The sequence below is a fragment of the Dactylosporangium sp. NPDC051087 genome, assembly GCF_055586325.1.
In genome coordinates, this window is record NZ_JBVJIJ010000033.1 from 1 (window position 1) to 112,158 (window position 112,158).

The following is a 112,158-nucleotide window of genomic DNA, read 5'->3' on the forward strand; positions in this document are numbered from 1 at the left end:
GGCTTGATGTCCTGCGGCGTGAGCGGGCGGCGAAGCAGCGGATTGCCCTGCAGGTAGATCTGGCCGACGGTGAGGTAGTTGTTCGCCCGCCACCACGCGTCGAGCTGGGCGACCTCGTCGTCGCCGGGGCTGCCGAGCGTGCGGGTCAGGTCTTCGTCGGTGCTGCGGTCCGCGACAGTGGTCACCGGACGTCCTTTCTCCGATATGCGTGTTCAGGCTGTGGTTTTGAGGTCAACAGTCGTCCCGGGCATACCAACCCGAGGCTACGCCGCCAGGGCGGGCGGCGTAGCGCGAAGCTCACGGTTGCCCGGGCAGCTCGATGGCGTCGGTGCCGCAGCGGCGGGCGGACGCCGGGACCGGCTCCAGGTCGTCGACGGGGACGCCGACCCGCATGGCGATCGCCGGATGGCCCACGCCGCCGAGCAGCCGCCGCAGCGCGACCCGTACGGCCGGCACCTCGACGACCTCGCTGATCGGTGAGGCGGCGAGCCCGCGGGCGGTGAGGGTCAGCCAGACCGCCGACAGCGCCTCCCCCGCGGCCACCCAGTCCTTCGGCTCCTCGGCGTCGACGGTGAGGATGGCGTACACGGTGCCGCGGTCCGACCCGGTGCCCGGTTCGAGCGCGGCCGGCCGCGCCAGGTTGAAGTCCCGCGGGGGGACGGCGCGGCGTGTCGCCGGCACGGTGCCGCGCGCCGACACCCCGTCGCGCGCGGCCCGCATGCGGGTCGTCCAGGCGAGCATGTCGTCGCGGAAGCGCGGATCGCCGCGCTCCACCTCGCCGGCGTGCGCCACCGCCGACGCGAAGGCGGTGACCTGATCGTCGCGGACCACGTGCAGGTGCACGCCGTACCGCGCGGCGGCGGCCCGGAGCTCGTCGAGGACCGCGCCGGTGGGCCTCGTGTCGCTGAACGGACGCCGGTCGGTGCGCCGCTGGTAGATCGCGCGGTACAGGAAGTGGTCCGCGGCGCAGGGTCGCCCCTGCCGGATCCGGGCCACCAGGTCCGGCCGGGCCGGGTCCGGCAGCCGGGTGATGTCGGCGTCGGAGCCGACGGCGAGCAACGCGACGGTGGCGTGGTGCAGCGCGGTCCCGCAGCTGATCAGCAGGAGCCTGCCGTCGGGGTCCATGCCGTCCAGGCGGCGGGACCGGTCGGCCCACAGCTCCGCGTGGTTGCCGGCGAGCCGCCACCGCCACGGCTGGGTGTTGAGGATGGACGGTGCGCGCAGCGCCGCGATCGAGGCCTCGGCGACCTGGTCGATCTCGGCTCGCGGATGCTGTGTCATGGCGGGCTCCCTGTCGGTGCTTCACGTCAACGATCGCCTGGACACGGACCGGGCGGCAGGGCCGGTGGTCACGCCTCGACGGGGCCGACGGTCCTGTCCTGCGGGCCGGTCGTGCCGTAGTAGGCGGTGCGCATGATCTCGCGGAGATCCTCGAGCATCGGCATCCGCGGGTTCGCCGGGGCGCACTGGTCCAGGTAGGCGTTCATCGCCTGCTGCGGAAGCGCTTCCAGGAACGTCTGCTCGTCGACGCCCGCGGCCTGGAACGACGCCTCGATGCCGACCTCGGCGCGCAGCCGCTCCACGGCGGCGGCGTAGGACTCGACGCCCTCCTCGGGGGTGCGGGCCGGCAGCCCGAGCGCCTGGGCGATCTGCTGGAACCGCTCGGGTGCCACGTACCGCTCGTATTTCGGCCAGGCGTTCAGCTTCGCCGGCACCTTGCCGTTGTGGCGGATCACGTGCGGCAGCAGGATCGCGTTGGTGCGCCCGTGGGCGATGTGGAACGTGGCGCCGAGGGTGTGTGCGAGCGCGTGGACCATGCCGAGGAACGCGTTGCCGAAGGCCATCCCGGCGATCGATCCGGCGTTGTGCATCTTCTCCCGCGCCAGAGGGTCGGCGCCGCCGTGGTGGACCGCCGCCGGCAGGTGCTGGAACACGAGCTTGATCGCGTGCAGGGCCAGCGCGTCGGTGTAGTCGCTGGCGTAGACGGAGACGAACGCCTCGGTGGCGTGGGTGAGGGCGTCGAAGCCGCTGTCGGCGGTGACGTTCGGCGGCAGGTCGGCGGTCAGCACCGGGTCGATGATGGCGACGGTCGGGGTGAGCGCGTAGTCCGCGAGGGGGTACTTCATGCCGGTCGCCGTGTCGGTGATGACCGCGAACGGGGTGATCTCCGCGCCGGTGCCGGACGTGGTGGGGATGCAGACGAGGCGGGCGAGCCGGCCGAGGGCCGGAAAGGTGAAGGCCCGCTTGCGGATGTCGAAGAACTTCTCCCGCATGTCGGTGAACTCGACGTCGGCGTGCTCGTACAGCAGCCACATCACCTTCGCCGCATCCATCGGCGACCCGCCGCCGAGCGCGATGATCGTGTCGGGCCGGAAGGACCGCATGAGCTCGGCGCCGCGCTCGACCGTCGCCATCGTCGGTTCGGGTTCGACGCTGTCGAGGATCTGCACGGTGACCGGGTTGGCGCCGGCGCGCAGGACGCCGCGGACCCGGTCGACGTAGCCGAGCCTGGTCATCGTCGGGTCGGTGACGATGGTGACGCGGTGGACGTCGGGCATCTCCGACAGGTACCGGATGGCGTTGGGCTCGAAGTAGATCTTCGGCGGGACCTTGAACCACTGCAGGTTGTTGGTGCGCCGGCCGATCCGCTTGATGTTGAGCAGGTTGACCGCCGACACGTTGCCGGACACCGAGTTGCGCCCGTAGCTGCCGCAGCCCAGCGTCATTGACGGCAGGAAGGCGTTGTAGACGTCGCCGATACCGCCCTGCGACGCCGGCGAGTTCCAGATGATCCGGACCGCCTTGACCTGCCGGCCGTAGCGTTCGGCGGTCGCGGCGTCGGCGGTGTGGATGATCGCGCTGTGCCCGAGCCCGTCCAGCTCGACCATCTGTTCGGCGAGGCGGAACCCTTCCCGCGCCGAACCGGCGCGCAGCACCGCGAGGACGGGGCACAGCTTCTCCCGGGTCAGCGGCTCGCCGGGGCCGACCTCCTCGACCGGCACGAGGATGACCGAGGTGTCGGCGGGGACCTCGAAACCGGCTCCGGCCGCGATCCAGGCGGCGGCGCGGCCGACGACGTCGGGGTTGAGTGCGGCGCCGGCGCCGCCGGCCGTGACCCCGAAGATGAACCGCTCCAGCAGCTGCTTCTCGTGCGGGGTCGCGACGTGGGCGTGCAGCCGCTCGAACTGCGCGACGGCCTGGTCGGCGATGGCGTCGTGGAGGATGACGGCCTGCTCGGACGCGCAGATCATGCCGTTGTCGAACGTCTTGGAGACCACGATGTCGTGGACGGCGCGCACGACGTCGGCGCTGCGGTCGACGTACGCGGGGACGTTGCCGGGCCCGACGCCGAGCGCCGGCTTCCCGGCCGAGTAGGCGGCGCGGACCATGCCGCCCCCGCCGGTGGCGAGGATGACGGCCACCCCGGGGTGCCGCATGAGCGTCTGGGTCGCCTCGATCGAGGGCGCCTCGATCCACTGGACGCAGTCGCGCGGCGCACCCGCGGCAATTGCGGCGTCGCGTACGACGCGGGCGGCCTCGGCGCTGCACCGCTGGGCGGCGGGGTGGAACGCGAAGACGACGGGGTTGCGGGTCTTGAGCGAGATCAGCGCCTTGAACACGGTGGTGGACGTCGGGTTGGTGACCGGGGTGACGGCACAGACGACCCCGACCGGCTCGGCGATCTCGACGATGCCGTTGATCTCGTCGCGGGACACGACGCCGACGCTGCGCAGGCCGGCGAGGCTGTGCGCGATGTGTTCGGAGGCGAAGACGTTCTTGACCGCCTTGTCCTCGAACACGCCCCGCCCGGTCTCCTCGACCGCCAGCCCGGCGAGGCGGCCGTGCTCGCTGAGCGCCGCGACGGACGCCTTCTTGACGATGTGGTCGATCTGCTCCTGGTCCAGCCCGGCGTAGGCCTCCAGTGCCCGCAGCGCCTTGGCCACCAGCCGGTCGACCGCCGGCGCCGCGCCTTCGACGGGCGCGTCGAGCTGTTCGGCGAGCGGCGGCGCGAGGGTCCCGGTCACCGTCATCACGTCCTTCCCGAGGGCGGTGCGGGCCGTTGCGGCCCGCACGTTCATCCTTCGACGGTCCCGGCGACGTGCTCAGTGCCCGACGTCCCGGCAGGCGATGACCAACGTCCCGCGTCGTGGTGCGGCGTGGGGACGACGGCCACCGGGCACGTGGCGTTCCTCACGAGCGTGCCCGGCACCGTCCCGGCACCGCCCCGCGGCACGCCCGTGCGCTCCCGGGCGCCCACGACGACCAGTCCGGCGTCGGCGGCCGCGTCGAGCAGGCGGGCCGCGGCGTCGACGCCGTGCAGGACGTCCAGCGCGACGGGGACGTCGGGGAACGCGGCCCGCCGGCCCGCGAGGGTCATGCTCAGGGACTCGCGGGCGTCCGCGTCGTCGCGCGCGTCGTCGAACCGGCCGCCGCACGTCAGGACGGAACAGACGCGGACGTCGGCACCGCGGCGCTGCGCCGCCTCGAAGGCGAAGCCGATCGCCGCCGCCGACGGCGCGGCGGCGTCGAGTCCCAGGACCACCGGTCCCCCGAGGACGTCGCCGGGGCCGGTGACGACGACCGGGCAGGACGCGTAGGTCATCATCTGGGCCGCGACGGCACCGGTGTGGACGCGATGACACCCGACGGCCGGCCGCCTGCCGTGGCCGTGACGGCCGAGCACGACCAGGTCCGCGGACCGCGAGATCCGCACGAGCGCGGCACCGGCGGCCCGCGGCACGATCATCGTCCGCACGTCCGCTCCGGGCGCCGCCCGCACGAGCTCCTCACGGACGGCGCCGAGCAGCCTGCGCGCCTCGTCCTGCGCGTCGGCGGTCAGATCGGGTGGCAGCAACCTCGCGTACGCGGGCCGGTCGAGCAGCGAGTGCAGGACCCGGACCACGCCATGGCCAGCGACCGCTTCGCCGAGGGCGAACCTCGCCGCGGCCCAGGAGTCCGCCGAGCCGTCGAATCCCACGACGACCCGCAACCGTGCGGCCATGTCGCCCTCCGTGAGGTCTGCGCGGGGTCAGGCGTCGAAGGTGTGGGTGAGCCGGGGCGTCGTGTCGTCGAAGCCCCACGCGAGGTCGTCGTCGGAGACGCCCACGACACCGTCGAGGCCGCGGATGAGCCGGACGGCGATCTGGGCGCTGCTGCGCCGGTCGATCCTCCCGGTGAGGGTCACGTGCCCGTCCGCGACGGCGACGCCGACCTCGACCGGGTCGATCCACATGACGCCGCGCAGGACGGAGTCGATGATGTCGGCGCGGACGGCGTCGTCGTCGCGCAGGTAGCGCCGCAGCAGATCACGGCGGGACACGATGCCGACCAGGTTGCCGGCGTCGTCGACGACGGGAAGCCGCTTCACGTCGCGGTGCTCCATGAGCCGGGCGGCGTCGGTGAGGGTGGCCGACGCGGCGACGGTGACCGCGGGTGCCGTCATCAGCGTCGCGGCGCTCTCGCCGGCCGCCTTCTCCTTCGCCAGACGCAGGCGCCGGCGTTCGAACAGCCTGGCGTGCACCTCCGCGCCGTTGAACTCGACCTTGTGCAGCAGGTCCGCCTCCGACACCACGCCGAGCACGTGGCGTTGGTCGTCGACGACCGGGACGGCACTGACGCCGAAGTCGACGAGCAGGTCGACGATCTGCTTGTAGCCGAGATCGGGTGCGACGGTGACCACACCCGTGCTCATCACATCACGTACCAACAGCGGATGCATCGACCTGCTCCCTTCCGTGGGGCGTTGCCTTGCCTTCCACCCTGGTCCGGCGCCGGGCACGGCACACGGGCCGAAAGTCCTCCGATCGCGGGACCGGACCCGCCGGTCGGTGGACACCGGTCGGCGACGGGCGTGGACGTTCGGCGGTCGCCGCGCACGGGCCGGACCGGACACCATTGGTGACACAGAGTGTGCTGCCGGATACCGATCGGGAAGCGAATGTCGAACGTCATACCTGAGGTCATGGATGTCCACGTGGGCCGGCAGGCGATCTACGACCGGCAGGGCGACATCGCCGCGTACGAGCTGCTGTTCCGCAACGCGCCGGGCGCCAGCTCCGCGACGAACGGCGGGGCCCTCGCCACGAGCCAGGTGATGGTCGCCGCGTTCACCACCGTCGGCCTGGACGAGCTCGCCGGCAGCCGGCCGTGCTTCATCAACCTGACCGCGGACTTCCTCCTCGGCGAGCTGCCCGTGCCGTTCGCGCCCGAGCACGCCGTGCTGGAGGTCCTGGAGACGGTCGACGTCGACGACCGGCTCGTGCGGGGCGTCGCCGCCCTGGTCGACCGCGGCTACGTCATCGCCCTCGACGACTTCGTGTCCGGCTCCGGGCACGAGCGCCTGTTCGGCCTGGCGAGCTACGTGAAGGTCGACTTCCTCGGTACGACCGCCGAGCAGCGGCAGGCGATCCTCGGCGTGCGTGCCGCGCACCCGCACCTGCGGTTCGTCGCCGAGCGACTGGAGACGGCCGACGACGTCGCCGAGGCGCACGCCCTCGGGTTCGAGTTCTTCCAGGGGTACGCGCTGAGCCGCCCGGCGGTCGTGTCGGCCCGCACCCTGAGCGCGTCCCGGCTGCGCTGCGTCCACCTGCTCGGCCTGCTCATGGCGCCGGACGTGGGCCTGGACCGGATCGTGTCCATCGTGTCCAGCGACCCGGCGCTGAGCTACCGGATGCTGAAGGCGGTCAACACCGCCGCGGCCGGCAACGCGCACCGGGTGTCGTCGGTGCACGAGGCCGTCGTCATGCTCGGCGCCGCGCAGATCCGCAACTGGGTGACCCTCATGCTCATCGGGGACCTCACCGAGGCCGGGGAGGAGCAGACCGCCGACATCCTCGTCCACGCGCAGCTGTGCCGGCTGATCGCCGAGAGCACCGGCCTCGCCGGCGACGAGGCGTTCACCGCGGGGCTGCTCGACGCCGTCGCCGGGCTGCTCGGCATGCCGGTCAGCTCCCTCGCCGGCTCACTGCCCCTGGCTCCCGCCGTCAGCGACGCGCTCCTGCACGGCACCGGCCCCCTGGGTCACGTCCTCGCCACCGTCCACGCCCACGCGCACGGGACGTCGCCGTCCGGCCCGGACGGCGACATGCTCGGGCAGCACCTGGCGGCCCTGGCCTGGGCCACCCGCACGGCGCAGGCGATCCGCTCCAACTGAGCCCGGCCGGGCCGTCACCGGGGCCTGGCGACGGTGAGCAGGACGGCGGCGTCCTCGAGGGCCTCCAGGCTGTGCCGGGCGTCGGGGATCACGAGCAGGTCCCCGGCGCCGCCCTCGGCGCTCTCAGCGGCGGTGGCGAGCCGGACCCGGCCGTGCAGCACGTGCAGCGTCGCCTCGCCCGGGTTCTCGTGCTCGTCGAGCCGCCGCCCGGCGGCCAGGGCAAGGAGCGTCTGGTGCAGGGCACTGCCGTGGCCGCCGTACAGGGTCTGGGCGCTGCGCCCGGCCGCGGCGCCACGGGCGGTGCTCAGGTGCCGCTCGACGAGGGACGGCAACGATGACGTGTTCATGACGGCTCCTGTACTCGGCGGACGAGGGCACCCACGTCGTGCGGGCGAGGTGAGGCCGGCCCGGCGGCGGTCAGTTCGTAGCCGGTGACGAGGTCGCCCGCATCGACGTCGTCGCTCCCACCTTCCCGGACACGTGAACTGTGACCCGAGCGGGGCAGGCCCGCACAGGGCACAACGCCCTGTCATCGTTGGGACGTTGTGCCCGCGCCGGGCAGGGCCGGCGGGACGGCCCGATCGGTGCCGTCCGGCCCTGCCCGGCCCCTCCGGCCGCCGCCTAGCGTGATTCACGGGCCGCCGTACCCCCGGCGGAGGTCCTGGACGAGGAGCGGCGCATGCGAACAGTGACCGAGCCCGAACTCGCGCGGATGCTCAGCGCGTTACCGGGCACGCCCCGGATCGTCGCGAGCGGCAACTACGCCGCCCCGGGCCGCCTGCTCTCCGCCGTCGACGCCGCCGTCGCGGAGTTCCGCCTGTTCATGCTCAACGCCCAGCGTGGCCTGCCCGACCGGGAGGGCGTCGGCTACGAGTCCGCGTTCGTCGGCCCCGGGATGCGCGGGCACCCGCGGCTGCACTATTTCCCGTGCCGGCTGTCGCTGGTGCCGCACCTGTTCCGGCAGCGGCTCGCGCCAGACGTCGTGCTGCTGCACACCTCCCCGCCCGACGGCGGCGCGGTCAGCCTCGGCGTCGAGGTCAACGTCCTGCCCGCGGCCGTCGAGGCGGTGCGCGCCCGCGGCGGCATCGTCGTGGCGCAGGCGAACCCGGCGATGCCGGTGACCTACGGCGACGCCGTGCTGCCGCTGGAGGCCGTGGACTACATCCTCGAGGTCGACGAGCCGCTCGCGACGCACCCCGTCGCGGCGCCCGACGCGGTGTCGGCGGCCATCGGTGAGCGGGTGGCCGCGTTGGTACCACAGCAGGCAACGCTGCAGCTCGGCATCGGCGCGATCCCGGATGCGACGCTCGACGCCCTGCTCGACCGGCGCGGCCTTCGGATCTGGTCGGAGATGTTCAGCGACGGCGCGCTCGCCCTGGAGAAGGCCGGCTGCCTGGACTGGGACACGCCCGTGACCGCCTCCTTCTGTTTCGGTTCGGCGGAGCTGTACGACTGGGTCGGCCGCAACCCGCGGATCCGCATGCTCCGCACCGAGAAGACGAACGACCCCGGCACGATCGCCGCGCACCCGAACCTGATGAGCGTGAACAGCGCGCTGCAGGTCGACCTCTTCGCCCAGGCGAACGCGACCCGCGTCGGCAACCGTACGCACTCCGGCTTCGGCGGTCAGACGGACTTCATCGTCGGCGCCATGCACTCCCCCGGCGGGCACGCCGTCATCGCGCTGCGATCCTGGCACCCGAAGGCGGACGTGTCGTCGGTGGTGCCACTGGTGTCCGGTCCGGTGACGTCGTTCCAGCACAGCTCCATCGTCACCGAGCAGGGCACCGCCACGATCTGGGGACGGGACAGCGTCGAGCAGGCCCAGGAGATCGTCGACCGGGCCGCGCACCCGGACGCCCGCGACGGGCTGCGTGCGGCGGGCCGGACCTTCGGGCTGCCGCTGCGCTGACGGCGGCGGGATGCCGGAGCGGGCGCACAATGGAAGGGAAGAGTCCGGTGGTGGCAGTCATGGTCGTGGCCACGCTCATCGCCGCCGTCTACGTCGCGCTGATCGCCCTGCACGTCCAGGCGATCCGCCACGACCCGCCGGCAGGCGGACACCACCGGCCACGGATCGCGACGTGGCTCGCCACCCGTGACGGACGCCGCCGCGGCCGCATCGAGAGCGACGCCGTCCACCGGCTCATGTCCGGCTCGCTGGACAGGGCCTCGTATCGGGCCGCCATGGCCGCCATGGCCGAGCAGGACGCGATCGAGCGTCCGGTCCGGATCCCGAAGGTATGACGGCCGAGGTACGGAAAGGGGATCCCATGACCACCGCGAGCGACGCCGTCCCGCCGGAGGAGCCTTCCGGCGGCCACGTCCTGCCGGCTGAGGTGCTGGTCCGCCTCCGCCTCCTCGAATCGCGGGTCCGGGTCCTGGAGGAGACGGTCTGTGACCTGGCCGCGGCCCCTTGACCGCACCGATCCGAACGACGCGGCGACCGTGGTCCGCAGAGCCCTCGACCAGCTCCGGCACTGAACGAACATCGCCGCGGCGGTGTTCAGCCGTGCTTCGTGGCGGACGCCCGGGAGCCGTCCTGGGCTGCCGGCGGCAGGGTGACGACCTCGTCGACGTCGCCGAGTCCGTCCGGACGGTGGGTGATGAGCAGGACCGCCCGGGCCTCGGTCGCGGCGAGCAGGTCGCGGGTCAGTTCGGCGGCGGTGCCGTCGTCGAGGTGCTCCGTCGGCTCGTCGAGGATCAGGACCGGGAAGCCGGCCAGCAGCACCCGGGCCAGCGCGAGCCGGCGGCGCTGACCGCCGGACAACGTGACACCGTGCTCGCCCACGGGTGTGGCGAGCCCGGCGGGCAGCTTCCTGACCCAGTCCAGCAGCCGCGCGGCGCCCAGGGCCGCCTCCAGCTCGGCAACGGTCGCGGCGGGGCGGCCGACGCGCAGGTTCTCCTCGATGGTGGTGTCGAACAGGTACGCGTCGTCGCCGAGGTACCCGACGGTGCGGCGCACGTCGTCGCCGCGCAGGTCGCGGGTGTCGACGCCGTTGAGCGTCACCCGCCCGGCGAGCGGATCGAGCCATCGCAGCAGCAGCGCCGCGACCGTGCTCTTGCCCGCGCCGCTCGGTCCCACGAGCGCGACCCGGCGCCCCGGACGCAGCGTGAGGGACACGTCGCGGAGCACGACCTGCCCCGGCGTCCAGCCGGCGGACACCCCCTCCAGGCGGACGGTCGGCGGACCGTCCGGCAGCGGCGCGGGCACGGCAGGGTCGGGCGCCGGGTCCGCGGCGGCGGCGATCTCGGCGAGCCGCCCCAGCGCGGCGCGGGCCGCGGCGAGGCGCTGCGCGGCGGCGGGGATCGCGCCGGCGGTCTCAAAGACGGCGAGCGGGGTCAGCACGACGACGGCGAGCAGCTCGCCCGGCAGCGTGCCGGCCCGGACCGCGACGGCACCGGCGGCGAGGCCCGCGAGGACGCTCAGCCCGGTGCATGACGCGGTGACCGCCGCCGACACGCCGGCGGCGGCGCCGGAGCGGCGGGCCGCGGCGAGCAGCCGCCGGTCGGTGCGGTCCAGCGCGGTCAGCGCGTGCCCGACGGCGCCCTGCGCGATCAGATCGGGCAGCCCCTGCAGCAGGTCGACGGTGCCGGCGGCCAGCGCACCGCGCAGCGGCGCGAGCCGGGCGTCGGCGCGGCGGACGGCCGCCGCCTGCATCATCGGCACCCCGACCGCGACGGCGAGCAGCCCCGCGGCGAGCGCCACGCCCGCGACCGGCAGCAGGTTGCCGACGAGCAGCACCGTGGCGGTGCCGGTGACGGCGGCGACGGCGACGGGCAGCAGCACGCGGGCGATGACGTCGAGCACCGACTCGACGTCGTCGACGAGGCGGGCGACGAGGTCCCCGCGGCGGAACGCGGTGAGGCCGGCCGGTGCGAGGCGCTCCAGCCGCCGGTACGTGCGGACCCTCAGCCCGCCCAGCACCCGGAACGCGGCGTCGTGGCCGGCGATCCGTTCGACATAACGCAGCACGCCGCGGCCGATGCCGAACGCCCGGACGGCGACGATGGCCACCATGAGGTGCAGCACCGGCGGGTGCTGGGCGGCGCGCGAGATGAGCCACGCCGAGGTCGCCATCAGCCCGACCCCGGCACCGGCCGCGCCGACCCCGGCGACCAGGGCCAGGCCGAGCTGACCGGCGGCCGGGCGGCACAGCCGTAGCACCCCGGCGACGAGACCGGCACGGCCGGTGGCACCGTCGCGCTTCACGCCCTCGACAGCCTGACCGAGGTCCCGCGCCGCACCGGTCACCGGGTCCTCGCCGCGTTGCCGCCGGGGCACCTGGTCACCGTCGCGCCGTGCCGAAGCGGTCGTGCCGCCGAGTCGGCCCACCCGGCGGACCGCGGACAGGTCCGTGCGGCCGTCACCATGGACGTCGGACAGGTCCGCGTGGCCCTGACCGTGGCCAGCGGTCAAGTCCGCACCGTGGACGGCGGCTGTGTCCGCGTGGCCCCCGCCGTGGACGGCGGTCAAGCCCGCACCGCCGGCACCGCCCGCACCGTGGACGGCGGACACGTCCGCACCGCCCGCACCCACCGCACCGTGAACGGCGGTCATGTCCGGGCCGTGGATGGCGGTCATGCCGGCACCGCCGTACGTCCGACGGGGATGCTCCGGTCGGCGGCGGCGATGAGTGCCGGCCGGTGGGCGACCATGATGACGGTCCTTCCGGTGGCGTGGGTGCGGATCGCGGCGAGGATGCCCGCCTCCGTCGCGGCGTCGAGATTGGCGGTCGGCTCGTCGAGCAGGACCACCGCGGCGTCGCGCAGGAACACGCGGGCCAGCGCGATGCGCTGGCGCTGCCCGGCGGACAGGCCGGCGCCGTCGTCGCCGAGCCTGGTCGACATCCCCTCCGGCAGCGCGTCGATGAACTCCAGCGCGCCGGCGAGCGCCGCGGCACGGCGCAGCGAGTCCTCGGTGGCGCCCGGTACGCCGAGGCGGATGTTGTCGGCGATCGTGCCGGTGCTGAGCCAGGGCCGCTGCGGCAGCCACGCGACCCGCCGCCGCCACTCGTCGGGGTCGGCGGTGCTCAGGTCGTGACCGCCGACGGTGACGCTGCCGGTGTCCGGCACGGCGAATCCGAGCAGGACGGCCAGGGCCGTGGACTTGCCGCAGCCGCTGGGACCGGTCAGGGCGACCACCTCGCCGGGCCGGATCTCGGCGGTGAACGGCGGCAGCGACGCGTCGGACCGGCCGCCGTGGCGGACGGCGACATCGTCGAACCGGATGGCGCCGGCCGGTGCGGGTGCGGTCCCGCGCGGCGGCAGCGGCCGCTCGAGCATCTCGAACACCGACGTGGCGGCCGCGAGCCCTTCGGCGCTGGCGTGGTAGTTGGCGCCGACCTGGCGCAGCGGCAGGTAGGCCTCGGGGGCGAGGATCAGCACCAGCAGCGCGGTGGCGAGGCCGAGGCTGCCGTCGACGAGGCGCAGCCCGATGCCGACCGCGACGAGCGCCACGGACAGCGTCGCGAGCAGTTCCAGGACGAGCGATGACAGGAACGCGACCCGCAGCGTGCGCATGGTGGTGGCGCGCTGCTCGGCGCTGATCCGGGCGATGATCCCGGCCTGCCGTTTCGCGCGGCCGAACACGCGCAGGGTCGGCAGGCCGGCGACGACGTCGAGGAAGTGGTGCGACAGCCGGGCCAGGAGCCGGAACTGGCGCCGGTTCGCCGCCTCGGTGTGCAGCCCGACGAGCGCCATGAAGACCGGGATGAGCGGCAGGGTGACGGCGATCGTACCGGCGGCGACAAGGTCGGCGGGCGCGACCCGGGCGAGCACGACGACCGGCACCAGGGCGGCGAGGACGAGCTGTGGCAGGTACCGGGCGAAGTAGGCGTCCAGTGCGTCCAGTCCCCGGGTGGCGAGGGTGGCGACCTCGCCGGTGTCGGCGGCGCCCGGCCCCAGGGTCGCGACGTGGGTGAGCAGCCGCGACCGGAGCTGGCGCTTCACGGCGGCCGCCGACCGGGCGGCGGAGACCTCCTGCGCCCAGGCGACCCCGGCCCGCAGCACGACGACGGCGGCCAGCCACGCGAGGGTCGGCGCGATCCGGGCCACGTCGGCGCCGTGCAGGTGGACGGCGGTGATGCCGTCCGCGAGGAGGGTTGCCTGCGCCACGACCAGCGCGGCGAGGGCGACGCCGAGGCCGACGGACAGCGCCAGGTAGATGCGGGTCGCCCGGGCGTGGCGCAGGAGGCGCGGGTCCAGGGGCTTCACGGGCGGACCGCCGGGATGTGCTCGACCCGCAGCCGCCGGCGGAACACCCAGTAGGTCCACGACTGGTAGCCCAGCACGACCGGCGTGAAGCAGACCGCGACCCAGGTCATGACCTTCAACGTGTACGGCGTGGACGACGCGTTGCTCACGGTGAGGCTGTCGCCGCCGGCGAGGGTGGTCGGCATGACGTCGGGGAACAGCGTGACGAACAGGGCGGCGACCGCGAGGACGAGGGTCGCCCCGGTGGCCAGGAACGCCCATCCCTCCCTGCGGGCCCGGGTGGCGAGGACCGCACCGGTCAGGGCCGCCGCGGCCGTGGCGGACAGCGCCCAGCCCCACGCGTCGTCGTGGGTCAGCTGCGTCCACAGCAGGAACCCGGCGGCGAGCAGCACGGCGGGCAGGCTGAGCCGGAACGCGAGGCGCCCGGCCCGGTCCCGGACGTCCCCGTCGGTCTTCAACGCCAGGAACACGGCGCCGTGCAGCGCGAACAGCGACAGTGTCGTGAGGCCGCCGAGCAGTGCGTAGGGGTTGAGGAGGGTGAGGAACGTGCCGGCGTACTCGTGTCCGGCGGTGATGGGCACGCCCCGGACGATGTTGCCGAACGCGACGCCCCACAGGACCGCCGGGACGAAGCTTCCGGCGACGATGCACAGGTCCCAGCGGCTCCTCCAGCGCGGGGAGTCGATCTTGCCACGGTACTCGAAGGCGAGCCCGCGCAGGATGAGCGCGACGAGGATGATCAGCAGCGGCAGGTAGAAGCCGGAGAACAGCGTGGCGTACCACTCCGGGAACGCGGCGAAGGTCGCGCCGCCGGCGACGAGGAGCCAGACCTCGTTGCCGTCCCAGACGGGTCCGATGGTGTTGATGAGCAGGCGCCGCTCCCGTTCGTCGCGGGAGAGCACCGGCAGCAGCATGCCGACGCCGAAGTCGAAGCCTTCCAGGAGGAAGTAGCCGGCCCAGAGCACGGCGATGAGTGCGAACCAGACGGTGGTGAGTTCCATGGTCGTTTCCCTCTAGTACGCGAACGCCAGTGGACGGTCTTCGTCATCTTCCTCGTCAGGTACGACGATTTCTGGTGCCCCGGCCCGGGCGTAGCGCAGCATCAGCATCAGTTCGACGACGGCGAGCGTGCCGTACAGGAGCGTCAAGACGACGAGCGAGGTGGCGACGGTGCTCGCGGCCACCGACGGCGAGACGCTCTGCGAGGTCTTGAAGATGCCGAAGACGGTCCACGGCTGGCGGCCGACCTCGGTGAAGATCCAGCCGAACGAGTTGGCCAGCAGCGGCATGGCGACCGTGGCAACGGCGGCCGTCCACAGCCAGCGCCCCGCGGGTAGCCGCCCCTTCCGGGTGCGCCACAGCGCGACCGCGGCGACGGCCATGGCGAGGACGCCGAAGCCGATCATGAGGCGGAACGACCAGTAGGTGACCGGCACGTAGGGCACGTAGTCGCCTTCGCCGTACCGCTGCGAATACAGCTGCTGGAGGTCGTTGATGCCTTCGACGGAGCCGCTGGGGCTGCCGGTCGCCATGAAGGACAGCAGCGACGGGATGCGCACGCTGGCGACCTCCTCGCGCCCGTCGAGCGAGCCGATGGTGAAGATCGAGAATGAGGCGGGTTCGGACGTCTGGTACAGCGCCTCCGCGGCGGCCATCTTCATCGGCTGCTGCTCGGTCATCACCCGGGCCTGCAGGTCACCGGTGACGAGGACACCGACGCCGGCGGCGAGCACCACCCACGCGCCGAGCCGCAGCGCCGGCCGGAACACCTCGGTCTGGTTGCGGCGGCGCAGGTGCCAGGCGCTCACGGCCAGCATGAACGCGCCGGCGGTGAGGAAGCACGCGGTGACGGTGTGCGGGAAGGTCACCAGGGTCGTCGAGTTCGTCAGGACGGCGACGATGTCCGTGAGCTCCGCCCGGCCGCGTTCGGCGTTGAAGGTGTACCCGACGGGATGCTGCATCCAGGAGTTGGCGGCGAGGATGAAGTACGCCGACAGCATGGTGCCGATCGACGCGAGCCAGATCGCCGCCAGGTGGACGCGCTTCGGCAGCCGGTCCCAGCCGAAGATCCACAGTCCGAGGAACGTCGACTCGAGGAAGAACGCCAGGAGACCTTCGATGGCCAGCGGGGCGCCGAAGACGTCCCCGACGAACCGCGAGTAGGCGCTCCAGTTCATGCCGAACTGGAACTCCTGCACGATGCCGGTGACGACGCCCATCGCGAAGTTGATCAGAAACAGCTTTCCCCAGAACTTCGTCGCGCGCAGGTACTCCGGGCGCCCGGTCCGCACCCAGGCGGTCTGCAGCCCGGCGACGAGCGCCGACAGGCCGATGGTCATCGGCACGAAGATGTAGTGGTACACGGTGGTGATCGCGAACTGCCACCGTGCAAGATCCAGCGCGTCCATGCCCCGATTCTCATGAGCCGCCCGGGTGCCGCATCAGGGCCGAACGGCACGTCCGGACGGGACCGACGGTCCCGGCAGTCCGTCAGCGGCGACCCGCCAGGACCGCACCGGGTGGAGCAGAATGGAACTGCGGGAGTGGTGGCGGCCGGGCCGGCGCCGCCGCGCGCGGAATCATTCCCGGCGGCCACCCTGACGCCCGGGTAGAGCGGTCACCGCAGCGGGCAGGTGGGCTGCGACCGCCGCACCCGGACCAGTCGCTGACGTGTTCATGACGGCCGGTGGCTCACCCGTGCGGTAGGTCGTGACGTCATGTCAGCCGGACCGAGGAGACACTCATGCACGCGAAGATCGGTGATCGCATCATCGAGGAGGCACGCCAGGTCGGAGGCCACCGGCGTATCGGCGTGATCATCTCACTGCGGCACGAGGACGGCACACCGCCGTACGTCGTGCGGTGGCTCGACGACGGTCACCAGACGATGGTGTTCCCGGGGTCGGACTCCCGGATCGAGGCCGGATCCGCCACCGACTCCCCCACCTGGGACTGAGGTCCCGGTCGCGGGCGGCGCGGTGGCGTCAGCCGAACAGCTCCCCGGTGTCGATGATGTTGCGGGCCGGACGGCGGGGGCTCACCGGCAGCGGGGCGGGGTCGGGGTCGATCCCGGCGCGGAGCACGAGCTGCGGGTTGCCCGCGGGGTCGACGAGACCGGCGAGGAGCGCCCGGGCGCCGGGGATCTCGACGGCGCTGCTCATCGGCGACGCGGCCAGCCCCTGGGCGGTGGCGGCCAGCCACACCGCGCTGGTGGCCTCGCCCGCGGTGAGCCAGTCGGCCCGGCCGTCGTCGTCCGTGACGATGATCAGGTACTCGGTGCCGCGGTCGTCCTCCGGGCCCGGGTCGAGGGTCGCCTCGTCGCCGAGGACGAAGTCACGCAGCGGCACGGGCCGGTCGCCGGCCGACGGGACGGTGTCGCCCGGGACGCCGTCCGCGCTGCCCGGCTCGCGGTGCGTCCACTCGTACTGCTCGGCGACGCGCCGCTCGTCCTTCGCGCCGATGATCTGCGCGCGCTCGGTCGCGTGCGCCAGGTATCCGATGTCGTCGGGGGTCATGCGGTACAGGCGGGCGTGTTCGGCTTCGGCCGCCGCGCTCAGCCTGGCCAGCTCGTCGGCGTTCACCGCGCGGGTCGGGCCGAAGCGGCGCCGGTCGGTGTGCCGGCGGCGTATGGCGCGGTACGCGATCCGGTCGTCGGGCTCCGCCGGTCGTTCGCGGCCGGCCCGTATCCGGGCGAGGAGGGCCGGGCGGTCCGGGTCGGGCAGGCGGTCCGTCACCGGCTCGAAACCGCCGGCCGCCAGGGCGACCCGGGCGTGGTGCAGGGCGGCGCCGCAGCTGAGCGTCAGCAGGCGTCCCTGCGGGTCGATCGCGCCGAGCTGCCGGGTCGTGTCCGCGTACAGGTCGAGCACGTTGTCGTGGATGTGCCACCGCCAGGGCTGGGTGTTCAGGATCGACGGCGCGTGACCGGCCTCCTCGGCGGCGAGGTGCAGCGCCGCCGTCTGCGCCGGAAGCGCCGGGTTCTCGGGTGTCGTGGTCATCGCGGGGTCTCCAGGGTGGACGGTGTCGGCGGGGCGGCGTCGGCCCGGCCGGCGAACCAGTAGTAGCCGTCGCTGTCGCGGCCGGCCAGGTCGCCGGAGCGGTACCAGCCGCCGGCGAAGCACCGCTCGTAGCGGGCGTCGTCGTCCAGGTAGCCGCGGAACATCGACGGCCAGCCGGGCCGCAGGGCGAGCTCGCCGACCGTGTCGGGCCGGTCGATCACGGTGCCGGCGCCGTCCCGCGCGCGGGGGTGCCCGTCCCCGCGGGGTGCAGCAGGCCGACCTCGACGCCCGGCACGGGCAGTCCCATGGCGCCGGGCCGGATGTCGACGCCGGCGAAGTTGCTGATCATGATGGCGCCCGTCTCGGTCTGCCACCACGTGTCGTGCACCGGTTGTCCGAGCGCCCGCGTCCCCCACAGCACGGCCTCGGCGCCGAGCGGACCGCCGCCCGAGGCGACGAGCCGCAGTGCGGACAGGTCGTGCCGCGCGGCCGGCTCGGTGCCGTCTCCCATCAGCGTCCGCACCGTGGGCGGCGTGGTGTAGCAGACCGTGACCCGGTGCCGGGAGACGTTGGTGTACCACCGTTCGGCGTCGAGGTCGCCGGCGTCGACCAGGACGGTGACGCCGTGGGTCAGCGGGGCGATGACGCCATAGGCGGTTCCGGTCATGTCCCCGGGATCGGCGGTGCACCAGAAGACGTCGTCCGGCTGGAGGTCGAGGGCGTAGAGCCCGGTCGCGTGGTGCGCGGCCACCGCCTCGTGCGCGTGGAACACGCCCTTGGGCGGTCCCGTGGTGCCGCGGGTGAACTGCAGCATCGCCGTCCGCCGGCCGTCGGTGGGTGGCACGGTGAAGCGGTCGTCCGCCGCCGCCATGGCCCGTTCCAGGCCGACGCCACCGGCGGGCAACCGGTCCCCGGCGGCCAGCACGTGGCGCAGCGCCGGCAGCTCCGCGCGGACGGGCGCCACCTTCCGCTCGTACAGGTCGGCGGTCGTGACGAGCGTGGTCGCGTTGCCCAGCACCAGCCGCTGCCGGATCTCCTCCGTCGTCGCCGCCGGGGACAGCGGCGCCAGCACCGCGGTGTACTTCAGCGTGCCCAGCGCCGTGACGTACAGATCCGGCCCGGGTTCCAGGAGCGCGAACACGCGGTCGCCGGGTGCGACGCCGAGCGCGGCGAGCGCGTTGGCGAAGCGGTTGGTCTGCCGCATCAGCTCGCCGTAGGTCACGTCCCGCTGTCCGCCGCGACGGTCGAGGCAGCGCAGCGCCACGGCGTCCGCACGGCCGTCGCGGACGTGCCTGTCGACCGTTTCGCCGCCGATGTTCAGGCCGGGCCCGCCGGGCGTGCCGGCCAGCCAGCGTCGCGCCGCCGACCAGGTGAAGTCGTGCCGCACCCACCGGTAGTCGCTGATGTTGGCGTGGGCCACGACGGTCGCGGGCTTGGTGATCGGTGCGTACACCATCCGGGCTGCTTCCCCTCGACGGTCCGATGAAACCGCGGCGGCGCCCGGCCCCGGTCAATGGCGGGACGGGGCGCTATCGGCCGCTGGATGCCGCGATGCGTCGCGATGCCTGGTGAACGACCGCGACCGGACAGACCGCGCGGTGCACCAGGGACTGGCTCACGGAGCCGAGTATCAGCCTGCCGAGCCCGCCGCGGCCGTGCGCGCCGACGGCGAGCACCTGGGCACCGGCCGAGGCGTCGATGAGCGCCCGGCTCACCCGGCCGGAGACCGTGTCGAAGCGGGTGTCGACGGCGGGGTACAGCCTCCGCCAGCGGTCCAGTGAAGCGGCGAGCAGGCGCAGGTCCGCCTGGTGCGGATCGTCCGCGTCCTCGCCCGGCGGCACGTCGGCCGCCGGCTGCCGGTGGACGTGCACGGCGGTGAGACCGACCCCGCGGGCGGCCGCCTGCTCGAAGCCGAACCCGAGCGCGTCCTCGCCGTACCGGGATCCGTCGACGCCGACGACGACCCGGCCGGCGTTCGGTCCGTCCTGCCCGCCCCGCCTGCCCGGCGGCAGCAGCCCGCGGACCACGAGCACCGGGCAGCCGGCGTGCGCGGCGAGCTGCGTGGTGGTGGAGCCGACGAGCAGCGCGCCGAAGCCGCCGGCGCCGTGGCTGCCGACGACGATCAGCGCCGCGGCGCGGGCGGCGTCCAGCAGCGCCGGGACGGCCGGCTGGAGCGCCGTCACGCCGGTGACCCGGAGGTCGGGCCGCACCTGCAGCGCCTGCTCCGTCGCCTCGACGAGGACCCGGTGCGACACCTCCTTCGCCTGCTGCAGGTAGGTGTCGTTCTCCACCTGACCGGTGAACTGCCGCGGGTAGGCGAACTGCTGCCAGTCGAACTCGGCGTGCAGCAGGTACAGGCGCCGGTGCCGGCGGCCGGCGTCGGCCGCCGCCCACCGCACGGCCAGGGCGCTGCCCGGTGCGCCGCCGACCCCGACGACGACGCTCCCGGGTTCGATCGACGGCAGGCTCATGGCGACGACCCCCATTCGCCACCGGTGGCTCCGTGCCGCTCCACCGGTTCACCGACGACCTCGACGACCTCGACGGCCGCCCGCCTCGGTGCCCGCCGGGGCGCGGGTCCCGGACCGGGGACGCCGATCCGGACGCCGACGGCGGGATAGCCGACGTTGCCCAGCATGCGCCGCAGCATCAGCCGCGCGGCGCGGACCTCGACGAGGTCGCTCATCGCGGACGTCGCCAACCGCTCGGCGGTCGCTGTCAGCAGGACCGCGGACAGCGCCTCGCCCGCCACCAGCCAGCCCTCCGGCTCGTCCAGGTCGATGACGATCAGCCCGTAGCAGGCGCTGCGGTCCACCTGCTCGGCGCCGCTGTAGATGCTCGGGCCGACGTCGGCGCCGGTGAAGTCGCGGATCGGCACCGGCCGGGCGCCCAAGGCCTCCGTCGTGTTCAGCGGTACGCCCTCGCCGACCTCGATCCGGACCCCGGTCCAGGCGGCGAGCTGGGCGCGGTACGCGGGGTCGGCGCGCTCGGCGGCGGCGGCGTGCCCGGCGGCGACGGTCATGGTGGTGAGGTCCTGCGGCCGGATGAGCTGCAGGTGCGCGCCCTTGGCGCACGCGGCGGCGCGGAGGCGGTCGATGGTCCGCTCGGGGACCCTGGTCTCGGCGAACGGCCGCCGGTCGGTGCGCCGGACCGTGAGGGCCCGCCGGAGCCGTTGCGCTTCCGGTGACCACGCCTGAGGGCCGGTGTAGCGCAGGATCGCCAAAAGGTCAGGGTCGTCGGCGTGGGGCAGCCGGTCGACGGCCACGCCGGCACCGGCCGCGGACAGCGCGACACAGGCATGGTGGAGCGCGACCCCGCAGCTGATGGTCAGCAGCCGCCCTTCCGGGTCGATCGGGCTCAGCTGCCGGCGACGGTCCGCGCGGAGCTCGGCGGTGTCGTGCTCGATCCGCCAGTGCCAGGGTTGGGAGTTCCAGATCGACGGTGCTCGCAGGGCGGTCGTGGCCGCGCGCGCAAGGATGCGGCTGGCCGGTTCCACCTGGACCGCCACGTCGTGGTCGGTGTGTCGGATCGTTGCCATGAGGATGTCCCTCCCGGAGTATCGGCCCGGGTCGGTCCCGGGTTGGCTCCGCATCGGCGCTGTCCTACTGCGGTCGGGTGGGTGCCAGCGACGGCTCCGGTTCCGGCTCGATGCCGTGGTACACCGGGTCCGGCGGCGTGCCCCCGCCGTGGACCATGTCGGCCAGCGCGCGTTCCATGCCCATGCAGGTGTCCTCGACGTAGTCGAGACCGACCTCGCCCGCGAGCGCCCGCGCCCGCTGGTTGGTGATGCCCAGCTGCAGCCAGATCGCCTTGGCGCCGGCGGCGGCCGCTTCCAGGACCAGTCCCTCGGCCTCCTCCGCCGGCCGGAAGACCTGCACCACGTCGACGCTTTCCGGGACGTCCGCCAGCCGCGCGTAGACGTGCTCACCGAACAGCTGGTGTGCGTGCGGATTGACCGGGACGATCCGCCAGCCCTGCTCCTGCAGCATCATCGGCACCCAGTGCGCGGGCTTCTGCGGGTCTCGTGAGGCTCCGACCACCGCGATCGTGTGGGCGTCGGCGAGCACCTGTCGTGGTGTGCGCATCGCACTCAACTCCTCGCTGTGAACATGATCAGCGATACCTCAAATGTGACACGACGCCGCCCGCGTCGTTCAGTGCCGAACGTCCCGGATCAGGGCGGGCGGACGGCATCGCCGGTGACCGGCGGACGGTCGTCACGCCGCCGCCCGGTGCACCGCCCGCGGGTCGTGGCGACGGTGCGGCCGGACCGTGCCGTGCGCGATGAGGGCGGGACAGACCATGCTGCGCAGCACCCGGTGCATGACCGAGGGCTTCGGGGGCTGGACCGCGTCGGTGGGGCACCGGGTGCCGAGCACCATGAGCATGGCCCACTGCGAGGCGGTGCTCAGACCTTCGACCGGGTCGCCCGGTTCGCTGCGCAGCTCCATCTCGACTGCGGGGTGGCGCGCACGCCACGGTTCGGCCGCCGCGGTCAGGGCCTCGTGCACGGCCGCCTCGTCAGCGGTCAGATCGGGCCCGTGGTGCTGGCCGTCGGCCGGGTGCCGGCCCGGCAGCCACAGCCGCGGGTGCTGCCAGGCCTGGATGACGACCAGTCGCCGGCTGCGGTTGGCGGCCTCCTCGAACGCGAGTCGCAGCGCCCGCTGGGCCGAGTCGGAGCCGTCGAACCCTACGACGACGGGGCCGGTCCGGGGCAGCACCGCGAACGGGTCGGCCCACCGGTCCGCCCCGTGGACCACCAGCACCGGACACTCCGCGCGCACGCACAGCGCGGTACACACGGAGCCCAGCGGCGCCGTCGTGTGCTTGTCGCGGCCGTGGCTGGCCACGACGACCAGCCGGGCGTGTTCCGCGTAGTGCCGCAGCACGTCCGCCGGGGCGCCGTGCTCGGTCACGCCGGTCGCGCAGACGCCGGGTCGCCACCGCACCGCCTCGTTCGCCGCCCGGACGGCGATGTCGGCGCTGTCCGCCGGTACGTCGCCGGCCGGCAGGGCGGGGTCGACCGCGTGGACGGCGAGCAGCTCCCGGGTGTGCTGGCAGGCCTCGTCCGCCGCCCAGCGCAGCGCACCGACGCTCGCCGCGGATCCGTCCACGCCGACGACTATGGGTCCGTACTGGTAACCCATGGTGCTTCTCCCTCGTCTTCCCCCCGCGCGGTGCCGTCGTGGTGGATGAGGACCGGGCACGCCGAGCGGCGCAGCAGATGCAGGCCGACCGAGCCGAGCAGCCACCCGCTGAACCCGCCGTGGCCACGGCTGCCGACGACGACCAGCTGCGCGTCCTGGGACCGGTGCGCGAGCACCGCGCCGGCGTCGCCGTCGACGGCCTGCAGCTCCCACCGCACGTCGGGGAAGCGGTCGCCGACCGCTGCGACGAGGCGGGTCGCCTCGGCGGTCAGCGAGCGGCGGACCTCGGCGACGTCGTACATCAGCGGCGGCGTGCCGACCGCGGTCTGCGTCTGCGGTGTCTCGATCACCCGCACCGCCAGCAGCGGGCAGCCACGCTGCCGCGCCTCGGCGAACGCCGAGGCCACCACCCGCCCCGCCTGCGGGGCGCTGTCGACGCCGACGAGCACGCCGCCGGCCGGGTGGACGCGGCCGCGCACGACGGTGACGGGGCACGTCGCGTGCGTGGCGACCTGCCGGCTGACCGAGCGGAGGACGGCTCCGGTGGCGGCGTGCCGGCCGCGGGTGCCGACCACCACCATGGCGGCCTCGGCACCGGCACGCAGCAGGGCCGCCGCGGGATGACCGGACGTCGCGGTGGCGGTTTCGACGGCGACGCCGGGCGCCGCGGTCGTGGCTTCCCGCGCCGCGACCCGCAGGATGTCGTCGGCGCGTTCCCGCGCCGGTCCGGCGAGCCCGGCGGCGGCCGCGAACGCCGTCAGCCGGGTCGGCCGGTGGCAGGCGACCACCATGCGCAACGGCACGCGGCGGCGATCGGCCTCGGCCGCCGCCCATCTGGCGGCCGCCAACGATGGTGCCGCGCCGTCCACTCCGACAACGATCGCCGCGCATTCCACGACGCTTCCCCGCTTCGTACAGGAAGGTTCACGCCGCCGCACGCGCCGCGCCACAGGCACGGTGTTGCGACCACGTTCGGATCCAGCCTGATCCGCCGGCGCCGGGGCGTGCCAGCACGCCGCGGCAAATCACCCGCGCCGGGTGAGCGACGCATGACGGCATCCGGCCCGCGGCACCTCAGGACACCGGCCCGCCCACCGGGTTCTCGTCGTCGGCCCGGGGGCGCACGTGGGCGTCAGGTCCCGGGAAGACGAGCGCATCGTGGCCGGTGTCGAGCCAGTGCACCCGGTACGGCGGGGTGTGGTCGGCGTGGCTGATCTCGGTGATGACACCGACCCGGCGGCCGTCGCCCAGACGAGCACCCTCGACGATCAGCCGGTCTCCGATGTTCGCCCGCATGATCGGTCCCTCCTCTGCTCACACCCGCCGGCGACCGCCGCGGGTTGCTGCGTTGGTCGGTTGGTCTCTTGGTCAACCGTGCGCCGCCGCCCGTGCCGATGCCAGGGTCTTGGGCCCCTGCCGGGGGATGAAACCCGCGCGCCCGTCCCTCATGGTCGTTCGGCCCTGGTACCGTCGCCCGCGCGGCGGGATGGTGGAGGTGCGGCCCACGGTCGACGAGGAGGACCGCCATGAACACCGCAGAACGGCCTCCGGCGGCCAGCCGGATCGGTGTCGGCGTCACGGAGACGCCGGGCGGCCTCGCCGCACTGTCGTGGGCGGTCGAGGAGACCGCGGCCCGCGGTGCGACGCTGACCGTCTGCCATGTGCGGCACCACGGCGGACCGCACGGCACGGCCCCCGCTCCCGGCGCCGGCCTCGCCGAGCTCGAGCTGACGGAGCCGGCGCTGGCACGGCACATCAGGGCGGCACGGCAACGCCTCGAGCACAGCTGCACCGTGTGGCTGCCGCACGGCGACACCGTGGAGGCGCTGCTCGAGCTGTCCTGCCGGCTGGACCTGCTCGTCGTCGGCGCGCACGACGGCGGTGACCCGCTGCACCACGCGGTGCCGACCAGGCTCGCCGCCCGGTCGGCCTGCCCGGTGGTGGTCGTCCGGCCGGCGCCCGTCCGCCCCGCCGGCCCGTTCGCCGGTCACGTCGTGGTCGGCGCCGACGGTTCCGCGGCGTCCGCGGCGGCGTTGCGCGCCGGGTTCGCCCACGCCGAGCTGCACCGCGTGCCGCTGGCCGTGGTCGAGGTCGACGGCCGCCCGCCGGGCGACGACTACTGGGTCGACGACCGGTTCCTGGAGACGCACTTCGCCACGGTGCCCGCACCGCTGGAGTCGCTCGCGGGCCAGGTCGAGCCGTTCATGACCCGGCACCCGGCGGTCGCCGTGAAACGCGGCGTCTACGGCGGCGACCCGGTGACCGGGTTGCGCCGTGCCGCCGCCGGAGCCGCGTTGCTGGTCCTCGGGCGGCACGGCCGGCCGCGCCCGGCGGTGCTCCGGCTGGGCTCGGTGAGCAGGGAGTTCGCCGAGCACGGCGACGGCGTGGTGGAGATCGTCCCCGAGGACCCGGCGCGCTGAGGCCGCCACATCTCTGGAGGGAGTTCCCGTGAAGGAGCACAAGCACGACGTGGTCGTCGGCGTCGACGGCTCACCGGAGAGCCTGGCGGCCGTGGACTGGGCCGCCTGGGACGCCGCACGGCGGGGCCGCCGGCTGCACATCCTGCACGCGTGCGCGTGGCCCGCCGTCCACCCGCCGTTCGGCGCCCACCGGACGCCCGCGCTGGACAAGCTCGTCCGGGACACCGCCGAGACCGTCGTCGGCATCGCCGTCGCCCGCGCGCGCGACGTCGCGTCCCAGCTGCCGATCACCACCGCGACACCCGTCGAGCCGGCCGGTGCCGCGCTGGTGCACGCCTCCGAGCAGGCCGGCACGGTGGTGGTCGGCAGCCGCGGCCTGGGTGGCTTCAGCGGTCTGCTGCTCGGGTCCGTCGGCGTGCAGGTGGCCGCGCACGCCGCCGGCCCGGTCGTCGTGGTCCGCCGGGACGACACCGCCGGCACGACCGACGGCGGCGAGGCGGGCCGGGTCGTCGTCGGCGTCGACGGGTCCCACGACGCCGACCGTGCGTTGCGGTTCGCGTTCGAGCAGGCGTCCTTCCGCGGTGCCGGGCTGACCGCGGTCCACACGTACATCTGGCCCAACGCGACCGGCCCCGGCGACATGCTGCCGCTCGTCTACGACACCGAGGACCTGCTCGACGACGAGCGGCGGGCGCTGGCCGAGTCCATCGGCGGCTGGGCCGACAAGTACCCGGACGTCGACGTGCGCCGCCGCACGGCACGCGGCGGCGCCGCGGCGGTCCTCAGGCGCCTCTCGCACGGCGCCGAGCTGATGGTCGTCGGCTCCAGGGGCGTGGGCGGCTTCACCGGGCTGCTGCTGGGCTCCGTCAGCCAGGCGTTGCTGCACCACGCCGCCTGCCCGGTCGCGGTGGTGCGGTAGTCCGGCGGCCCAGGGTGCCTCGGGGTGCCTCGGGGTGCCTCGGGGTGCCTCGGGGTGCCTCGGGGTGCCGCAGGGTGCCGCAGGGTGCCCGCCGCCCGCCCCGGCGGTCAGGCCGGCGGGGTCAGGACGGCGGCCCCCCGGACCCGGTCGCCGGCGAGGTCGGCGAGTGCCTCGTCCGCCGCCGTCAACGGGTACGGCGTGATGCTGACCCGCAGCGGGTGCTCCTGCGCGAACGCCAGGAAGTCGCGGCCGTCCTGGCGGGTGTTGGCGGTGACGCTGCGCAGCGTCCGTTCCTGGAACAGGTGCTCGGCGTAGCGCAGCACCGGAATGTCCGTGAGGTGGATGCCGGCCACCGCGAGGGTGCCGCCGCGGTCCAGCGCCGACAACGCGACCGGCACCAGCTCGCCGACGGGGGCGAACAGGATCGCGGCGTCCAGCGGCTCCGGTGGCGCGCCGGCGGCGTCGCCCGCGGACGCGGCGCCGAGCTCCAGCGCCAGCTGCCTGGCCTCGGCCGAGCGGGTCAGCACGTGCACCCTCGTGCCCTGCGCGATCGCGACCTGCGCCGCGAGGTGCGCCGACGCGCCGAAGCCGTACAGGCCGAGCCGTCCTCCCGGCGGCACCTCCGCCCGGCGCAGGGCCCGGAAGCCGATGATCCCGGCGCACAGCAGCGGGGCGGCGTGCGCGTCGTCGTAGCGCGGCGGCAGCCGGTACACGAACGCCGCCGGTGCGACGCAGTGCTCGGCGAAGCCCCCGTCGGCGTGCCAGCCGGTGTACCGCGACGACGGGCACAGGTTCTCCGAGCCGGAGCGGCAGTAGACGCAGACGCCGCAGGTGTGCCGCAGCCACGCCACGCCCACCCGCTCCCCCACCCGCAGGTCGCCGGCGTCCGGTCCGAGCCGCTCGACGTCACCGACGACCTCGTGGCCGGGCACCACGCCGGGGCGGTACGGCGGAAGGTCCCCTTCGGCCAGGTGCAGGTCCGTGCGGCAGACCGCGCACGCACGGACCCGCACCAGGACCTCGCCCGGCCCCGGCTCGGGCACCGGCGACTGCGTCATCCGCAGCGGGCGCTGCCCGATGGGGCCCGGCCGCTCGACCCGCCACGCGGTCATCCGTTGGGTCATCCGGCGTACCTGCCCTCCCGGACGCACACCATGCACACCCGGGCACACCCCGCCCGCCGGCGGGACCTTCGTCCCGTGCCGACGGGCCCGCCGGACCTGGCCGGCCCGCGGCGGGGAGCGGATGGTTGGTGGTGGGGACGACGGTGGCGGTGCGCGCCGCCCGCGACATCACCCGGGCACTGCCCGGTCGCCGTCGTCCGCGAGCCACGGTGACCCGGCGGCCAACCGACCGTGAGGAGGGTCGACGATGACGAAGCACGTCCTGGTCTGCTACGACGGTTCCGCCGCCGCGAACGCCGCACTGCGGGCCGGCACGCAGCTGCTGCCGGACGCGCACGCCTGGATCGCGTACCTGTGGACGCCACCGTTCGCCGAGGAGGATCTGCGCCGGCGGTTGTGGACCGGCAGGCAGCACATCGAGGCGTTCGTCGAGGCGGTGGGCGTCGAGGGGGCGTGGCGGGCCGACCAGGTCGCGGCCACCGGGGTCACGCTCGCCCGTGCCGAGGGCTGGCGGGCCGAGGCCGTCGCCCGGCCCACCGCGGGCGGCGAGGGGTTCGAGCTGGCCAGGACCGCCGCCACCCTGCAGCCCGACATGGTCGTCGTCGGCTCCCGTGGCCTCGGCGGCGTCCGCGCGGTCCTCGGCAGCGTCTCCGACGTCCTCGTGCACTACAGCCCGAAGCCGGTGCTGGTCGTGCCGTATCCGATGCTCATGCGGGACGCCACGGCGATCGCCGGTGGACCGGTCGTCGTCGGCTGGGACGGCTCACCGGGCGCCGCGGCCGCGGTCGTGGCCGCCGACCGGCTGCTGCCGGAGCGGGAGATGGTGCTCGTGTCGGTGCACGACAGGGCCGAGGAGTGGCCGTCGGGACCGCCGCCGGACGGGGCCCGCTCCGTCACCCCGGTGCTGGTCCGGCCGGGGCACGGGACACCGGGCCGGGCCGTCGCCGACGCGCTCGGCGGACACGCGTCGGACCGGTCGGCGGCGCTGGTCGTCGTCGGCTCGCGAGGGCGTTCGGCGGCGCAGGAGATCATGCTCGGCAGCGTGGCGATGGCCACCCTGCACCACGCTCACCGGCCGGTCCTGGTCGTCCCGCAGGCCCAGGACGAGCCGACCGGCGCGCCGGCGGAGCACGCCTGAACGGCGCGCCGAGGTGCCGGTCGCCGCGCGAACCCGTGGCACGGGACCATCGGCCCTTCCGGCCGGCGCGGCGCCGGACGACCGTGGAAGGTGCACCGCCCGTCACGACGTGAAGGAGCCCGACATGACCATCATCGAACGGCCGGTGATCGTGGGCGTGGACGGTTCGCCCGCGGCGCTCGGCGCCGTCCGCTGGGCCGCCGACGAGGCGGTCCAGCTCGGCCGCCCGCTGCGCATCACGCACGCGCTCGGTGTCCCCGGCCCGCCCGGGGAGATCACCGACGAGCAGGGGCTGGTCCTGGACGCCGCGGTCGAGGCCCGGCACTGGTATCCGGGCCTGCACGTGACGACGTCGACGTGGTACGGGCAGCCCGCGCACGCGCTGCGGGAGCAGTCCCGGCACGCTGAGCTGCTCGTCGTCGGCAGCCGGGGGCACGGTGGCTTCCACTCGCTGCTCGTCGGCTCCGTCGGCATGCATCTGGCCCAGCACGCGCACTGCCCCGTCCTGGTCGTGCACCACGCCGAGCGCTGGGCGGGGCCGGAGTCCCAGCTGCCGTCCGGCCCGCCGGTCGTCGTCGGCGCCGACGGGTCCGCCGGCGCCCTGCTCGCGATGGAGACCGCGTTCGGCGAGGCGTCGGCGCGCCGGGTGCCACTGGTCGCGGTGCGGGTGTGGCAGCAGCCGTCGGGCCGGCTGGTCCGCCGCCCCGACCCGGAGAGGCTGGCCGCCGAGCTCGACGCGGAACTGGAGCGGTTGCGGGCGAAGGACCCCTCCGTCGAGGTCGAGATCCGGGTGCGGCAGGGCCCGACGGTGCCGGTGCTGCTGGACGAGGCGAAGGACGCGCTGATGATCGTGCTCGGCGCCCGTGGTTTCGGCGGCTTCACCGGCCTGCAGCTCGGCGCGGTCACCCAGCACGTGGTCGAGCACGCGGAGACCCTGGTGCTCGTCGTCAGGCACTGACGGCCGCCCGCGCCGCGGCCGCCCGCTCGGAGGAGGATTGCGATGGACCCGCGGATCGTTGTCGGTTACGACGGATCGGTCGAGGCCCGTGACGCCGTCGACTGGGCCGCGACCGAGGCCGGACGCACCGGCGCCCGGCTGTACATCGTCCACGCCTTCCAGTTCGCCTGGCCCGGCGCGGAGTACGACGGACCGGTCGAGGAGATGACCGCCGAGGCACAGGACCGCGGTGACGCGCTCATCGCCGAGGCCGTCGAGCGGCTGCGAAGACGCGGCACCGGCGTCGAGGTCGTCGGCACCGCGGTCCACGCCGCGCCCGCACCGACGCTGATCGGGCTCGGCGACGAGGGCGCCCGCCTGATCGTCGTCGGCAACCGCGGCCGTGGCGGGCTCACCCACCTGCTGCTCGGGTCGGTCAGCCAGCAGGTGGCCACGCACGCGCGCACCCCCGTCGTCGTCGTGCGCGGCCAGGCCACGGCCGGCGGCCCCGTGGTCGCCGGTGTCGACGGATCCCCCAGCTCCGACGCCGCGCTGGGCGTCGCGTTCGAGGCCGCGCGGCTGCGCGGGACCCGGGTGCGCGCCGTCCGCGCCTACACGCCACCCGCGGTCACCGCGCTGCCGTACGCCATGGTCGAGACCACGGAACAGCAGCTGCTGGAGGCGTCGGTGGCCGGCTGGAAGGAGAAGTACCCCGATGTCGCGCTGGAGACCCGGCTCGTCGACGGCCGGACCGCGCAGGCGTTGCTGGACGCGTCCCACACCGCCGAACTCGTCGTCGTGGGCAGCCGGGGCCACGGCGGGTTCACGGGTCTGCTGCTCGGCTCCGTGGGGCTGCAGCTGATGCACCACGCCGGGTGCCCGGTGCTCATCGTGCACGCACCTCGACCTTCCTGACACCGGCGGCGCCGTTCATGACGCGTGCCGGGCTCGGCCGGTGCTGTGGTTCACCCTCGTCGCGGCCGCCCTGAGCGCGGCCGGCCTCACCGGCCTGCGGCGCAGGCCGTAGGTCCCGCAGCCGCGGGCCTCGTGGCTCTACCCGCGCACCGGCCGGGCCACGTTGTCTGGAGACAGACCACCACACGACGGTTGAGGTGAGACCGATGATCACCGCACACGACCTGCTCGCCGGGCATCCGTTCATGGCCGGCGTGCCGGACCGGTTCCTGGAGCGAATGGCGCACTACTCGCACCGCGTGACGATCCACGCCGGCACCCGCCTCTTCAGCGAGGGCGGGCGGGCCGACCGGTTCTGGCTCATCCGCGACGGCCTGGTCAGTCTCGACACGCACCTGCCGGGCCGCGGCAACGTCGTCCTGGAGACCATCGGCGCGGGACAGGTGCTCGGCTGGTCGTGGTTGTTCCCACCGTACCGCTGGCACTTCGGCGCCACGGCCGACACACCCGTCCTGGCGATCTGCTTCGACGGCGCGGGCATCCGTGCGCTGTGCGCCGCGGAGCCGGAGCTCGGCTACGAGCTGACCAGGCGCCTCATCGAGGTCGTCGTCGAGCGCATGCAGGCGACCCGGTTGCGGATGCTCGATCTGTACCGGCCGCCGGAGCCGGAGCGGTGACGCGGGTACCGTTGGAGCCGGCACGCCTTCAAGCAGAGCAGTGGCCCGCGGAGCTTTCCGGTCGCCGCGGCGGCCATCGGGACCGCCGGCATGGGCGGGCATCGTGTCCCCGGTCCGGATCGCCTTCCCGCGCGGCGCCGCGCCCGCCGAGGTTGCCCTGGAGGTGACCGCCGAGCGGCACGCCCGACTTCCCGACTGGAGGAGATCATGGACACGACCAGGCGCTGGACGGTGGATCTGTTCATCGGCGAGACCGAGGGGCGCACCTACGCCGAGGCCCGGCTGCACACCAACGACGACACCCACCTGCTCGGCATCGGCCGGGCCCGGCTCAACCCGGCCGACGAGAACGTGCCGGAGATCGGTGACGAGCTCGCCGTGGCCCGCGCGCTCAACGATCTCGGCCACCGGCTGCTGCTCACGGCGGTGGCCGACATCCAGGCCCTGACGGAGGAGCGCGTGCAGCTGAACGCGTGACCTCACCGGCGGTCCGCACGCCGCACCGGCCGGGTCACCGCCACCCGTAGGGCAGCACGATGTCCACGAGCGGGCGGGCCGGCGGCAGTTCCCGGACGCGCCGCCAGCCCGCTCCGGCCGGCCGGAAGCCACGCGTGGACAGCCACTCCGCCAGCCCGCGGACGGCGTCGCCGTCCTCCTCGGGGCGCACGCCCACCGCCATGACGGCCGGGCCGCCCGGGAGGCCGGACGCGACGACCTCCGCGCCGTCCTCGATCGGCTCGCTCACCAGGTAGCCGACCTCCACCTGGGCGCTGTCCGCACTGCCCAGGCGCCGGACGTACGGCGGGCCGATCACCGACACCTGCCGCCGTTGCAGTTCGTCGCCGAGACGCCGCAGCGTCCCCGGTAGACCTGTCCCGGCCGCCGCCGTGCGGATCACCGCCGTGGGCCCGGCCTCCAGGTCGATGGCACGCAGCTGGTACCCCGTCGCGGATCCGTGCCGCGGAGCTTCGAGCACCACGATGTCCTCCCAAGTCTCATGTCCGCGGGCCGGTGCCGGCCCGCTGCTCGCGTCCGCGGACCCGGCTCGCGACCCACTCAGCGCGCCGCCGCGGCGCGCCCGGCCGTGCGGCGCCCCCACCCGCGGGCCTCCCGGCCGCCGGGCCCCGAGCGCGCCTTGACGTACGCCCGGAGCACCAGCAGCGCGGCCACGGCCACGACCTGCCCACCAAGAATGATCTTGTTGAGGTCCACCGCGGGGCGCCAGCGGACCTTGCCGTCGCTGAGGACGAACACGCCGAGCGGCTTCGCCGTCAGCCCGAAGCCACCGCCCGAGCCGCCGGCGTCCTCGTGGTCCGGGGTGGGTTCGACGCCGCCGCCGGCGCCGCCACCCCCGCCGATCTTCGCAACCGGCACCACGGTCAGCCCGTCCTGGTGGACCGGGGCGCCGAACACCCGGCCGACGCTCACCCGCTCCACCGCCTCCCGGATGGTCCGCAGCGTCGCGACCTCGTCCAGCAGTGCCTGATTCATGATCACACCTCCTGATCCGGTGCGCCGCCCGGCGCACGTGTCGGGCACGTTCGGCCGGTCCGGTGGCCGGCCGCGCGACCGGGACGCCGGTGGGCCTGGACGTCTCACGATCTCAACCGACGGGCGCCGAGGTCACACCGTCCGTAGTGATGATGGTCCGGGTGACCGGCCACGACCCGGGCGCCCACTGGGAGGCCCGGGTCGTGGCGGAACGGATGTGGTGGGTGTCAGGCCGACACCAGGCCGTCGTCGCGGGTCTTCCCGTCCGGCTCGGGGACCGCGAAGCCCTTGCTCGCGGGGGTGGCGGCGGCGTGGACGAGACCGGCGGCGCCGAGCAGGAGCAGCAGTCCGGCGGCGAAGTAGGCGACGAGCGCGGCCTGGCCGGCCTTCACCCCGAACTCGCTGAAGCCGTACGAGGTCAGCAGCAGCCCGCGCAGCGTCTCGCCCTTGAACACGGTCTCGCGGGCCGCGGTGACGTCGGTCAGCTGCTTCTGCAGGTCCGCGGCGGCCGGGTCGTCCTTCGGCAGCGCGGCGATCTGCGCCCGCAGGTCGGTCTGGACGTCACCGATCTGGGCGTACGTCTTGCCCCCCGCGATCGACTTGAGGTGCAGGCCGATGAACTCGTTCGCGTAGCACTCCGCCTGCTTGCCCGTGGTCAGCCGCTGACCGGCGTACTCGACCAGGCAGGCGGACTCCTTCTCCTCCGCCGTCAGGGTCGCCGCCGGTTTGAACGTGATCTGCTGCTGACCGAGCTGGTCCTTGACGTAGTCGTTGGCGAAGTTCGCGTTGCTGGTCAGCACGAAGCCCGCGACCAGCAGCAGCCCGGCCAGGACGACGAGGCCCAGGCCGACGAGGAAGTCGAGCGTCTTGCGCTTCATGGCGTGCCCTCCAGGGCTTGGTCGGTGCGTCGATGTGACGGCATCAGCCTCTGGCACCGCACCGATCGGCCACAGAGGACAATCACCCGCGTCGACGGGACCTACGTCCCGCCGCGCCACGGGACTTCCGGCGGCACCGGCCCGTGAGGGCGCTTCAGTGCCGGACGGCCGGTCGGCACGGGACTTTCGGCCTGCCGGCGCGGGCCGCGTCCGGGTGACAATGAGCCCATGATTCGGGTTTATCTGCTCGACGACCACGAAGTCGTCCGGTTCGGCCTCCGGGAGATGCTGGAGCGCGAGGGGGACATCGAGGTGGTCGGCGAGTCCGGGTCCGCCGTCGACGCCACGCACCGCATCCCGGCGCTGCGTCCCGACGTCGCCGTGCTCGACGGGCGCCTGCCCGACGGCAGCGGCATCGACGTGTGCCGCGACGTCCGCTCCGTCGACCCGTCGATCAAGGCACTCATCCTGACCTCGTACGACGACGACGAAGCGCTCTTCGCCGCGATCATGGCCGGCGCGTCCGGGTACGTGCTGAAGCAGATCCACGGCACCGACCTCATCGACGGCATCCGCCGGGTCGCCGCCGGCCAGTCGCTGCTGGACCCGGCCGTCACCGCACGGGTGCTGGAGCGCATCCGCAACGGCCCCGCGCAGCCGGACGAGCTCAAGGGCCTCACCGAGCAGGAGCGCAAGATCCTGACGCACGTGGCGGAAGGCCTGACGAACCGGGAGATCGCCGAGCGGATGTTCCTCGCGGAGAAGACCGTGAAGAACTACGTCTCCAGCCTGCTGTCGAAGCTCGGGCTGGAGCGGCGCACCCAGGCGGCCGTCCTCGCCTCGCGCCTGCTCGGCAAGCCCTGACGCCGGCCCGCCACGCCCGGTGGGCCGCACCGCTCATGAGCGGTGCTCACGACAGGTGCGCGGCGTCGAGGGCGGCCTGCAGCGACGTCTTGTAACCCTCGCTGGTGACGGTGGCGCCGGAGACGGTGTCGATGTCGGCGCTCTGGGCGGCGATGGTCTCCTGGACCAGGACCGGCAGGGCGCGGGCGTTGATCTGCCGGTCCTTGCCGTTGCTGTTCGGGTACACGGGCACCGACACTGCGGTGATCCTCCCGTCGGCGACGGTGATGCTCACCTGCACGTCGCCCCACCGGGTCGGGGCCACCGAGCCCCGATAGGTCGTCCCGGCGGCCGCGACCGTGCCGCCGTCGCCGGCATCGGCACCGCTGCCGCCCGCCGTGCCGGTTGCCGGTCCGGCGGCCGGTCCGGCGGCCGGTCCGGCGGCCGTGGACTGCGTACCACCGGCGGCGCCGAGGCTCGTGCGGTAGCTGAACAGGAGCACGACGGCGGCGACCGTGGACAGCAGCCAGAGGGTGATGCGACGCAACGGAGAGCTCCCTACCAGGCGAACTGTTCGGTGTGGATGAGGCCGGCACCGGCGGACCGAGCCGCGTCGCGGGCCGCGTCGGTCCAGGCGTCGGGGCCGCACACGTACACGTGCGCACCGGCGATCCGTGGCGCGTGGTGCCGCAGCGCCGCGACGTCACCGGCCCCGGCGATCGCGGCCGGCAGCCAGGACCGGCGCTCGGCGCGGGGGCCGAGGAGGTACACGATCCGGACCCCGCGGTGCCGGGCCAGCCAGTCGAGCTCGGCGCGGAAGGCGACCTCCGCCTCGTTGCGGGCGCGGTAGACGAGGGTGGCCTGGCCGGGCGCGTAGGGCAGCTCGCCGAGCAGGGCCAGCAGCGGGGTGACGCCGATGCCGCAGGCCAGCATGACGACTGGGCCGCCGGTGTACCCCTCACCGGTGAGCCGGCCGTACGGCCCTTCGATGAGCGCCCGGGTGCCCGGCCGCAGCCCGGCGACGCGGGCGCTGCCGTCGCCGAGGTCCTTGACGGTGATGCGCAGCACGCCGGTGTGCGGGGTCGCCGACAGCGAGAACGGGTGCGCGCGGGACCAGCCCGGCCCGTCCAGGAACCGCCACTGGAAGAACTGCCCGGCCCGCACCGGGAGCCGGTCCAGGTCCCGCCCGCGCAGGTACACCGAGGTAAGGCCGGCCCCCTCCGGGACGACCCGGTCGACGACGAGCCGGTGCCGCCAGTTGCGCCAGGCCGGCAGGACGAGGCGGTAGACCACCACGGCGCCGGCCGACGCCGCGTACAGGGTCCACCAGTAGGCCCGCGACCACGGCGAACCCACGAAGTCGGTGCCGGTCCAGATCTGGTGCGGCAGCGCGAGGCCGGCACCGAGGTAGGCGTACAGGTGCAGCAGGTGCCACGACTCGTACCGCAGCCGGCGCCGCGCCACCCGCATCGACGTCGCCACGACGAGCACGAGCAGCAGCGTGCCCGCGGCGGCCAGCAGCATCCCGGGATAGTCGGCGACGAGGTCCCACAGCTCGGCCGGCACGTTCACGCGGGCGGCGCCGGCGTAGCCGACGGTGATGAGCACGACGTGCGCGAGCATCAGGTGAAACGAGCTGAACCCGGTCCAGCGGTGCCAGCGGGCCAGCCGGTCCTGCCCGAACGACCGCTCCACGGCCGGCACCCGGGCCATGAGCAGCACCTGCAGCAACAGCAGATCCGAGGCGAGCAGCCCGGTCAACCGGCCGAGCGGGTCCGGCCACGACTGCGCCGTGGCCCGCACCCCGCCGCCCGCGACCCACAGGGCCGTGACCACGAGCAGGCTCCCCCACGCGACGGCCCCGCCGGCGTCCACCCACCAGCGCGGGGTGACGCGCACGGCACGCGTCGGCGCAGTGAGGGTCGTCGTCATATCCGCAACCATCGGCCACGAACCTGTGAACACCACCCGACAACGCTAATAATCTCCTAAGAGCGCGGCGGGGTTTACGATGTGCGGGTGGCGTTCGGCCGCCGGTCGTCGGGAGTCCGCGATGCACATCGCCTTCACGCACGGATCCGGTCCAGTAATGGCGACCATCTCCGGCGAGCTCGACGTGGCCAGCGCCCCGCAGCTGCGGCGGACGCTGGACACCTGCGTCGATGACGGCGCGACCGCATTCGTCCTCGACCTGACCGACGTGACCGTCCTGGACTCGACCGCACTCGGCGTGTTCGTCAGCGTGTTCAAGCGACTGCCGCCCGGCGGCGGGCGCCTGACCCTGGTCACGCCGCACGAGCAGCTGCTGCGGATCTTCCGGCTGACCGCCCTGGACCGGATCTTCACCATCGTCGCGGAGCTGCGCGACACCGCCGGTCCGAGCCTGTCCGGCGCCTGAACGACGGGCCTCGGCCGCACGGCCCGGCCCGTCAGGGCGCCCGCGAGCCGCGGGCGCGCTCCTGGGCCACGACCGCGTCCACGTCGGGCAGGCGGTCCAGGCCGCGCAACGGCTGGGCCATGCGCGGGTTGCCGGTCAGGGACGCGCGGGTGCGGTGCAGCAGCGCCCAGTAGCCGGCGGTGTAGGGGCAGGCGTCCGGGCCGAGCCGGTGCCGTGGCCGGTACCGGCAGTCGTGGCAGTAGTCGCTCATCCGGTCGAGGTACGCGCCGCCCGCCGCGTACGGCTTGGTGGTCATCGCGCCGCCGTCGGCGTACTGGCTCATGCCGATCACGTTGGCGGTCATCACCCAGGCGTAGCCGTCGACGAAGCACCGGTGGAACCAGTCGGCGACCGCGGCGGGGCGCCAGCCGCGCTGCAGCGCGTAGTTGCCCAGCACCATGAGCCGCGGGATGTGATGGACCCAGGCCCGGTCGCGGACCCCGGCGAGCACGTCGGCGAGGCACCGGGCCTGGACGGCGTCGGCGTCGAGCTCGGCGAACCAGCGCGGCAGGGGCCTGCTCGCCCGCAACGCGTTCGACGCCGGGTAGTCAGCGTCGCGGTACCAGTACAGGTGCCAGACGTAGTCGCGCCAGCCGATGACCTGCCGGGTGAAGCCCTCGACGCTGGCGGCGGGCGCCTGCCCGGACCGGTACGCCTGCTCGGCGGCGTCCACGACCTCCATCGGGTCGAGCAGCCCGAGGTTGAGCGACGACGACAGGGTGCTGTGCGCCATCCACGGGTCGCCGGCGAGCATCGCGTCCTCGTGCGGGCCGAAGTCCGCCAGCCGGTGCTCGATGAAGTGCCGCAGCCGGTCCAGGGCCTCGGCGCGGGTGGCCGGGAAGAGCCGCGGGCCGTCGCGCCCGACGAACCGCACGCCCTCGGCCTGCCACGCGTCGAGGTCGCGGCGCACCTGTGCGTCGATGTCGTCCTCGACCGGCATCGGCGGCGCCGGTACGGGCAGCGCAAGCTGTCCCTTCGGGGCCGGCTGCCGGTTGTCGGTGTCGTAGTTCCATCGGCCGCCGATCGGCTCGTCGCCGTCCATCAGCACGCCGAGCCGGGTCCTGGCGCCCCGGTAGAAGTCCTCCATGCGCAGCGTGCGCCGCCCGTCCGCCCACGCCACGAACTCGTCCGGCCGGGTCGTGAACCCGCGCGGCGGCAGGACCTCGATCCGCGGGTGGCGGCGCAGCAGCTCGCGGGCCGGGCGGGACGTCGGGTGGCACACGTCGAGCCGGTCGCGGGTGGCCCGCAGCGCCTCACCGTACGTCTCGGCCTGCACGAATCTCGCCTGCCCGGCGAGCTCGGCCGCCCGGTGGCGCAGCGCGGACAGCACCAGGTGCGCCTTCTGCCGGTGGAAGGCGCGGCGGCGGAACACGGATCTCGCCTCGACGAGCAGCACCCGCTGGCGGGCGTCGTCGAGGAAGTGCGGCCCGAGCTGGTCGCCGAACAGCCACCGGCGGCGCATGGCACCGGCCATGAGCCCTCCCGAGGTGTGCCATATTGCGTCGATTTGTGCGTCGATCCTAGTGTACGGCGCCGCGGGCGGGCCGGACGCGGTTTCCTGCCGTCCCTACAGGGCGGGGGCACCGAGCGGCGGGACGCATGCCGCGGACGGCGGGAGCGGCATCCGCAGCGCCGTGCCGAAGGCGGCCTCCGACGGCGACGGGCAGGCACAGTGCACGCCACGCATGATCAGCGTCGTGCTGCTCGATCGCTGCGGGGTCGGGCTGCCCAGCCGGTAGCCGAGGATCTCGGCGGTGCCGGGGTCGAGGTACACGTCGATCGGGTCGCCGCCGCCGTCGGAGAACCGGAACCCGGACACGACCCCGCCGCCCCGGCCGCGCAGCTGCCCGAGCGGCGTGATGCCGGGCAGCATGGCGAGGACCCGGACGACGGCGGCGCGGCGGGCGAGGTCGAGGGTGCCGGCACCGGCCAGGTCGAGCAGGACGGCGACGACGCCCGTCGAACCGCTGCCGGGCGACGCGACCGCGGTGACGGCCTCGGCGAGCCGGTACGGGTCGGCCGGCACCGGACCGGCGAGGGGGCCGCGCGGTTCGCCCGCCGTCGACGGCGCCGGGCCGGCCCGCCGGATCGACGTCGTCCTGACGGCAGGACGGCCCGGGGTCCGGTCCCAGCGGACCAGGCGCACGCAGCCGGCCGCCCCGGGGTGCCGGTCGGCCGCCGCGGGCCGGGCGTGCCGGGCGATGTCGACCAGCGTTCCCTGCGGTGTGACACCGGCCGGCGCCGACGGCGTCGCGGCACGTCCGGCGGCGCCACCCCGGGCGGCGACGACACGCAACGGTCCGAGCAGCGCGGCGACGGCAACCGCCGCGGCCGCGATCCGGGCCGCCGTCCTCACCTCGCTCATGCTCCCCAGTCGATGTCGGCGACCCCTCGGCCGTCGCCGGTGGATACGACTCTCGCCGTACGGCACCGTCCGCCGCACCGGTTGCACGACTCATCTACGCGAATTGCTAGATCTGGCCGTGGAGGCGCGTTCGCCGTTCCATGCGGCCGCGAAGGGTGAGATCTGGGTGGGACCGGTCGATGCCACCCGCCTCCGGACCGGGACGGTGGTGAACTGCTGGCGGAGGTGAACCATGACCGACGCCCGTGCGCAGCGCCCGCGCGGCAGCCGTGCCGGTGACATCGAAGATGCCCATCCGGGGACTGTCCGGCACCGGGATGGCATGCGTGCCACGCACGGTCCGCTGGGGACGCTGCGGGCGGAACCGTCGGTGCGGCACTCCCGTGGCGACAGGCCGCGGGGGTGCCGCCACACGGCCCGGCCGCACTCCGGGACCGTCCGGGCATGATCTACGTCATCGGATCCGGTCCGGCCGGCACGGCAGCGGCGGTCGCCCTGACCCGTCAGGGCCTTCCCGTGACGGTGCTGGACGCGGGACTGACGCTGGAGCCGGATCGCGCGGCGACCGTCGCGGCGATGGCCGCCCTCCGCCCGGCGCAGTGGGCGGCCGACGACGTGACGGCGGTCAAGGCCAACATGGGCGCCGGAGCGCACGGCGTCCCGCTCAAGGTCAGTTTCGGCTCCGACTTCCCGTACCGGGAGGCCGACCGGCACCTCCCGGTGCGTGCCACGGACGTCGGCGTGGTGCCGTCATTCGGCCGGGGCGGGTTCGGCAACGTGTGGGGCGCGGCGGTGCTGCCCTACCTTCCCGCGGAGCTGGAGTCCTGGCCGACCGGACCCGGCGGGCTGGGCCCGTACTACGAGCAGGTCCTGTCGTTCGTCGGCCTGTCCGGCGCCGACGACGACCTCGCGGAACGGTTCCCGACCTACGCCCCCCAGCTCGAGTCGCTGCCGGTGAGCCGCCAGGCGGAGGCGCTGCTGCGGGACCTGCGCTCCAACCGCGACGCGCTGCACGGGCAGGGGTTCGTGTTCGGCCGGGCCCGCCTCGCCGTCGCCAGCCGCAACGCCGGCGGGCGCCCGTGCCAGCGGTGCGGCCTGTGCATGTTCGGCTGCCCGTACGGGCTGATCTACAACCCGGCGCGCACCCTGCAGGAGCTCGTCGCGGAACGCAAGGTCACCTACGTGCCCGGGGTGGTCGTCACGAGGTTCACCGAGCGCGGCGGCGAGGTGCACATCGAAGGGCGCGACCGCCGGACCGGCGAGGCGGTGCACCACGTCGCCTCCCGGCTCTACGTCGCCGCCGGCGTGCTGAGCACCACCAAGCTCTACCTCGAGTCGATCTGCGCGTACGACCGGGAGGTCGTCGTCCGGGACAGCCAGTACTTCCTCCTGCCCATGCTGCGCTACTCGGGCGTCCGCGGCGTGTTCGACGAGCCGTTGCACACGCTGTCCCAGGCCTTCCTCGAGGTGTTCGACCCGGAGCTCTCGGCCAACAGCGTGCACCTGCAGATCTACACCTACAACGAGCTCTACCGGCGGGCGATCTCCGCCGCCCTGCGCGCGGCGCGTCCGGCGTTCCGGCCGATCTCGGCGGCGTTCCTGCGCCGGATGCTGCTGATCCAGGGCTACCTCCATTCGGACGTGTCCGGCGAGATCGGCCTGACGCTGCGCCCCGACGGCGTGCTCGATCTGCGGGGACGGCGCGGCCCGCACACCCGCGGTGTGCTCAAGCGGCTCGTCGCGAAGCTGCACCGCAACCGGTCCCTGCTCAGGGCGGTGCCGCTGGGCCCGGCGATGAAGCTCGGCGAGCCGGGGCGGGGCTTCCACTGCGGGGGCACCCTGCCGATGCGCCGGCGGCCCGCCGAGTTCGAGACCGACCCGCTGGGCCGACCGGCCGGCCTCGAGCGCGTGCACCTCGTCGACTCCAGCGTGTTCCCCACCATCACCGCCAGCACGATCACGCTGACGGTCATGGCCAACGCGTACCGCATCGGCGCCGATCAGGAGGCGCTGCGGTGACCGCGACGGTCGCGGTCACCGGCGCCTCGGGTTACCTCGGCTCGCGGCTCTGCCGGACACTGACCGGCATCGGCCGGGTCGCCCGCATGGGTCGCACGGTCCCGTCCGCCCGGTTCACGTTCGGCAGCGGCCCGGACACCGGCTTCTTCCGCCGGCACGACGTCACCGCGCTGGTGCACTGCGCCTGGGACTTCACCCTGCACCGGCGCGCCGATCTGCTGGCACACAACGTGGACGGCTCGATCCGGCTGATGGAACAGGCCCGCGCCGAGGGCGTGCGGACCATCGTGTTCATCTCCACCATCAGCGCGTTCCCCGGCTGCCGCAGCGACTACGGCCGGGCCAAGCTCGCCGTCGAGGCGGCGGCGCACCGGATGGAAGCCCTGGTGGTGCGGCCGGGCCTGATCTTCGGCGACCGGCCGGGCGGCGTGGTGGGCGCCCTCGACGCCATGGTGCGTGCGCTACCGGTCGTCCCGCTGATCGGCGGCGGCCGGCAGGTGCTCTACCCGGCGCACGAGGACGACGTCGGCGCTCTGATCCGCCGCCTCGTGGTCCGGCCCGCCCTCGTCGTGCCGGGCGCGCCGGTGACCGCCGCGCACGAGCGCGGCCGGACCCTGCGGGAGATCCTGCTCGAGCTCGCGGCCCGGCACGGCCGCACCGTCGGTGTGGTGCCGGTCCCGTGGCGGTCGGTCTGGCTGCCGCTCAAGACCGCCGAGCTGCTCGGCGTCCGCGTGCCGTTCCGCAGCGACAGCGTCGTGAGCGTGCTCAACCAGAACCCGTCCCCCGACTTCTCGCCGACCCGCTCCATCGGCGTCCCGTTCCGCGAATTCATCCGTACTACAGCGGGGAAGACCTGTCATGTCCAATAGTGCCGCCATCGAGGTGAGCGTGGTCCTGCCCTGCCTCAACGAGGCGGAGACCATCGAGACGTGCGTCCGGAAGGCGCTGCAAGGACTGGCCACGCTCGGCGTCGCCGGTGAGGTGATCGTCTCGGACAACGGCTCGACCGACGGCTCGCCCGCCATCGCCGGCGCGGCCGGCGCGACCGTCGTCCACGCCCCGGTCCGCGGCTACGGCGGCGCGCTCCTGCACGGCATCGAGGCCGCCAACGGCCGGTACGTCATCATGGGCGACGCCGACGACTCCTACGACCTGGCCAACCTCGGGCCCTTCCTCGCCCACCTGCGCAGCGGCCGGGACGTCGTCATGGGCAACCGCTTCAAGGGCGGCATCACCGCCGGCGCCATGCCGGCGCTGCACCGCTACCTCGGCAACCCCCTGCTGTCCTGGCTCGGCCGGGCGCTGTTCACGCTGCCCGGCGTCGGCGACTTCCACTGCGGCCTGCGCGGCTTCAACCGCGAGCGGATCCGCGAGCTGGGGCTCTGCATGGCGGGCATGGAGTTCGCCAGTGAGCTGGTCATCCGGGCCGCGCTGGCGAAGTACTCGATCAGCGAGGTCCCCACCACCCTGCAGCGGGACGGCCGTAGCCGACCGCCGCACCTGCGGACCTGGCGCGACGGCTGGCGGCACCTGCGGTTCCTGCTGGTGTTCGCCCCGAAACGCACGCTCCTCGTCCCCGGCCTGGTCATCGCGCTGGCCGGACTGCTCGGCACCGCCTGCCTGCTCCCCGGGGAGCGGCACGCCTTCGGCGTCTCCTTCGACGTCAGCGCCCTCGTCTACTGCTCCCTGGCCGTCCTCGTCGGGACGCAGCTGGTGCTGTTCGGCGGCTTCGCGCGGCTGTACGGCATCCAGGAGGGCATCACCCACGAGGACAAACACGTGCGGTGGACGCGCTGGCTGAACTTCGAACGGTGCGTCCTGGGCGGCGTGCTCTTCGGCCTCGCCGGCCTGGTCGGCACCGTGGTCGAGGTCACCGACTGGGGCACCGCCGGCTTCGGCGCCCTGGACCCCCGGGAGACCCTGCGCGTGGTGCTGCCGTCGGCGACGGCGATCGCGTTGGGCATCATCCTGATCTTCTCCGGCCTGTTCGCCAGCCTGCTGTCGCTGCGGCCGACCGGGCGCACCGCGGCCGGACACCCGGCAGCGGCCGAGGCCGAGGCCGAGTCGGAGATCCCGGCGCAACGCCAGGTCACCGAGGCACCCCGGACCTTCCAGGCCTGAACCGGCATCGGATGACACTCACCTGGATCCGGGAGCACCGCCTGCTCGCCGGACTTCTCGCGGCCGGCGTGCTGCTGCGGATCGGCATGATGGTCGCCTACTACCCGGCGTTCGGCTACTTCTACGACACCCGGGGATACCTGGACGCGGCGAGCTCCGGCACGCCGAGCCCGATCTGGCCGTTCGGATATCCGGCGATGCTCAAGGTGCTCGGCGCGCTGACCGGGCACATCGCCTCGGTCGCCGTGCTCCAGCACGTCATGGGCCTCGCCATGGGGGTCGCGGTCTACGCGCTGTGCACCAGGCGGGGCGTGCGGCGGACCTGGTCCGCGCTCGCGGCGGCGCCGGTGCTCCTCGACGCGCGCCAGATCCAGCTCGAGCACTACGTGCTGTCCGAGACGTTGTTCTCGTTCCTCGTGCTCGCCGGCGTCATGCTGCTGATGTGGTCCCCGCAGCCCCCGCTGTGGCTGGCCGGGCTCAGCGGCCTGGCCTTCGCGCTGGCCAGCCTCACCCGCACCGTCGGTCAGCCGCTGGCCTTGCTGGTGGTGCTGTACCTGGTCGTGCGGCGGGCCGGATGGCGGCGCGTCGCGTTGTTCACGGTGACGATGGCCGTCCCCGTCGCCGCCTACATGGGGTGGTACCACCGGCATTACGACACCTACGCGTTGAACAGCTACACCGGCCGGTACCTGTGGCAGCGCACCACGACGTTCGTCGACTGCACCCGGACGGACTTCACGGCACGGGAGCGGGAGATCTGCCCGCCGGAGCCGCTCGGGCAGCGCGAGGTCAGCGACGTGTACCTCTGGGGCCTGGACCGCGACCACATCGGCCAGCGCTACCCGGGCCCGCAGAACGACGACCTCTTCCGGGGCTTCGCGCTGAAGGCGATCCGCGGTCAGCCGGGCGACCTCGTCACGGCGGTCGCCACCGACGCGTGGCACCTCGTGCAGCCCGGCTGGCAGGCGCCGGTCCGGATCGGCTGCACCACGGACCTGTGGACCATGCCGTCCGGCGGGCGGTCCGGCAACGAGCTGAGCGAATGCACGGCGACGCTCATGGTCACCGGCTTCAGGCCGGCGGGCGCAGGCGACGCCGCACCCACGGTCACGCCGCTGAACAGTGCGATGTGGGCCTACGGGCAGACCTTCGTGACGCCGCCGTCCGCCCTGGTCGCGCTGGCCCTGTTCGCCCTGGCCGCGGCGGCGTGGCGGCGCGGCCAGGGCAAACGGGGCCGGCGGTCCGGCCGCCGGGAGTCCGCCGACAGCGTGCTGCTGGCCGGCATGAGCCTGTCCGTCCTGCTGCTGGGCGTCACGCTGTCGGTCATCGACCTGCGCTTCACGGTGCCGCTGCTGGTGATGGCACCCCTGGCGGCGGCGCTGGCGGCACATCGGGTCACCCAGCCGGCCGCCGTGCCGGCCGTCGACCCGCCCTCCGCACGACCCCGGCCCGGCCGGGCCGGCGCGGGCGCCGTCCAGGTGGGGAAGGACCATCGCCCGACGCGCCGGGCGCACACCGCGGACGTCGAGGCCGCACCCGGCACGGCCACCGACCCGCCGCGGGCCCGGGTGATCCCCGCGCCCCGCAGGTGACGGGCCGCGGCGGCGAGATGCTCCGATCGCTCACCCCGGGCGGAGGGCACGCCGGCGTACGTTGGGTGGTAGGCCTACGAGACGTGCGGGAGAGCCCAACTGGGTGACAGTTGAGCTGAGAGGCTGGACGACCGGGTCGGAAGGCCGAGAGGCCGAGAGGCTGAACGACCGGACGGCCGGATGGCGATCCCCACCACCTGATCCAGGCAATGCTGGCGAAGGGAAACCGCCTCGTAGGTCTCGTCGTGGCCCCTCCGGCGCACGGCTCCCGGTGCCGGAGGGTGCGCCGGAGCTGCGCCAGGAGGGGAAGATGATCAGCCGAAACCGCGTCTTCGCCGACCGAGCCGATGCGGGCCGGCAGCTCGCCGGCAAGCTGTCCCAGCTGCGCGGGAAGAACGTCGTGGTGCTGGGCCTGCCGCGGGGCGGGGTGCCGGTGGCCTATCAGGTGGCCGAGGCGCTCCGGGCCCCGCTCGACGTGATCGTCGTGCGCAAGCTCGGCGCGCCGGCGCAACCTGAGCTCGGGATGGGCGCGATCGGCGAGGACGGCGTCCGTATCCTCAACCAGCGCGTGATCCGCCACGTCGGCGTCTCCCCCGACGACCTGGCGGCGGTCGAAGGCGTCGAGCGGACGGCGCTGGCCGGCCGTGCCCGGCTGCTGCGCGGCGAACGCCCGGCGCAGCAGCTCGACGGGCGCACCGCGGTCATCGTCGACGACGGCATCGCCACCGGCTCCACCGCCAGGGCCGCGTGCCAGGTGGCCCGTGCCCGTGGCGCGGCCCGCACCGTCCTCGCCGTCCCCGTCGTGCCGGCCGGCCTCATCGAGCCGCTGGAGGGTGCGGCCGACGAGGTCGTCTGCGTGAAGGACCCGCGATCGCTGTCGTCGGTCGGCGAGTGGTACGCCGACTTCACCCCCACCTCGGACGACGAGGTCCGCGGGCTGCTCGACCAGGCCGCCGCCCGTCCGGACGTCGCCGAGCCGCCGGCCACCACCCGGCCGGGCGGTGGGTCCCACGCCCTCGACGAGAAGATCGTGATCCGCGCCGGGAACATGACGTCCACCGGACGCCTGAGCGTGCCGCCGGACGCGACCGGGCTGGTGCTGTTCGCGCACGGCAGCGGCAGCAGCCGCCGCAGCCCGCGCAACCAGTACGTGGCGCTCATCCTCAACCAGGCCGGCCTCGGCACCCTGCTCTTCGACCTGCTCACCCCGGACGAGGCGGCGAGCAGGGCCAACGTGTTCGACATCGAACTGATCGCCGAGCGGCTCGCCGGCGCCACCGCCTGGGCACACGACCAGCCGTGGAGCCGGGACCTGCACATCGGCTGGTTCGGCGCCAGCACCGGCGCGGCGGCGGCGCTGTGGGCGGCGAGCGAGCCGCACGCCGGCGTCGCCGCGATCGTCTCCCGCGGCGGGCGCCCGGACCTCGCCGGGCCGCGGCTGCCGGCCGTCGCCGCGCCCACGATGCTCATCGTCGGCGCGATGGACACGCAGGTGCTGGCCCTCAACCGGGCCGCACAGCGCGAGCTGCGCTGCCCCAACGAGCTCGTCGTGGTGCCGGGCGCCACGCACCTGTTCGAAGAGTCCGGCACCCTGACCGAGGCCGCCCACCATGCCCGCGACTGGTTCACCACCCACCTGCGCCACACCGTCCACGCGGGCCCGCACAGAGCCTGACAGGACCGGGGTCCCTCGCTGCGGATGAGGGGCCGGCGTGGCCGGCGGTGCACCGTTGACGGGACGTGGCGGAACGGCGAGGGAGTGCCCATGCAACGCTACCCGGACATCAGCGACCACGGGCTGATCGGCGACCTGCAGACCGCCGCACTGGTCAGCGGCGACGGGGTCGTGGACTGGTGGTGCTGCCCGCGCTTCGACTCCCCGAGCGTGTTCGCCTCACTGCTGGACGCCGAGCGGGGCGGGTCCTTCCGCATCGCGCCCGAGAGCGGTGACTACGTCAGCCGGCAGCTGTACCTGCCGGACACCGGCATGCTGATCACCCGCTTCATGACCGATGAGGGTGTCGGTGAGGTCGTCGACTTCATGCCGATCGCCGGCCCGGTCGCCACCGACCGGCATCGTCTGGTCCGGATGCTGCGCACGGTCCGCGGCACGATGCGCTTCGCCATCGACCTGCGGCCCCGGTTCGACTACGGCCGGCGGCCCCACAAGCTCGACCTGTCCACCGAGGGGGCCGTGTTCACCTCCGACGACATCGAACTGACCGTGCACCCGGTCGGCATCGCCGAGCACGACAGCGACGTCGAGCGCCACGGCGACGACCTGCGGGTCACCCGTACCCTGCGGCAGGGCGAGACGGCGGGCGTCGTCCTGGAGTCCATGGGCGGCAATCCCAGCCGGCTCCCCGTCGCCGAACTGCAGCGGCTGGGCGAGGACACCGCTCAATACTGGCGCGACTGGGTCAACGCCTCCACGTACCGCGGGCGGTGGCGCGAGATGGTCGCCCGCTCCGCGATCACCCTCAAGCTGCTGACGTACGCGCCGACCGGGGCGCCCGTCGCGGCGCCGACCGCCGGACTGCCCGAGCAGACCGGCGGCGAACGCAACTGGGACTACCGCTACACCTGGATCCGCGACGGCTCGTTCTCGGTCCACGCGCTGCTCGGCCTGGGCTACACCGAGGAGGCCGCCGCGTTCGGCCGGTGGCTGCGCAACCGCACCATCGAGAGCCCGGACACCGGATCACCCTTGAAGATCATGTACCGGGTCGACGGGACCTCGGACCTCGGCGAGGAGACCCTCGAGCACCTGGAGGGATGGCGCGGCTCCCGGCCGGTGCGCATCGGCAACAACGCCGCCGACCAGCTGCAGCTCGACGTCTACGGCGAGGCGCTGGACGCGCTGCACCGCGCCGACACCCAGAGTCACGGGATCGGCCACGAGGGCTGGACGGGCGTCGCCCGGATCATGGACTGGCTCTGCGACAACTGGGACCAGGCCGACGAAGGCATCTGGGAGACCCGCGGCGGGCGCAAGAACTTCACCTACGGCCGCTTCCAGTGCTGGGTGGCGCTGGACCGGGCGATCCGCATCGCCGCCCGCCGCGGCCGGCCCGCCGACATCGTCCGATGGACGGCCGAACGCGACGCCATCTACAACCAGGTCATGAGCCAGGGCTGGAACCCGCGCACCGCCGCCTTCACCCAGTTCTACGGCTCCGACGTCCTCGACGCCGCGCTGCTGCTCATGCCGCAGCTCGGGTTCGTCGCGCCGGACGACCCGAGGTGGCTGTCCACGCTGGACGCCATCGACCGCGACCTCGTCTCGGACAGCCTCGTGTACCGCTACGACCCCACCGCGTCCCCCGACGGCCTGCGCGGCCACGAAGGCACGTTCTCCCTGTGCACCTTCTGGTACGTCGACGCGCTCGCCCGCGCCGGACGGCTCAACCAGGCGCGGCTCGTCTTCGACAAGATGCAGACCTACGCCAACCCGCTCGGGCTCTTCGCCGAGGAGATCGGGCTCACCGGCGAGCAACTCGGCAACTTCCCGCAGGCGTTCAGCCATCTGTCGCTGATCAACGCCGCGATCAACCTCGACCGCCAGCTCGACAACGGTGTTTCCGCCGCTGGGAAATAGGATCCCCGACGGTCGGCGACCGCCGGCCACGATCCCGATTCCGGAAAGGGAAATCGTCGCCCTTGACAGCGACCGTCGGCCGCAGCACGCTACGGTTAGGAGCGGGCGAGAACAGACGGGTTGAATGCTTCTGAAAGAAGTCGGGATGCTGGACAGTCCTATTATCGTGCGTCACAACGTCGACCTGGCAACGATCGACATCGTTGCGTTCGGACCCTGGGCCTGGAAGTTGCGGACCGATCTCATGACCGCAATTCGAAAAGCGATTGTCCAGCAGCCCCGCGCGATCCTGATCGATTTGGCCGGCCTCGTCGGCGCCGAAAGCACAATTGCCTCGGCGGTCCTGCTCGCCGAGGCACAGAGCGCCGCCCGGAATCCTCCGGTCCCGCTGGTCATCGTGGTCAACGAGTTGCAGCAGGTGCGTCTGCAATCGACGGGCGTGGCGACGCGGATCCCGGTGCACGTGAAATCGGCGGTATCGGCACCACCGTCGACCGGGACCACACCCGCACTGCAGCACGCCCGGCTCCGGCTGCAGCCGACCGTGCTCGCCGCGGTCGACGCCCGCAATTTCGTCGGCGACACGTGCAGCGACTGGGCACTGCCCGGCCGGCTGCACCCGGCCCGGTTGATCGTCTCCGAACTCGCCACGAACGCGGTCGAGCACGCCCAGACGCCGTTCACCGTGATCCTGACCCTCCGCGGCCCGGCCTTCATGCACATGGCGGTCGAGGACGGCTCGCCCCAGCTGCCCCGGCTCCGCACCCGGTCCGACAGCCGCACCACGCCGCTGGCGCTGCGCGGCAACGGCCTGCGCCTCGTCGCCGCCGCGGCCACCGCCTGGGGCAGCAGCCGCACCACGAACGGCAAGGTCGTCTGGGCCACCCTCCACGATCTGCGGCGGTGACGACGACGCCGGCCCGGCCGGTTCCCGCGGGCGATCGCGGGTAGCGCGGGCGGGTGAACGGCGTCGGCTTCCTGATGGTCGTCATCGGTTCGGTGGCCGTGACCGCGGTGGCCAACCGGCGCGGCTGGCCGGGGCCGCTGGTGGTCGTGTCCGTCGCGGCGGCCGTGTCGTTGCTGCCCGGCCTGCCGCGCATGGAGCTGCCGCCGCAGCTGATCCTGGCCGTGGTCCTGCCACCCTTGCTGTACTCCGCGGCACTGGAGCTGTCGTTCGTGAGCTTCCGCCGCGACCTGCTGCCCATCGCCGCGCTCGGGGTCGGCCTCGTCGTGTTCTCCGCCATGGTGGTCGGCTACGTCTCCTTCACGGTGATCCCGGCGCTGGCCGCCGGGGGCGCGTTCGTCCTCGGCGCGGTCCTCGCCCCGTCCGACGCGGTCGCCGCGGTGGCGCTGGGCCGCCGGTCCGGGCTGCCGAGCCGGGTGATCACGATCCTGACCGGGGAGAGCCTGGTCAACGACGCGGTCGCGCTCGTCGCGTTCCAGCTCGCGGTCTCCGCGTATGCCGGCTACCGGCCGTTCGTCCAGCAACCGGTGCTGCTGGCGGCCTACAGCGCGACGGTCGGTGTCGGCATCGGGCTCGCCATGGCGGTCGTCGTGCACTGGATCCGGCCGCGGCTGCACGATCCGGCGCTGGAGACCGTGTTCGGCGCGGTGGTGCCGTTCGTCGCGTACCTCACCGCGGACGAGCTGCACGCCTCGGGTGTCCTCGCGGTGGTCGCCGCCGGGTTCTGGATCGGCCACCACAGCGCCGACGCCGCGTTCGCCACCCGTCTGCAGAGCCGGCAGGTGTGGCGCACCGTCGACCTCATCCTGGAGGCGTTCGTCTTCGCCTACATGGGCCTGCAGGTCCGCGTCATCCTGACCGACGCGACCAGCGAGGGGGTCGGACCGGCCGGGCTGGTGGCAAGCATCGCGGTCGTGTTCCTGGCCGTGGTCCTGGCCCGTCCGGTGTGGATCGTCACGATGAGGGTGATCACCCGGCGGCGCCTGCGGTGGCGGGCGGTGGCGGTGCTGTCGTGGTCCGGGATGCGTGGCGTGGTGACCCTGGCCGCCGCCGCCGCGGTGCCCGCGGTCACCGTCACCGGCGCGCCGACCCCGAACCGCAACCTGATCCAGGCGATCGCGCTGTCCGTCGCGGTCCTGACCATCCTGCTGCAGGGGGCCACGTTGCCGATGCTGGTCCGGGTCCTGCGCCTCAGCGACGCCGCGGAGCGCCGCCGGGCCGACGCCGACGTGGTCCACGCGCTGCGCGTCGCACGCCGCGCGGCGCACGAGGTCACCGCCCGCGCGGCCGCGTCCGGTGACGACATCGAGGCGGCGGCGGTGGCGCTGATCGAGCGGCGGATGGCCCATGTGCTGACCGCGACCCCGCACTGCCTGGCCGGCCTGTACGGCACGGTGGGCAAGGCCGCGCAGCCCGCGCACGAGCTGGTGCAGCAGATCCTCGCCAACCAGCGCAGGGCCCTGATCCGCGAACGGGACCAGGGCAGGCTCGACGACGAGGTGCTGCGCGCCGTGCTGCAACAGCTGGACTACGAGGAGGCGGCGGCCAGCACGGATCTGCGGACCCGGCTGTGAGCGTGTCGCTCCCCGCCGGTCAGGCCGGGACGGCGGAGTCGCTGGTCAGGCCGGGACGGCGGAGTCGACGCCGGCCGGCGTCGCCCTGCCCGCCGCACGACCGGGCCGCACGCCAGGTGCCGCCTCTCCGGTGCGGTCCTGCGGCGCGGTGCTGTCCGGCAGCGGGATGGTGCCACGCAGTGCGGTGCCGTGCCCCGCCGGGCTGAGGAGCCGGCAGCTGCCGCCGAGGGCGGCGATCCTGTCGCTCAGACCGCGCAGCCCCGACCCGGCGCTCGGATCGGCGCCGCCGACGCCGTCGTCCTCGACACAGAGCTGCAGCGTGCGGTCATCGGATATGACGAGGATGCGGATGTACGAGGCCCTGGCGTGCTTGACGGCGTTGGTGACGGCTTCGGCGATGATGTAGTAGGCGTTCGTCTCGATGCTCGCCGGCAGCCGCCCCTGGAGCCGGATGTCCAGTTCGGCCGGCACCGACGAGCGACGGGCCAGCGTCCGCAACGCGGCGCCGAGCCCGCGTTCGGTCAGGATCGCGGGGTGGATGCCGTGCGAGAGCTCCCGCAGCTCGTCCAGCGCGCAGGCCAGGTCGGCGCTCGTCGTGGCCAGCCCGGCGGCCACCCCGGACAGGCCGGTGGCCGCCTGCTTCTCGATCCGGCGGAGGTCGAGCAGCAACGCGAGAAGGCGTTGCTGCGTGCCGTCGTGGAGGTCCCGCTCGATTCTGCGGCGCGTCTCGTCGCCGACGGCGGCGATCCGGGCACTGGCGGCCGCCAGGTCGGAGCGGGCCTGCAGGTTCGCCACCGCCACGCCGGCGAGGTCGGTGAAGTCGGCGGTCCGGGCGACGTCCTCGGCCCGCAGCTGTTCCCTGTCCCGGGCCAGGACGACCAGGGCGCCCCACGTGATGCCCTGCACCACGATCGGCGCCCCCACCGAGGTCGTGATGCGGTGCTCGGTCAGGAACGGGTCGCTCAGCGGCTTGCCGTCGCCGACGACGGCAAGCCACGGCCGCTGCTCGGTGTAGACGTGCATGGCGGCACCGTGCGGGTGCAGGACGGTCCGGGTGCCGATCGCCGCGGGGAGGTCCTCCCTGCCCCACGCCGCGACGACGGTGGCGAGGCCGTCCGGCTCGAAGCGCAGGAGCATCGTCGCCTCCGTCCGCAGCAGCCGTCCGACCTCCTCGGCGATCGCGGCGAACACCGAGTCCGGTGGCGTACCACAGGCGACCAGCGTGGCGATCCGCCGCAGGGCACTCTGCTCGGACACCAGCCGGCCGAGCCGACGATGCTGATCCTCCAGCGACCCGGCCATGGCGTTGAAGGACCGTTGCAGGACGCCGACCTCGCCGGGTCCGTCCTCGGGCATGCGCGCCGACAGCGTGCGGTTGGCCAGTTCGCCGGCGGTGCCGGCAGCGGCGCGGACCGGACGGACGATCCGGCGGTTCATGAACACGGCGAAGCCCACCACGATGGCGATCGCGGCGGTGAGCCCGGTCACCGCCGCGATCCTTGCCCAGACGATGTCGGTGCGCGCGGCGGCCTCCTGCCGGGCCTCCTCGCTGGACTGCGCGGTGCTGAACTGTGCGAATCCCGCGTGGATCGCGTCGAGACGATTCTGGCTGTCGACCAGGCGCGCGCCGTCGGGTCCCGCCCCTCCCGCGAGATAGGCGCGCATCGACGGCGCCGAGTCCTGGCTCAGATAGGTGGCGATCTGTCCGTTCAGCTGCTGGACGAGCACCCGCATCGGCGGGTTTCCGGAGACGGCGACGGCGAGCTGCGCGGCCTGCTGAGGGATCGCGGCACGGGCCTGCTCCCACGACTGCACGAATCGCTGGTCGCGGCTGATGACGAAGCCACGTTCACTGCTCTCGACCGTCAGCAGCGACCCCTCCAGCCGCCCGGCATCGGAAAGCGCCTGCTGCGCGTTGCGGGCGGACCGGGCGCTGCCGTCCAGATTCGCGGTCATGCTCATCATGACGACCAGCACCGCGACCAGGGTCACGGTGAACGCCAGGCACGTGACGATCACCTGATGGGTGAGGCCGGCGCCGGAGAACGCCGTGCGTGCGGGTCGCCACGCCAACCTCGAGCCGGGGGCGTTCAATGCGAATCTCCACTTGGCGTATCGCCAGGCCGGCCGACGCACCTGGAAGCCGGCAGCGGGGTGCTCCCCCGTTCACCTGGCGTTCCATTCGAGCATAACGCCGCAGCTCCGGCCGCATTCGCGTGTTCGCGGCCGGCGGGACGGCCGTCGGCGGTGCGCGTCTACGGCGCACGCTGGCGGCGCACGTCGGCGGCGCGCACCGGCGGCGCTCGAGGAAAGCCTTGCCGACGACGGGTCACCGGTGCCTACGGTGGTTTCAGCGGCCTGCGTCCACCACGGGGAAGGGGCCGGCGATGTCCAGCAGGTTCCGGCGCTGCACCTGGTCCACCGGCACCTTGCTGGTCGGGTTCGCCGCCGGGTTTCTCGGGACGTTGCTGGACGGCATCGTCATGATCGTGGCGCGTCGCGGGGTCCGCGCGGCAGATGCACGGAGGTCATGATGATCACTGAGCACAGCGTCGTCGTCGGTGTCGACGGTTCCCCGCCCAGCCTGGACGCGGTCGCCTGGGCCGCCGTGGACGCGGAGCGGCGCAGCCGGGCGCTGCACATCCTCTACGCGTTCGTCTGGCCACCCGTCTACACGACACTCGCCACACCGGTGCCGTCCCCGTACGAGCTGGGGTTCGAGGCCACCGCCGAGCGGGTCGTCGCCGGCGCCGCCGACCGGGCGCGGCGGGCGGCACCGGCGGTCGAGGTCACGACCGGCACGCAGGTCGAGTCGGCCGCGGCGGCGCTCGTCCGCGCGGCCGAGCACGCCTGCGAGGTCGTGGTCGGCAACCGCGGCCACAGCGGCTTCGCCGGGCTGCTCCTGGGCTCGGTCGGCGTCCAGCTGGCCGCGCACGCCTCATGTCCGGTCGTGGTCGTGCGGCACACGGACCAGCCGGCCGGCCCGGAGGTGGACCGGATCGTGATCGGCATCGACGGCTCGCACAACGCCGACGCCGCGCTGCGCTTCGCCTTCGAGCAGGCGTCGTTGACCGGGACCGGCCTGACCGCGGTGCTGGTGCACCGGTGGCCGGGGTCCGCTCGGCACACCGACGACCTGCTGCCGCTGACGTACGGTGCCGGCACCCTGCTCGAGGACGAGCGGCGCATTCTGTCCAGGTCGGTCGCCGGGTGGCGGGAGCGGTATCCGTACGTGGACGTCCGCACGGAGACGGTCCGCGGCCGGGCATCGGATGTGCTCGTCGACCTGTCCGCCGGAGCGCGGCTGCTCGTGGTCGGCTCCCGCGGCCGGGGCGGCTTCTCGGGACTGCTGCTGGGCTCCGTGTCACAGGCCGCCATCCAGCATGCGGCGTGCCCGGTCGCCGTCATCCGCCATTCGACGAAGCTGGATGCCTGAACGGCGGCACTGTACAGGGCCGGTCCGACAGCTGCCGTGCTGCGGGGGGCGATGACTCCGGCGGATGCCATCTGCGGAAGGGCCGGCCCTGCTTCCACGCAACCACCATGCGATGCCGGAGTCGTCGGTCCGACGGTTCGTTGCCCTACGACGATCGGACATGGCCCCCTCCCCGAAGCGCCGACCCTGTTCGAGGGTTCACACCCCGGCCAGGAGCCGTGAGCTCAGGCGGTCCGGGCCGAGACGCCGACGGTGGTGATCCCGGGCGTGGTCCGCACGAGCGCCTCGGCGACCGCCAGTTCCGTGTCGTCGTCGAAGCGGCCGTCGACGGCGGCGCTCCCGCCGTGCACGGCGACCTGCCAGCGCCGCTGACCGCCGGCGTAGGCGTCGAGGCGGCGCTGCGCCTCCCCCTGTGCTGCGTCGTCGGTCGGCAGCAGGGTCCGCAGCACGTCGCAGCGGCTGACCACGCCGATGACGTGCTCTCCGGCGACGACCGGCACGGTGTGGGCGGCACGCCGCACCATGACGGCGGCGATGTCGGCGAGGTCGGCGTCCGGCCAGGCCGTCACCGGCAGGCCGGACATCACGTCGCGGACGCGCTGCGGCACCCCACCGGTGGCCATCTGGCGTAACACGTCACGTTCGCTGATCATCCCGATCAGGGTGTCGTCGTCGCCGACGACCGGCACCGCCGTGAACGAATACCGCTCCAGCAGCAGCACCGCGTCCCCGACGGGCGCGTCGGCGCGCACCGTGCGGGCCGGGGTGCTCATGATGTCCTTGGCATGCATCGCTCCTCCTCAGGGTGTGGACCCCGGTCAGCCACGGTGTGGCAGACCGGCGTCGTCCAGAGCGGCCCGGGCCGGCGTGGCCGCGCGCCGCTGAGCCGGGGTCTCGGCCTGGTCCAGCAACAGGACAGCCGTCCGGGTCGTCGACGTCATCGCACCTCACTTCCCGGACCCGCGGGTGATTGCCTCACCTTCATCGTCCCCATGCCGCCGGCGCTCGTTCAGGGACTTTGGTCCGCCCGTTCCCGGCACACGTCCGGGCACTCCCCGCCGCACGGCCGGCCGCCCGGTCAGCGGATGCACGGCAGCTGTTCGCCGGCGAGCGCATCACCACCCCGGCCGATCCCGACCGCTTCCCGTCCTTCGATGATCCCGCGGTGGGCGGGTCACGGTTCATGGCGGCGGCACCGGCTTCTCCCCGCCGTCCGCGCGGCCTGGTCCGGCCAGGCCCGATGCGGCCACATCCCGTTGCGGTACCGCAACGGTTGCGGTTGTCACGGCAGCCGATATTGTCGGTTTTCGCACATGAAATCCGAGGTGAACCGTGGCATTGTCGGTCGAGGTCCACACCGGCCCCGATGCGCAGGTGGTGATCACCCTGCGTGGCGAGCTCGACCAGAATGTCGTGACGCAGTTACGTGCCGCGGTCACCGCGGTGCTGGCCGCCCATCCGTCGCACCTGTGCGTCGACCTGGGGCAGGTGACCTTCACCGACTCCGCCGGCCTCGGCGCGCTGGTCTCGGCCGACAAGCGTTGCCGTCAGGCCGGCTGCCACCTCGTCCTGGGCGGGATCAGCGAGACGCTGCACCAGCGCCTGCACATCACCGGCCTGACCGAGGTGCTCAGGCTTGGCGAGGCACCGCAATGAGCGGGTCCCCGCTCGCGGCCCGGCGGCGCGCTGCGGGTCATGTCACGCCGGCGCCTTCGTCGCCGGTCTGCAGTTCGCGGCGGATCGCCGCGACGAGGCCGGGCAGCGCGGCGCGGACGGGATCGCTCAGGTCGGCGCCGAAGCTCGTGCCGGCGGCTTCGACACCGTAGACGATCATCCACTCCGGCGACCGGCCGAGCTGCCGGCTCAGCGCGACCGCCTCTCCGAGGTCGGCGCGGTGGGTGCCGGCCTCCTGGAGCCCGACGCGAGGGTCGGGCACGACGAGGCGGTGGATCCGGCCCGGCCGGGCCGGTTCGGCGTGGATGGCGTCGACCACGATGGCGAGTCGCCGCCGGTCCCACATCGCGATCAGCGCCGCGGTCTCGCCGTCGCTCTCCGCGAGGGTCACGCCGGGGCACCCCTGCTCGCGCAGTTCGCGCACGACCGCGGGCCCGATTCCGTCGTCCTGCCGGGACGGGTTGCCGATGCCGATGACGACGGCGGGCCTCATGTCCGCCGCCCCGGCCCGCTCCACCGTGCGGTCGAGGAAGTGCTTCCACACCGCCGGGGTCGGCACGCTCATCACAGCCCCCTGGTGTTCAGCAGGCATCTGCCCGGTCGTAGCGGGTGACGGCGCATCGCATGTCGCGCTCCAGGGACGGAGCCTCCCCGGCGGCGCGCACCGCAAACGTCGCCGGCCGGGCGAGATTCCGCGGCACCCCGGTGGCGCCCGCTATCCGTCGATGACGTCCCCGCCGGGGTCACGGTCGAGCGCCCGCGCGGATCCCCCGAAGTCACGGCGGGGTCATCGGTTCGGCATAGTGCGGCGCCGCGCCGCGGGCCTGCCGCCCGCCGCATCTGCCGGTGCGGGCCGCGTCCCAGCGGCGTGGCCGGCCGGCCGCGACCCGGCACGAGATGGACCAGCACCTCACCGGCGGGCATCCGGGTGGATCAGCGCCAGTACGTGGCGAAGCCGCCGGATTTCACGTAGGAATGACCCTATGATCCGGGTATACCTGCTCGACGACCATGAGGTCGTCCGCTTCGGGCTCCGCGAGATGCTGGAGCGCGAGGGCGACATCGAGGTCGTCGGCGAGTCGGGGTCAGCGGTCGACGCCACGCACCGCATTCCCGCGCTGCGGCCCGACGTCGCCGTCCTGGACGGGCGGCTGCCCGACGGCAGCGGCATCGACGTCTGCCGCGACGTGCGCTCCGTCGACCCGTCGATCAAGGCGCTGATCCTCACCTCGTACGACGACGACGAGGCGCTCTTCGCCGCCATCATGGCCGGTGCGGCCGGCTACGTGCTCAAGCAGATCCACGGCACCGACCTCATCGACGCGATCCGCCGCGTCGCCGCCGGCCAGTCGCTGCTCGACCCGGCGCTCACCGCCCGCGTCCTGGACCGCATCCGCAAGGGCCCCGAGCAGCCCGACCAGCTCAAGGACCTCACCGATCAGGAGCTGAAGATCCTCCGGCACATCGCGGAGGGCCGCACCAACCGGGAGATCGCCGAGCGGATGTTCCTGGCCGAGAAGACGGTCAAGAACTACGTCTCGAGCCTCCTGGCGAAGCTCGGCCTCGAGCGCCGCACCCAGGCGGCCGTCCTCGCCTCCCGGCTGCTGGACAGGCCCTGACCGCGAATACGATCCCGCTGTGACCGACGATCAGGCCGAATGGCAGCCGTCGCTACCGCTGCCGTCACTGTCCCGGGTCGACCTCGACTCGCTGCTGCAGGAGCTGCTCACCCGCGTCGGCGAGGTCATGACCAGCCGGGAGCGGCTCCGCGCGCTGCTCGACGCCGTCGTCGGCATCGGCTCGGATCTCGACCTGCACAGCACCCTCGACCGGATCGTGCGGGCCGCCTGCCAGCTCGCGGACGCCCGGTACGGCGCGCTCGGCGTGATCGGGCCGGACCGGATGCTGGTCGAGTTCATCAACCACGGGGTGACCGCGCAGGAGCGCGCCGAGATCGGTGACCTGCCCCGCGGGCACGGGGTCCTGGGCCTGCTGATCGAGCAGCCGCGGCCGATCCGCCTCGAGGACATCACGCAGCATCCCCGCGCGTACGGTTTCCCGCCCAACCACCCGCCGATGCACAGCTTCCTCGGTGTGCCGGTCCGGATCCGCGACCAGGTGTTCGGCAACCTGTACCTGGCGGAGAAGCACGGCGGTGGGCAGTTCACGCAGGACGACGAGGACCTCGTCGCGGCGCTCTCCGTCGCCGCCGGCGCCGCGATCGACAACGCCCGCCTCTACGCGCAGGCGGAGCGGCGGCAGCGCTGGCTGATGGCGGCCGCGGAGATCACGTCGGTCCTGCTGGGTGAGGTACGCAGGACCGAGGCCCTCGAACTCGTCGCCACCCGCGCGCTGGACGTCGCCGGCGCGGACCTGACGATGGTGCTGCTCGCCGACGGCACCGCCGAGCGGCTCACGGTCGAGGTCGCCGTCGGCGGTCCGGACGCCACCGGCTGGTCGATCCCGGTGTCCGGCAGCGAGTTCACCGAGGTCCTCGACCGCCAGCAGCTGTCCGTGGTCACCGACCTCGGCGCGGCCGCGAGCTGGCCGGTGCTGCTGTCGACCGGCACCGCGTTGCTCGTGCCGCTCGCCGTCGGCGGTGTCTCGCTCGGCGTCCTCGTCGTCGCCTACCGCAAGGACAGCGTGCCCATCGCCGAGGGCCTCGAGCTGGCGATGGTGGAGACGTTCGCCGGGCAGGCCGCGCTGGCCCTGGAACGGGCCCGCGCGCAGGACGAGCGGGAGATGCTCGCCGTCGTCGGCGACCGGGAGCGCATCGCCCGCGACCTGCACGACGTCGTCATCCAGCGGCTGTTCGCGGCCGGCATGCAGCTGCAGGGCGCCACCAGGCTGTCCGGGCAGCCGGACGTGCGGCAGCGCATCGACCGGGTGGTCGACGACCTCGACACCACCATCCGGGACATCCGCGGCGCCATCTTCGAGCTGCGCGGCCCCGCACCGCACAGCTTCCGCACCGAGATCCGCGACCTCGCCGACGAGGCCCGCGAGGCGCTCGGCTTCCGGCCCGCGCTGCGCATCGACGGGCCCGTCGACACGGCCGTGCCGGACGCGCAGCGCACCGCCCTGCTGGCCGTGCTGCGCGAGTCGCTGAGCAACGTCGCCAGGCACGCCGGCGCCCGCTCGGTGCAGGTCACCGTCGCGGTCGCGCACGGCAGGCTGTCGCTGACCGTCTCCGACGACGGCCGCGGCATCCCGCCCGCCCCTGGTACGGCCGGTCACGGGCTGGCGAACATGCGCGCCAGGGCGGTCGACCTGCGCGGCGACTGCACGGTCGAGCCGGCCGCACCCGGCACCACCGTCACGTGGCACGTCCCCCTGTGACGACAGCGACGGCTGGGACGGCTGGGACGGCTGGGACGACGGGCCGCGGCGCCGTCAGCCCGGCTCCGCCTCGACGACGTCCGCGACCGGCCGCCGGTTGGTGAAGCACGTCGTCGGGGCGTATCCGAGGCGCAGGACGAGCTGCGGGTCGTGCGCGCGGCCGAGGGCCCGCCGCAGTTCCTCACGCACGGCCGGCACCTCGATCGGTTGCGAGTACATGGCGGCGGCCAGTCCGAGGTCGGCGGCGAGCAGCAGCAGCCGCTGCAGCACCAGGCCGGCCCGGACCTCGTCGGCGGCCTGGTCGCCGTGGACGCCGAACACGGCCACCACCGGGGTCCGGGTCGGGTCGTGGGTGTCGGCGCGCTCCGGCCCGCCGAAGTCGCGGCGGGTCATCAGCTCCGCCGGGTGCGGTGCGATACCCGCGGCCTGCGGGCCGACACCCTCCACGGCCAGGTCGGCCGTCTCTGTCCAGGCGCGCAGCTCGGCGGTGTAATCGGCGTCGGCCCGCAGCTCGGCGTCGGCCCGCCGGATGAGCGCGGCGATCGTGTCGAGCTTCCGCTCGTCGTCGGCGAAGTCCAGCCAGCCGCCTTCACGCGCGGCGGCGTCCTGCAGCCGGGCGGCGGTGCCCGGGTCGATGCCCGTGTCGGGGAACGCGGACCGGTTGGTGTGCCGGCGCCGGATCTGGTGGTGCAGCCGCCGCTCAAGTGGGGTCGGCGGCCGGTGTACGGCCGGCTCCAGGTGCACAGCGGCGTCCCGCCCGTACGTCGCGACGGCGGGTGTCCCGGCGACCGCGAGCGCCAGCATCAGGTTGCAGGCGGCGGCACCGCACGACACGCGCGCCGCGCGCCCGTCCGGGTCGGCGACCGCCAGCAGGCGGCGGCGGTCGACGAGCACGTCGACGCCGTGCCCGGTGCGCCGGAACCGCCACGGCTGGCTGTTGTGGATCGACGGTGCCCAGACGGCGTCGGCGACGGCCGCGTCGAACACGTCCTGGTCCCAGGTCACGGTCGTGGTCATGGTGACTCCTCGGGGTCCGGCCGCCGTGCGGCGCCCACTCTTCCGGCGATGCCGACGCGGACCGCCGCGGCGGCGTGCCCGGCGTGGTGCGCGTCCCGGGTCAGCGCCGTCACGTCGTCGACCGGCGCCGAGGCGAGCCCGGCCGTGGTGGCGCTCAGCAGCACCGCCGACACCGCCTCGCCCGCCGTCACCCAGTCGGCGGCGGCGGCGCCCGGCGTGGTGATGACGACATAGGTGGCGCCGGCCGGTGACCAGCCCGGAACGTCGTCGCCGGTGAGCGTGTACGAACCGGCGCCGGCCCGCTCGGCCGCCGCCGTGAGCGGTGCGAGCTGCCGGTCGTCCGGCGGCCGGGCGGTGAAGGGTCGCCGGTCGCTGCGCCGCACGGCGATCGCGCGGTGCAGCGCCCCGGCCCACCGCGGGCGCTCGACCGGACCGGTGCAGCGCAGCTCGGTCAGCAGGGCCGGGTCGCCGGGGTCGGGGAAGCGCCGTACCTCGACACCGACGCCCTCGGCGGCGAGCGCCACCCGGGCGTGGTGCAGCGCCGCCCCGCAGCTGATCAGCAGCAGCCGCCCGTCCGGGTCGACGTCGGCCAGTTGCCGGGCCCAGTCCGCGTACAGCCCGATCCGGTCCCGGTCGACGCGCCACCGCCACGGCTGGGTCTCCCCCACGGAGGGCGCGTTGAGCGCCGCGAACGTCGCCCGCGTCAGTGACCGGCCGGCCGCGTCCGCCGGTGTCGCGGCGCCACGGCCGGTGTGATGGATCGCCACCATGGCGCGCTCCCCTCGTGTCCCGCGGTGTCCCGCATGGTCCGCCTCCCACCACGGTCCCCCGGACGCCCGCCGACCGGCAGGGACGAAGGTCCCGTCCGGCGGGGCCCGACCGATCGCCCTACCGGGTGGTGACCTTCGGCCCCTCCCCGCGCGTCGGGCCGCGGGTGATGGTGGGACTGACGGGACCGGCGCGGTCCCGGGGCAGGGGTCGCACGGGGTCTCGGGAGGACGCCATGACATACCGGATCGCCATCAACGGGTTCGGCCGGATCGGCCGTGACGTCGTCCGGTGTCTCGCCGGACGCGGGATGCTCGGCGGCGACATCGCCGTCGTCGCGGTCAACGACCTGTACGACACGGCGACGCTCGCCCACCTGCTACGGCACGACTCGACGTTCGGCGGCCTGCAGGCCACGGTGGACGTCGACCCGTCCGGCGGCGGCATGACCGTCGGCGGGCACTACATCGAGGTGTTCCGCCAGCGGGACCCGTTGTTCCTGCCGTGGGTGGACCTGGACGTCGACCTCGTCATCGAGTCGACCGGCAGGTTCCGTACCCGTGAGGACGCCGCGGCACATCTGAAGGCCGGCGCCCGCAAGGTCCTCGTCTCCGCGCCGGGCGAGGACGTCGACGCGACCATCGTGCTCGGCGTCAACACCGGCGGCTACGACGCCGCACGCCACGACGTCGTGTCCGCGGCGTCGTGCACCACCAACTGCGCGGCCCCATGGCGCGGGTGCTGCACGAGGCGTTCGGCGTCGAGCAGGGGTACCTGACGACCGTGCACGCCTACACCAACGACCAGGTGGTGCTCGACGCGCCGCACAAGGACCCGCGGCGGGCCCGGACGGCGGCGGTCAACATCATCCCCACCGGTACCGGCGCCGCGGAAGCGATCGGGCAGGTCCTGCCCGGCCTGGCCGGCCGGCTCGGCGGGGTGGCGCTGCGGGTGCCGGTGGAGAACGGCTCGATGACCGACCTGACCTGCCTGCTGGCGCGGCCGGCGATCGCCGGGCAGGTCAACGCGGCCTTCGCCGCGGCCGCGGCCGGCCCGCTGGCCGGCATCCTGCGCTACAGCGAGGAGCCACTGGTCTCCCGGGACATCATCGGCGACCCGTCGTCGTGCGTCTTCGACGCCGGCCTGACCGCCGCGGACGGCCGGCTGGTGAAGGTCTTCGGCTGGTACGACAACGAGTGGGGCTACACCAACCGCCTGGTGGACCTCGCCCAGCTGTTCGCCGGCGCGGGACGGTGAGAGGCGCCGCGCGGAGCCTGCGGACACACGGCCGAAGGCCGTCCCCGGGGCTGGCGGGGACGGCCTCTGGTCGGACGGGGATCAGCCGCGCAGTGCCGCCATGCCTGCGGCGCTGATCCTCGCGAAGCGCAGCGACTGGCCGGGGTCGCCGTTGCCGCCGGGGGCGTTGTCCTGCTCGTAGTTCGAGTTGTGGAAGCCCTTGGCGCCGATGTTGCTGTAGAACCCCTTGTAGTCGATGTCGCTACGGGGGTCGCCGAACGGGATCCACGAGTAGCCGTCGCCCACGCCGGGGGCCTGGCCGGTGGCGTCGCCGTCCTTGGCGTGGAACAGCGCGTACCGCTTGGTCTGCTTCGCGACCTGGGCGGTCGGGTCGAAGATGTCCTGGACGCGCTTGCCCTCCCAGTCGTAGCGCCAGCGGTGCTGGTGCTGCGCGACGTGGGCCCAGTAGACGTCCATCTCGATGACGACGAGGTCGGGGTTGGTGACATCGAGGTAGTGCTGCATGAGCCGCTTCCCCGACTCGCCACGGACCTGGGTCGGCGCGATCGGCGCACCGGTGATCCGGTCCTGGGTGACGGTGACCATCGGGCCGTCCTGGAGGAAGTTGTACGCCGGCGAGTGGTTGTGGGTGTACATCTGGATGCCCCACTGACCGACGCTGATCTCGTTGAGCGCCGACCACTTCTCGCCCGCGAGGGTCCACGGCTCGATGTTGCGGTTGTTGGCGCTCGTCGGGTCGCTGCCCGTGCCCATGAACGGCATGCCGAGGATCGCCGCGAACTCCAGCTCGGTCTGCAGCCGGTTGTAGTCCTGGGTGGTCATCGCGCCGCCGGCGCTGCCCGGGCCGTTCCAGGTGTTCGGGACGAACCCGTGGTTGCCGATCGCCTCGAGGCCGTAGGCGTCGAGGAAACCGCGCAGGGTACGGGCGTACGCCAGGTAGGCCGCCCGCGCCTCCGGGGTGGTGACACCGCCCGGGGCCGGGTTCGGCGCGGCGCCGCCCGGGTTCGCGGCGTTCTGGCCGTAGCCGGCGAACTCGATCTGCTTGAACCCGGACTTGGCGAGGAACTCGAACAGCTCCACCCAGCCGCCGGGGAGCGGCACCAGGGGGCCGAGGTCGGTCGGGTCCTTGGGGAAGTTGGGACCGCCCAGGTAACCCATCGTCGGTGCCACACCCAGCGCGGCGCTGGCCGCGATGCCGATCCGGGTCGGCACGTCACGCTGGCTGTACGTGATGGTGCCGAGCTTGCCGCCGGGGATGAGCCGGCCGTTGGCCGCGCTCGCCGACGTGGGCGAGAAGACGGAGGCCGGGCCGAGCGGGGTGAACGCGGCGGCCGCCGTGAGGCCGGCACCGGCCAATAACCGGCGGCGGTTGATCTTTCCGGACATGTGCTGCTCCTTCTACTGGTTGTGCGGGTGTTTCAGACCGGGGCGGGGTGCGGGGCACTGCGGGGTGTCGCACCCCGCCCCGGTTTGGGGTGGTGCTAGGGCGCGCTCACGCCCTGACCGCCGAACTCCACCCAGTTGAGGTTGAAGTAGTTGTTCGTCGGCCCGCCCGTGACGGGACGGAACACCAGGTAGATCCGGTGTGCCCCGCCTGGGTCGGTGATCGGGAAGGTCTGGCTGGCGTACGTGGTCGCGTTCGCGGTGGGCGCGATCGTGACCGTGGTCAGGACCGGCCCGTCGACGGCGTCCAGGCGGACCTCGACGGATCCGGTTCCGGCCGCGCCGCTGCCACCCGACGTACGGAACGTCAGCGAGTTGATGTTCTCGAGGTCGACCGTGCCGTTGAGGGCGATCCAGTCACCGTTGCCGAGGCTGCCGCGCTGCAGCCCGCCGCCGGTGTCGGCGGTCGCCGCCGTGTTCGTGCCGGACTGGTCGACGGCGAACTCCAGCTCCTGCTTCTTCTGCCGGATCGTCGTCTGCTGGACCGTGGTCAGCGCCGGGATACCGCCGGGACCGCCCTTGTCCGTGTACGAGGCGCTGATCACGCCGAACACGTTGCCGCCGTGCGAGACGTCCTCCTCGGACGTGGGCAGCGTCCCGGAACAGCCGTTGACGGTCGTCTCCGCGTGGCCGTGGCTGTCGTGCCCGAGCACGAACGTCACCTCGACCCGGGAGCAGTCGATCGCACCGTCCTGCGGGTCGGTGACCGTGACGTTGAACGGGATCGAGTCACCGAAGGCGAACAGTCCGCCCTCGATCGGCACGTTGACCTTGACCGTCGGCGAGGTGTTGCCGACGGTGATCGTCGTGTTCGCCGAGGCCGTCTTGCCGCTGGAGTCCGTGACGGTCAGCCTGGCCGTGTACACCCCGTTGGTGGTGTACGTGAACGTCGGGTTCGGGTCGACCGAGTCGGTCGTGCCGTTGCCGTCGAAGTCCCAGGCGAACTTGATGGAGTCGCTCGGGTCCGGGTCGTTCGAGCCTTCGCTGGAGAACGCGACGGTCAGCGGCCCGACGCCGTCGGTCGGGCTGGCCGACAGCTTCGCGACCGGTGCGCGGGTGCCCTTGACGTAGCTGAACTTCACCAGCGCGGCGTCCGGGTTGATGTTGAAGAAGCCGTCGCCGTAGGTCAGCAGGTAGAAGTTGCCGTCCTTGCCCCACATCATGTCCATGGGGTTGTCGCACAGGAACGGCCGGGCCGGCGTGGTCGGTCCCGCACCACAGCTGAGCAGGTCATTGATCTTGAAGACCTGCCCGGACGAGTCCAGGCGGATCTCCCGCAGGTAGTCACGGGTGAACTCGCCGAAGAAGATGGACTGGTCGTAGTACGCCGGGAACTTCGTCGGGTTGGGGTTCTTCGCGTCGTAGTCGTACTTGGCCGCGCCGTGCGGCCCGACGCCGCCCGTGCCGAGCTCCGGGAAGAGCTGCGGGCACTTGCCGGCCGGTGTCTGCATGTAGTACGCCGCGCAGGGCGTGCCGAGCGGGTTGGCCGCGTTGTTGTCCTGGAACGAGTACCACATGTCCGGCTGCGCGATCGCCGGCGCGTAGGTCAGGCCGGTGTTCCACCGCGAGGTGTTGGCCGGGCCCCGGTCCGGGTTGTTGCACTCGAACGCCTGCGCCGGGCTGTCCAGCGGCGTCGAGGTGTTGAAGTTCCACTTGTAGTACGGCAGCGTCGGCGAGTAGCACAGCGGCCAGCCGTAGTTGGCCGGCTTCCGCACGATCTCCATCCGGCCGGTGCCCGCGGGACCACGGTTCACCTGCGGCGTCGACGAGTCGGGCGAGTAGTCGGTGACGTAGGCGACGCCGTCCTTGTCCACGGTGATGCGGAACGGGTTGCGGAAGCCCATGGCGTAGATCTCGGGCCGGGTCTTGCCGCCGCCCTCCTCGTTACCGGTGAACAGGTTGCCCGCCGGGATGGTGTAGGAGCCGTCCCCCTGGACCTTGATGCGCAGGACCTTGCCACGCAGGTCGTTGGTGTTCAGCGCCGAGCGCCGGGCGTCGACGAACGGGGCGTTGTACTGCCCGGTCGTGGTGAGCTGGTCGTTGAACGGCGCGAAGCCACCGGAGTTGCCACCACCGGACGGGGTGTCGTCGCCGGTCACCATCCACAGGTTGTTGTCCTTGTCGAAGGTGATGTCGCCGGCCACGTGGCAGCAGGCCCCGCGGTCGACCGGCACCTTCATGATCTTCTGCTCGGACGCCACGTCGAGGGTCGGGGTGGGACCGTCGACGAACTTGAAGCGGGACAGTTGGAAGTAGCCCTTCCACGGGTCCCAGACGCTCGGGTCGGCGCCGGTGGTGGGCGCGTTCGCGGTCGGCGTCGTCTGCGGGTACGGCGCTTCCTGGGTCAGCGGCGAGTAGTACAGGTAGACCCAGCGGTTGTTGGCGAAGTCGTTGTCGATCGCCGGGCCGTACATGCCGTCCTCGCTGGCCATGTACACGGGGATCTGCGCCAGCAGGTGGGTGGTGTTGTTCGCCGGGTCGTGCAGGCGGACGCCGCCACGGCGGTCGGTCTGCACGACGCGGCCGTCGGGCAGCACGTCGAAGCCGATCGGCTCGCTGACGTTCGGCGGCGCGGCGACGTAGTCCATCTGGTAGTTCGCCAGCACGGTCGCACCGCAGTCACCGTCGGTCTGACCGGCCGCCCACTGGATCGCACCGCCGAGGTGCGCCCGCAGGTCGGGCGTGGCGAAGCTGGCCGGCGTGTCGCCCAGTCCGGTGTAGAACGAGCGGCCGCCCTGGTAGTCCTTGCACCAGGTGATCGGGTGGTCGAACCCCATCGTGCCGCCGCTGTAGGTGTTCTCGTCGACGGTCGCCAGCACGTGCGAGAAGCCCCGCACGTTGGACGTGAAGTTGTACCACTGGTCGGTGCGCTCCCAGCGCTCGGGCAGATTCCCCGACGCCGGGTGCACCCGGTCCGCCACCTTGACCGTGGCCTTGGCGACGCTCGACGAGCCGGAAGCCCTGGTGCCGAGGACATCGGTGAGGAACGGCCAGTCCGTCTCGGTCTCGATCGCCGAGTGGATGCCGACGAAGCCGCCGCCGTCACGGTAGTACGACTCGAACGCGGCCTGCTGGGTCGCGTCGAGCACGTCGCCGTAGGTGTTGAGGAAGACGACCACCCGGTACTGCTTGAGGTGGGCCTCGTCGAACTTCCTGGCGTCGTCGGTCTCCACGACGGTGAACCGGAGCTGCTTGCCCAGTTCCTTGAGCGCGTTGACGCCAGCCGAGGTCGACGCGTGTTTCGTGCCGACCGCCTTGGTGAACGCCAGAACCTTGTACTGGATGCCATTACTGGCCGGCTGAGGCGCGGCGACCGCCGGGGCGGACGCCGACGCCGTCCCGACCAACACAGATGCGACGAGCGCGAGCAGGCTGCCGTACGAGGTGACGCGACGGCCTTGAGCTCTGATCATGGGACCTCCTCCGCAGGGGTGCAGGACGAACGGAGCGTCGGGAGCCCGCGGCGATGCGCCGCGAACGGACGACGTCCGCTCGTGTTACGGGGTGTGGTGGTGCGGCACGCCCGGAGGGAGGCGTACTTGAGGTGAGTCGAACCGCGAAAGGCATCGCCGAGCTGCGCGTCAGTGCTCGCCGGGATCCCGCTCAGCGGGGCGAGCGACTGGCTCGGTCAACCTGTTGCCGACACCGTATAACTCGATTCCATCAAAAGAAAGGGTCGATCGAGCAAAAGTTCGGTTTGATCAGACGCAACTTTTAATTGTACTTACAAAAGTTACTCCCTCGTCGGCATGGCTTCGCGGCACCTCCCGGCGGTCGTGAGGATGCTCCTGTTCGAAGGGGCGGACGACGGGTCATTCGCGTTACACATCGCCCCGGAAATCGTCGAACATGTTGTGAGACATGGCAAAAAGCCACCTGTCATCCGACGATCGGTTTGTATGCATCACCGCACGCGCAATAGCATTGAAGACCCCGCGTGGGAACCTTCGGTCAACTTTTGCTTGAACATACAAAAGTTGATTCATATGACATCGAAGCTCTGGACATTCCAAGCAGAAGGCTTCTACTGTGTCGGCCACGGGGCAGCACCGTTTCGACCATGTGAACGAGCCAAGGGTGGACTGCTTGTACTTCAGCTCTGACACCCACCGCACAGCACACGGCAGTGTGCTCGATCCGTGCGTACACCCCGCCGCGGTGGACCTGAGCCTCATGACCGCCCAGCGGCGCTGACCCACGGCCGTCCATTGTGGACGCGCCGCTGGGACCGCTGTTGCCATCGACGTATGCGCAAGAGCCGGCACCGCACGCGGTACAGGGAGAGCTCTCCGGCGACGCTGTCCGAAGGGTCCGGTTGTGGGTGCGCTCCACAGCCGGAGGCGGCGAAGCGGGAGTGGTTGGCCGGTGCGGTCGGAGGGGACGGGACCCTTCCGGCCGCACCGGGCACCGTCCGGACCCCGATGTCGTTCCTGAACCGGAGGGAAGACCATGCCCAGCCAACCGCCGACCACCGCAGCACCGGCGTCGCACCCGTCCAGCGGGGCACGCAGAGACTCCCGCCGACGACTGTTACGCGGCCTTGCCGCCGCCGTGCCGGTGGCGGCCCTGTCCGCCGGGTCGCTCATCATCGCCGTACCGGCCTGGGCCGCGCCGACGAGCACGCCGGCCACCCTCACCCCCGCCCCTCCCACCGGGACCAACAACTACTACCGGGGCCCGGTCACGCTGAACCTGTCCGCGACCGACGCGGCCAACGGCGTCCAGCGCCTGGAGTACCGGCTCGGCAACACGGCACCGTTCCAGACCGCGGTGTCCGCGACCGGCCCGTTCCCCTCGACGCTGACCGGCTCGGTGCAGCTCACCCAGCAGGGCACCAACACGGTCGGCTACCGCGCCGTCGGCGGCGACGGCTCGGCCGAGGCCGTCCGCACGATCACGGTCCGGATCGACACCGTCGCCCCCGTGGTCAGCTGGCCCGGCATCGTCGACGGGCGCGTCGGCCACACCGCGACGCTCATCCCGACCCGGACCGACCCCGCGCCGGGCTCCGGCGGCGTCTTCATCCACCGCATGTGGATCGACCAGATCGAGACGACCCCGCTGCCCGTCGCCACCGCCACCCTCGCCACCGGGCCGCACACGATCAGCGTGGTAGCCGGCGACGCCGCCGGCAACGCGGCGCGGTTCGACCAGACGTTCGTGGTGACCACGTCGTTCACCGACCTCGACACCCTCATCGGCGGCTACGTCACCGGCGGCACGATCGGCGCGGACCTCGGCGCCGGCCTGCGGGCCAAGCTGGCGGAGGCCGCAGGCCTCGCGGAGGCGGGCAACGCCAACCAGGCGAAGCGGGCCCTCAACCAGTTCGCCGCCGCGGCGCAGGACGGATCGATCTCCGGCTCGGTCCGGGACACGCTCGTCGGCGACGCCCGTTACCTGCAGGACCAGGTCGCCGGGAAGCTCCCCGCCGACCCACCGACCGGCATGACCGTCACCCCGGCCGCCGGGCCCGACCCGATCGCACCGGCGACGCCGCTCGCGGCCTCCACGAACTTCCCCGGCGCCACCTACCGGGTGCTGTACTTCTCGGCCACCAAGGGCTTCCGGCACGACCACATCGCCGACACCGCCCTGCTCGTGCAGCAGTGGGGGCAGCAGCACGGCTTCGACGTCGACATCTGGGACCCGAGGCTGGCCCCGGCGTCGCTGGCGAGCACGCCGTTCACCTCCGCCGCCGACCTGGCGAAGTACAAGACGATCATCTTCGGCTCCCCGGTGGACGGGACCAACCCCAACAGCGCACCGGCGGCGGACGCGCTCAACGCCGGCGAGCTGGCCGCGTTCCAGGAATACGTCCGGGCCGGCGGCGGGTTCGTCGGGCTGCACGGCGCGTCCGACGCGATCCACAACGTGCCGTGGTACCGCGACCTGGTCGGGGCGTGGTTCACCAACCACCCGGGCGGCCAGAACGGCGAGGGCACCTGCGGCAGCTGCATCAACGTGCGGGTCAACACCGAGGACCGCACGAACCCGGCCACCGCGCACCTGCCGGCGAGCTGGCTCACCGTCGACGAGCTCTACAACTTCGACCACAACCCGCGGGCCGACGTGCACACGCTGCTGAGCCTCGACGAGTCGTCGTACCGCCGGAGCCTCAACAGCGGCAACGCCGCGAACGTCCCGCTGCCGCTCATGGGTGGCGACCACCCGATCGCGTGGTGCCAGAACTACGACGGAGGCCGCCAGTTCTCGCTCATCCTCGGTCACGACCGCGCGCAGTACTACCGTGAGTCGTTCACCAGGATCCTGCTGGCCGGCATCAGCTGGACGGCCGGCCAGACCGAGGCGAACTGCTCGACCTTCCGGCAGACCCGCACGCTGATCACCACATCCAGCGCGGCCGGCACGCTGGATCCGGAGTCCGCCGCGGCGGCGACCGCGCTCCTCGACGATGCCCAGGCGGCCTACCTGCGGCAGGACCACAACGCCGCGACCACCTCGCTCAACAAGATCATCGCGCTGACCGGCTCACCCGCCGCCGGCGCCGCCCGCGGCGAGCTCGACCGCCAGGCCCGCCAGCTGCGGGACTGGATGATATCCCTGAAGTAGCCCGCGCCGACGAGCAGCACCCGGAAGCCGGTGGGAGCACATCCCGCCGGCTTCCGGCCTTTCCGCGCGCGGTGCGGGTCAGCCCTGGGACCCGGCCTTGGCCGCCTTCTCCTCGGCCCACTGGTCGAGCAGGGTGGGCATGCGGTCCTGCACCCAGGTGTAGAAGTCGCGCATCCCGGCGAGCCGGGCCCCGGCGGCGGTGCCCTCGCCACCCGCCGCGGCCGCGCCCTGGTCGGCGGCGTCGGCGAGGGTCTTCAGCAGGGTCATCTTCGCGACGGTCACCTCATACCAGGAGTCGTCGACGAGCCGGTAGCGGTCGCGCCGGTCGCCGGGCACGTGCTCGCGGACCACCATCGAGATGTGCGACAGGTAGCGCACCGCGCCGGAGATCGCCGCGGCGCTGACGCCCAGACGGTCGGCGAGGTCACCGGCGGTCAGCGACCGCTCGTCCGCGGCCATGAGCGTGAAGACGACCCGGCCGGCCATGCGCGGGAAGCCCCAGTCGCCGAGCAGCCTCGCCATGTCCTCGACGAACGCGCGCAACGCCGCCTCATCACGCATGTGAGATTCCATCCATCAATTGTCCTACACGAACTTTCACAACTTTGTGAAACAAGTGTAGCGTCTGAAGCATGGAAAATTCCATTGAGGTCGCCGGGCTGATCAAGCGATTCGGCTCGACCACCGCGCTGGACGGTCTCGACCTGACCGTCGCGCGGGGCGAAGTCCACGGATTCCTCGGTCCCAACGGGGCGGGCAAGACCACGACCATCCGGATCCTGCTCGGCCTGCAGCGCGCCGACGGCGGCACCGTGCGGCTCCTGGGCGGCGACCCGTGGCACGACGCCGTCGAGCTGCACCGGCGGCTGGCCTACGTGCCGGGCGACGTCACACTGTGGCCCAACCTCTCCGGCGGCGAGGTCATCGACCTGCTGGGCCGGCTGCGCGGCGGCGTCAACCGCGCCCGGCGCGACGAGCTGCTCCAGCGCTTCGACCTCGACCCGCGCAAGAAGGGCCGCGCCTACTCCAAGGGCAACCGGCAGAAGGTCGGCCTCATCGCCGCCCTGTCCTCCGACGTGGAGCTGCTGCTGCTCGACGAGCCGACCTCCGGCCTCGACCCCCTCATGGAGGAGGTCTTCCGGCAGGTCATCGCCGAGGAGACCGAGCAGCGCGGGCGCACCGTCCTGCTGTCCAGCCACATCCTGTCGGAGGTGGAGGCGCTCTGCGACCGGGTCAGCATCATCCGGCAGGGCCGCACGGTGGAGACCGGCACGCTGACCCAGCTGCGCCACCTCACCCGCACCTCGATCTCCGCCGAGCTGAGCAGCACCCCCAACGGCCTCGCCGACCTCGCCGGCGTGCACGACCTGCAGGTGCGCGACCACCAGGTGCGGCTGCAGGTCGACTCCGCGCAGCTGGACACCGTCCTGCGGCAGCTCACGTCGCACGGCGTGCGCAGCCTGGTCAGCCAGCCGCCCACCCTCGAAGAGCTGTTCCTGCGGCACTACGAAGCGGAGCCGTCCGAATGAACGCCTTCACCGGCACCGGGTCCCTCGCCCGGCTGATCGTCCGCCGCGACCGGGTGCTCCTGCCGATCTGGATACTGTTGCTCAGTGTCCTGCCGCTGTCCCTCGCGTCCGGCACCGCGCAGCTCTACAAGACCGACGCCGAGCGGCAGGGCTACATCGACGACCTCGGCGGCAGCCCCCTGCTGCTGCTCTTCTACGGCACCAAGCCCAGCGACCCGAATCTCGGCGCGCTGATCTTCTGGCGCTCAGCGACCGGCATGGTGATCCTCGCGCTGATCGGCGTGCTGTTCGTCATCCGGCACACCCGGGTCGAGGAGGAGGCCGGGCGCCGCGAGCTGATCGGCGCCGGCGTCGTCGGCCGGCACGCGCCCGTCGCCGCGGCCCTCGCCACCATGACCGGCGCCAGCCTGATCGTCGGCGGGCTCGTCGCGCTCGGCATGATCAGCCAGGACACCCCCGCCTCCGGCGCCGCCGCCATGGGCCTCGCGTGGGCGTCCGCCGGCATCCTGTTCGGCGCGATCGGCGCGATCACCGCCCAGCTCAGCGAGGGCGCCGGCGCGGCCAGAGGGATCGGCGTCGCGATCCTCGGCGTGTCGTTCGGCGTGCGCGGCGCCGGCGACGTGGCCGACGGGCTGTCGTGGCTGTCGTGGGTCTCGCCGCTCGGCTGGATCTACCAGGTCCACGCGTATGCCGGCGACCACTTCTGGGTGTTCGGCCTCATCGCCGCCGCCACCGTCGCCTTCGCCCTGCTCGCGTTGCGCCTGTCCGCCCGCCGCGACGTCGGCGCCGGGCTGCTGCCGCCGAGCCTCGGCCCCGCGACCGCCGCGGCGAGCCTGTCCGGTCCCCTCGCCCTGGCGTGGCGGCTGCACCGCGGCTCCCTGTATGGCTGGCTCGCCGGCCTCGGCGTCGTCGGCGGGCTGCTGTTCGGCGGGGTCGCCAAGACCTCCGCGGACCTCCTCGCCGACAACGAGCAGCTCAAGGAGATCCTGGAGCGCATCGGCGGCGCGTCCGGCGCCGCGGACGTCTTCCTGGCCGGCACCCTCGGCCTCGGCGCGATCGCCGTCGCCGCCTACGGCATCTCCGCCGCGCTGCGGATGCGCACCGAGGAGGCCGCGCTGCGCAGCGAGGCGCTCCTGGCCACCGGCGTGGGCCGGGTGCGGTGGGCCGCCAGCCACCTGGTCTTCGCGTTCCTCGGCCCGACCGCCGTCATGCTCGTCACCGGCCTCACCGCCGGGCTGTTCTACGGCGCGAGCACCGGTGACGTCGGCCGCGAGGTCCCCCGCGTGGTGGCCGGCGCGCTGGTGCAGCTGCCCGCGATCTGGGTCCTCGCCGCGCTCACCGTCGCCGTGTTCGGGCTGATGCCCGGCCGGGCGGCCGCGATCGGCTGGGCGGCGCTGTCCGTGTGCGTGGTCCTCGGCCAGATCGGCGCCGCGCTGCGGCTGAGCCAGACACTGCTGGACGTGTCGCCCTTCACCCACATCCCGCACGTGCCCGGCGGCCCGGTCACCGCGGCGCCCCTGCTGATCCTCACCGCGCTCACGGTCCTGCTGGTCGTCGCCGGCCTGGCCGGCCTGCGCAGGCGGAGCGTGCCCGTCACCTGAGTCGGATGGAACCGTTGTCGCGGGTCGCCTCGTGTCTATCAGGACCGAGGAGGAAGGACGGCCGCGACGATGAGGTTGCTGTGGCTGGGCGAGCGGCGCGGGACCGACGAGGACTTCGTCGCGTACTACGCCGCTCGGGGCACCGTGCTGCACCACACGGCATATCTGCTGTGCGGCGACTGGCATCTCGCGGAGGACCTGACCCAGATCACGTTCACCAAGCTGTACCGGGTGTGGCACCGCGTCCAGCGGCACGACGTGCTCGACCAGTACGCGCGGCGGGTCCTGCTGCGCACGTTCCTGGACGAGCGGCGGCGGCCCTGGCGCCGGGAGCTGTCCACCGACCCGGAGAGCCCGGCACTGGACGCCGTGGCGCCGGACGGGGTCACCTCCGCCGAACGGTTCCAGCTCGAACAGGGCCTCATGCGGCTGTCGAAGCGGCACCGGGCGGTGCTCGTGCTGCGCTTCTGGGCGGACCTGTCCGTGGAGCAGGTCGCCGAGGTCCTCGGTTGCTCGACCGGCACCGTGAAGAGTCAGACGTCCCGCGGCCTGGCCAGCCTGCGGGAGTCGCTCGGTGACGGCAATCCCCTGCGGAAGACCCCTGGAGGGCACCGATGAACGACATCAAGGACATCTGCGACGGCATGCTGGCCACGTCGCCGCCGCCACCGGACGCGGCGGCCGTGCTCGCCACGGCCAGGCGCTCCGCGGCGCGCCGCCGGACCGCGGGCGCGGCCGGTCTCGCCACGCTCGTCGTCGCGGTCGCCGCCGGCGGCACGGCGCTCGCGCTGCGTCCCGCACCGGCGGCCGTCCAGGCGCAGCAGGCACCGCCCGTCCAGGCGCCGGCGGCACCCCCGTCCAGCGCCGCCCCCGTGGTCACGACGCTGCCGGCGGCACGCGCGGCGTACACCCACGGCGCGACGATGCGCGGGCTGCTGATGGCCGCGGTCCCGGCCGGCTACACCACCGCGGACTACCCGGTCAGCTACGACAAGGGCTTCGACCCGGCGGCGGTGCTGCCCGACGAGCGCTTCCCCGCACCGGCCAACGGCCTGCTCAACGTCGCGTTCGCCGGGGTCTTCCTGCGTACCGGCGGCGCCGAGGGCATGCTCACCGCGGCGATCTGGGCCTCGGCGAACCCGCCGGTCGAGGACTGCGTGGCACCGGCGTGCGAGGTGGTGACGGCCGGCGGCGCCGTCGTCGAGGTGCGGACCTGGACCGACGAGGGCGGCCGGCACATCAGCGCGACCCGGAGGCTCGACGGCGGCATGCTGTCCGTGATCGCGAGCCAGGGCATGGCGACCGGCGGCGGCGCCGGCACGCCGCTGGACGGCGCGAAGCACGGCGGCGCGGCGGTGAAGCCGGCCCTGCCGGCGCTGCCGTTCACGACCGGGCGGATCGCCGCGCTCGCGCTCGACCCGGCGATGCTGCAGTTCCCGTGACGCTTGCCGGGACCGCGTCTCACGGGTCAGGCTGACCGCGACGGTTCCTCGACCAACGGCGGTGAGGCGCGATGAACGGCACCCGAACGGCATTCCGGACCTGCCCGCTGTGCGAGGCGGTCTGCGGCCTGGAGCTCACCGTCGCCGGCGACCGGGTCGTGGCGGCCCGCGGCGACCGGGAGCACGTGCTCAGCGCCGGGTTCGTCTGCCCGAAGGGCGCGACGTTCGCGCAGGTGGTCCACGACCCGGACCGCCTGCGCCGGCCCCTGCTGCGCGGCGCGGACGGCGAGCACCACGAGGTCGGCTGGGACGAGGCGTTCGCCGCGGTCGAGACCGGGCTGCGACGGGTCGCCGGCACGCACGGGCGGGATGCCGTCGCCGTGTACCTCGGCAACCCCAACGTCCACACGATGGCGGGGCCGCTGTACGGCGGTCCCCTCGTCAAGGCCGTCGGCAGCCGCAACGTGTACTCCGCCAGTACCGTCGACCAGATGCCGAAACACGTCGCGTGCGGCTATCTCTTCGGCAACCCCGACGCCATCCCGGTGCCCGACGTCGACCGCACCGACCTGCTCGTCCTCCTCGGCGCGAACCCGCTGGAGTCCAACGGCAGCCTGTGCTCGGCACCGGACTTCCCCGGCCGGCTCGCCGCCGTCCAGGCCCGCGGCGGGCGGATCGTCGTCGTCGACCCGCGGCGGACCCGCACCGCGGCCGTCGCCGACGAGCACCTGTTCATCCGGCCCGGCGGCGACGCGCTGCTGCTGTTCGGGCTCGTCCACACGCTCTTCGACGAGGGGCTCGTCGCGCTGGGCCACCTCGACGGCCACGTCGACGGCGTCGAGCGGGTCGAGCTCCTCGCCAAGGACTTCGCGCCCGAGGCCGTCGCCGCCGCGTGCGGGGTGCCGGCCGCCGACATCCGCCGGCTCGCCAGGGACCTCGCCGCCGCGCCGTCCGCCGCCGTGTACGGGCGGATCGGCACCTGCGCGGTCGAGTTCGGCACGCTGACCAGCTGGCTGGTCGACGTCGTCAACGTGCTCACCGGCAACCTCGACCGGCCCGGCGGCGTCATGTTCCCCCTCGCCCCGCACGCGCGCCCGGCGTCGGCGCCGGGCGGCAGGGGCTTCCAGGTCGGCCGGTGGACGAGCCGGGTCCGCGGGCTGCCGGAGGTCAAGGGCGAGCTGCCGGTCGCGACCCTCGCCGACGAGATCACCACGCCCGGCGAGGGGCAGGTCAGGGCGCTGATCACGGTCGCCGGCAACCCGGTGCTGTCCACGCCGAACAGCGGGCAGCTCGACGAGGCCCTGGCCGGGCTCGAGTTCATGGTGAGCGTCGACCCGTACCTCAACGAGACCACCCGGCACGCCGACGTGATCCTGCCGCCGACCGACCCCGCGCGGGTGGGGCACTACGACTTCGCGTTCCTGACCCTCGTGGTGCGCAACATGGCGGCGTACTCCCCGCCGGTCCTGCCGAAGGACCCGGGCGGTATGGACGAGTGCGACATCCTCGCACGGCTCGCCGGCGGCCCGGACGTCCACGAGCGCCTGCTCACGTCGCTGCTGCGGCGCGCGGTCGACGACCCGGAGTCGCCGGTGGCCGGCCGCGACGTCGCGGAGCTGCGGGCCCTCGTCGACGGCGACGGACCCATGGAGCGCATCCTCGACGTGCGGCTGCGGCTCGGCGCGTACGGCGACGGCTTCGGCACCGACCCGGCGGGGCTGACGCTGCGCGGGCTCCTCGACCGGCCGCACGGCGTGGACCTCGGCCCGCTGCGGCCGCGGATTCCCGAAGTGCTGCGCACGCCCAGCGGGCAGGTCGAGCTGTGCCCCGCGCCGGTCGCGGCGGACGTCGCCCGGCTGCGCGACGCCCTGGCCCGGCCCGGCGGCGGGCTCGTGCTCGTCGGCCGCCGGCACCTGCGGTCCAACAACAGCTGGATGCACAACGTACCGGCGCTGATGAAGGGCAAGGACCGGTGCACGCTGCAGGTCCACCCGCACGACGCGGCGGCCCTCGAGCTCACCGACGGCGCCGCGGCCACGGTCGCCTCCCGCGTCGGCACGCTCACCGTCGCCGTCGAGATCACCGACACGGTGATGCCGGGCGTGGTGAGCCTGCCGCACGGCTGGGGGCACGGCGCGCCGGGCACCCGCGCCTCGGTCGCCGCCTCGCGCCCGGGCGTCAACAGCAACATCCTCACCGACGACCGCGCCATCGACCCGCTGTCGGGCAACAGCGTCCTCAACGGCATCCCGGTCACCGTCACCCCCGCCGCCTGACCGCCGGGTCGGCGGGTCGGCGGGTCGGCGGGTCGGCGGCTTCGCGGTGAGGGTGGGTGATCGCCCGACCCCGCCGCAGGTGCGGGCAGCGAGCCAGCGGTGGGGTGGGCGCCGCGGGTCAGCGGTGAGGTGGATGGCGCCGCTGTCCGCCCCCGCCGTCCATGCGGGCCGCGAGCCAGTGGTGGGGTGGGCGCCGCAGGCAGACCCGCCGCAGGTCGCGTGCTGCGGGTCGGCGGTGAGGGTGGGCGGCGCCGCAGTCCGGCCCGCCCCGGCGCGCGGGCCGGGGTCGGCGGCGAGGGTGGGGTGGTGCCGCCGTGAGCGTGGGCCGGTGGCCTCACGGCCGCGTGACGCGTTACGCGTTCGCGGGCAGCTCGACGCTGAGGTGGGTGCCGCTGCCGGGCGGGCTGTCGAGGTGCAGGAGGCCGCCGAGCGTGGCCGCGCGGGCGGCGAGCAGCACCACCCCGCCGCCGATGACCGGCCGCGCGCCGCCGTTGCCGTCGTCGTCGACGGAGATCTGCACGGTCCGCCCGTGCCCGCGCACCGCGACGATCGCCCGCCGCGCGCCCGCGTGCCCGACGACGTTGCCGAGCGCCTCGCAGACCACCGCGAACGCGGTCGCCGTCACCGCCGGCGTCTCCGGCACGACGTCGACGGTCACGTGCACCGTCAGCGGCACGGCCGCGGCGACCTGGTGGACCGCGGCGCCGAGCTCCGGCACCCCCGGGTCGGCGGTGAGCCCCAGGGCGCACAGGTCCTTGAGCGCGTGGCGCATCCCGGTCCCGGCCCGTGGGGTGAGGGCCAGCACGGCCGGGTCCGTCGCGGCGCGGATCTCCGCGGCGACCGCGGCCAGCTCGGTCAGCCGGCCGAAAGCGGCGTCGAACCCGGCCGCGGGGCCGGCGCCGAGGTCGGTCTCGAGCCCGCGGAGCCGGGCGAGGACCCGGGCCCGTTCCGCGCCGGGCACGACAGCGACCCGGTCCCTGCGCAGGCGTGACCGTACGCCTGACCCCAGCCACACGCCGAGCAGGTCCACGCCCACACCCCCTGATCACGTCTCTCGCAGCAATTAAGCGTTCTTCCGCCGCGTCGCGTTACCCGGCGGGGCGCCGGGTGCGGTACACCGGCAACAACCATCAATGTAATCCAGCTGCGCCAGACCGCGTTGCCCCTTTCAGGGGATCATCGCGACGCGGCGCAGGCCGTTGGTCGACGCACCCGCCACCAGCAGCGCGTCGCCGTCAGCGGTGAACGCGAGCGCGGTCAGGCTGCCCGGGATCCCACGGTACGCGACGATCTGTCCCGACAGTGACACGTGCCGCACCTGCCCGTCGCCGAACCCGGCGGCGAGCCAGCCGTCCGGGTGGAACGCGAGCGCCCGGACCGGCGCCTTCGTCCCGAACGCGGTCGTGTTCACGGCGAACCGGACGGCGCCCGTCGCGGCGTCCAGCACGACCAGGTTCGGGTCGTCGTTCCAGTGGTTGCCGCCGAAGGCGACCAGCCGCCCGCCACGGTCGGCGGCGGCCGCGTACCAGTGCTGGACGAACTTGTGCCGGTGCCCGACCGGCGGCTGGTGCCAGGCGGGCGGGCCACCGCCGGCGGGCAGGGCGACGATCCGGTAGCAGCTGGCCACGACGGCGGCCCCGGCCGCGGCGGCGAGGTTCGCCGTCTGGTAGATCGTCTCGTCGAGCACCGGGTCGGCGGCGAGCGTGGCGACGATCTTCCCCGCCGGGTCGGCCGCGACCACCCGTACCACCCGGTCGATCTCCAGCGCCGACAGCAGGGCCGCGTCCGGGCCGGCCGGCGGGGTCTTGCGACCGAACGGGTGCCGGGTCAGGGCGACCAGACCGCCGTCCGGCAGCCAGCCGAAGTTGCCGCTGAGACTCCAGGTCATTGGCTCGCCGCCGCGGCCGAGCGGCACCGTGCGGATCATCGGGACGATCACGTCGTGGCGGTGCGGCTTGACCCGCTCGCCCGCGGCGAACCAGGTCCCCGCCGGGTCGACGGCGAGCGGCGCGCCGAGCCCGGGATGCTCGGCCTCGACGACCTCGAGGGCCGTCCCGGAGCGGACCTGCAGGGTCGGCGGGCCGGTGACGCCGCGGGGCGGGTCGTAGGCGACGACCACCCTGCCGTCGGGGGTCGCGCCGAGACCGTTCGCCGGCCCGGGCACCCCGTTCGTGGCCGTCCAGGTCACCTTCCCCTTGCCGGCCGGGGGCGGCGTGGGGCAGGGACCGGCCGCGCGCCACGCCCAGTCCCGCTTGACGTCGTACAGCTCGGCGCCGAGGCCGGCGGCCAGCCGCAGCGCGGTGAGCATGCCGCCGCGCCGGTCGGCGTCGACCGTCACGCGGTGCCCGTCGATCTCGACGTCGGGCGCCGTGGCCGGCACCGGGGACGCGGCGCCGCGGAGCTCGAACTCATGCAACATCCGGCAAGGATGCCAGACCGACCGCGGGCGCACCCCTCGTCGAGGTGCGCCCTCGGTCCCGGATCAGCAGTACAGGTTGCCGCCGGCGGAAACGCCCAGGATGCCGACGAACTGGTTGTACAGGTTCACCCGGCTCTGCACCTGACCGGCGTTGCCGCCGTTGCACTCGATGCTGTTGATCGCCCGGATCGTGGTGCCGAAGCCCTGCCCGTTGACCATGGCGTTGTGCGACGTGGTGCCCGCGTTGCCGGTGCCGGTCATCCAGTACCAGAGGCCGGTCTGCCACGAGATCGACGAGTTCGTGGCGACCAGGTTCGGGTTGTTGAGCAGGTCGACGCCGAGGGCGTCACCGGCGGCCTTGTAGTTGAAGTTCCAGCTGAGCTGGATCGGGCCGCGGCCGTGGTACGCGGACTGCCCGGCGGGGCACCCGTACGGCTGGCTGTAGTCGCAGTAGTGCGGCCAGTTCGCGGTGTTGATCTCGTCGATGTAGACCAGGCCGCCGGTCTCGTGGCTGACGTTCGCGAGGAACGCCGCGGCCTCCTGCTTCTTGACGGTGTCGCTGCCGCTGGTGGCGAACGCCGGGTACTTCTTCATCGCGTCGGTGAGCCCGGCGTAGGTGTAGAACCCGTTCCGGCCCGGGAACATCTGGTTGAACTGCGCCTCGCTGACGACGAACCCGCCGCCCCCGCCGCCGCCCGTGTCGCCGCCGCCGCAGCTGTACGGCGACCAGAACCAGGTGCTGATCGTCGGGTCGTAGCCGGGGTTCTCGTGGGTCGCCTGGTAGTACAGGCCGTTGGTGTAGCGAACGATCGCGCCGACCGCGTAGTACTGCCCGGCCACCCAGTTCGGGTAGCTGCACGAGCCGCCGCCACCACCACCGCCGGTGCCGCCGCCGCAGCTGCCGTTGTCGGCCCATACGCCGGACCCGCCGGTGCTGGGCGACTCGTACTGCGTCCACCACTTGGCGGTCCAGTTGTGGCCGTTGTACGACGCCTGCTGGCCGCCGGTGTACACCTGGCTTCCGACGTAGGCGGGCGCGCACGCGGCCGCGTTGGCCGCGGTCGCGGGCAGGACCGCGGCCACGGCCGCCGCGACCGTCATCCCGGCCGCGGCCACGAGCGCGAGCAGTCTTCTCTTGGGCATGGGGGATGCCACCTTCCACGAAACATGGACGACTGTCCATGTTCGTTATTTGTAAACAAAACTTCCTCCTTTATAAATACTGTTACCTGAATCGACTTCTGCAAGAACTGCTCAGGGTCCGCCCGCATCCATGGCGCACGACGCCGGTCGATGCGCAGACTCTTCGCAGGGGGTGGCGGATCGTGGACGCGACGTGGGGTATCCCGGGACCGGTCTTTCTCTGGCTCTTCCACGCGACGGGCGCGCTCGCCGTCGGCTTCGCGCTGCTGTGGCGGTGGCACCGCACGCGTCCGCTGCGCCGCCCGGACGCCACCGGCCTCACCGCCGAACACCTCGCGATGCTGAAGTGGGAGCGGGAGGGCACGGTCAGGACCGGCCTCGCCGCGCTGCGGGCCCGGGGCGCGGTCGCGGCGGAAGCCGGTCTGGTGACGCAGGACGCGCCGCCCGCCGACGCGACGCCGCTGGAGCGGGCCCTGTTCGAGGCGGTCCGGACCCCGGCGCGGGTCCACGACCTGGACCGGGTCCCGGCGGTCGCGGCGGCCCTCGACGCGGTCGAGGACGACCTGCGCCGGCGGGGCCTGCGCCCCGACTGCACCCTCCAGCGCCGGCTCTCGATCGTCGCCGGGGTGCCGCTGGGCACGCTGCTCTCCCTCGGCGCGGGCCAGGTGGTGGCGGGGCTCGTCAACGGCCGGTCGGAGGGCCTCCTGGTCTTCTCGATGATCGCGTACGGCACGGTCCTGCTCCTCGTCGTGAACCAGGACGTGCCCCGGGGACGGGACCCCTTCGGGGTGTGGGCGGCCGCGCAGCGGGAGCACGAGCACCTCGCACCGCGGCGCCGGCCGTCCTGGGCCACGCACGGCCCGGCGGGCGCGGCGATGTCCGTGGCCCTGCACGGCGACGCCGCACTGCGCGCCGGCGATCCGGCGTTCGCCGCCGGGCTGCGCCCACCGCCCTAGCCCGACACCAGCCGCCGGTCGACCGGCCGGCCGGGACCTTGTGGCTGACGGGTCAGACGTCGGACTCGATGGCGAAGGTGTTGCCGTCGGGATCCTGGAACCAGGCGATCCGCCCGCCACCGGCGCGAGCCGTGATGCCGCTCGCGTCGTGCCGGAACTCGTCATACCGGACGAACGCGACGCCGGCCGAGGTGAGCTCCGCGACGACCCGGTCGATGTCGTCCACATACCACGTCGCCAGCGTCGCCGAGGTCTGCCCGGCCGTCACCGACTGGTACACGTTCAGCGCGGGCCCGCCACCGGAGCCGTAGACGCGACTGCCGTCGGCGATCCTGGCGCTGGGACCGGACCGCAGCACCGGCAGCCCCAGCTTGCCTTCGTAGAAGGCGACCGCCCGCCCGATGTCGGACACCGCGATCGACGCTCGGAGCTCGTACCCGCTCAACGGCATGCACCACTCTCGCACACGCGAGCGGACCCCGGGACGGTGTGTCCCGGGGTCCGCTCGCCGGAGGGATCAGATGAGCCAGCGGTTGCGCTGGACGAAGGGCAGCTTCGCCCACAGCCGGCCGAGGCCCCAGGTGTGCCCGGCGTACGCGGCGGCGAGCACCACCAGCACGAGCGCGTAGATGAGGTGGTAGTCGGCGAACGGGTTGGTCGAGCCGGTCGCGCCGACCGGCCACTCGGCCAGCCACATCATCGCCATGATGAGCGCGCCGGACGCGGCGGCGATCCGCATGCCGACCCCGGCGAGCAGGGCCACGCCGACGCCGAGCATGCCGAGCATGAACAGCCAGTTCGCCCACCAGGTGCCGGCCATCGCGTGGAACGCCGACTGCATCGGGCCCACGTCGACCGAGCTGAGGAAGCCCTTCGTGGGCGAGCCGCCGTTGATCCAGGCCTTCGCCGACGGGGTCGAGTAGCCCAGGCCGAAGGTCTTGTCCAGGAACGCCCACAGGAACACGAACCCGGTGCCGATCCGCAGCACCGCGAGGGACTTCGCCGCGGCCTTGGTGAGCATGCTGCCCGGCGCCTCAGCGTGTTCGAGCTGGCTGACAGGGGTGTGGTGGACGGATGCGGCGCTCATTTCGGGCCTCCAGTCGGTTTCCTTGACAACCTCAGTTTCGTCGTCGCGGCGCCGGTACGACCGGGCCGAAGCGCCCGACCCGGCAGGGCCGGAAGTCCCTCAACTCCGCCGCGGCCCGGCCGATAGTGCGACCGGGGGTGGTTTCGTGGACCCGGAGATGTCCCTGTCCGAGGACGACCTGCGGGGCATCGTCTGGCAGGTGTGGACGGCGTACCTGCACTGCCAGCCCGAGATGGCGACCGCCCCGGAGCCGCTGCCCGACACCGCCGACGTCACCGCGAGCATCGGCCTGGCCGGCGCGTGGAACGGCCTCGCCGTGCTGCGCTGCAGCCTGCCGGCGGCGGGCGTGATGGCCGGCGCGATGCTCGACGTGGACCCGGTCAGCGCCAGCGCCGACGACTGCGCCGACGCGCTCGGCGAGCTGGTCAACATCCTCGCGGGCAACGTGAAGAGCCTGCTGCCCCAGCCGAGTCACCTGTCCCTGCCGCAGGTCGTCGTCGGCCGCGCGAAGATCGTGTGGCCGGGCACCACGCCCCTGCACACGCTGCAGGTGACCCTCAACGACGACCCGGCGGTCCTGACCGTCCTGCGGGGCGACGTCAAGCCCGCCATGTGACCCGGGTCACTTCCGCTGCGCCGGTACTGATGGAAACATCGGTTCGCACAGTGGAACGAGGAGGGTCGGATGCACGTCGTCGTCAGCCAGGCCTGGACCCGCGACGCGGAGGGGCACGCGGAGGCGTACATCGCCCTGTCCGCGCGCTTCGCCGAGTACTTCGCCGCCCATCCCGGCTTCCGCGGCCGGTGGCTGGTCCGCGACGTCGAGGACCCGACGCACTTCACGCACATCCGGCTGTTCGACACCGCCGAGTCGTACGCCGAGGCGACCAGGACCCCGGGCTACGTCGAGCACACCGAGGCCATGTACGAGCACCTGCGCCCGTACGACACCTATCCCCGCACCATCGGTGAGGTCGTCCTCGAGGACCGGCCGTGACCGGCCCGGAGCGTAGCGACAGGCCGGTCACCATGGGCACAGTTCCGGGGTCAGGACGGCGCCGGAGCGCAGCGGAGGTGACGGCGTGACCGCTTTTGTGCTCGTCCACGGTGCGTTCCGGGGTGCGTGGTCGTGGTCGCGGGTCCGGCGCCTCCTCACCGCCGACGGGCACGAGGTGCACACGCCGTCGCTGACCGGGATGGGCGACCGCCGGCACCTCACCGGGGATCCGCCGGCGCTGGACACGTGGGCGCTCGACGTCGCGAACCTGCTGTTCGACGAGGACCTGCGCGACGTGGTCCTCGCCGGGCACAGCCAGGGCGGCGTCGCCATCGCCGCGGCCGCCCGCCTGTGCGCGGACCGGCTCGCCCGCCTGGTCTTCCTCGACGCGCCGGAGCCGCTGCCGGGGGAACGCGCCGCCGGGCTCCTCGGCCCGGTCCCGGACCTGCCGCGCGACCTGTGGCTGCAGCCCCGGCCCGTGACCGACGCGTCGCTGGACGCGGCGACGCGCACCTGGATGAACGCCCGGCTCTGCCCCACCCCGTTCGCCCCGTCGCTCGACCCGATGCCGGCCGAGACGCCCGTGTCGGCCGCGGTGCCGCGGCAGTACATCTTCTGCACCGGCACGCCGCCCGGCTATCCCGCATCGGTCACTCTCGACCGGCTCCGCGCCGACGGCACGCCCTTCCACCTGATCGAAAGCGGTCACGACGCCCCGCTGAGCCACCCCGCGGACGTGGCCGCCCTGCTGCGGGGCACGCCGTAGCGGCACGCCTGCCGGCCGCGCCCACGACAATGCCGGTCGAGGAGCGTGCTCAGCGGGGGAAGCCGCCGCGGTCGCCGATCTGCTCGACCTTCTTCGTCGGGCCGGAGACGATCAGGGTGTCGCCGTGCTGGATGACGGTGTCGGGCAGGGCGGTCTCGGCCTCCTGGCCGGCACGCTTGACGGCGACGACCGTGATGCCGTGCTTGCTGCGCAGGCCGAGCTGGGTCAGGGTCTGCCCGATGACCTCGTCCGGCGGGCAGACCTTCGCGATCGCGTAGCCGTCGTCGAGCTCGATGAAGTCCAGCAGCTGGCCGGTGACGAGGTGGGCGACGCGCTCCCCCATGTCGGCCTCGGGGTAGACGACGTGCCGGGCGCCGACCCGCTCCAGGATGCGGCCGTGCTTGGCGGAGATCGCCTTGGCCCAGATCTCCTCGACGCCGAGCTCGGTGAGGGCCAGGACGGTCAGGACGCTCGCCTCGATGTCGGTGCCGATGCCGACGACGGCGCGGTTGAACTCGGCGACGCCGATCTGGCGCAGCGCCTCCTCGTCGGTGGAGTCGGCCTGCACGACGTGGGTGAGGACGTCGGCGAGCTTCTGCACGATCTCGGCGTTCTCGTCGACGCCGAGGACCTCGTGGCCGAGCTCGGTGAGCGACTCGGCGACCTGCCCGCCGAAGCGACCCAGGCCGATGACCACCACCCCGTCCGACATGTCGGGCTTGCTCATCGAGCCTCCAGAGATACTCACCCGATGATCGGCCGCTCCTCGGGCAGGCGGTACCGCAGCTTCCGGTGCCGCAGGGCGATCGCGGAGGCCACCGTGATGGTACCGACCCTGCCGATGAACATCAGCGCGACGAGTGTCAGCTGCCCCGACGCCGGCAGCGAGCCGGTGATGCCGGTCGACAGGCCCGCGGTGGAGAACGCGGCCGTCGTCTCGAACAGCACCCGGTCGAAGGGCAGCTCCGTGACCAGCAGCAGCACCAGGGTGCCGAGCGCGACGGTGCCGACGCCGAGCAGCGCGACGGTGACCGCCTGCCGGACCGTCTGCGCCGGGACGCGCCGGGCGCCGACGTTGACGTCGTCCTCGCCGCGGACCTCGGCCCAGATGACGAACGCGAGCAGGAAGAACGTGGTGACCTTGATGCCGCCGGAGGTGCCGGCGCTGCCGCCGCCGATGAACATCAGCACGTTGGTGAAGGCGAGCGTCTCGGGGCGGACCGCGCCGTAGTCGACGCTGTTGAACCCGGCGGTGCGGGGGCTGACCCCGGAGAACACGCCGCCGACGATGGTCTGCCACCAGTTGAGCGGGCCGAGCGTGGCCGGGTTGGACCACTCGAAGGCGGTGACGGCGACGGCGCCGATGAGCAGCAGGATCGCCGAGCCCCACACGGTGAGCCGGGTGTGGATCGACCAGTACCGCGGCTTGCGCCACTCGCGGTAGAGCTCCAGCAGCACGGGGAAGCCGAGGCCGCCCAGGACGACGGCGACCGCGACGGTGCCGCAGATCCACGGATCGGCGACGAAGCCGATGAAGCTGTCGGTGTACAGCGTGGTCCCGGCGTTGTTGAACGCGCTGACGGCGTGGAAGACGCCGTGCCAGAGGGCCGTGCCGAGCGAGTCGTCGTAGGTCGTGCGGAACCTGACGGTCAGCACCGCGGCGACGACCAGCTCGAAGCCGACCATCATGGCGAGGACCCGCAGCAGCAGCGCCCGCACCTCGCCGAGGTTGAGCGAGCGGGTCTCCGCCTGGGCGACGAGCCGGGTGCGCAGCGCGAGCCGGCGGGACACCATCAGGCCGAGGACGGTCGCGAACGTCATGATGCCGAACCCGCCGACCTGGATGAGGCCCAGAATGATGCCCTGGCCGGTCGGCGACCAGTAGGTCGCGGTGTCCACCGTGCTCATGCCGGTGATGAACACCGACGACGCGGCCGTGAACAGGGCGACCAGGAACGGCGCCGGCTCCCCGGCCGCGCGGGCGGCGGGGAGCATCAGCAGGCCGGTGCCGACGGCGAGCGCGGCCAGGAACGCCGTCGGCAACAGGCGGGTCGGGTGCCGCAGGGCACGGAGCATGCGGAAGATCCTATGAGGCGACCAGCTCCCGTGCCTGCGGAGTCTGCGCCGGTACGTCGTGCGAAACCTGCGGCAGCCAGCCCAGCCAGCGCGGCAGCCACCAGTTGCGCTCGCCGAGCAGCGCCATCGTCGCCGGGAGCAGGACCGCGCGGACGATCGTCGCGTCCAGCAGGACCGCGGCGGCCAGGCCGACGCCGAGCTCCTTCGTGGAGACCAGGGGCAGCGTCGCGAACAGCGCGAACACCGCCACCATGACCGCCGCGGCGCTGGTGATGACGCCCGCGGTGGCGGTGATGCCCTCGGTGACCGCCTGCCGGGTCGGCAGCCCGCGGTCGTGGCCCTCCCGGATCCGGCTGACCACGAACACGTGGTAGTCCATCGACAGGCCGAACAGGATCACGAAGAGGAACAGCGGCATCCAGTTCGTGATGCCGTCCGCGGCGCGGAAGTCCAGCAGCGACTCGAAATGCCCGTACTGGAAGACGAACACCAGCATCCCGTAGGCGGCGGCGACCGACAGCAGGTTGAGCACCACGCCGGTGACGGCCACGACGACCGACCGGAACGACACGAGCAGCAGCAGGAACGCCAGCCCGAGGACGAACCCGAAGACCAGCGGCATGGAGCCGGCGAGCTGGTCGTTGAAGTCCTTCGAGCCCGCGGTGTCACCGGTGACCCCGACCCACGCACCCGGATATCCGCCCAGCGTGGCGGGGATGACGGTGTCGCGCAGCGCGGCGAGGGCCTCCTCGGAGGCGCGGTCGCTGCCGGTGCCGGAGAGGCCGACGCTGACCACGGCGACGGTGCCCGCGGGGTTGACCTCGACGGTCACCGGCTCGTGCAGCCGGCCCGTGGCGAGCGCCTGCCGCTTGAACTCCGCGACCGCCGTGTCCCACTGGGCGCCGGTGACGTCGGGCGCCTTGACGACGACCTGGGCGGGGCCGGTGCCGCCGGGGAACGCCGCCTGGATCGCCAGGAACGCCTGCGTGATCGGCGCGCTCGGGGACAGGTCCTCCACGCCCTCGCCCTTGGTCCGCAGGTCGAGCGCCGGCGCGGCGAGGGCGCCGAGGGCGAGCACCGCGAGGACCGCGGAGACGAGGGGCCGCTTGAGGACCAGCCGCAGGAACGCGCCCCAGACGCGGTTGCCGGAGCGTTTGCGGTACAGGCCGGGAATCCGCCCGAGGTCGACCCGGTCCCCCAGCGCGGACAGCAGCGCCGGCAGGACGTTCAGCGAGCCGAGGACGGCCGTGGCGACGACGAGGATCGTCCCGATCGCGAAGCTGACGAACGTGGTGTCGCGGGTCAGGAACATCCCCGCCATCGCGACGATGACCGTCAGCCCGGACACCCAGATCGACCGGCCCGACGTCTGCGCGGCGATGACGAGCGCCCGGTGCGGGTCGGCGCCGGCCCGCCGCTCGTCGCGTTCCCGCCGGATGTAGAACAGGCAGTAGTCGACGCCGACGGCGAGGCCCACCAGGAGCATGACGTGCATCGTGGTGTCGACGGCCGGCGCGAGGTGGCTGGCGAAGGTGAGCAGCCCGACGGCCCCGACGACGGCGGTGACGGCGAGCCCCACCGGCAGCAGCGACGCGACGATCGCCCCGAACGCGACCAGCAGGATGCCGAGGGTGACGGGGATCGACAGCAGCGACAGCCGGTTGAGCCCCTCGTCGAGCTCGTCGCCGATGAGCTTGTCCCCGCTGGCGTCGCCGGCCTCCGCGATGTACAGCTCCGGGTGGGCCCGCTGCACGCCCGCGACGGCGTCGAGGACCGGCTGGATGCGGTCCTTCGCGGTCTCCGGGTCCCCGCGGACGGCGAAGGTCAGCAGCACCGACCTGCCGTCCTCCGACGCGATCGGCGCGGCGACCGCCTCGGTGGCCCCCGTCGCGTGCACCGCGTCGGTCACCTCCTTGACGACCTCGGCACCCGGCGCGCCGTCCTTGGCCGTGATGACGACCATCTCGCCGGCGCCCTGGGCCGGGAAGCCGGCCTGCTCGACGATCCGGTCCGCCCGCCCGGACTCGCCGTTGCCGAAGTCGCCGCTGCCCGCCTCGACCATGCCGGCCCGGCCGCTGAGCACGGTCACGCCGACGACGAACACGAGCCATCCGATGATGGCGAGCGCGCGATGGCGGGCGCTCCACACCGCGAACCGCGCCGCGATGCCCTTCACGCTGTCCCTGGATTCCATGCCAGGAACGCTATTGACGCTCCCGCCCGCTTTCGATCCGGCGAGCCCGCTGAGCCGCGGTGGGGCACACGGGCGGCACCCCGGTAGGGCCAGCCCTACCACCGCTCACCGCGGGCCCGGAACCTCGGCCGGCGGGGGAACGCGTCCGCAGCCGCCACACCCCCGCGAGGGAGTCCGTCAGACCGGGTGGATCGTCCAGGGGGCGCCGGCCGCGGCGCGGGTCGCGGACTCGCCGGGCGCCAGCCGTAGCACGTCGACGAGCGTCGGGTCCTCGTCGACGGCGTGGTGCAGGTGGCCGATCTTCCCGGTGCCGGGGTCGGCGTCGGAGGCGCCGATCAGCTGCCAGATGCCGTCGTCGGCGTCGTGGCTCACGTACAGGATCGGCTCGCGGCGCTCGAACACCTCCAGGGTCTGGATGCTGTTGGTGCCCAGCAGCCAGTGCAGCATCCACGCGGCGCGGCGGTCGCGCTCCAGGACGAGGTCGGCGACCCACCAGATGAACGGCAGCGTGTCGTGGGCGCGCGCCTCGGCGGCGGTCAGGTCGGGGCCGCCCTCCGGGACCCGCTCGAACGGCTCGTCGGTCAGCGCCAGGCCGTAGCTGTCGCCGTGCGGCACGACGAGGGCGTGGAACGACCCGCCGCCAGGGTTGCCGGCGCCCATGCCGATCGTGACGCGGCCCGCGTGCGGGTCCGAGCCGGTGGTCCAGCCGAACGCATACGACGCCATCTCGCCGCGGTGGCTGACGAACTCGCCGAACGCGCGCCGGTCCATGCCGGTCACGTCGGCGGTCGGCACCTCGACGAACGCGCCCTCCTCCACCTGGATGTCCACGGGCACCAGCCTAGTGGCGCGGTTCCGCCCGTCCCGCGCCAACTCCCGGGTGTGGCGGATTGTGGGCGCCGGACCTGTCCGGTCGGCGACCGACCGACCCCCGCACCGCCGGATACGGTTACCGGTCGTTGGCAGAGGCGTGGGGGACGCGATGCAGGTCAGGCTGCTCGGGCCGATCGACGTGACGCTGGCCGGAGTGGCCCGTGAGGTGCCCGGCCTGCGCCGCAAGGCCGTGCTCGCGGCGCTCGCCGTCGGCCGGGGCGAGGTCGTCAGCACCGACCGGCTCATCGACGCCGTCTGGGGTGACGACCCACCGGCGACCGCCATGAACACGTTGCAGCGGCACGTGTCGTACCTGCGGCAGGTGCTCGGCGGGCGGGACACCATCGTGGCCCGCCCGCCCGGCTACGTCCTGACGTCCCGGGAGGACGTCACCGACGTCGAGGTCGCCGAACGCCTCATCCGCGAAGGGACCGGCCAGGGTGAGCGGGCCGGCCGGGTCCGGTCGCTGCAGGCCGCGCTCGCGCTGTGGCGCGGCCGGCCGCTCGCCGACATCGTCGGTCTCACCGGGCTCGACGCGGAGGCCGAACGCCTCGACCTGCTGCGGGTGCACGCCCAGTCGGCGCTCGTCGAGTGCCGGCTGCAGCTCGGCGAGCACGCGGCGCTCGTGCCCGACCTGGAGCGGCTCACCCGCGAGCACCCCCTCGACGAGGGACTGCACGGGCAGCTGATGCTCGCGCTGTACCGGTCGGGCCGGCCGGCGGACGCGCTCAGCACGTACCAGCGGCTGCGCCAGGCCCTCGCCGGCGAGCTCGGTGTCGCCCCGGGCCAGCGCGTCCGCGACCTGGAGGCCGCCGTCCTGCGCCAGGACCCGGCCCTCGACCTGGCGGCGCCGCGGGTCGAGGCCGCGCCGCCGGCCCCGGCGCAGCTGCCCCTCGCGGTGCGCGGCTTCACCGGCCGCGCGGAGCGCGTCGCCCAGCTCGACGCGCTCGTGCAGGAGGCCGTCGCGCAGCGGTCCACCGTCGTGTGCGCCGTGTCGGGGCCGCCGGGCGTCGGCAAGACCAGCCTCGCCGTGCACTGGGCGCACCGGGTCGCCGACCGCTTCCCCGACGGCCGGCTGTACGTGAACCTGCGCGGCTTCGACCACCGCGGCGCCGTCATGGACCCGGGCGAGGCACTCAGCGGGTTCCTGCGCGCGTTCCGGGTGCCGCGGGATCAGATCCCGGCCGGGCTGGACGAGCGGGCCACCCGCTTCCGCACGGCGCTGGCCGGCAAGAAGGTGCTCATCATCCTCGACAACGCCCGCGACGCCGACCAGGTCCGTCCGCTGCTGCCCGGCGCGCCCGGCTGCCTCGTGCTCGTCACCAGCCGCAACCAGCTCACCCCGCTGGTCGCGGCCGAAGGCGCCGTGCCGATGGCGCTGGACCTGCTGACCGGCGGGGAGGCCCGGGACCTGCTCAGCCGGCGGCTCGGCGCGGCCCGTACCGCGGCGGAACCCGGCGCCGTCGCGGACATCGCCGAACGGTGCGCCCGGCTGCCGCTCGCCCTGTCGATCGTCGCGGCCCACGCGGCCACCCGCCCGCTCACGCCGTTGGCCGAGCACGCGGCGCGGCTGCGGGACACCGCCGGCGGCCTCGACGCCCTCGACGGCGGCGACACCAGCACCGATGTCCGCGCGGTGTTCTCGTGGTCCTGCGGCGCGCTCAGCGCCGCCGGTGCGCGCCTGTTCCGCCTGCTGGGGTCGCACCCCGGCCCGGACTTCGCCGCGCCGGCCGCCGCCAGCCTCGCCGGGGTCGCGGTGCCGGCGGCGCTGCCGCTGCTGCACGAGCTCGTCGAGGCGAACCTGCTCACCTCGCCGGCGCCCGGCCGGTTCCGGTTCCACGACCTGCTGCGCAGCTACGCGGCCGAGCAGGTGGACCCGGACCGTCCTGCCGGGCTGCTGCGCCTGTACGAGCACTACCTGCACACCGCGCACGCGGCCGTCATGCAGCTGGACTCCGGCCGCACGCCCGTGCCGCTGGGACGGGTCGCGCCGGGTGTCACCGTGCCGCGCGTGGACGGCGACTGGTTCGCCGCCGAGGACGCGGCGCTCATCGCCTGCGTCCTCGCCGACGTCCCCCTCGACGAGCACGTGTGGAAGCTCGCGTGGACGCTGACCACGTACCTGGAATGGGCGGGCCGCTTCGACGACCTCATCGCCACGTCCACCGTCGCCCTGCGGGCGCTGCTGCGCACCGGCGACCTCCCCGGCCGCGCCCACGTCCACCGCGACCTCGGCCGCACGTCCGCCCGCCTCGGGGACTTCTCCTCGGCGACCACGCACCTGACCGCGGCGCTCGAGCTCTTCCGGTCGCTCGGCGACACCGTCGGCGAGGCGCGGACCCACCACAACATCGGCTGGATGCTGCAGGTCCAGCAGCGCCACGAGGAGGCCCTCACCCACAGCACGCGAGCGCTCGCCCTGTTCGAGGCGGCGGGTGACGTACTGTGGCAGGCCCGCACCCTGAACGCCGCCGGCTGGCTGCACGCCCAGCTGGGCGACCACCGCCGGACGCTGGACCTCTGCGGCCGGGCCCTGCAGCTGCTGCAGGAGCTCGGCGACCGGCACGGCGAGGCGGGCACCTGGGACAGCCTCGCCGTCGCCCACGACCACCTCGGCGACCGCGCGCAGGCGACCCGCTGCTACGACAAGGCGATCCAGCTCTTCGAGCAGCTCGGCGACCGCGCCACCGCCGCCGACGTCCTCGTCGCCGCGGGCTCCCGCCACCACGCCACCGGCGACCGCGCGTCCGCCGTCGCCTCCCTGCGCCGTGCCCTGCGGCACTTCGAGGCCCTCGCCGACCCCCGCGCCGACGAGGTCACCCGGCGGCTGCGCTCACTCTGACAGTTCCGGCTCGTGCAGCTCGTAGCCCCGCTCCCGCAGCCGCTCGACGACCCGCGGCCGGGTCAGGGACAACACGTGCGTCTCGACCTCGGCGTCCCGCAACAGCTCGGCGTACGTCTGCCGCACCAGCCCGTCGACCTCGTCCCGCGGCGCGCCGGGGAACCGCTCGGCCAGGACCTCACCCTCCCGCCGCAGCGCCGTGTCGACGTCCCCCAGATGCGCGACCCCATCGTGCTCCGTCATGACCCGCACCACCCTCTCGTGTCCAACTCCCGCCGTCTGCATGCCCACCGAGGCACCTCAGCCGGTGAACCCCCGGCGAACCCCCGATGAACGCCCGCGGCGGTTGGTGGGATGCGGGTGCCGGCCGGGTGGCGACCCGGCCGGCACGCGGGCGTCAGTGGTTGGCGGTGGAGCCGAGCAGGCCGCGGATGCTCGTGGCGAGGCGGTCGAAGCGGGGGTCGGACATGACGGTGGCGTAGTCGCGTTCCGCCGGCAGGTCCACGTCGTACTCCTGCTCGATGCGGCCCGGGCGGGGGCTCATCACGACCACCCGGGTGCCGAGGAACACCGCCTCGGCGATCGAGTGGGTCACCAGGAGCACGGTCGTGGAGGTTTCCCGCCAGATGCGGTTGACCTCGGCGTTGAGCTGCTCGCGGGTCAGCGCGTCGAGGGCGCCGAACGGCTCGTCCATGAGCAGCACCGGCGGCCGGTGCAGCAGCGCCCGGCACAGCGCGACCCGTTGCTGCATCCCGCCGGACAGCTCGTGCGGCAGCGCCTGTTCGAAGCCCTGCAGGCCGGTGAGCCGGATCAGCTCGTCGGCGCGGCGGGCGGCCTCGTCGCGGGGCATGCCGCGCATCTCCGCCTGCAGCAGGATGTTCTTACGGGCGCCGCGCCATTCGAGCAGCGCGGCGCGCTGGAAGGCGAAGCCGATGTCCTTCTGCGGGCCGGTGACCGACCGGCCCTGCAGGGACACGGTGCCGCTGGTCGGGCGGATCAGGCCGGCGACGAGCTTCAGCAGCGTCGACTTGCCGCAGCCGGACGGTCCGACGATGGTGACGAACTCGCCGGGCCGCACCCGCAGCGACACGTCCTGCACTGCCGTCGTGCTGGCCTGCTTCGTGGTGAAGCGCACCGTGACCCCGTCGAGCTCGACCGCCGTGCCCGTCACCGTGGCGGCAGTCATGAGGCCGCCGTGAAGGACTGGTCCCAGTACTTCGAGGCGGTGCCCGGGTCCTTGAGGTCGGCGTTCTTCGCCATGATGTCCAGGGTCTCGGCCCACTTGCTCTCGGCGTTGGCGCCCGGCTGGCCGGAGCCCGCGTCGATCAGGGTGAGGCCCAGGTTGAGCTGCTTGGTGAGCACCTCTTTGGCGGGCTCGTTGTCGGCGAGCTCGGCCATCGCGTCCACCGCGCCGGGGACGTCCTTCGCCGCCTCCGCCCACGACTTCTGGGTGGCCCGGACGAACTTCTTGATCAGGTCGGCCTTGGCCTTGAGCGTGTCGTCGTGCACGACGATGCCGGTGCCGAGCAGGTTCATGCCCCAGTCGGCGTACAGGAGGCGGTCCATCTTCTTGCCGGTCTTCGCCTCGATGGTCGGGGACTGGTCGTGGAAGAAGCCCTGGATCGCGTCGACCTTGCCCTCGGCCAGCGCGGCGATCTTGCCGGCGGCGTCGACGTTGACGACCTTCACGTCCTTCGGGTCGACGCCGTTGGCCTTGAGCCAGGCGGGGAACGTCACGTAGATCGCGTCGCCGGGGGTGCCGCCGACGGTCTTGCCCTTCAGGTCGGCCGGCGACTTGATGTTCTTGTCGGCGAGGAACTGGATCGACGTCGGGCCCTTCTGCAGGAACACCCCGACGCTCTTGACCTTCATGCCGCTGGCGACGCTGCGGATCAGCACCGGGGTGTCGGCCCAGCCGATGTCGGTCTGCTTCTGGTCGACCGCCTTGATCACGTTGCCGGATCCGTTGCCGGGCTTGACTTCCAGGTCGATGCCCTCGGCCTTGTAGTAGCCCTTCTTCAGGCCGTAGTAGAACGGCGCGTGCTCGCCGTACGGGACCCAGTTGAGGGTCAGCGTGAGCTTCTCGGCGCCGGCGGCACCCGCGGGCTCGGCCGCCTTGTCGGAACCGCAGGCGGCGACGCCCAGGAGCAGGACGGCGGCGGCGGTACGTGCGATGAAAGACCTCATGGGCGTGTTCCTCTTCGGCGAGGGGATCAGGAGGTGGTGAGGGAGACCGGCCGGCGCCGGCTGGCGTGCCACGGGATGAGCAGCGCCTCGGCGATCTCGACGACCGCGAACAGCACGATGCCGATGGCGGACATCAGCAGCAGGTCGGCGAAGAGCATCGCCGCGTTGAGGTTGCCGTTGGCCACCTGCAGCACGTAGCCGAGGCCTTCGCTGGCGCCGACGAACTCGCCGACGACCGCGCCGGTGACCGCCAGGGTCACGGCGACCTTCAGCCCGGACATCAGGTGCGGCAGCGCGTTCGGGAAGCGGATCTTCCGGAACGTCTTCCACTGCCCCGCGCCCATCGTGGCGGACAGGTCCAGCAGCTCGGGGTCGGTGGAGCGCAGCCCGGCGACGCCGGAGATGACCACCGGGAAGAACGCGATGAGCACCGCCAGGACGATCTTCGGGGTGAGCCCGAAGCCGAACCAGACGATGAGCAGCGGCGCCACGGCGATCTTCGGGATGACCTGGGCGAAGAGCACCAGCGGGTAGACGGCCTTGTCCAGCGTGCGGGAGTAGACGATGAGCACCGCGGTGCCCAGGCCCAGCAGCGCGGCCAGGACGAAGCCCAGCACGGTCTCGTAGAACGTCACCCAGGTCTGGCGCATCAGGAACCCGAACTCGTCGCGGAAGATCGCCCAGACCTCCGACGGTGGCGGGATCAGATACGGGGCGACCAGCTCGCGCCAGGTGACGAACCACCAGACGGCGAACAGGCCGGCCAGGACCAGGGCGGGCCGCCACAGCGACGCGGTGAACCGGCGCAGGCGCACGCCGATGCGCCGTCCGGTTCGGACGCTGGGTCCGGCCGTGCTGGATATTCGGACCGAACTGGACACACTCACATCAGCACTCCGTCCGCCGGGGCAATTAGGCCGCGTTCGAGGAACCCTCCGAGCCGCGATGCCCCGCCGAAGGCAAGCGCTTTCCTGCACTTTAGGGGGTGTACCCGGTCCGGGCAAGAACAGATCGAGACCGCTCGACGACTCTATTGACGAGCCCGAATGACAGCCCTACGCTACGAGCAGTCGGCGGCCCGGGAAAGCGCGTTCCTCAAGGTGTTCGCGCTTCACATCTACTGGAGTGCCGTATGCGACGACACTTCCGCCGCGCGTGCCTCGCCACGCTCGCGGCGGTCTCGCTCATCCTGCCCATCACCGCGACGCCCGCTCACGCGGCCGCACGCTTCCGCGTGCTCGTGTTCTCCAAGACCACGAACTTCTACCACGACTCGATCCCCGCCGGCATCGCCGCGATCCAGCAGCTCGGCGCCGCGAACAACTTCGAGGTCGAGGCCACCACCGACGCGGCCGCGTTCACCGACGCGAACCTCGCCCGCTTCGACGCGCTCGTGTTCAACAACACCAACTCCACGCCCGCCGCCGGCGACCTGCTCAACGCCGCCCAGCGCACCGCGCTGCAGAACTTCGTGCGGGCCGGCAAGGGCTGGGTCGGCCTGCACGCCGCCACCGCCAGCGAACGCGACTGGACCTGGTACGAGGGACTCGTCGGCACCATCTTCGAGAACCACCCCGACTTCGGCGCCACCGGCGGCGTGTACCCCGGCCGCGTCAAGGTCCTCGACCGCGCGCACCCGTCCACGAAGAACCTGCCCGAGCTGTGGGAACGCAGCGAGGAATGGTACAACTGGATCACCAACCCGACCGGCAAGGTGCACACCCTCGCCCAGATCAAGGTCCGCGACGGCATCTCCGGCCTCAACGAGGGCGTCGATCACGCCTACTCCTGGTGCCAGAACTACGACGGCGGCCGGTCCTGGTACACCGCCGGCGGCCACAGCAGCTCCTCCTTCAGCGAACCCGCGTTCCTGGAGCACCTGCGCGGCGGCATCGAATGGGCGGCGGGTGCCGTCGCCGGCGAGTGCGGCGCCACGAAGACCGGCAACTTCCAGCGCGTCCCGCTGGTCACCCAGGACCTCGCCGACCCGTTCGAGCTGGCCGTCCTGCCCGACCGCAGGGTGCTGTACATCCAGCGCACCGGCCAGCTCAAGGCCATCAACCAGGACACCCTCGCGGTGACCACGCTGCTGGACTTCGGCTACACCCCGGACCTGCTCACCCAGTCCGACGGGCTGCTCGGCCTGACCGTCGACCCGAACTTCGCCACGAACAGGTACGCGTACCTGTTGTACACCGACAAGGTCTCCAAACAGATCAACCTCTCCCGGTACACGATCGGGACCACCAGCGCCACCGACCCGAAGGTGCTGCTGACCATCCCCACCTGGCGCGGTGAGGGCCGGGCCAACTCACACATGGGCGGCGGGCTCGCCATGGGCCGCGACGGCCTGCTGTACGCGGCGATCGGCGACAACACCGACCCGTTCGAGTCCAGCGGCTACACCCCGATCGACGAGCGCAGCGGCCGCCGCGCCTGGGACGCGCAGGGCACCGCCGGCAACACCAACGACCTGCGCGGCAAGATCCTGCGGATCCGGCCGCAGGCCGACGGCACCTACACCGTCCCGACCGGCAACCTCTTCGCGCCCGGCACCGCCAAGACCCGGCCGGAGATCTACGCGATGGGCTTCCGCAACCCGTTCCGGATCAGTGTCGACCCGCTGAGCAACGCGGTCCTCGTCGCCGACTACGGCCCGGACGCCCGCACCACCGACGCCAACCGCGGCCCCGAGGGGACCGTCGAGTTCGACCGCATCACCTCCGCCGGCAACTACGGCTGGCCGTACTGCATCGGCAACAACACCCCGTTCAACGACTACAACTTCGCCACCAGCACCGCCGGCGCGAAGTTCAACTGCGCGGCCCCGGTGAACACCTCGCCCAACAACACCGGCCTGACGAACCTGCCGGCCGCCCGCGGGGCGCTGGTCTGGTACGCCTACTCCGCCTCGACCCAGTTCCCCGAGCTCGGCACCGGCGGCGGCGGACCCATGTCCGGGCCCGTCTACGACTACGACCCCGCCAACCCGCGCACCACGAAGTTCCCCGAGTACTACGAGAACAAGTGGCTCGTGTACGAGCTGACCCGCAAATGGTTCAAGACGCTGTCGATCCACAAGACGGCGCAGACGTTCACCGACGCGCGCTTCGGCCCGACGAAGGTCGGCGACCTGCAGTCCATCAACCCGGTCTTCCCCGACTTCACCTGGGTCCAGCCGTTCGACGCCGAGTTCGGTCCCGACGGGTCGCTCTACGTCATCGACTTCGGCGCCGGCAGCGGCTCCGGACGCGGCGGCACGAACGACGGCGCGGGCATCTACCGCATCGACTACACGGCCAACGGCAGCGCCCCGGTCGCCAAGGTCACCGCGAACAAGGACTCCGGCCCGGCACCGCTCGCGGTCATCTTCTCCAGCGCCGGATCCAGTGCCGGTGTCACGTACGCCTGGGACTTCGACGGCAACGGCACCACCGACTCGACCGCGGCGAACCCGTCCTACACGTACACGACGAAGGGCCAGTTCAACGCCCGGCTGACGGTCCGCAACCCGGCCAACGGCCTCACCGCTGTGGCCACCACCCAGATCACCGCCGGCAACACCAGACCCGTCGTCACGATCAACGTGCCCAGCGGCGGGTTCGCCGACTTCGGCGACCGCATCCCGTACACGGTGACGGTCACCGACCCCGAGGACAGCTCCATCGTCTGCTCGCGGGTCGTCACCCAGAGCCTGCTCGGCCACGACACCCACGCCCACCCGCTGGACAACTACACCGGCTGCACCGGGCTGGTCGTCACCGACTCCGGCGCCGGCGACGGGCACGGCCCCGGCCAGAACCTGTACACGGTGCTCACCGCCCAGTACACCGACGGCGGCGCCACCGGCGGCGTGCCCGCGCTCACCGGCTCCACCCAGGTCCGGCTGCGCGCCAAGAGCACCGAGGCCGAACACCTCACCAGCAGCTCCGGCGTCACCGTCTTCGACCGCGCCACGGCCCGCGCCGGCAAGCGCATCGGCGACATCGACAACAACGACTGGATTCAGTACGGCAACGTCAACCTCAAGGGCATCGGCACGGTGACCGTCGGCGCCAGCAGCGTCCATGGCGGCACGATCGAGCTCCGCAACGGCTCACCGACCGGCACCCTGCTCGGCAGCGTCACCGTGCCGAGCTCCGGCAGCTACGACAACCTCATCTCGCCGACCGCCGGCATCACCAACCCGGGCAGCACCTTCAACCTGTACCTGGTGTTCAAGAACCCGGCGACGCCGCCGCCGGCCGGGACCTACCTCATGTCGGTGGACTGGCTGCGCTTCAACGGCGCCGGCGTCAAACAGGAGACCGGCGCCTCCCTCACCGCGACGGCCACCACGGCCACCGGCGGCCCGCGGACCGTCTCCTTCAGCGCCGTCGCCACCCCACCGTCAGGCCGCACCATCGCGAAGTACGAGTGGGACTTCGGCGACAACGCGGCGCTCTTCACCAGCACCAGCACCGCGACGACCAGCCACGCCTACAACCGCACCGGCGTCTTCACGGCCCGGCTGACCATCACCGACAGCGCGGGCGCACCACACGCGACCACCGTGACCATCACGGTCACCTGACCCCGCACCACTGATCGCCGGGCCGCGGGACACCACCCGCGGCCCGGCGATCGGCGCGTCAGCGCCGGCGCAGCGAGGGGTCGAGCAGCGCCGGTGGGGTGTCGAACTTCTCCTGCGGGGCGAGGTCGACGCCCGGGGCGACGATCTCGTCGACGGCGTCGAGGACATCGGCGGGCAGGACCGTGTCGGCGGCGGCGAGCTGCGACCGGAGGTGCTCGACGGTACGGGGGCCGATGATGGCGCCGGTGACGGCCGGGTGGGCGGTGACGAAGCCGAGGGCCAGCTGGATCAGCGTCAGGCCGGCCTCGTCCGCGACCTTCGACAGCCGCTCCACGGCGTCGAGGCGGGCCTGGTTGCCGGGGAGTGCGAGGTCGAAGCGCTCCGGCAGGATCGCCGAGCGGCTCGTGGTGATGTCCCGGCCGGCCCGGATCGCGCCGGACAGCCAGCCCGAGGCGAGCGGGCTCCAGGCGAGCACGCCGAGGCCGTACTCCTGCGTCACGGGCAGCACGTGGGCCTCGATGCCGCGCTGCAGGACGGAGTAGCTGGGCTGCTCGGTCACGTAGCGGCCCAGGTGACGCTCGCGGGCGGTCCATTCGGCCTGCACCAGGCGGTACGCGGGGAACGTCGACGAGCCGAAGTAGCGGATCTTGCCGGCGCGCTGGAGGTCGGTGAGGGCCGACAGGGTCTCCTCGTCGCTGGTCGCCGGGTCCCAGCGGTGGATCTGGTACAGGTCGACGTGCTCCACGCCGAGGCGGCGCAGGCTGTCCTCGAGCGCGGTGACGAGCCAGCGGCGGGACGCGCCGCGGTGGTTGCGTTCGTCGCCCATCGGCATGACGGCCTTGGTCGCGAGGACGATGTCGTCGCGGCGGCCGGCGATCGCCTTGCCGACCAGCTGCTCGGATTCGCCCTGACCGTACATGTCGGCGGTGTCGATCATGTTGATGCCACCGTCGAGTGCGGCGTCGACGATGGCGGTCGCCTCGTCCTGCGTGGTGCGCCCGATGGCGCCGAAGTTCATCGCGCCGAGCACGAGCGTGCTGACCCGCACGCCGGTGCGGCCCAGGCCGCGGTACTGCATGGCTGTTCCTCCCGGAACCTCGTTCTGGCATCCTTGAACAAACGGAACCATGTTCCGCTCTTCGAACGATACGGAACACGGTTCCGTTTGCCAAGTCTCATGAGGGAGCGACGCAGTGACCGGCAGCCCACCGCGGAAACGCGCCGACGCGCGGCGCAACGAGCAGACCCTGCTGGACGCCGCCGCGGCCGCGTTCGTCACGTCCGGCGTCGACGCGCCCGTCCGCGACATCGCCGCCCGCGCCGGGGTCGGCGTCGGCACGATCTACCGCCACTTCCCGACCCGCGCCGACCTCGTCGTCGCCGTGTACCGCCACCAGGTCGAGGCGTGCGCCGCGGCCGGCCCGGACCTGCTGGCCGCCGGCACCTCCCCGCACGCGGCCCTGGCCGCCTGGATCGACCTGTTCGTCGACTTCCTCGTCACCAAGCACGGCCTCGCCGAGGCGCTGCAGTCCGACGACGCCACGTTCGAGTCGCTGCACGCGTACTTCATCGACCGCCTGCTCCCCGTCTGCACCACCCTGGTCGACACCGCCGTCACCGCCGGCGAGATCCGCGCCGACGTGGAGCCCTTCGCCCTCATGTACGGCACCGGCAACCTCTGCATCGGTGCCGGCCGCGACCCCCGCTACGACGCCCGCCGCATGGTCGCCCTGCTCATCGCCGGCCTGCGCCTGCCACCCGCCGGATCAGCCTGACGACGACCCGCGGAAGGTGCGGCGGTAGGTGTCCGGGGGGACGCCGACGGTGCGGTGGAAGTGCCGGCGCAGGGTGGTTGCGGTGCCCAGGCCCGCGGCGGTGGCGATCGCGTCGACGCTGTGGTCGGTGGTTTCGAGGAGCTCCTGGGCGCGGCGGACGCGCTGGGTGAGCAGCCACCGCAGCGGGGTGGTGCCGGTGACGGCGTGGAAGTGCCGGGCCAGGTGGCGGGAGCTCAGGTTGGCGTGGGCCGCCAGGTCCTCGACGGTGAGCGGCTGGTCCAGCCGTCGCATCACCCAGGGCAGCAGCGCCGCGAGAGGATGATCGTCGCGGGCCGGCACCGGGGTGGCGACGTACTGCGCCTGGCCGCCGGACCGGTGCGGCGGCACGACCAGGCGGCGGGCGACCGTGTTGGCGACCGCCGGGCCGTGGTCGAGGCGGACGAGATGCAGGCACAGGTCCATCGCGGCCGCCTTGCCCGCGGACGTCAGGACCCGGCCGTTGTCGATGTACAGCACGTCAGGCTCGACCGTCACCGCGGGGTAACGCGCGGCCAGGTCGGCGGTGTGCGCCCAGTGGGTGGTCGCGCGCAGGCCGTCGAGGAGGCCGGCGGCGGCCAGGACGAACGCGCCGGTGCACAGCGAGACCACCCTCGCGCCCCGCGCGTGGGCGGCGCGGACGGCGTCGACCAGGTCCGCCGGTGGCGCCTCGGCGACGTCGGCCAGCGCCGGGACGATGACCGTGCCGGCCCGGGCCAGGTGGTCCAGGCCGTGGTCCGGCGTGAGCGCGAACCTGCCCGCCCGCACGGTGCCCGTGCCGCAGACGCTGAGGTCATACCAGGGGCCGGGCACGGCGTCCGGGGCGGCGCCGAAGACCTCGCAGGCCAGGGCGAGCTCGAAGTGCAGCATCCCGTCGGTGGCGGCGACCGCGACAGAGGCCATGTCCGAAAGTGTACGGGCAGCGTCGTTCCGGACACTGGTGAGGCCCGGTGCGGACGAGCAGGATCTCCCGTGTGGATCACATCGTCGCCGTGTACGGCGCCTCCGGGCACACAGGTCGCTTCGTCGTCGCCGAGCTGGCCGGGCGCGGGTACGTCCCGTTGCCGCTCGGCCGGGACCGGGCGAAGCTGCCGCCGCACGGCCGGGCGGCGGCGGTCGACGACCCGGCCGCGCTCGACCGGGCCCTGGCCGGGGCGGCGGCCGTCGTCAACACCGCCGGGCCGTTCGCGACGACCGCCGCGCCGCTGATCGAGGCCGCGGTGCGGGCCGGCATCCCGTACGTCGACGTGGCCGCGGAGATCGAGGCGAACCGCGACACGTTCGCGCGGTTCCGGGACGCGCCGACCGTGATCGTCCCGGCGATGGCGTTCTTCGGCGGCCTCGGCGACCTGCTCGTCACCACGGTGATGGACGGATGGAGCGCCGCGGCCGAGGTGCACGTCGCGTACGGCCTCAGCGGCTGGCACCCCACGCCCGGCACCCGGATCGCCGGCGCGGTGTCGGGGCGCCGGCGCGAGGGCCGCAGGGTCCGCTTCTCCGGCGGGCGGCTGCAGTACCACGACGAACCCCCGGCGGTGCTGTCCTGGCCGTTCCCGGCGCCGCTCGGACCGCGGGACGTCATCGGCGAGTTCAGCATGGCCGACGTCGTCACCGTCCCCAGCCACCTCGCCGTGCCGGAGGTCCGCACGTACATGACGGCGAACGCCGCCGCCGAGCTGTCCGACCCCGGTACCGCTCCCCCGGCGCCGGTCGACGCCGGCGGCCGGTCCGCCCAGACGTTCACGGTCGACGTCCTCGTCCGGCCCGGCGCGCAGGACCGTGCCGGCGGCGCACAGGACCGCCGCATCGCCGTCACCGGCCGGGACATCTACGCGGTCAGCGCACCCCTCGCCGTGGAAGCCGTCGACCGCATCCTCACCGGCCGCGTCAGGACCACGGGCGCCGCGTCGGCGGGCGCCGCCTTCGACGCCCCCGACTTCCTCCGCGCTCTGGCCCCGCATCTCACCTGAGTGAGGCCCCAGTGCATGCCTCAGTGCAGGACGTCGACCGAGCGCAGGTCGCGGTGGGCGGCGTGCACCTCGGCGACGGCGGCCAGGGCGTCGCGGCCCAGAGCCCGGTACGCGCCGGTGAGCAGGGTGAGGGCCTCGGCGCGGTACGCGTCGCTGTCCAGCCAGTGCAGCTCCCGCCCGACCGTCAGCGCGAACGCCGGCTCGCCGGCCGACAGCGCGGCGGAGGCCTCGGCGATCCAGGCGCGGGTGCGGGCCTCGTCGGTGCGGTAGGCGGCCAGCCGCGTCTCCAGGTCCCGGACGCGCGGGTCGCCGCTGCCCGGAGGGAGGACGGGACCGATGGTCACCCCGCCGGGCGGGCGGTCGGCGTCCGCCCAGCGCGGCGGGCCGTCCGCCGCGCAGGCGGCGGCGTCGGCGGGGGCGAACCAGTCCAGCGCCGCGCCGAGCGGGAACAGCTTCCAGCGCGCCGAGGGCTCGTCGCTGAGGGCGTCGTCGAGGACCCGGCGGATCTGGGCGAGGACCGTCGGCGCCTTCGCCGTCCACGTCTCCGCCGAGTCGCGCGCGTAGTTGTACGCCACGAACGACGGCAGCTCGGCCGGGTCGTCGTACCAGAGGCCGTAGTGCAGCCCGTCGGTGCCGCCGCCCAGGACGGTGACCAGCTCCGCGGGGTCGCGGCGGAAGCGGCAGTGCAGCCGCTCGTCGAGCCCGTCGCGGCCGGACCGGTCCAGGCCGCCGTCGGCGAAGTGGTCGGTGACGCCCCAGCCCGACAGGCCGAGGTACTGCAACGCCCGCCGCTCGTGCTCGTCGAGGCTGTGCAGGAACGCGGCGAGCACCGCCAGGTGCCGGGGCAGGCGCAGCCCGTACACCTGGGAGAACCGCTGCTCGACGGCGGGGAAGCGACCGGTCATGACACCGAGGGCGGCGAACCTGCGAGCCTCGCTGTCCTCGGTCGGGGCGAACATCGACTCCTCGAAGACGGCCTCGTCGAGCCCGAGCGTCTCGTGCAGCGGCGCGCCGAGGGCGGCCCGGGCGGCGCCCGGCACCTCGAGGCGGGCCAGCGCCGCGGTGAGCCGTTGCTCCGCGTCGTCGCCGAGCACGACCGACGCCGTCGGGCCGCTGTAGGTCCGCTGGTCGTAGAGCGAGACCTCGACGACGGTCCCGAGCCCGTCGACGTGCACGGGCTCGGACAGGGCGCTCAGCGTCACGCCGTCGGCGTCGAACCTGCGGTGGAGGTTGAGGCTCACGGGCGGCACTTTAAACGACGGCGAAGTTCGCCATTTCGACGACCGGGTGGTAGCCGAGGGCGGCGTAGATCTTGTTGGAGGTGGGGTTGGCCTGGTCGGTGAAGAGGCAGACCCGGTGGCCGGCGGACTGCAGGAGGTGGGAGACCTCGGCGACGGCGTTGCTGGCGTAGCCGTGGCCCCGCTCGTCCGGGGGCGTGTACACGGGGGCGATGCGGGCGACGCCGAACGACGGCGGGGTCGCGCCGACGAGGCTCACCGGGCGGCCCGCGGCGTCGAGCCAGCACCAGAGCAGGCCGGCCTCGATGCGGCGGCGGAGCTCCGGGCCGTCCGGCGGGGTGTGCGCGCCGGAGCCGCGAGGGCGGCCGGCCTGCTCGTCGGCGTCGGTCATGAACGCCGCGACCCAGGCGACGAGCAGGTCCAGGTCGTCCACGGCCGCCGCGGCGAGGCGGCCCGGCGAGGGAGCCGGCCGCACCAGCGTGCGCAGCTCGTGCAGGCGGGTGTGGAGGCGGGCCTCGGACCGGCCGCCGGCGAGGCGGGCCAGCTCGGCGGCGCACAGCGCGGCGGCGGGCAGGGCACCGTTGACCCCGAGGGTCTCCTCGCCCCGGTCGTGCAGCGCGCGGGCCAGCGCGACGGCGGCCTCGTCGGGCATCGGCAGCAGGTACAGCGGATGGGGCGCGGTCGGGGCCGTCCGCATCCCCGCGCCGACGACCCGGCCGTCGGCGGCGCGCACCGTCAGCCACCAGAAGGGCGGCCCGTCGGCGGGCAGGGTCCGGGGCTTGTGGGCGTTCGCGGTCACGACCGTGTTCAGGACCGGGTCGGCGGCGAGGTGGTCCCCGGCCACGGCGAGGAAGCGGGTCGCGTCGGTGGTGAACTCCAGAGCAACCATCCGAATAAGGTATCCGGGTGTCGATGATGTTGCTGGTACCGGCGGACCCGCTGCGACCCCGCCGGCCCGACGAACACTTCGCCGCGGAGGCCGGGGCCGCCCACGACGCGGGCCTGGCCGTCGCCGTGGTCGACCATGACGCGTTGACGAGCCCGGACGGGGCACCGCGGGCCGTGGCCCGGGTCAAGGAAAGCGGCGCTGCCGTCTACCGGGGCTGGATGCTGCGCGCGGAGCAGTACGCGGCGTTCGCCGGGGCGCTGCGGGACCGGGGTGTCACACTGCGCACGGACGCCGCGCAGTACCGGCGGGCGCACGAGCTTCCCGGCTGGTACACGGCGCTCGCGGCGGTCACCCCGGCCACGACGTGGACGGCCGGCGACGACCGGGACGCGTTCGAGCGGGCGGCCCGCGAGCTCGGGCCCGGCCCCGCGGTCCTGCGCGACTACACGAAGTCGATGAAGCACCACTGGCACGAGGCGGCGTTCGTCCCCGACCTCGCCGACGCCGAGGCCGCGTGGACGGTCGCGGCGCGGTTCCGCGAGCTGCGCGACGACGACTTCACCGGCGGGTTCGTGCTGCGCCGGTTCGAGGACCTGACGAAGGCCGAGGTCCGCACCTGGTGGGTGGGCGGCGAGTGCCGGCTCGCCGGCGCGCACCCCGACACCCCGGACGAGCTGCCGCCCGCCGACCTCGACCTGTCCGCCGTGGCGCCGCTCGTCGCCGGGCTGGGCCTGCCGTTCGTCACGGTCGACCTGGCGCTGCGGGCCGACGGCGTGTGGCGGGTCGTCGAGCTCGGCGACGGTCAGGTCAGCGACCGTCCCGCCAGCATCGACCCGGCGCCGTTCATCGCGGCGCTGGCGTGATCGTGAGCACCGGCCGGTCGGGGCCCGCGAGGACCGGGTCGGCGTCGACCCGCCAGCGCTGGTGCGGGGTCAGGCCCTGCACGGTGTCGCCGGCCCGCACGACCGGGCCCTCGATCATCCGGGCGGCGGCGGCCGCCAGGTAGGCGGCGACGGACTCCGGTGGCAGCGCGCCGCACACGCACTGCAGGTCGGGCAGGCCCAGCGGGGCGAGCCCCAGGGTGTCCAGGACCAGCCCGGCGGCCACGGTGTGCCGGCGCACGTTGACCACGCCGGGGCGCTGCGCGTCGGGTGGCGTGGCGAGCACGCTCGCCGGCCACCAGATGCCGGCCGGGCCCGTCTCGTCGGCGAGCCCGCGCACGACGGCGGTCAGCGCCCGCACCCGGTCGGCGGGGGCGAACGACGTGCCGAAGACCTCGGCGACCGTCACGGAGTGCGTGACGGCACCCATCACCTTCGCCGCGTCCTCCCAGTCGCGGGTCTGGGTGAGGTCCCGGCGGTCCTGCGAGAGCGCGGGCCGGCCGACGGACACCAGGAGCCGGATCGGGTCGGGGACGGTGAGCTCCGGGAACCCGACCATCCATGCCCCGCCGCGGCTGGTGCCGTCGGCGAGCTCGGCGGACGGCCAGTACCGCCGGATCGCGGCGACATCGGGACGCAGCCGCACCACGCCGGTGTAGCAGAGCTCCGCCGCCAGTCCAGCGCTCATCGGGGCATCATGCCACGGCCGGATCCCGCCCGCGGGTCACCGGCTCCGCACGTCCCTGAGCCGGGCCGCCGCGACCGTCTCGGGGTGGTCCGCGCCGTACAGCGCGACGCACGCCTCGACGACGGCCGCGAGCTGCACCGCCGCGTTGGTGTCGTCGCCCTGCAGCAGCATGACCCGGGCCAGCCCGGCGAGGGCCGCGACGTGCTCCGGATCCCGTGGGCCGGTGCGCTCGGCGGCGCGCGCATAGGCACCGTAGGCGCCGATCAGGTCCCGCTGCTCCCGCAGCACCATCGCCAGCTCCAAGGTCCGGCCGCCGCTCTGGTACCGCCTCCGCGCGCCCATCAGGTCACCGGCCGCGAGACTCGCGGTCGCCGGGTCGTCCGGGGCGGCCTGCCGCCGGGCCATGGTGGTGTCCGGGTGCGACGGGCCGAACAGCTCCTCGTAGAGGACCGCGACCGGCCCGTGCCGCGGCTCCGGGTCGGTCCGGGTGACACCGTTCAGCGCGGCGACGGTCTCCGGGTGCCCGGCGCCGAGCAGCCGCCGGCAGCGGTCGAGGGTGTCCCGGTACCGCTCGCCGGCCGCGGCCCGCTCCCCGTGCGTGAGCAGCGCCGCGGCGAGCCCGTTGGCGGCGGCGATGGTCGCCGGCGCGTCCTCGCCCAGGTCGCGGACGTTCAGCTCGTGCAGGCCGCGCCACACCCCGACGGCCCGGCCGGTGTCGCCGAGGGCGAGATGGGCGGCGGCGAGCCCCTCGTGCAGGTCGAACGCGAGATGGTCGCCGCGACCGACGGCCTCCTCGAAGCGCGCGACGGCCCCGGCGTGGTCGCCGCGCTCCGCCCGGTCGAGCGCGTCCTCGTACAGGTCGTGGATGGCGTCCTCGACCTGCCGCTCCGCGCGGCGGGCGCGCACCTCGCGCCACTTCAGCCAGGCGACGACGGCGGCGAGCACCGCCACCACGGCGAACACCCACGGGCCGGCGCGGTTGGCGAGCCCCGCCACGACGCACGCGAGCGGGCAGCCGAGGACGAGCACGGCAAGGGTCAGCTCGACCGCCCGGCGGGACCGCGTGCGCTCCACCGTCCCATCATCGCCACCACCGCCCCGGACATCGACCACTTCGTCGGACACCTGTCACGGACCACGACGGACACCGATGGATGCGGGTGCAACGGTTCCGGGCGGTCAGGTCGTCATGGACAGCATGGGAGCCAACGTGCGTCGCGCCACCGTGCCGTTCGTGATCATCGCCGCGGCCGTGCTGGCCGGGGCCGCCGCGTGCGCGGCCGCCGGGCCCGCCACACCCGGTCCGGCGCAGGGACCGCAGACCCCGGCGCCGGTGCCGATCACCGTCAACCCGAGCGCGCTGCCGGTCGGCGACTCGGTGCCGACCGGGATCGTCGTCGGGAAGCAGGAGATGGTCCTGTACTTCTGGGGGACGGCGGAGCAGCCGTACCTCGACCAGGCGTGGCGGGACCAGGGCAGCGGCGCCGTCGACGTCGACCACCCGTGCGCCGGCGGCCGCGCGGTCACCGCGATGACGATGGGTGACCTGAAGGGCAAGCTGTTCGGGGTCACGCAATGCGTCACGCCCGACGGCACGCTCATCGAGTTCGGCGGCGTGTGGGCCGAGGCGGCCAGGGTCACCAGCCAGGCCGGCGGCGCCACGGTGGCGGCCCGGTACGCCCGCTGGAGCAGGAACCCGCAGGTCACCGTCTTCTGGCTGAGCCGCAAGGGCAAGCCGCTGCCCGACAGCGTCTCCGACGGCAAGGGCGGGACGTCGCCGCTGCCGCCGGAGAACTATCCGCTGCTCACCGCCTACGACGCGAAGGGCACCACCATCGACAGCCTGCGGCTGCGCCCGCCGGCGACCGAACAGAAGAGCGCCTGAGCCGTCGGTGCCAGGCGTGGACGCCGGCGCCCAGCGGCCCGTCAGCCGTCCAGTGAGGCGCGGACGTGGCGGCGGGCGTCGTGGATGCGGGACTTCAGCGTGCCGGCCGGGATGTTCAGGTGGCCGGCGATCTCCTCGTAGGACAGCTGGCACAGGTCGCGCAGGACCAGCGGGGCGACGAGCTCCGCCCGGTGCGCCTCCAGCTGCTCCAGCGCGTCGAGCAGGTCCAGCCGGGAGCCGGCGATGACGCTCGTCGTGCGCGGGTCGGCGGTGTCCAGCGGCAGCTGCGGCGTCGGCTGCTCGCCCGCGCGGCGCTTCAGCGTGCGATACGTCTGCCGGGCGCAGTTGGCCGTGACCGCATACAACCAGGTGGCGAAGCGGGCCCGGCCGTCGAAGGTGGACACCTTCGTGGCGACCTGGAGCAGCGCGTCCTGGCAGGCCTCCTCGGCGTCCTGCCGGCAGGGCAGGATCCGCTGGCACTGGCGCATGACCCGCGGCTCGATCCGGGCCAGCAGCGCGTCGAGCGCGGCCGCGTCGCCGGCCGCCGCCCTGATCGCGAGCGCCTCGATGTCATGATCGTCTTCCGGCACGCCGTCCCCCGTCCCCCGTTTCGCGTGGCTCATAATACGGTCGTGCCAGTCCCTGAATACATCGGTCGATATCGCGTGCTGCGGAGGATCGGGGCAGGGGCGTTCGCCACCGTGTGGCTCGGCGCCGACGACGCGCTCGACGCCTCGGTGGCGATCAAGGTGCTGGCGGACAACTGGACCTACCACGCGGATCTGCGGGCCCGCTTCGAGGAGGAGGGCAGGATCATGCGGCGGGCCGACTCGCCGCTGCTGGTCCGGGTCCTCGACGTCGGTGAGCTGCCGGACGGGCGGCCGTATCTGGTGATGCCGTTCGCCGCCGGCGGTACCCTCGCCGACCGCCTCACCGACGGGCCGCTGCCGGTCGCCGAGGCACTCCTCGTGGCCGCCGACATCGCGGGTGCCGTGGCGGAGCTGCACGCGGCCGGGGTCCTGCACCGCGACCTGAAGCCGTCCAACGTGCTGTTCCAGCCCGCGCCGGGGCGGGACCGGGTGCTCGTCGCGGATCTCGGGCTGGCCAAGGCCCTCGCCAACGCGTCCGGTTTCACCATCGCCGCCGGTACGCCGGGCTACGCGGCACCCGAGCAGGCGAGGCCGGGTGGCGGGCTGGACGTGCGGGCCGACGTCTTCGGCGTCGGCGCGACCCTGCACCACATGCTCACCGGACGGCCACCGGCCGCCGGCGACCGCCCGTCCAGGACGCGGCCGGGGGTGCCGTCCGCGGTGGACGACATCGTGCGGCGCGCGCTGCACCCGGACCCGCGCCGCCGCTTCGCGACCGCCGCCGAGCTCGCCGCCGAGCTGCGGCGGGCGGCCGGCTCGCTGGGGCCGGGCACCCGCCGGCACGGGGTCCGCCGGGCCCTCGGCCGGGCGGCCGCCGGAGCCGTCACGGTCGCCGCCGCGCTGGTCCTCGCCGGCTCCGCCGCCGTGGGCGGCCCGCCGCCGGGCTGGGTGCGGGTGCGCGACGCGGACGGGGTGGTGTCCGTGGCCGTGCCGCAGGCCTGGGCCGGTCAGGTGCGCGACGCGGGCTGGGACCCGGCGGTGCTGCGGCTGACCGCCGGGCACGCGCCGGGCCTCGTGGTCGCACCCGACGTCACCACCTGGGCCGACCCGGCCGGCACGCTGCCCGGGGTCTTCGTCGGCACCGCCACCACCCTGACCACGGGTGAGCCCGCGCTGCCCGAGCACCCCGCCCCCTGCGTGCGGCGGCCCGACCGGGCCGCGACCGCCGCGGGGCTGCCGGTCCAGGTCCGGCGCTGGACGTCGTGCGCCGGACGCGTCTCCTACAGCGAGGCGGTGTTCGCGGTGCCACGGCACGGCTACGGCGTCTACGTGCAGATCCGGCAGGTGGGCACCGCGGACCGGACGGACGAGGTCCTGGCCGGGCTGCGGCTGTCCGCATACCCGTAGCCGCGCCGGTCGCGCGGGGCTTGTCCACCGGGTGCGGGCCCGCGGATCCGCGGGGCCCGTAATGTCGGTGCCATGAAACTGCGTGAGGACGAGGTGCAGGTGCCGGCGCCGGACGGGCCGATCCGTTCGGTCGTGCTGCGCCCGGCCGGCGACGGCCCGCTGCCCGGGGTCCTGCTGTACACCGACATCTTCCAGCTGACCGAGTCGACGCTGCGGACCGCGCGCCGGCTCGCCTCGGCGGGGTTCGTCGTCTGCGTCCCCGAGATCTACCCGCACGGCGACCTCGCGGGCGTCGCGCTGGAGTTCGACGACGCGGGCAAGCAGGCGGGCCTCGCGGGGGCGGCGGCGACCACGACCGCCCAGTTCGACGCGGACCGGGTCGCGGTCCTTGACCACCTGCAGCGGCGCGCCGACACGACGGCGCTCTTCGCGACCGGGTTCTGCATCGGCGGGCACCTCGCGTTCCGGGCGGCGTTCGACCCGCGGGTCGCGGCGACCGTCTGCTTCTACCCGACCGGCCTGCACAACGGCGCGCTCGGCCGGGACCCGGACGCCGGCAGCCTCGCCCGCGCCGCCGACATCCACGGCCGCCTCATGATCGTCTTCGGCGCCCAGGACCCGCACGTGCCCGCCGACGCGCGCGTCTCGATCCTGGCCGGCCTGTACGGCGCCGGCCTGCACGACCTGGAGCTGCACGTGTACGCCGGTGGCGAGCACGCCTTCATGCGCGACGTCGGCCCGCGGCACGACCCGGCGCTGACGGACCTGGCCCTGGCGGAGGCGATCTCCTTCTTCGCCGCCCGTTAGCAACCGCGCCGCACCCGGCGGCGGTCAGCCTTTGAAGGACCTGGCGACTCCTCGAAGGGCGGTTCTGCATGCGACGGCGACTGACCGTGTCCGGCCTGGCCGTAGCCGCGACCGCCACACTGCTGGCCCTCGGCCAGGCCGCGCTCGCGGCGCCCGCGTCACTGCCGGGCACCGTCTCCTCGGGCAAGGTGAAGCTCACCGTGCGCTCGGGGCCGACCGCCGCGTCGGCCCCGCTCGGGACGCTGCGCAACGGGGCGAAGCTCGCGCTGGTCTGCTCGGTGCAGGGCACCCGGACCAAGGGCCGGGTCCGCACCACCGACCGCTGGGACCGGCTCACCAGCGGCGCCTACGTGTCGGACGCCTACGTCTCCCGGCGCAAGGCCCTTCCCGCGTGCCCGGCCCCTGCGCCTTCGGTCACCCCGTCGGTCTCGCCGACGGTCTCGCCGTCCGTGTCGCCGTCGGTGATCGTGCCGCCGACCGGCGCCGTGCCCGTCGGCACCTGGGTCGCGCCGGTGCCGGGCAAGGGCACCAGCGGCTTCCGCACCGTGTCCCGCCCCACCCACGACGGCATCGACATCATGGCCACCCGCGAGACCCCCATCCTCGCCACCGCCGCGGGCACCGTCATCACCGTCGTGTGCAACACCTCGGGCCCGTCCTGCGACGTCGACGGCTCACCGAGCATCAAGGGCTGCGGCTGGTACGTCGAGATCCACCACGCCGGCGACGTCGTCACCCGGTACTGCCACATGGTCCGCCAACCCCTCGTCACCGTCGGCCAGCAGGTCACCGCCGGGCAGCAGATCGGCTCCGTCGGCACCTCCGGCAACTCCTCCGGCCCGCACCTGCACTTCGAGGTCCACTACGGCCGCCCCGCCACCCGCCTCAACGCCATCGACCCGGTCCCCTTCATGCGCACCGCCGGCGCCCCCGTCGCCTGAGCTGAGCACTGACCGCGGTCACCCGTCGCGGAACGACAGTATTTGCTGTGCGGAGATCGGCAC

At 73.5% G+C, this 112,158-nt stretch carries 101 protein-coding genes and 4 pseudogenes (1 of these 105 only partly in view); 49 read left to right on the forward strand and 56 right to left on the reverse strand.

Annotation, left to right across the window (positions count from 1 at the left end):
* The 5 genes from ACZ6TV_RS44635 to ACZ6TV_RS44655 form a co-directional block, all read right to left on the reverse strand.
* Window positions 1-149, reverse strand: a 149-nt coding sequence (locus ACZ6TV_RS44635; protein WP_465305967.1) for a phosphoketolase family protein, incomplete at its 3' end; no start/stop codon positions are given.
* A 148-nt stretch (window positions 150-297) separates the two neighbouring features.
* A complete protein-coding gene (locus ACZ6TV_RS44640) occupies window positions 298-1,281 on the reverse strand; it encodes an Acg family FMN-binding oxidoreductase (protein ID WP_465305767.1) in 984 nt (327 codons plus the stop codon).
* A 68-nt stretch (window positions 1,282-1,349) separates the two neighbouring features.
* The gene (adhE, locus tag ACZ6TV_RS44645; protein ID WP_465305769.1) at window positions 1,350-4,073 is read right to left on the reverse strand and encodes a bifunctional acetaldehyde-CoA/alcohol dehydrogenase; all 2,724 of its coding nucleotides are present in this window, start codon (window positions 4,071-4,073) and stop codon (window positions 1,350-1,352) included.
* A 2-nt stretch (window positions 4,074-4,075) separates the two neighbouring features.
* On the reverse strand, window positions 4,076-5,002 hold the full coding sequence (locus ACZ6TV_RS44650; RefSeq protein ID WP_465305771.1) for a universal stress protein: 927 nt from the start codon (window positions 5,000-5,002) through the stop codon (window positions 4,076-4,078).
* 27 nt (window positions 5,003-5,029) lie between these two features.
* Window positions 5,030-5,692 (reverse strand): CBS domain-containing protein, encoded by a 663-nt coding sequence (locus tag ACZ6TV_RS44655; protein WP_465305773.1) that lies wholly within the window; start codon window positions 5,690-5,692, stop codon window positions 5,030-5,032.
* Between the two features lie 270 nt (window positions 5,693-5,962).
* On the opposite strand from ACZ6TV_RS44655, the gene ACZ6TV_RS44660 reads away from it, so the two are divergent.
* Window positions 5,963-7,153, forward strand: a complete 1,191-nt coding sequence (locus ACZ6TV_RS44660) for an EAL and HDOD domain-containing protein (RefSeq protein ID WP_465305775.1) — start codon at window positions 5,963-5,965, stop codon at window positions 7,151-7,153.
* A 14-nt stretch (window positions 7,154-7,167) separates the two neighbouring features.
* On the opposite strand, the gene ACZ6TV_RS44665 is transcribed toward ACZ6TV_RS44660, so the two are convergent.
* Window positions 7,168-7,500: a cupin domain-containing protein gene (locus tag ACZ6TV_RS44665; RefSeq protein ID WP_465305777.1), complete on the reverse strand. Its 333-nt coding sequence runs from the start codon at window positions 7,498-7,500 to the stop codon at window positions 7,168-7,170.
* A gap of 332 nt (window positions 7,501-7,832) precedes the next feature.
* Between ACZ6TV_RS44665 and ACZ6TV_RS44670 the strand changes: the two genes are divergently transcribed.
* Genes ACZ6TV_RS44670 through ACZ6TV_RS44680 form a run of 3 tightly spaced genes read left to right on the forward strand, consistent with a single transcriptional unit; the run spans window position 7,833 to window position 9,573 of the window.
* Entirely contained in the window at window positions 7,833-9,065 is a 1,233-nt protein-coding gene (locus ACZ6TV_RS44670; RefSeq protein WP_465305779.1) for an acetyl-CoA hydrolase/transferase family protein, read from the forward strand.
* A 50-nt stretch (window positions 9,066-9,115) separates the two neighbouring features.
* Window positions 9,116-9,400: a hypothetical protein gene (locus tag ACZ6TV_RS44675; RefSeq protein WP_465305781.1), complete on the forward strand. Its 285-nt coding sequence runs from the start codon at window positions 9,116-9,118 to the stop codon at window positions 9,398-9,400.
* A gap of 26 nt (window positions 9,401-9,426) precedes the next feature.
* Window positions 9,427-9,573, forward strand: a complete 147-nt coding sequence (locus tag ACZ6TV_RS44680; protein WP_465305783.1) for a hypothetical protein — start codon at window positions 9,427-9,429, stop codon at window positions 9,571-9,573.
* A gap of 86 nt (window positions 9,574-9,659) precedes the next feature.
* Here ACZ6TV_RS44680 and cydC read toward each other — a convergent pair whose 3' ends face one another.
* From cydC to ACZ6TV_RS44700, 4 genes are all read right to left on the reverse strand, one after another.
* On the reverse strand, window positions 9,660-11,573 hold the full coding sequence (gene cydC / locus ACZ6TV_RS44685; protein ID WP_465305785.1) for a thiol reductant ABC exporter subunit CydC: 1,914 nt from the start codon (window positions 11,571-11,573) through the stop codon (window positions 9,660-9,662).
* Window positions 11,574-11,734: 161 nt separating this feature from the next.
* Window positions 11,735-13,369, reverse strand: coding sequence for a thiol reductant ABC exporter subunit CydD (cydD, locus tag ACZ6TV_RS44690; RefSeq protein ID WP_465305787.1), 1,635 nt, complete (start codon window positions 13,367-13,369; stop codon window positions 11,735-11,737).
* Window positions 13,366-14,370, reverse strand: coding sequence for a cytochrome d ubiquinol oxidase subunit II (cydB, locus tag ACZ6TV_RS44695; protein WP_465305789.1), 1,005 nt, complete (start codon window positions 14,368-14,370; stop codon window positions 13,366-13,368). The genes cydD and cydB overlap by 4 nt, the downstream gene beginning before the upstream one ends.
* A 12-nt stretch (window positions 14,371-14,382) precedes the next feature.
* Window positions 14,383-15,777: a cytochrome ubiquinol oxidase subunit I gene (locus tag ACZ6TV_RS44700; protein WP_465305791.1), complete on the reverse strand. Its 1,395-nt coding sequence runs from the start codon at window positions 15,775-15,777 to the stop codon at window positions 14,383-14,385.
* Window positions 15,778-16,112: 335 nt separating this feature from the next.
* Here ACZ6TV_RS44700 and ACZ6TV_RS44705 point away from each other — a divergent pair, with 335 nt between their 5' ends.
* A complete protein-coding gene (locus ACZ6TV_RS44705) occupies window positions 16,113-16,325 on the forward strand; it encodes a DUF1918 domain-containing protein (protein ID WP_465305793.1) in 213 nt (70 codons plus the stop codon).
* 28 nt (window positions 16,326-16,353) lie between these two features.
* Here the strand turns inward: ACZ6TV_RS44705 and ACZ6TV_RS44710 are convergent, their stop codons facing one another.
* The 9 genes and pseudogenes from ACZ6TV_RS44710 to ACZ6TV_RS44750 all read right to left on the reverse strand — a co-directional run bounded on the left by ACZ6TV_RS44710 (window position 16,354) and on the right by ACZ6TV_RS44750 (window position 23,807).
* Window positions 16,354-17,364 (reverse strand): Acg family FMN-binding oxidoreductase, encoded by a 1,011-nt coding sequence (locus tag ACZ6TV_RS44710; RefSeq protein ID WP_465305795.1) that lies wholly within the window; start codon window positions 17,362-17,364, stop codon window positions 16,354-16,356.
* Window positions 17,361-17,585 (reverse strand): hypothetical protein, encoded by a 225-nt coding sequence (locus tag ACZ6TV_RS44715; RefSeq protein WP_465305797.1) that lies wholly within the window; start codon window positions 17,583-17,585, stop codon window positions 17,361-17,363. Before ACZ6TV_RS44715 ends, ACZ6TV_RS44710 begins: the two co-directional genes overlap by 4 nt.
* Window positions 17,582-18,820, reverse strand: a complete 1,239-nt coding sequence (locus ACZ6TV_RS44720; RefSeq protein ID WP_465305799.1) for an AMP-binding protein — start codon at window positions 18,818-18,820, stop codon at window positions 17,582-17,584. Before ACZ6TV_RS44720 ends, ACZ6TV_RS44715 begins: the two co-directional genes overlap by 4 nt.
* 73 nt (window positions 18,821-18,893) lie before the next feature.
* Entirely contained in the window at window positions 18,894-19,835 is a 942-nt protein-coding gene (locus tag ACZ6TV_RS44725) for a universal stress protein (RefSeq protein ID WP_465305801.1), read from the reverse strand.
* Window positions 19,832-20,902, reverse strand: a complete 1,071-nt coding sequence (locus ACZ6TV_RS44730) for an Acg family FMN-binding oxidoreductase (RefSeq protein ID WP_465305803.1) — start codon at window positions 20,900-20,902, stop codon at window positions 19,832-19,834. The genes ACZ6TV_RS44725 and ACZ6TV_RS44730 overlap by 4 nt, the downstream gene beginning before the upstream one ends.
* A 142-nt stretch (window positions 20,903-21,044) precedes the next feature.
* A pseudogene (locus tag ACZ6TV_RS44735) lies at window positions 21,045-21,449 on the reverse strand (CoA-binding protein); the annotation flags it as partial.
* A gap of 132 nt (window positions 21,450-21,581) precedes the next feature.
* Entirely contained in the window at window positions 21,582-22,478 is an 897-nt protein-coding gene (locus ACZ6TV_RS44740; RefSeq protein ID WP_465305805.1) for a universal stress protein, read from the reverse strand.
* A gap of 8 nt (window positions 22,479-22,486) precedes the next feature.
* Window positions 22,487-23,467, reverse strand: coding sequence for a universal stress protein (locus ACZ6TV_RS44745; protein WP_465305807.1), 981 nt, complete (start codon window positions 23,465-23,467; stop codon window positions 22,487-22,489).
* Window positions 23,468-23,585: 118 nt separating this feature from the next.
* The gene (locus ACZ6TV_RS44750) at window positions 23,586-23,807 is read right to left on the reverse strand and encodes a DUF1918 domain-containing protein (RefSeq protein ID WP_465305809.1); all 222 of its coding nucleotides are present in this window, start codon (window positions 23,805-23,807) and stop codon (window positions 23,586-23,588) included.
* A gap of 230 nt (window positions 23,808-24,037) precedes the next feature.
* Between ACZ6TV_RS44750 and ACZ6TV_RS44755 the strand changes: the two genes are divergently transcribed.
* Together ACZ6TV_RS44755 and ACZ6TV_RS44760 are read left to right on the forward strand one after the other, a co-directional pair.
* The gene (locus ACZ6TV_RS44755) at window positions 24,038-24,931 is read left to right on the forward strand and encodes a universal stress protein (RefSeq protein WP_465305811.1); all 894 of its coding nucleotides are present in this window, start codon (window positions 24,038-24,040) and stop codon (window positions 24,929-24,931) included.
* 28 nt (window positions 24,932-24,959) lie between these two features.
* A complete protein-coding gene (locus tag ACZ6TV_RS44760; protein ID WP_465305813.1) occupies window positions 24,960-25,850 on the forward strand; it encodes a universal stress protein in 891 nt (296 codons plus the stop codon).
* A 107-nt stretch (window positions 25,851-25,957) separates the two neighbouring features.
* Here ACZ6TV_RS44760 and ACZ6TV_RS44765 read toward each other — a convergent pair whose 3' ends face one another.
* Entirely contained in the window at window positions 25,958-26,974 is a 1,017-nt protein-coding gene (locus ACZ6TV_RS44765; RefSeq protein WP_465305815.1) for a zinc-dependent alcohol dehydrogenase family protein, read from the reverse strand.
* A gap of 247 nt (window positions 26,975-27,221) precedes the next feature.
* On the opposite strand from ACZ6TV_RS44765, the gene ACZ6TV_RS44770 reads away from it, so the two are divergent.
* From ACZ6TV_RS44770 to ACZ6TV_RS44795, 6 genes and pseudogenes are all read left to right on the forward strand, one after another.
* Window positions 27,222-28,112, forward strand: coding sequence for a universal stress protein (locus ACZ6TV_RS44770; protein WP_465305817.1), 891 nt, complete (start codon window positions 27,222-27,224; stop codon window positions 28,110-28,112).
* A 124-nt stretch (window positions 28,113-28,236) separates the two neighbouring features.
* A complete protein-coding gene (locus tag ACZ6TV_RS44775) occupies window positions 28,237-29,070 on the forward strand; it encodes a universal stress protein (protein ID WP_465305819.1) in 834 nt (277 codons plus the stop codon).
* Between the two features lie 42 nt (window positions 29,071-29,112).
* A pseudogene (locus ACZ6TV_RS44780) lies at window positions 29,113-29,529 on the forward strand (universal stress protein); the annotation flags it as partial.
* 30 nt (window positions 29,530-29,559) lie between these two features.
* Window positions 29,560-29,964 carry a universal stress protein gene (locus tag ACZ6TV_RS44785; RefSeq protein WP_465305969.1) on the forward strand — a complete coding sequence of 135 codons (405 nt, stop codon included), beginning with the start codon at window positions 29,560-29,562 and terminating at the stop codon, window positions 29,962-29,964.
* A 206-nt stretch (window positions 29,965-30,170) separates the two neighbouring features.
* Window positions 30,171-30,641 (forward strand): Crp/Fnr family transcriptional regulator, encoded by a 471-nt coding sequence (locus ACZ6TV_RS44790; RefSeq protein WP_465305821.1) that lies wholly within the window; start codon window positions 30,171-30,173, stop codon window positions 30,639-30,641.
* Between the two features lie 207 nt (window positions 30,642-30,848).
* Window positions 30,849-31,118, forward strand: coding sequence for a DUF1876 domain-containing protein (locus ACZ6TV_RS44795; protein WP_465305823.1), 270 nt, complete (start codon window positions 30,849-30,851; stop codon window positions 31,116-31,118).
* Between the two features lie 34 nt (window positions 31,119-31,152).
* Here the strand turns inward: ACZ6TV_RS44795 and ACZ6TV_RS44800 are convergent, their stop codons facing one another.
* The 3 genes from ACZ6TV_RS44800 to ACZ6TV_RS44810 form a co-directional block, all read right to left on the reverse strand.
* Complete coding sequence (locus ACZ6TV_RS44800) at window positions 31,153-31,620, reverse strand: GyrI-like domain-containing protein (RefSeq protein WP_465305825.1); 468 nt, start codon at window positions 31,618-31,620, stop codon at window positions 31,153-31,155.
* A 77-nt stretch (window positions 31,621-31,697) separates the two neighbouring features.
* The gene (locus tag ACZ6TV_RS44805) at window positions 31,698-32,132 is read right to left on the reverse strand and encodes a spore germination protein GerW family protein (protein ID WP_465305827.1); all 435 of its coding nucleotides are present in this window, start codon (window positions 32,130-32,132) and stop codon (window positions 31,698-31,700) included.
* A 227-nt stretch (window positions 32,133-32,359) separates the two neighbouring features.
* On the reverse strand, window positions 32,360-33,010 hold the full coding sequence (locus tag ACZ6TV_RS44810) for a hypothetical protein (RefSeq protein ID WP_465305829.1): 651 nt from the start codon (window positions 33,008-33,010) through the stop codon (window positions 32,360-32,362).
* Window positions 33,011-33,238: 228 nt separating this feature from the next.
* On the opposite strand from ACZ6TV_RS44810, the gene ACZ6TV_RS44815 reads away from it, so the two are divergent.
* A complete protein-coding gene (locus ACZ6TV_RS44815; protein WP_465305831.1) occupies window positions 33,239-33,874 on the forward strand; it encodes a response regulator in 636 nt (211 codons plus the stop codon).
* Window positions 33,875-33,920: 46 nt separating this feature from the next.
* On the opposite strand, the gene ACZ6TV_RS44820 is transcribed toward ACZ6TV_RS44815, so the two are convergent.
* Window positions 33,921-34,400 (reverse strand): FMN-binding protein, encoded by a 480-nt coding sequence (locus tag ACZ6TV_RS44820; protein WP_465305833.1) that lies wholly within the window; start codon window positions 34,398-34,400, stop codon window positions 33,921-33,923.
* Between the two features lie 11 nt (window positions 34,401-34,411).
* Complete coding sequence (locus tag ACZ6TV_RS44825; RefSeq protein ID WP_465305835.1) at window positions 34,412-35,785, reverse strand: ferredoxin reductase family protein; 1,374 nt, start codon at window positions 35,783-35,785, stop codon at window positions 34,412-34,414.
* Window positions 35,786-35,906: 121 nt separating this feature from the next.
* Here ACZ6TV_RS44825 and ACZ6TV_RS44830 point away from each other — a divergent pair, with 121 nt between their 5' ends.
* Window positions 35,907-36,251, forward strand: a complete 345-nt coding sequence (locus ACZ6TV_RS44830; protein ID WP_465305837.1) for an STAS domain-containing protein — start codon at window positions 35,907-35,909, stop codon at window positions 36,249-36,251.
* A 31-nt stretch (window positions 36,252-36,282) separates the two neighbouring features.
* Here ACZ6TV_RS44830 and ACZ6TV_RS44835 read toward each other — a convergent pair whose 3' ends face one another.
* Window positions 36,283-37,764, reverse strand: coding sequence for a cryptochrome/photolyase family protein (locus tag ACZ6TV_RS44835; protein WP_465305839.1), 1,482 nt, complete (start codon window positions 37,762-37,764; stop codon window positions 36,283-36,285).
* A 93-nt stretch (window positions 37,765-37,857) separates the two neighbouring features.
* Window positions 37,858-38,655: a hypothetical protein gene (locus tag ACZ6TV_RS44840; protein ID WP_465305841.1), complete on the reverse strand. Its 798-nt coding sequence runs from the start codon at window positions 38,653-38,655 to the stop codon at window positions 37,858-37,860.
* A 444-nt stretch (window positions 38,656-39,099) separates the two neighbouring features.
* Here ACZ6TV_RS44840 and ACZ6TV_RS44845 point away from each other — a divergent pair, with 444 nt between their 5' ends.
* The 9 genes and pseudogenes from ACZ6TV_RS44845 (at window position 39,100) to ACZ6TV_RS44885 (ending at window position 50,523) form a co-directional block, all read left to right on the forward strand.
* Window positions 39,100-40,674: a GMC oxidoreductase gene (locus ACZ6TV_RS44845; RefSeq protein WP_465305843.1), complete on the forward strand. Its 1,575-nt coding sequence runs from the start codon at window positions 39,100-39,102 to the stop codon at window positions 40,672-40,674.
* The gene (locus ACZ6TV_RS44850; RefSeq protein ID WP_465305845.1) at window positions 40,671-41,543 is read left to right on the forward strand and encodes an NAD-dependent epimerase/dehydratase family protein; all 873 of its coding nucleotides are present in this window, start codon (window positions 40,671-40,673) and stop codon (window positions 41,541-41,543) included. The genes ACZ6TV_RS44845 and ACZ6TV_RS44850 overlap by 4 nt, the downstream gene beginning before the upstream one ends.
* A complete protein-coding gene (locus ACZ6TV_RS44855; RefSeq protein WP_465305847.1) occupies window positions 41,533-42,795 on the forward strand; it encodes a glycosyltransferase family 2 protein in 1,263 nt (420 codons plus the stop codon). The genes ACZ6TV_RS44850 and ACZ6TV_RS44855 overlap by 11 nt, the downstream gene beginning before the upstream one ends.
* 11 nt (window positions 42,796-42,806) lie before the next feature.
* Window positions 42,807-44,387 (forward strand): hypothetical protein, encoded by a 1,581-nt coding sequence (locus ACZ6TV_RS44860; protein WP_465305849.1) that lies wholly within the window; start codon window positions 42,807-42,809, stop codon window positions 44,385-44,387.
* A 310-nt stretch (window positions 44,388-44,697) separates the two neighbouring features.
* Window positions 44,698-45,342, forward strand: a pseudogene (locus ACZ6TV_RS44865) (phosphoribosyltransferase); the annotation flags it as partial.
* 93 nt (window positions 45,343-45,435) lie between these two features.
* Window positions 45,436-46,062 carry a dienelactone hydrolase family protein gene (locus tag ACZ6TV_RS44870; protein WP_465305971.1) on the forward strand — a complete coding sequence of 209 codons (627 nt, stop codon included), beginning with the start codon at window positions 45,436-45,438 and terminating at the stop codon, window positions 46,060-46,062.
* A gap of 90 nt (window positions 46,063-46,152) precedes the next feature.
* Window positions 46,153-47,985 carry a glycoside hydrolase family 15 protein gene (locus tag ACZ6TV_RS44875; protein ID WP_465305851.1) on the forward strand — a complete coding sequence of 611 codons (1,833 nt, stop codon included), beginning with the start codon at window positions 46,153-46,155 and terminating at the stop codon, window positions 47,983-47,985.
* 145 nt (window positions 47,986-48,130) lie between these two features.
* The gene (locus ACZ6TV_RS44880) at window positions 48,131-48,892 is read left to right on the forward strand and encodes an ATP-binding protein (protein WP_465305853.1); all 762 of its coding nucleotides are present in this window, start codon (window positions 48,131-48,133) and stop codon (window positions 48,890-48,892) included.
* Window positions 48,893-48,945: 53 nt separating this feature from the next.
* The gene (locus tag ACZ6TV_RS44885; RefSeq protein WP_465305855.1) at window positions 48,946-50,523 is read left to right on the forward strand and encodes a cation:proton antiporter; all 1,578 of its coding nucleotides are present in this window, start codon (window positions 48,946-48,948) and stop codon (window positions 50,521-50,523) included.
* A gap of 45 nt (window positions 50,524-50,568) precedes the next feature.
* On the opposite strand, the gene ACZ6TV_RS44890 is transcribed toward ACZ6TV_RS44885, so the two are convergent.
* Both ACZ6TV_RS44890 and ACZ6TV_RS44895 read right to left on the reverse strand, forming a co-directional pair.
* Entirely contained in the window at window positions 50,569-52,617 is a 2,049-nt protein-coding gene (locus ACZ6TV_RS44890) for a CHASE3 domain-containing protein (protein ID WP_465305857.1), read from the reverse strand.
* A gap of 256 nt (window positions 52,618-52,873) precedes the next feature.
* Window positions 52,874-53,002, reverse strand: coding sequence for a hypothetical protein (locus tag ACZ6TV_RS44895; protein WP_465305859.1), 129 nt, complete (start codon window positions 53,000-53,002; stop codon window positions 52,874-52,876).
* Between the two features lie 54 nt (window positions 53,003-53,056).
* Between ACZ6TV_RS44895 and ACZ6TV_RS44900 the strand changes: the two genes are divergently transcribed.
* The gene (locus ACZ6TV_RS44900) at window positions 53,057-53,959 is read left to right on the forward strand and encodes a universal stress protein (protein WP_465305861.1); all 903 of its coding nucleotides are present in this window, start codon (window positions 53,057-53,059) and stop codon (window positions 53,957-53,959) included.
* A gap of 224 nt (window positions 53,960-54,183) precedes the next feature.
* On the opposite strand, the gene ACZ6TV_RS44905 is transcribed toward ACZ6TV_RS44900, so the two are convergent.
* The gene (locus ACZ6TV_RS44905; protein ID WP_465305863.1) at window positions 54,184-54,750 is read right to left on the reverse strand and encodes a CBS domain-containing protein; all 567 of its coding nucleotides are present in this window, start codon (window positions 54,748-54,750) and stop codon (window positions 54,184-54,186) included.
* A 541-nt stretch (window positions 54,751-55,291) separates the two neighbouring features.
* On the opposite strand from ACZ6TV_RS44905, the gene ACZ6TV_RS44910 reads away from it, so the two are divergent.
* Window positions 55,292-55,615: an STAS domain-containing protein gene (locus ACZ6TV_RS44910; protein ID WP_465305865.1), complete on the forward strand. Its 324-nt coding sequence runs from the start codon at window positions 55,292-55,294 to the stop codon at window positions 55,613-55,615.
* A gap of 37 nt (window positions 55,616-55,652) precedes the next feature.
* Here ACZ6TV_RS44910 and ACZ6TV_RS44915 read toward each other — a convergent pair whose 3' ends face one another.
* Window positions 55,653-56,198, reverse strand: coding sequence for a hydrogenase maturation protease (locus ACZ6TV_RS44915; protein ID WP_465305867.1), 546 nt, complete (start codon window positions 56,196-56,198; stop codon window positions 55,653-55,655).
* Window positions 56,199-56,616: 418 nt separating this feature from the next.
* Between ACZ6TV_RS44915 and ACZ6TV_RS44920 the strand changes: the two genes are divergently transcribed.
* Window positions 56,617-57,252: a response regulator gene (locus ACZ6TV_RS44920; RefSeq protein WP_465305869.1), complete on the forward strand. Its 636-nt coding sequence runs from the start codon at window positions 56,617-56,619 to the stop codon at window positions 57,250-57,252.
* Between the two features lie 58 nt (window positions 57,253-57,310).
* Window positions 57,311-58,972 (forward strand): sensor histidine kinase, encoded by a 1,662-nt coding sequence (locus ACZ6TV_RS44925; protein WP_465305973.1) that lies wholly within the window; start codon window positions 57,311-57,313, stop codon window positions 58,970-58,972.
* 54 nt (window positions 58,973-59,026) lie between these two features.
* Here ACZ6TV_RS44925 and ACZ6TV_RS44930 read toward each other — a convergent pair whose 3' ends face one another.
* Together ACZ6TV_RS44930 and ACZ6TV_RS44935 are read right to left on the reverse strand one after the other, a co-directional pair.
* A complete protein-coding gene (locus ACZ6TV_RS44930; protein ID WP_465305871.1) occupies window positions 59,027-59,989 on the reverse strand; it encodes an Acg family FMN-binding oxidoreductase in 963 nt (320 codons plus the stop codon).
* Window positions 59,986-60,759, reverse strand: a complete 774-nt coding sequence (locus ACZ6TV_RS44935) for a hypothetical protein (RefSeq protein ID WP_465305873.1) — start codon at window positions 60,757-60,759, stop codon at window positions 59,986-59,988. The genes ACZ6TV_RS44930 and ACZ6TV_RS44935 overlap by 4 nt, the downstream gene beginning before the upstream one ends.
* Window positions 60,760-60,992: 233 nt before the next feature.
* On the opposite strand from ACZ6TV_RS44935, the pseudogene gap reads away from it, so the two are divergent.
* Window positions 60,993-62,014 (forward strand): annotated as a pseudogene (gene gap / locus ACZ6TV_RS44940) (type I glyceraldehyde-3-phosphate dehydrogenase).
* Between the two features lie 81 nt (window positions 62,015-62,095).
* On the opposite strand, the gene ACZ6TV_RS44945 reads toward gap, so the two are convergent.
* Both ACZ6TV_RS44945 and ACZ6TV_RS44950 read right to left on the reverse strand, forming a co-directional pair.
* Complete coding sequence (locus tag ACZ6TV_RS44945; protein WP_465305875.1) at window positions 62,096-63,400, reverse strand: sugar phosphate isomerase/epimerase family protein; 1,305 nt, start codon at window positions 63,398-63,400, stop codon at window positions 62,096-62,098.
* Between the two features lie 95 nt (window positions 63,401-63,495).
* Window positions 63,496-66,870 (reverse strand): ThuA domain-containing protein, encoded by a 3,375-nt coding sequence (locus tag ACZ6TV_RS44950; RefSeq protein ID WP_465305877.1) that lies wholly within the window; start codon window positions 66,868-66,870, stop codon window positions 63,496-63,498.
* 1,138 nt (window positions 66,871-68,008) lie between these two features.
* Here ACZ6TV_RS44950 and ACZ6TV_RS44955 point away from each other — a divergent pair.
* Complete coding sequence (locus tag ACZ6TV_RS44955; RefSeq protein WP_465305879.1) at window positions 68,009-70,027, forward strand: ThuA domain-containing protein; 2,019 nt, start codon at window positions 68,009-68,011, stop codon at window positions 70,025-70,027.
* A 78-nt stretch (window positions 70,028-70,105) separates the two neighbouring features.
* Here ACZ6TV_RS44955 and ACZ6TV_RS44960 read toward each other — a convergent pair whose 3' ends face one another.
* Window positions 70,106-70,588, reverse strand: coding sequence for a GbsR/MarR family transcriptional regulator (locus ACZ6TV_RS44960; protein WP_465305881.1), 483 nt, complete (start codon window positions 70,586-70,588; stop codon window positions 70,106-70,108).
* Between the two features lie 71 nt (window positions 70,589-70,659).
* Between ACZ6TV_RS44960 and ACZ6TV_RS44965 the strand changes: the two genes are divergently transcribed.
* The 5 genes from ACZ6TV_RS44965 to ACZ6TV_RS44985 all read left to right on the forward strand — a co-directional run bounded on the left by ACZ6TV_RS44965 (window position 70,660) and on the right by ACZ6TV_RS44985 (window position 76,875).
* Window positions 70,660-71,556 (forward strand): ABC transporter ATP-binding protein, encoded by an 897-nt coding sequence (locus tag ACZ6TV_RS44965; protein ID WP_465305883.1) that lies wholly within the window; start codon window positions 70,660-70,662, stop codon window positions 71,554-71,556.
* Window positions 71,553-73,157: an ABC transporter permease gene (locus ACZ6TV_RS44970; protein WP_465305885.1), complete on the forward strand. Its 1,605-nt coding sequence runs from the start codon at window positions 71,553-71,555 to the stop codon at window positions 73,155-73,157. Before ACZ6TV_RS44965 ends, ACZ6TV_RS44970 begins: the two co-directional genes overlap by 4 nt.
* A 69-nt stretch (window positions 73,158-73,226) precedes the next feature.
* Entirely contained in the window at window positions 73,227-73,775 is a 549-nt protein-coding gene (locus ACZ6TV_RS44975) for a SigE family RNA polymerase sigma factor (protein ID WP_465305887.1), read from the forward strand.
* Complete coding sequence (locus tag ACZ6TV_RS44980; RefSeq protein WP_465305889.1) at window positions 73,772-74,599, forward strand: hypothetical protein; 828 nt, start codon at window positions 73,772-73,774, stop codon at window positions 74,597-74,599. The genes ACZ6TV_RS44975 and ACZ6TV_RS44980 overlap by 4 nt, the downstream gene beginning before the upstream one ends.
* Window positions 74,600-74,670: 71 nt before the next feature.
* Window positions 74,671-76,875, forward strand: a complete 2,205-nt coding sequence (locus ACZ6TV_RS44985; RefSeq protein WP_465305891.1) for a molybdopterin oxidoreductase family protein — start codon at window positions 74,671-74,673, stop codon at window positions 76,873-76,875.
* Window positions 76,876-77,227: 352 nt separating this feature from the next.
* Here ACZ6TV_RS44985 and ACZ6TV_RS44990 read toward each other — a convergent pair whose 3' ends face one another.
* The 3 genes from ACZ6TV_RS44990 to ACZ6TV_RS45000 form a co-directional block, all read right to left on the reverse strand.
* On the reverse strand, window positions 77,228-77,905 hold the full coding sequence (locus tag ACZ6TV_RS44990; RefSeq protein WP_465305893.1) for a sensor histidine kinase: 678 nt from the start codon (window positions 77,903-77,905) through the stop codon (window positions 77,228-77,230).
* 138 nt (window positions 77,906-78,043) lie between these two features.
* On the reverse strand, window positions 78,044-79,294 hold the full coding sequence (locus ACZ6TV_RS44995; protein WP_465305895.1) for a WD40 repeat domain-containing protein: 1,251 nt from the start codon (window positions 79,292-79,294) through the stop codon (window positions 78,044-78,046).
* Between the two features lie 63 nt (window positions 79,295-79,357).
* On the reverse strand, window positions 79,358-80,437 hold the full coding sequence (locus ACZ6TV_RS45000) for a glycoside hydrolase family 19 protein (RefSeq protein WP_465305897.1): 1,080 nt from the start codon (window positions 80,435-80,437) through the stop codon (window positions 79,358-79,360).
* A 182-nt stretch (window positions 80,438-80,619) separates the two neighbouring features.
* On the opposite strand from ACZ6TV_RS45000, the gene ACZ6TV_RS45005 reads away from it, so the two are divergent.
* Window positions 80,620-81,393 (forward strand): TIGR04222 domain-containing membrane protein, encoded by a 774-nt coding sequence (locus ACZ6TV_RS45005; protein ID WP_465305899.1) that lies wholly within the window; start codon window positions 80,620-80,622, stop codon window positions 81,391-81,393.
* Between the two features lie 52 nt (window positions 81,394-81,445).
* Here ACZ6TV_RS45005 and ACZ6TV_RS45010 read toward each other — a convergent pair whose 3' ends face one another.
* Both ACZ6TV_RS45010 and ACZ6TV_RS45015 read right to left on the reverse strand, forming a co-directional pair.
* The gene (locus ACZ6TV_RS45010) at window positions 81,446-81,838 is read right to left on the reverse strand and encodes a VOC family protein (RefSeq protein WP_465305901.1); all 393 of its coding nucleotides are present in this window, start codon (window positions 81,836-81,838) and stop codon (window positions 81,446-81,448) included.
* A 72-nt stretch (window positions 81,839-81,910) separates the two neighbouring features.
* The gene (locus tag ACZ6TV_RS45015; protein WP_465305903.1) at window positions 81,911-82,480 is read right to left on the reverse strand and encodes a hypothetical protein; all 570 of its coding nucleotides are present in this window, start codon (window positions 82,478-82,480) and stop codon (window positions 81,911-81,913) included.
* Between the two features lie 145 nt (window positions 82,481-82,625).
* On the opposite strand from ACZ6TV_RS45015, the gene ACZ6TV_RS45020 reads away from it, so the two are divergent.
* The 3 genes from ACZ6TV_RS45020 to ACZ6TV_RS45030 all read left to right on the forward strand — a co-directional run bounded on the left by ACZ6TV_RS45020 (window position 82,626) and on the right by ACZ6TV_RS45030 (window position 84,243).
* Window positions 82,626-83,096, forward strand: a complete 471-nt coding sequence (locus ACZ6TV_RS45020) for a chemotaxis protein CheX (RefSeq protein ID WP_465305905.1) — start codon at window positions 82,626-82,628, stop codon at window positions 83,094-83,096.
* Window positions 83,097-83,165: 69 nt separating this feature from the next.
* Window positions 83,166-83,477, forward strand: coding sequence for an antibiotic biosynthesis monooxygenase family protein (locus tag ACZ6TV_RS45025; protein ID WP_465305907.1), 312 nt, complete (start codon window positions 83,166-83,168; stop codon window positions 83,475-83,477).
* Between the two features lie 85 nt (window positions 83,478-83,562).
* Complete coding sequence (locus ACZ6TV_RS45030) at window positions 83,563-84,243, forward strand: alpha/beta fold hydrolase (RefSeq protein ID WP_465305909.1); 681 nt, start codon at window positions 83,563-83,565, stop codon at window positions 84,241-84,243.
* A 49-nt stretch (window positions 84,244-84,292) separates the two neighbouring features.
* Here ACZ6TV_RS45030 and ACZ6TV_RS45035 read toward each other — a convergent pair whose 3' ends face one another.
* The 4 genes from ACZ6TV_RS45035 to ACZ6TV_RS45050 form a co-directional block, all read right to left on the reverse strand.
* Window positions 84,293-84,970 (reverse strand): potassium channel family protein, encoded by a 678-nt coding sequence (locus ACZ6TV_RS45035; protein ID WP_465305911.1) that lies wholly within the window; start codon window positions 84,968-84,970, stop codon window positions 84,293-84,295.
* 17 nt (window positions 84,971-84,987) lie between these two features.
* Window positions 84,988-86,319: a TrkH family potassium uptake protein gene (locus ACZ6TV_RS45040; RefSeq protein ID WP_465305913.1), complete on the reverse strand. Its 1,332-nt coding sequence runs from the start codon at window positions 86,317-86,319 to the stop codon at window positions 84,988-84,990.
* A 10-nt stretch (window positions 86,320-86,329) separates the two neighbouring features.
* Window positions 86,330-88,513: an MMPL family transporter gene (locus tag ACZ6TV_RS45045; RefSeq protein WP_465305915.1), complete on the reverse strand. Its 2,184-nt coding sequence runs from the start codon at window positions 88,511-88,513 to the stop codon at window positions 86,330-86,332.
* A gap of 177 nt (window positions 88,514-88,690) precedes the next feature.
* A complete protein-coding gene (locus ACZ6TV_RS45050; RefSeq protein WP_465305917.1) occupies window positions 88,691-89,344 on the reverse strand; it encodes a hypothetical protein in 654 nt (217 codons plus the stop codon).
* 151 nt (window positions 89,345-89,495) lie between these two features.
* On the opposite strand from ACZ6TV_RS45050, the gene ACZ6TV_RS45055 reads away from it, so the two are divergent.
* On the forward strand, window positions 89,496-92,228 hold the full coding sequence (locus tag ACZ6TV_RS45055; protein WP_465305919.1) for an AfsR/SARP family transcriptional regulator: 2,733 nt from the start codon (window positions 89,496-89,498) through the stop codon (window positions 92,226-92,228).
* Here ACZ6TV_RS45055 and ACZ6TV_RS45060 read toward each other — a convergent pair.
* From ACZ6TV_RS45060 to ACZ6TV_RS45075, 4 genes are all read right to left on the reverse strand, one after another.
* Complete coding sequence (locus ACZ6TV_RS45060; protein ID WP_465305921.1) at window positions 92,220-92,471, reverse strand: three-helix bundle dimerization domain-containing protein; 252 nt, start codon at window positions 92,469-92,471, stop codon at window positions 92,220-92,222. The genes ACZ6TV_RS45055 and ACZ6TV_RS45060 overlap by 9 nt on opposite strands.
* Before the next feature lie 154 nt (window positions 92,472-92,625).
* Entirely contained in the window at window positions 92,626-93,414 is a 789-nt protein-coding gene (locus tag ACZ6TV_RS45065) for an ABC transporter ATP-binding protein (RefSeq protein ID WP_465305923.1), read from the reverse strand.
* Entirely contained in the window at window positions 93,411-94,415 is a 1,005-nt protein-coding gene (locus ACZ6TV_RS45070; protein WP_465305925.1) for an ABC transporter substrate-binding protein, read from the reverse strand. Before ACZ6TV_RS45070 ends, ACZ6TV_RS45065 begins: the two co-directional genes overlap by 4 nt.
* A 26-nt stretch (window positions 94,416-94,441) precedes the next feature.
* The gene (locus tag ACZ6TV_RS45075) at window positions 94,442-95,230 is read right to left on the reverse strand and encodes an ABC transporter permease (RefSeq protein ID WP_465305927.1); all 789 of its coding nucleotides are present in this window, start codon (window positions 95,228-95,230) and stop codon (window positions 94,442-94,444) included.
* A 317-nt stretch (window positions 95,231-95,547) separates the two neighbouring features.
* Between ACZ6TV_RS45075 and ACZ6TV_RS45080 the strand changes: the two genes are divergently transcribed.
* Entirely contained in the window at window positions 95,548-98,988 is a 3,441-nt protein-coding gene (locus ACZ6TV_RS45080; protein ID WP_465305929.1) for a ThuA domain-containing protein, read from the forward strand.
* 58 nt (window positions 98,989-99,046) lie between these two features.
* On the opposite strand, the gene ACZ6TV_RS45085 is transcribed toward ACZ6TV_RS45080, so the two are convergent.
* Window positions 99,047-100,066, reverse strand: a complete 1,020-nt coding sequence (locus ACZ6TV_RS45085) for an aldo/keto reductase (RefSeq protein WP_465305931.1) — start codon at window positions 100,064-100,066, stop codon at window positions 99,047-99,049.
* 115 nt (window positions 100,067-100,181) lie between these two features.
* Between ACZ6TV_RS45085 and ACZ6TV_RS45090 the strand changes: the two genes are divergently transcribed.
* A complete protein-coding gene (locus tag ACZ6TV_RS45090; protein ID WP_465305933.1) occupies window positions 100,182-100,763 on the forward strand; it encodes a TetR/AcrR family transcriptional regulator in 582 nt (193 codons plus the stop codon).
* On the opposite strand, the gene ACZ6TV_RS45095 is transcribed toward ACZ6TV_RS45090, so the two are convergent.
* Entirely contained in the window at window positions 100,755-101,702 is a 948-nt protein-coding gene (locus ACZ6TV_RS45095; protein WP_465305935.1) for a helix-turn-helix domain-containing protein, read from the reverse strand. The two genes, ACZ6TV_RS45090 and ACZ6TV_RS45095, sit on opposite strands and share 9 nt — an antisense overlap.
* Window positions 101,703-101,773: 71 nt before the next feature.
* Between ACZ6TV_RS45095 and ACZ6TV_RS45100 the strand changes: the two genes are divergently transcribed.
* Window positions 101,774-102,769, forward strand: coding sequence for an NAD(P)H-binding protein (locus ACZ6TV_RS45100; RefSeq protein ID WP_465305937.1), 996 nt, complete (start codon window positions 101,774-101,776; stop codon window positions 102,767-102,769).
* A gap of 20 nt (window positions 102,770-102,789) precedes the next feature.
* Here the strand turns inward: ACZ6TV_RS45100 and ACZ6TV_RS45105 are convergent, their stop codons facing one another.
* Together ACZ6TV_RS45105 and ACZ6TV_RS45110 are read right to left on the reverse strand one after the other, a co-directional pair.
* On the reverse strand, window positions 102,790-104,010 hold the full coding sequence (locus tag ACZ6TV_RS45105) for an ADP-ribosylation family protein (RefSeq protein WP_465305939.1): 1,221 nt from the start codon (window positions 104,008-104,010) through the stop codon (window positions 102,790-102,792).
* A 10-nt stretch (window positions 104,011-104,020) separates the two neighbouring features.
* The gene (locus tag ACZ6TV_RS45110) at window positions 104,021-104,896 is read right to left on the reverse strand and encodes a GNAT family N-acetyltransferase (protein ID WP_465305941.1); all 876 of its coding nucleotides are present in this window, start codon (window positions 104,894-104,896) and stop codon (window positions 104,021-104,023) included.
* A 23-nt stretch (window positions 104,897-104,919) separates the two neighbouring features.
* On the opposite strand from ACZ6TV_RS45110, the gene ACZ6TV_RS45115 reads away from it, so the two are divergent.
* The gene (locus ACZ6TV_RS45115; RefSeq protein ID WP_465305975.1) at window positions 104,920-105,759 is read left to right on the forward strand and encodes an ATP-grasp domain-containing protein; all 840 of its coding nucleotides are present in this window, start codon (window positions 104,920-104,922) and stop codon (window positions 105,757-105,759) included.
* On the opposite strand, the gene ACZ6TV_RS45120 is transcribed toward ACZ6TV_RS45115, so the two are convergent.
* A complete protein-coding gene (locus tag ACZ6TV_RS45120; RefSeq protein ID WP_465305943.1) occupies window positions 105,740-106,465 on the reverse strand; it encodes a DUF4261 domain-containing protein in 726 nt (241 codons plus the stop codon). The two genes, ACZ6TV_RS45115 and ACZ6TV_RS45120, sit on opposite strands and share 20 nt — an antisense overlap.
* A 36-nt stretch (window positions 106,466-106,501) precedes the next feature.
* Window positions 106,502-107,539: a tetratricopeptide repeat protein gene (locus ACZ6TV_RS45125; RefSeq protein WP_465305945.1), complete on the reverse strand. Its 1,038-nt coding sequence runs from the start codon at window positions 107,537-107,539 to the stop codon at window positions 106,502-106,504.
* Window positions 107,540-107,663: 124 nt separating this feature from the next.
* On the opposite strand from ACZ6TV_RS45125, the gene ACZ6TV_RS45130 reads away from it, so the two are divergent.
* Entirely contained in the window at window positions 107,664-108,350 is a 687-nt protein-coding gene (locus ACZ6TV_RS45130; protein WP_465305947.1) for a hypothetical protein, read from the forward strand.
* A 41-nt stretch (window positions 108,351-108,391) separates the two neighbouring features.
* Here ACZ6TV_RS45130 and ACZ6TV_RS45135 read toward each other — a convergent pair whose 3' ends face one another.
* Window positions 108,392-108,940 carry an RNA polymerase sigma factor gene (locus ACZ6TV_RS45135; RefSeq protein ID WP_465305949.1) on the reverse strand — a complete coding sequence of 183 codons (549 nt, stop codon included), beginning with the start codon at window positions 108,938-108,940 and terminating at the stop codon, window positions 108,392-108,394.
* 42 nt (window positions 108,941-108,982) lie between these two features.
* Between ACZ6TV_RS45135 and ACZ6TV_RS45140 the strand changes: the two genes are divergently transcribed.
* The 4 genes from ACZ6TV_RS45140 to ACZ6TV_RS45155 form a co-directional block, all read left to right on the forward strand.
* Entirely contained in the window at window positions 108,983-110,347 is a 1,365-nt protein-coding gene (locus tag ACZ6TV_RS45140; protein WP_465305951.1) for a serine/threonine-protein kinase, read from the forward strand.
* A 72-nt stretch (window positions 110,348-110,419) separates the two neighbouring features.
* Window positions 110,420-111,154 carry a dienelactone hydrolase family protein gene (locus ACZ6TV_RS45145; protein WP_465305953.1) on the forward strand — a complete coding sequence of 245 codons (735 nt, stop codon included), beginning with the start codon at window positions 110,420-110,422 and terminating at the stop codon, window positions 111,152-111,154.
* A gap of 68 nt (window positions 111,155-111,222) precedes the next feature.
* Window positions 111,223-112,095, forward strand: a complete 873-nt coding sequence (locus tag ACZ6TV_RS45150) for a M23 family metallopeptidase (RefSeq protein ID WP_465305955.1) — start codon at window positions 111,223-111,225, stop codon at window positions 112,093-112,095.
* Between the two features lie 42 nt (window positions 112,096-112,137).
* On the forward strand, window positions 112,138-112,158 hold the 5' portion of the coding sequence (locus ACZ6TV_RS45155; protein ID WP_465305957.1) for a SigE family RNA polymerase sigma factor. Its footprint extends 426 nt past the window's final position; 21 of the gene's 447 nt are visible here — the first part of the coding sequence; its start codon is at window positions 112,138-112,140; the stop codon falls past the right edge of the window.

Bases quoted from the DNA above. Each gene is read 5' to 3' on its own strand.
- ACZ6TV_RS44680 (WP_465305783.1), top strand. From the start codon at position 9,427: ATGACCACCGCGAGCGACGCCGTCCCGCCGGAGGAGCCTTCCGGCGGC.
- ACZ6TV_RS44845 (WP_465305843.1), top strand. From the start codon at position 39,100: ATGATCTACGTCATCGGATCCGGTCCGGCCGGCACGGCAGCGGCGGTC.
- ACZ6TV_RS44985 (WP_465305891.1), top strand. From the start codon at position 74,671: ATGAACGGCACCCGAACGGCATTCCGGACCTGCCCGCTGTGCGAGGCG.
- ACZ6TV_RS44790 (WP_465305821.1), top strand. From the start codon at position 30,171: ATGATCACCGCACACGACCTGCTCGCCGGGCATCCGTTCATGGCCGGC.
- ACZ6TV_RS44995 (WP_465305895.1), bottom strand. From the start codon at position 79,294: ATGTTGCATGAGTTCGAGCTCCGCGGCGCCGCGTCCCCGGTGCCGGCC.
- ACZ6TV_RS44875 (WP_465305851.1), top strand. From the start codon at position 46,153: ATGCAACGCTACCCGGACATCAGCGACCACGGGCTGATCGGCGACCTG.
- ACZ6TV_RS45095 (WP_465305935.1), bottom strand. From the start codon at position 101,702: ATGGCCTCTGTCGCGGTCGCCGCCACCGACGGGATGCTGCACTTCGAG.
- ACZ6TV_RS44750 (WP_465305809.1), bottom strand. From the start codon at position 23,807: ATGCGGGCGAACATCGGAGACCGGCTGATCGTCGAGGGTGCTCGTCTG.
- ACZ6TV_RS44935 (WP_465305873.1), bottom strand. From the start codon at position 60,759: ATGGTGGCGATCCATCACACCGGCCGTGGCGCCGCGACACCGGCGGAC.
- ACZ6TV_RS44765 (WP_465305815.1), bottom strand. From the start codon at position 26,974: ATGACCCAACGGATGACCGCGTGGCGGGTCGAGCGGCCGGGCCCCATC.
- ACZ6TV_RS44900 (WP_465305861.1), top strand. From the start codon at position 53,057: ATGATCACTGAGCACAGCGTCGTCGTCGGTGTCGACGGTTCCCCGCCC.
- ACZ6TV_RS44705 (WP_465305793.1), top strand. From the start codon at position 16,113: ATGCACGCGAAGATCGGTGATCGCATCATCGAGGAGGCACGCCAGGTC.
- ACZ6TV_RS45110 (WP_465305941.1), bottom strand. From the start codon at position 104,896: ATGGTTGCTCTGGAGTTCACCACCGACGCGACCCGCTTCCTCGCCGTG.
- ACZ6TV_RS44700 (WP_465305791.1), bottom strand. From the start codon at position 15,777: ATGGACGCGCTGGATCTTGCACGGTGGCAGTTCGCGATCACCACCGTG.
- ACZ6TV_RS44725 (WP_465305801.1), bottom strand. From the start codon at position 19,835: ATGAGCCTGCCGTCGATCGAACCCGGGAGCGTCGTCGTCGGGGTCGGC.
- ACZ6TV_RS44945 (WP_465305875.1), bottom strand. From the start codon at position 63,400: ATGTCCGGAAAGATCAACCGCCGCCGGTTATTGGCCGGTGCCGGCCTC.
- ACZ6TV_RS45015 (WP_465305903.1), bottom strand. From the start codon at position 82,480: ATGAGCGCCGCATCCGTCCACCACACCCCTGTCAGCCAGCTCGAACAC.
- ACZ6TV_RS44665 (WP_465305777.1), bottom strand. From the start codon at position 7,500: ATGAACACGTCATCGTTGCCGTCCCTCGTCGAGCGGCACCTGAGCACC.
- ACZ6TV_RS44640 (WP_465305767.1), bottom strand. From the start codon at position 1,281: ATGACACAGCATCCGCGAGCCGAGATCGACCAGGTCGCCGAGGCCTCG.
- ACZ6TV_RS44660 (WP_465305775.1), top strand. From the start codon at position 5,963: ATGGATGTCCACGTGGGCCGGCAGGCGATCTACGACCGGCAGGGCGAC.
- ACZ6TV_RS44915 (WP_465305867.1), bottom strand. From the start codon at position 56,198: ATGAGCGTGCCGACCCCGGCGGTGTGGAAGCACTTCCTCGACCGCACG.
- ACZ6TV_RS45065 (WP_465305923.1), bottom strand. From the start codon at position 93,414: ATGACTGCCGCCACGGTGACGGGCACGGCGGTCGAGCTCGACGGGGTC.
- ACZ6TV_RS45120 (WP_465305943.1), bottom strand. From the start codon at position 106,465: ATGAGCGCTGGACTGGCGGCGGAGCTCTGCTACACCGGCGTGGTGCGG.
- ACZ6TV_RS44755 (WP_465305811.1), top strand. From the start codon at position 24,038: ATGAACACCGCAGAACGGCCTCCGGCGGCCAGCCGGATCGGTGTCGGC.
- ACZ6TV_RS44720 (WP_465305799.1), bottom strand. From the start codon at position 18,820: ATGGTGTACGCACCGATCACCAAGCCCGCGACCGTCGTGGCCCACGCC.
- ACZ6TV_RS44860 (WP_465305849.1), top strand. From the start codon at position 42,807: ATGACACTCACCTGGATCCGGGAGCACCGCCTGCTCGCCGGACTTCTC.
- ACZ6TV_RS44975 (WP_465305887.1), top strand. From the start codon at position 73,227: ATGAGGTTGCTGTGGCTGGGCGAGCGGCGCGGGACCGACGAGGACTTC.
- ACZ6TV_RS44730 (WP_465305803.1), bottom strand. From the start codon at position 20,902: ATGGCAACGATCCGACACACCGACCACGACGTGGCGGTCCAGGTGGAA.
- ACZ6TV_RS44920 (WP_465305869.1), top strand. From the start codon at position 56,617: ATGATCCGGGTATACCTGCTCGACGACCATGAGGTCGTCCGCTTCGGG.
- ACZ6TV_RS44835 (WP_465305839.1), bottom strand. From the start codon at position 37,764: ATGGCCGGTGCCATGCGCCGCCGGTGGCTGTTCGGCGACCAGCTCGGG.
- ACZ6TV_RS44710 (WP_465305795.1), bottom strand. From the start codon at position 17,364: ATGACCACGACACCCGAGAACCCGGCGCTTCCGGCGCAGACGGCGGCG.
- ACZ6TV_RS44670 (WP_465305779.1), top strand. From the start codon at position 7,833: ATGCGAACAGTGACCGAGCCCGAACTCGCGCGGATGCTCAGCGCGTTA.
- ACZ6TV_RS44840 (WP_465305841.1), bottom strand. From the start codon at position 38,655: ATGAGCGAGGTGAGGACGGCGGCCCGGATCGCGGCCGCGGCGGTTGCC.
- ACZ6TV_RS44950 (WP_465305877.1), bottom strand. From the start codon at position 66,870: ATGATCAGAGCTCAAGGCCGTCGCGTCACCTCGTACGGCAGCCTGCTC.
- ACZ6TV_RS45045 (WP_465305915.1), bottom strand. From the start codon at position 88,513: ATGGAATCCAGGGACAGCGTGAAGGGCATCGCGGCGCGGTTCGCGGTG.
- ACZ6TV_RS44930 (WP_465305871.1), bottom strand. From the start codon at position 59,989: ATGACCACGACCGTGACCTGGGACCAGGACGTGTTCGACGCGGCCGTC.
- ACZ6TV_RS44795 (WP_465305823.1), top strand. From the start codon at position 30,849: ATGGACACGACCAGGCGCTGGACGGTGGATCTGTTCATCGGCGAGACC.
- ACZ6TV_RS45080 (WP_465305929.1), top strand. From the start codon at position 95,548: ATGCGACGACACTTCCGCCGCGCGTGCCTCGCCACGCTCGCGGCGGTC.
- ACZ6TV_RS44655 (WP_465305773.1), bottom strand. From the start codon at position 5,692: ATGAGCACGGGTGTGGTCACCGTCGCACCCGATCTCGGCTACAAGCAG.
- ACZ6TV_RS44650 (WP_465305771.1), bottom strand. From the start codon at position 5,002: ATGGCCGCACGGTTGCGGGTCGTCGTGGGATTCGACGGCTCGGCGGAC.
- ACZ6TV_RS45115 (WP_465305975.1), top strand. From the start codon at position 104,920: ATGATGTTGCTGGTACCGGCGGACCCGCTGCGACCCCGCCGGCCCGAC.
- ACZ6TV_RS45055 (WP_465305919.1), top strand. From the start codon at position 89,496: ATGCAGGTCAGGCTGCTCGGGCCGATCGACGTGACGCTGGCCGGAGTG.
- ACZ6TV_RS45040 (WP_465305913.1), bottom strand. From the start codon at position 86,319: ATGCTCCGTGCCCTGCGGCACCCGACCCGCCTGTTGCCGACGGCGTTC.
- ACZ6TV_RS44880 (WP_465305853.1), top strand. From the start codon at position 48,131: ATGCTGGACAGTCCTATTATCGTGCGTCACAACGTCGACCTGGCAACG.
- ACZ6TV_RS45130 (WP_465305947.1), top strand. From the start codon at position 107,664: ATGGGAGCCAACGTGCGTCGCGCCACCGTGCCGTTCGTGATCATCGCC.
- ACZ6TV_RS45145 (WP_465305953.1), top strand. From the start codon at position 110,420: ATGAAACTGCGTGAGGACGAGGTGCAGGTGCCGGCGCCGGACGGGCCG.
- ACZ6TV_RS44775 (WP_465305819.1), top strand. From the start codon at position 28,237: ATGACCATCATCGAACGGCCGGTGATCGTGGGCGTGGACGGTTCGCCC.
- ACZ6TV_RS45035 (WP_465305911.1), bottom strand. From the start codon at position 84,970: ATGAGCAAGCCCGACATGTCGGACGGGGTGGTGGTCATCGGCCTGGGT.
- ACZ6TV_RS44855 (WP_465305847.1), top strand. From the start codon at position 41,533: ATGTCCAATAGTGCCGCCATCGAGGTGAGCGTGGTCCTGCCCTGCCTC.
- ACZ6TV_RS45060 (WP_465305921.1), bottom strand. From the start codon at position 92,471: ATGACGGAGCACGATGGGGTCGCGCATCTGGGGGACGTCGACACGGCG.
- ACZ6TV_RS45000 (WP_465305897.1), bottom strand. From the start codon at position 80,437: ATGCCCAAGAGAAGACTGCTCGCGCTCGTGGCCGCGGCCGGGATGACG.
- ACZ6TV_RS44770 (WP_465305817.1), top strand. From the start codon at position 27,222: ATGACGAAGCACGTCCTGGTCTGCTACGACGGTTCCGCCGCCGCGAAC.
- ACZ6TV_RS44830 (WP_465305837.1), top strand. From the start codon at position 35,907: ATGCACATCGCCTTCACGCACGGATCCGGTCCAGTAATGGCGACCATC.
- ACZ6TV_RS44810 (WP_465305829.1), bottom strand. From the start codon at position 33,010: ATGAAGCGCAAGACGCTCGACTTCCTCGTCGGCCTGGGCCTCGTCGTC.
- ACZ6TV_RS45070 (WP_465305925.1), bottom strand. From the start codon at position 94,415: ATGAGGTCTTTCATCGCACGTACCGCCGCCGCCGTCCTGCTCCTGGGC.
- ACZ6TV_RS44805 (WP_465305827.1), bottom strand. From the start codon at position 32,132: ATGAATCAGGCACTGCTGGACGAGGTCGCGACGCTGCGGACCATCCGG.
- ACZ6TV_RS44825 (WP_465305835.1), bottom strand. From the start codon at position 35,785: ATGACGACGACCCTCACTGCGCCGACGCGTGCCGTGCGCGTCACCCCG.
- ACZ6TV_RS44905 (WP_465305863.1), bottom strand. From the start codon at position 54,750: ATGCATGCCAAGGACATCATGAGCACCCCGGCCCGCACGGTGCGCGCC.
- ACZ6TV_RS45085 (WP_465305931.1), bottom strand. From the start codon at position 100,066: ATGCAGTACCGCGGCCTGGGCCGCACCGGCGTGCGGGTCAGCACGCTC.
- ACZ6TV_RS44960 (WP_465305881.1), bottom strand. From the start codon at position 70,588: ATGCGTGATGAGGCGGCGTTGCGCGCGTTCGTCGAGGACATGGCGAGG.
- ACZ6TV_RS44965 (WP_465305883.1), top strand. From the start codon at position 70,660: ATGGAAAATTCCATTGAGGTCGCCGGGCTGATCAAGCGATTCGGCTCG.
- ACZ6TV_RS44815 (WP_465305831.1), top strand. From the start codon at position 33,239: ATGATTCGGGTTTATCTGCTCGACGACCACGAAGTCGTCCGGTTCGGC.
- ACZ6TV_RS44980 (WP_465305889.1), top strand. From the start codon at position 73,772: ATGAACGACATCAAGGACATCTGCGACGGCATGCTGGCCACGTCGCCG.
- ACZ6TV_RS45025 (WP_465305907.1), top strand. From the start codon at position 83,166: ATGCACGTCGTCGTCAGCCAGGCCTGGACCCGCGACGCGGAGGGGCAC.
- ACZ6TV_RS44895 (WP_465305859.1), bottom strand. From the start codon at position 53,002: ATGCCGTCCAGCAACGTCCCGAGAAACCCGGCGGCGAACCCGACCAGC.
- ACZ6TV_RS45150 (WP_465305955.1), top strand. From the start codon at position 111,223: ATGCGACGGCGACTGACCGTGTCCGGCCTGGCCGTAGCCGCGACCGCC.
- ACZ6TV_RS44870 (WP_465305971.1), top strand. From the start codon at position 45,436: ATGACGTCCACCGGACGCCTGAGCGTGCCGCCGGACGCGACCGGGCTG.
- ACZ6TV_RS44970 (WP_465305885.1), top strand. From the start codon at position 71,553: ATGAACGCCTTCACCGGCACCGGGTCCCTCGCCCGGCTGATCGTCCGC.
- cydB (WP_465305789.1), bottom strand. From the start codon at position 14,370: ATGGAACTCACCACCGTCTGGTTCGCACTCATCGCCGTGCTCTGGGCC.